107 protein-coding genes and 1 other RNA gene (1 of these 108 only partly in view) are annotated in these 113207 nt (G+C 64.1%); 69 read left to right on the plus strand and 39 right to left on the minus strand.

The genetic code is table 11. From position 1 onward, the window contains the following. The 18 genes from EN845_RS14990 to EN845_RS15075 all read left to right on the plus strand — a co-directional run. On the plus strand, positions 1-976 hold the 3' portion of the coding sequence (locus tag EN845_RS14990) for a penicillin-binding protein 2 (protein WP_127275795.1). It extends 749 nt beyond the left edge of the window; only the last 976 of its 1725 coding nucleotides appear in the window; the start codon falls outside the window, past its left edge; its stop codon occupies positions 974-976. A 54-nt stretch (positions 977-1030) separates the two neighbouring features. After that, positions 1031-2485: a UDP-N-acetylmuramoyl-L-alanyl-D-glutamate--2,6-diaminopimelate ligase gene (locus EN845_RS14995; protein WP_127275794.1), complete on the plus strand. Its 1455-nt coding sequence runs from the start codon at positions 1031-1033 to the stop codon at positions 2483-2485. Then, positions 2482-3954, plus strand: a complete 1473-nt coding sequence (locus EN845_RS15000) for a UDP-N-acetylmuramoylalanyl-D-glutamyl-2,6-diaminopimelate--D-alanyl-D-alanine ligase (RefSeq protein WP_127275793.1) — start codon at positions 2482-2484, stop codon at positions 3952-3954. Before EN845_RS14995 ends, EN845_RS15000 begins: the two co-directional genes overlap by 4 nt. A 17-nt stretch (positions 3955-3971) precedes the next feature. Beyond that, positions 3972-5054, plus strand: a complete 1083-nt coding sequence (mraY, locus tag EN845_RS15005; RefSeq protein ID WP_015317207.1) for a phospho-N-acetylmuramoyl-pentapeptide-transferase — start codon at positions 3972-3974, stop codon at positions 5052-5054. Positions 5055-5062: 8 nt separating this feature from the next. Beyond that, the gene (murD, locus tag EN845_RS15010) at positions 5063-6463 is read left to right on the plus strand and encodes a UDP-N-acetylmuramoyl-L-alanine--D-glutamate ligase (protein WP_127275792.1); all 1401 of its coding nucleotides are present in this window, start codon (positions 5063-5065) and stop codon (positions 6461-6463) included. Continuing rightward, on the plus strand, positions 6463-7614 hold the full coding sequence (gene ftsW / locus EN845_RS15015) for a putative lipid II flippase FtsW (RefSeq protein WP_127275791.1): 1152 nt from the start codon (positions 6463-6465) through the stop codon (positions 7612-7614). Before murD ends, ftsW begins: the two co-directional genes overlap by 1 nt. A 1-nt stretch (position 7615) precedes the next feature. Next, a complete protein-coding gene (gene murG, locus EN845_RS15020; RefSeq protein ID WP_127871690.1) occupies positions 7616-8743 on the plus strand; it encodes an undecaprenyldiphospho-muramoylpentapeptide beta-N-acetylglucosaminyltransferase in 1128 nt (375 codons plus the stop codon). Further along, a complete protein-coding gene (murC, locus tag EN845_RS15025) occupies positions 8740-10140 on the plus strand; it encodes a UDP-N-acetylmuramate--L-alanine ligase (RefSeq protein WP_127871689.1) in 1401 nt (466 codons plus the stop codon). The genes murG and murC overlap by 4 nt, the downstream gene beginning before the upstream one ends. Next, the gene (gene murB, locus EN845_RS15030; RefSeq protein ID WP_127871688.1) at positions 10137-11102 is read left to right on the plus strand and encodes a UDP-N-acetylmuramate dehydrogenase; all 966 of its coding nucleotides are present in this window, start codon (positions 10137-10139) and stop codon (positions 11100-11102) included. The genes murC and murB overlap by 4 nt, the downstream gene beginning before the upstream one ends. Before the next feature lie 302 nt (positions 11103-11404). Next, entirely contained in the window at positions 11405-12331 is a 927-nt protein-coding gene (locus EN845_RS15035) for a D-alanine--D-alanine ligase (protein WP_127280468.1), read from the plus strand. Continuing rightward, positions 12319-13260 carry a cell division protein FtsQ/DivIB gene (locus tag EN845_RS15040; protein WP_127280469.1) on the plus strand — a complete coding sequence of 314 codons (942 nt, stop codon included), beginning with the start codon at positions 12319-12321 and terminating at the stop codon, positions 13258-13260. The genes EN845_RS15035 and EN845_RS15040 overlap by 13 nt, the downstream gene beginning before the upstream one ends. After that, complete coding sequence (gene ftsA / locus EN845_RS15045; protein WP_010910249.1) at positions 13257-14564, plus strand: cell division protein FtsA; 1308 nt, start codon at positions 13257-13259, stop codon at positions 14562-14564. The genes EN845_RS15040 and ftsA overlap by 4 nt, the downstream gene beginning before the upstream one ends. Positions 14565-14630: 66 nt before the next feature. Then, positions 14631-16310: a cell division protein FtsZ gene (ftsZ, locus tag EN845_RS15050; RefSeq protein ID WP_127871687.1), complete on the plus strand. Its 1680-nt coding sequence runs from the start codon at positions 14631-14633 to the stop codon at positions 16308-16310. Between the two features lie 280 nt (positions 16311-16590). Continuing rightward, positions 16591-17541 (plus strand): UDP-3-O-acyl-N-acetylglucosamine deacetylase, encoded by a 951-nt coding sequence (lpxC, locus tag EN845_RS15055; protein WP_127279709.1) that lies wholly within the window; start codon positions 16591-16593, stop codon positions 17539-17541. A gap of 262 nt (positions 17542-17803) precedes the next feature. Further along, complete coding sequence (locus EN845_RS15060) at positions 17804-18673, plus strand: outer membrane protein assembly factor BamD (RefSeq protein WP_127279708.1); 870 nt, start codon at positions 17804-17806, stop codon at positions 18671-18673. Positions 18674-18856: 183 nt separating this feature from the next. Next, entirely contained in the window at positions 18857-20530 is a 1674-nt protein-coding gene (recN, locus tag EN845_RS15065; protein WP_127871686.1) for a DNA repair protein RecN, read from the plus strand. Positions 20531-20663: 133 nt separating this feature from the next. After that, positions 20664-22868 carry an NAD-dependent DNA ligase LigA gene (gene ligA / locus EN845_RS15070; RefSeq protein WP_127871685.1) on the plus strand — a complete coding sequence of 735 codons (2205 nt, stop codon included), beginning with the start codon at positions 20664-20666 and terminating at the stop codon, positions 22866-22868. Beyond that, on the plus strand, positions 22865-23560 hold the full coding sequence (locus EN845_RS15075; RefSeq protein ID WP_127871684.1) for a TIGR02453 family protein: 696 nt from the start codon (positions 22865-22867) through the stop codon (positions 23558-23560). Before ligA ends, EN845_RS15075 begins: the two co-directional genes overlap by 4 nt. A 123-nt stretch (positions 23561-23683) precedes the next feature. Here the strand turns inward: EN845_RS15075 and EN845_RS15080 are convergent, their stop codons facing one another. Next, positions 23684-24442, minus strand: a complete 759-nt coding sequence (locus tag EN845_RS15080; protein ID WP_127279894.1) for an SDR family oxidoreductase — start codon at positions 24440-24442, stop codon at positions 23684-23686. Between the two features lie 221 nt (positions 24443-24663). Here EN845_RS15080 and EN845_RS15085 point away from each other — a divergent pair, with 221 nt between their 5' ends. Continuing rightward, positions 24664-25392 carry an AzlC family ABC transporter permease gene (locus EN845_RS15085; protein ID WP_127871683.1) on the plus strand — a complete coding sequence of 243 codons (729 nt, stop codon included), beginning with the start codon at positions 24664-24666 and terminating at the stop codon, positions 25390-25392. Continuing rightward, positions 25389-25685 carry an AzlD family protein gene (locus EN845_RS15090; protein ID WP_127279896.1) on the plus strand — a complete coding sequence of 99 codons (297 nt, stop codon included), beginning with the start codon at positions 25389-25391 and terminating at the stop codon, positions 25683-25685. The genes EN845_RS15085 and EN845_RS15090 overlap by 4 nt, the downstream gene beginning before the upstream one ends. Before the next feature lie 351 nt (positions 25686-26036). Here EN845_RS15090 and EN845_RS15095 read toward each other — a convergent pair whose 3' ends face one another. From EN845_RS15095 to EN845_RS15105, 3 genes are all read right to left on the minus strand, one after another. Further along, positions 26037-27881, minus strand: coding sequence for an aminopeptidase P family protein (locus EN845_RS15095; protein ID WP_127871682.1), 1845 nt, complete (start codon positions 27879-27881; stop codon positions 26037-26039). Positions 27882-28109: 228 nt separating this feature from the next. Then, positions 28110-28982, minus strand: coding sequence for a 50S ribosomal protein L11 methyltransferase (locus EN845_RS15100; RefSeq protein WP_127871681.1), 873 nt, complete (start codon positions 28980-28982; stop codon positions 28110-28112). Positions 28983-29047: 65 nt separating this feature from the next. Then, positions 29048-29626 (minus strand): SCO family protein, encoded by a 579-nt coding sequence (locus EN845_RS15105; protein ID WP_127871680.1) that lies wholly within the window; start codon positions 29624-29626, stop codon positions 29048-29050. Between the two features lie 194 nt (positions 29627-29820). On the opposite strand from EN845_RS15105, the gene EN845_RS15110 reads away from it, so the two are divergent. The 3 genes from EN845_RS15110 to EN845_RS15120 all read left to right on the plus strand — a co-directional run bounded on the left by EN845_RS15110 (position 29821) and on the right by EN845_RS15120 (position 31874). Further along, on the plus strand, positions 29821-30339 hold the full coding sequence (locus EN845_RS15110; protein WP_127280861.1) for a CreA family protein: 519 nt from the start codon (positions 29821-29823) through the stop codon (positions 30337-30339). Positions 30340-30424: 85 nt separating this feature from the next. Beyond that, complete coding sequence (locus EN845_RS15115; RefSeq protein WP_127871679.1) at positions 30425-31066, plus strand: DapH/DapD/GlmU-related protein; 642 nt, start codon at positions 30425-30427, stop codon at positions 31064-31066. 382 nt (positions 31067-31448) lie between these two features. Next, a complete protein-coding gene (locus EN845_RS15120; protein ID WP_127871678.1) occupies positions 31449-31874 on the plus strand; it encodes a low affinity iron permease family protein in 426 nt (141 codons plus the stop codon). A 3-nt stretch (positions 31875-31877) separates the two neighbouring features. Here EN845_RS15120 and EN845_RS15125 read toward each other — a convergent pair whose 3' ends face one another. Further along, on the minus strand, positions 31878-32744 hold the full coding sequence (locus EN845_RS15125; RefSeq protein WP_127871677.1) for an SDR family NAD(P)-dependent oxidoreductase: 867 nt from the start codon (positions 32742-32744) through the stop codon (positions 31878-31880). Positions 32745-32881: 137 nt separating this feature from the next. Between EN845_RS15125 and EN845_RS15130 the strand changes: the two genes are divergently transcribed. Beyond that, positions 32882-33163, plus strand: coding sequence for a hypothetical protein (locus tag EN845_RS15130; protein ID WP_127871676.1), 282 nt, complete (start codon positions 32882-32884; stop codon positions 33161-33163). A gap of 57 nt (positions 33164-33220) precedes the next feature. Here EN845_RS15130 and EN845_RS15135 read toward each other — a convergent pair whose 3' ends face one another. Continuing rightward, the gene (locus tag EN845_RS15135) at positions 33221-33796 is read right to left on the minus strand and encodes a TMEM175 family protein (protein WP_127871675.1); all 576 of its coding nucleotides are present in this window, start codon (positions 33794-33796) and stop codon (positions 33221-33223) included. Positions 33797-34036: 240 nt separating this feature from the next. Between EN845_RS15135 and EN845_RS15140 the strand changes: the two genes are divergently transcribed. Together EN845_RS15140 and EN845_RS15145 are read left to right on the plus strand one after the other, a co-directional pair. Beyond that, on the plus strand, positions 34037-34444 hold the full coding sequence (locus EN845_RS15140; RefSeq protein WP_127871674.1) for an SH3 domain-containing protein: 408 nt from the start codon (positions 34037-34039) through the stop codon (positions 34442-34444). 211 nt (positions 34445-34655) lie between these two features. Further along, the gene (locus tag EN845_RS15145; RefSeq protein WP_127871673.1) at positions 34656-35864 is read left to right on the plus strand and encodes an MFS transporter; all 1209 of its coding nucleotides are present in this window, start codon (positions 34656-34658) and stop codon (positions 35862-35864) included. Between the two features lie 30 nt (positions 35865-35894). Here the strand turns inward: EN845_RS15145 and EN845_RS15150 are convergent, their stop codons facing one another. Then, positions 35895-37355, minus strand: a complete 1461-nt coding sequence (locus tag EN845_RS15150) for an MATE family efflux transporter (RefSeq protein WP_245511748.1) — start codon at positions 37353-37355, stop codon at positions 35895-35897. Between the two features lie 320 nt (positions 37356-37675). Then, positions 37676-39145, minus strand: coding sequence for an esterase-like activity of phytase family protein (locus EN845_RS15160; RefSeq protein WP_127871671.1), 1470 nt, complete (start codon positions 39143-39145; stop codon positions 37676-37678). A 279-nt stretch (positions 39146-39424) separates the two neighbouring features. On the opposite strand from EN845_RS15160, the gene EN845_RS15165 reads away from it, so the two are divergent. The 4 genes from EN845_RS15165 (at position 39425) to EN845_RS15180 (ending at position 44618) form a co-directional block, all read left to right on the plus strand. After that, on the plus strand, positions 39425-41836 hold the full coding sequence (locus EN845_RS15165) for an FAD-dependent oxidoreductase (protein ID WP_127871670.1): 2412 nt from the start codon (positions 39425-39427) through the stop codon (positions 41834-41836). 13 nt (positions 41837-41849) lie between these two features. Next, on the plus strand, positions 41850-43403 hold the full coding sequence (locus tag EN845_RS15170; protein WP_127871669.1) for a trimethylamine methyltransferase family protein: 1554 nt from the start codon (positions 41850-41852) through the stop codon (positions 43401-43403). An 89-nt stretch (positions 43404-43492) separates the two neighbouring features. Further along, positions 43493-44248: a DUF4239 domain-containing protein gene (locus EN845_RS15175; protein WP_127871668.1), complete on the plus strand. Its 756-nt coding sequence runs from the start codon at positions 43493-43495 to the stop codon at positions 44246-44248. A gap of 55 nt (positions 44249-44303) precedes the next feature. Then, complete coding sequence (locus EN845_RS15180) at positions 44304-44618, plus strand: hypothetical protein (RefSeq protein WP_127871667.1); 315 nt, start codon at positions 44304-44306, stop codon at positions 44616-44618. 38 nt (positions 44619-44656) lie between these two features. Here the strand turns inward: EN845_RS15180 and EN845_RS15185 are convergent, their stop codons facing one another. Next, positions 44657-47281, minus strand: coding sequence for a UvrD-helicase domain-containing protein (locus EN845_RS15185; protein ID WP_127871666.1), 2625 nt, complete (start codon positions 47279-47281; stop codon positions 44657-44659). 256 nt (positions 47282-47537) lie between these two features. Here EN845_RS15185 and EN845_RS15190 point away from each other — a divergent pair, with 256 nt between their 5' ends. Then, positions 47538-49853, plus strand: coding sequence for a glucose/quinate/shikimate family membrane-bound PQQ-dependent dehydrogenase (locus EN845_RS15190; RefSeq protein ID WP_127871665.1), 2316 nt, complete (start codon positions 47538-47540; stop codon positions 49851-49853). Positions 49854-50132: 279 nt separating this feature from the next. Here EN845_RS15190 and EN845_RS15200 read toward each other — a convergent pair whose 3' ends face one another. Then, positions 50133-50564, minus strand: coding sequence for a hypothetical protein (locus EN845_RS15200; protein WP_127277585.1), 432 nt, complete (start codon positions 50562-50564; stop codon positions 50133-50135). 4 nt (positions 50565-50568) lie between these two features. Further along, positions 50569-50727: a hypothetical protein gene (locus EN845_RS35485; RefSeq protein WP_167531372.1), complete on the minus strand. Its 159-nt coding sequence runs from the start codon at positions 50725-50727 to the stop codon at positions 50569-50571. A gap of 372 nt (positions 50728-51099) precedes the next feature. Here EN845_RS35485 and EN845_RS15205 point away from each other — a divergent pair, with 372 nt between their 5' ends. Further along, entirely contained in the window at positions 51100-51987 is an 888-nt protein-coding gene (locus EN845_RS15205) for a dienelactone hydrolase family protein (RefSeq protein WP_127871664.1), read from the plus strand. Positions 51988-51993: 6 nt separating this feature from the next. Here the strand turns inward: EN845_RS15205 and EN845_RS15210 are convergent, their stop codons facing one another. The 3 genes from EN845_RS15210 to EN845_RS15220 form a co-directional block, all read right to left on the minus strand. Continuing rightward, complete coding sequence (locus EN845_RS15210; protein WP_127277581.1) at positions 51994-52440, minus strand: response regulator; 447 nt, start codon at positions 52438-52440, stop codon at positions 51994-51996. After that, positions 52437-53585, minus strand: a complete 1149-nt coding sequence (locus EN845_RS36640; protein WP_127871663.1) for a histidine kinase dimerization/phosphoacceptor domain -containing protein — start codon at positions 53583-53585, stop codon at positions 52437-52439. Before EN845_RS36640 ends, EN845_RS15210 begins: the two co-directional genes overlap by 4 nt. A 143-nt stretch (positions 53586-53728) precedes the next feature. Further along, complete coding sequence (locus EN845_RS15220) at positions 53729-54646, minus strand: DMT family transporter (RefSeq protein ID WP_127871662.1); 918 nt, start codon at positions 54644-54646, stop codon at positions 53729-53731. Between the two features lie 89 nt (positions 54647-54735). Between EN845_RS15220 and EN845_RS15225 the strand changes: the two genes are divergently transcribed. After that, positions 54736-55215 (plus strand): Lrp/AsnC family transcriptional regulator, encoded by a 480-nt coding sequence (locus tag EN845_RS15225; protein ID WP_127871661.1) that lies wholly within the window; start codon positions 54736-54738, stop codon positions 55213-55215. 61 nt (positions 55216-55276) lie between these two features. Here EN845_RS15225 and EN845_RS15230 read toward each other — a convergent pair whose 3' ends face one another. After that, positions 55277-55474, minus strand: coding sequence for a hypothetical protein (locus EN845_RS15230; protein ID WP_015317249.1), 198 nt, complete (start codon positions 55472-55474; stop codon positions 55277-55279). A gap of 232 nt (positions 55475-55706) precedes the next feature. After that, positions 55707-56192, minus strand: coding sequence for a thioesterase family protein (locus EN845_RS15235; RefSeq protein ID WP_127871660.1), 486 nt, complete (start codon positions 56190-56192; stop codon positions 55707-55709). 102 nt (positions 56193-56294) lie between these two features. Between EN845_RS15235 and EN845_RS15240 the strand changes: the two genes are divergently transcribed. Together EN845_RS15240 and EN845_RS15245 are read left to right on the plus strand one after the other, a co-directional pair. After that, positions 56295-57710: an FAD-linked oxidase C-terminal domain-containing protein gene (locus EN845_RS15240; RefSeq protein WP_127277568.1), complete on the plus strand. Its 1416-nt coding sequence runs from the start codon at positions 56295-56297 to the stop codon at positions 57708-57710. Between the two features lie 101 nt (positions 57711-57811). Further along, a complete protein-coding gene (locus EN845_RS15245; RefSeq protein ID WP_127871659.1) occupies positions 57812-58330 on the plus strand; it encodes a hypothetical protein in 519 nt (172 codons plus the stop codon). Positions 58331-58387: 57 nt separating this feature from the next. Here EN845_RS15245 and EN845_RS15250 read toward each other — a convergent pair whose 3' ends face one another. After that, positions 58388-59350, minus strand: coding sequence for a Dyp-type peroxidase (locus EN845_RS15250; protein ID WP_127871658.1), 963 nt, complete (start codon positions 59348-59350; stop codon positions 58388-58390). Between the two features lie 133 nt (positions 59351-59483). Between EN845_RS15250 and EN845_RS15255 the strand changes: the two genes are divergently transcribed. Continuing rightward, on the plus strand, positions 59484-63485 hold the full coding sequence (locus tag EN845_RS15255; RefSeq protein ID WP_127871657.1) for an AsmA-like C-terminal region-containing protein: 4002 nt from the start codon (positions 59484-59486) through the stop codon (positions 63483-63485). Positions 63486-63524: 39 nt separating this feature from the next. Here EN845_RS15255 and EN845_RS15260 read toward each other — a convergent pair whose 3' ends face one another. From EN845_RS15260 to EN845_RS15270, 3 genes are all read right to left on the minus strand, one after another. After that, the gene (locus EN845_RS15260) at positions 63525-64406 is read right to left on the minus strand and encodes a sigma-70 family RNA polymerase sigma factor (protein WP_127871656.1); all 882 of its coding nucleotides are present in this window, start codon (positions 64404-64406) and stop codon (positions 63525-63527) included. Positions 64407-64439: 33 nt separating this feature from the next. Beyond that, entirely contained in the window at positions 64440-64745 is a 306-nt protein-coding gene (locus tag EN845_RS15265) for a hypothetical protein (RefSeq protein WP_127871655.1), read from the minus strand. A 105-nt stretch (positions 64746-64850) separates the two neighbouring features. Beyond that, on the minus strand, positions 64851-65282 hold the full coding sequence (locus tag EN845_RS15270; protein WP_167531383.1) for a MarR family winged helix-turn-helix transcriptional regulator: 432 nt from the start codon (positions 65280-65282) through the stop codon (positions 64851-64853). A 164-nt stretch (positions 65283-65446) separates the two neighbouring features. Here EN845_RS15270 and EN845_RS15275 point away from each other — a divergent pair, with 164 nt between their 5' ends. Further along, complete coding sequence (locus tag EN845_RS15275) at positions 65447-67246, plus strand: chloride channel protein (protein WP_127871654.1); 1800 nt, start codon at positions 65447-65449, stop codon at positions 67244-67246. Here EN845_RS15275 and EN845_RS15280 read toward each other — a convergent pair. From EN845_RS15280 to EN845_RS15295, 4 genes are all read right to left on the minus strand, one after another. Next, a complete protein-coding gene (locus tag EN845_RS15280) occupies positions 67243-67470 on the minus strand; it encodes a ribbon-helix-helix domain-containing protein (RefSeq protein WP_127871653.1) in 228 nt (75 codons plus the stop codon). The genes EN845_RS15275 and EN845_RS15280 overlap by 4 nt on opposite strands. Beyond that, a complete protein-coding gene (locus EN845_RS15285) occupies positions 67467-67676 on the minus strand; it encodes a DUF4169 family protein (RefSeq protein WP_127871652.1) in 210 nt (69 codons plus the stop codon). The genes EN845_RS15280 and EN845_RS15285 overlap by 4 nt, the downstream gene beginning before the upstream one ends. Before the next feature lie 16 nt (positions 67677-67692). Then, positions 67693-68229 carry an SspB family protein gene (locus EN845_RS15290; RefSeq protein ID WP_127279263.1) on the minus strand — a complete coding sequence of 179 codons (537 nt, stop codon included), beginning with the start codon at positions 68227-68229 and terminating at the stop codon, positions 67693-67695. A 146-nt stretch (positions 68230-68375) separates the two neighbouring features. Continuing rightward, the gene (locus EN845_RS15295; protein ID WP_127871651.1) at positions 68376-69065 is read right to left on the minus strand and encodes a TetR/AcrR family transcriptional regulator; all 690 of its coding nucleotides are present in this window, start codon (positions 69063-69065) and stop codon (positions 68376-68378) included. A 186-nt stretch (positions 69066-69251) separates the two neighbouring features. On the opposite strand from EN845_RS15295, the gene EN845_RS15300 reads away from it, so the two are divergent. Further along, entirely contained in the window at positions 69252-70457 is a 1206-nt protein-coding gene (locus tag EN845_RS15300) for a multidrug effflux MFS transporter (RefSeq protein ID WP_127279265.1), read from the plus strand. 70 nt (positions 70458-70527) lie between these two features. Here EN845_RS15300 and EN845_RS15305 read toward each other — a convergent pair whose 3' ends face one another. The 3 genes from EN845_RS15305 to ssrA all read right to left on the minus strand — a co-directional run bounded on the left by EN845_RS15305 (position 70528) and on the right by ssrA (position 72192). Beyond that, positions 70528-70965 carry a VOC family protein gene (locus EN845_RS15305; protein ID WP_127871650.1) on the minus strand — a complete coding sequence of 146 codons (438 nt, stop codon included), beginning with the start codon at positions 70963-70965 and terminating at the stop codon, positions 70528-70530. Positions 70966-71053: 88 nt separating this feature from the next. Beyond that, entirely contained in the window at positions 71054-71620 is a 567-nt protein-coding gene (locus tag EN845_RS15310) for an AAA family ATPase (RefSeq protein ID WP_127871649.1), read from the minus strand. A gap of 211 nt (positions 71621-71831) precedes the next feature. After that, positions 71832-72192: a transfer-messenger RNA gene (gene ssrA / locus EN845_RS15315) on the minus strand. Between the two features lie 168 nt (positions 72193-72360). Between ssrA and EN845_RS15320 the strand changes: the two genes are divergently transcribed. Both EN845_RS15320 and EN845_RS15330 read left to right on the plus strand, forming a co-directional pair. Continuing rightward, positions 72361-72672 carry a DUF2853 family protein gene (locus tag EN845_RS15320; protein WP_127281000.1) on the plus strand — a complete coding sequence of 104 codons (312 nt, stop codon included), beginning with the start codon at positions 72361-72363 and terminating at the stop codon, positions 72670-72672. Positions 72673-73038: 366 nt separating this feature from the next. Continuing rightward, entirely contained in the window at positions 73039-73833 is a 795-nt protein-coding gene (locus EN845_RS15330) for a thymidylate synthase (protein ID WP_127871648.1), read from the plus strand. A gap of 11 nt (positions 73834-73844) precedes the next feature. On the opposite strand, the gene EN845_RS15335 is transcribed toward EN845_RS15330, so the two are convergent. Beyond that, a complete protein-coding gene (locus tag EN845_RS15335) occupies positions 73845-74054 on the minus strand; it encodes a molybdopterin-binding protein (RefSeq protein WP_127871647.1) in 210 nt (69 codons plus the stop codon). 211 nt (positions 74055-74265) lie between these two features. On the opposite strand from EN845_RS15335, the gene modA reads away from it, so the two are divergent. The 4 genes from modA (at position 74266) to EN845_RS15355 (ending at position 77316) form a co-directional block, all read left to right on the plus strand. Further along, on the plus strand, positions 74266-75060 hold the full coding sequence (gene modA, locus EN845_RS15340) for a molybdate ABC transporter substrate-binding protein (RefSeq protein WP_127871646.1): 795 nt from the start codon (positions 74266-74268) through the stop codon (positions 75058-75060). Positions 75061-75086: 26 nt separating this feature from the next. Further along, the gene (gene modB / locus EN845_RS15345) at positions 75087-75791 is read left to right on the plus strand and encodes a molybdate ABC transporter permease subunit (RefSeq protein WP_127279682.1); all 705 of its coding nucleotides are present in this window, start codon (positions 75087-75089) and stop codon (positions 75789-75791) included. Next, the gene (gene modC, locus EN845_RS15350) at positions 75788-76900 is read left to right on the plus strand and encodes a molybdenum ABC transporter ATP-binding protein (RefSeq protein ID WP_127871645.1); all 1113 of its coding nucleotides are present in this window, start codon (positions 75788-75790) and stop codon (positions 76898-76900) included. Before modB ends, modC begins: the two co-directional genes overlap by 4 nt. 74 nt (positions 76901-76974) lie before the next feature. Further along, the gene (locus tag EN845_RS15355) at positions 76975-77316 is read left to right on the plus strand and encodes a winged helix-turn-helix domain-containing protein (protein ID WP_127279684.1); all 342 of its coding nucleotides are present in this window, start codon (positions 76975-76977) and stop codon (positions 77314-77316) included. 126 nt (positions 77317-77442) lie between these two features. Here EN845_RS15355 and cobF read toward each other — a convergent pair whose 3' ends face one another. Continuing rightward, on the minus strand, positions 77443-78207 hold the full coding sequence (gene cobF / locus EN845_RS15360) for a precorrin-6A synthase (deacetylating) (protein WP_127871644.1): 765 nt from the start codon (positions 78205-78207) through the stop codon (positions 77443-77445). Between the two features lie 177 nt (positions 78208-78384). On the opposite strand from cobF, the gene EN845_RS15365 reads away from it, so the two are divergent. The 5 genes from EN845_RS15365 (at position 78385) to EN845_RS15385 (ending at position 82349) form a co-directional block, all read left to right on the plus strand. Then, the gene (locus tag EN845_RS15365) at positions 78385-79389 is read left to right on the plus strand and encodes a DUF4424 domain-containing protein (protein WP_245511755.1); all 1005 of its coding nucleotides are present in this window, start codon (positions 78385-78387) and stop codon (positions 79387-79389) included. After that, a complete protein-coding gene (locus tag EN845_RS15370; protein WP_127871642.1) occupies positions 79389-79907 on the plus strand; it encodes a dihydrofolate reductase in 519 nt (172 codons plus the stop codon). The genes EN845_RS15365 and EN845_RS15370 overlap by 1 nt, the downstream gene beginning before the upstream one ends. Before the next feature lie 166 nt (positions 79908-80073). Further along, positions 80074-81189, plus strand: a complete 1116-nt coding sequence (gene hflK / locus EN845_RS15375; RefSeq protein ID WP_127871641.1) for an FtsH protease activity modulator HflK — start codon at positions 80074-80076, stop codon at positions 81187-81189. Then, complete coding sequence (locus EN845_RS15380; RefSeq protein ID WP_127871640.1) at positions 81189-82154, plus strand: protease modulator HflC; 966 nt, start codon at positions 81189-81191, stop codon at positions 82152-82154. Before hflK ends, EN845_RS15380 begins: the two co-directional genes overlap by 1 nt. Positions 82155-82160: 6 nt before the next feature. After that, on the plus strand, positions 82161-82349 hold the full coding sequence (locus EN845_RS15385) for a DUF2065 domain-containing protein (protein WP_127281294.1): 189 nt from the start codon (positions 82161-82163) through the stop codon (positions 82347-82349). Positions 82350-82379: 30 nt separating this feature from the next. Here EN845_RS15385 and EN845_RS36645 read toward each other — a convergent pair whose 3' ends face one another. Further along, positions 82380-82505 carry a hypothetical protein gene (locus EN845_RS36645; RefSeq protein ID WP_272483008.1) on the minus strand — a complete coding sequence of 42 codons (126 nt, stop codon included), beginning with the start codon at positions 82503-82505 and terminating at the stop codon, positions 82380-82382. On the opposite strand from EN845_RS36645, the gene EN845_RS15390 reads away from it, so the two are divergent. Beyond that, positions 82495-84012, plus strand: a complete 1518-nt coding sequence (locus tag EN845_RS15390; RefSeq protein WP_127871639.1) for a DegQ family serine endoprotease — start codon at positions 82495-82497, stop codon at positions 84010-84012. The genes EN845_RS36645 and EN845_RS15390 overlap by 11 nt on opposite strands. Positions 84013-84054: 42 nt before the next feature. Here the strand turns inward: EN845_RS15390 and EN845_RS15395 are convergent, their stop codons facing one another. Together EN845_RS15395 and serB are read right to left on the minus strand one after the other, a co-directional pair. Next, on the minus strand, positions 84055-84627 hold the full coding sequence (locus EN845_RS15395; protein WP_127871638.1) for a GNAT family N-acetyltransferase: 573 nt from the start codon (positions 84625-84627) through the stop codon (positions 84055-84057). Beyond that, complete coding sequence (gene serB, locus EN845_RS15400; protein WP_127871637.1) at positions 84624-85511, minus strand: phosphoserine phosphatase SerB; 888 nt, start codon at positions 85509-85511, stop codon at positions 84624-84626. The genes EN845_RS15395 and serB overlap by 4 nt, the downstream gene beginning before the upstream one ends. Between serB and miaA the strand changes: the two genes are divergently transcribed. Both miaA and EN845_RS15410 read left to right on the plus strand, forming a co-directional pair. Continuing rightward, positions 85501-86466 carry a tRNA (adenosine(37)-N6)-dimethylallyltransferase MiaA gene (gene miaA, locus EN845_RS15405; protein WP_127871636.1) on the plus strand — a complete coding sequence of 322 codons (966 nt, stop codon included), beginning with the start codon at positions 85501-85503 and terminating at the stop codon, positions 86464-86466. The two genes, serB and miaA, sit on opposite strands and share 11 nt — an antisense overlap. 104 nt (positions 86467-86570) lie before the next feature. Beyond that, entirely contained in the window at positions 86571-87365 is a 795-nt protein-coding gene (locus tag EN845_RS15410; RefSeq protein ID WP_127871635.1) for a GGDEF domain-containing protein, read from the plus strand. A 209-nt stretch (positions 87366-87574) separates the two neighbouring features. On the opposite strand, the gene EN845_RS15415 is transcribed toward EN845_RS15410, so the two are convergent. Next, complete coding sequence (locus tag EN845_RS15415; protein WP_127280695.1) at positions 87575-89404, minus strand: ATP-binding protein; 1830 nt, start codon at positions 89402-89404, stop codon at positions 87575-87577. Positions 89405-89557: 153 nt separating this feature from the next. Between EN845_RS15415 and EN845_RS15420 the strand changes: the two genes are divergently transcribed. The 3 genes from EN845_RS15420 to EN845_RS15430 are packed head-to-tail and all read left to right on the plus strand — an operon-like array spanning position 89558 to position 91009. Then, a complete protein-coding gene (locus EN845_RS15420) occupies positions 89558-90121 on the plus strand; it encodes an XRE family transcriptional regulator (protein ID WP_127871634.1) in 564 nt (187 codons plus the stop codon). A gap of 4 nt (positions 90122-90125) precedes the next feature. After that, positions 90126-90434: a hypothetical protein gene (locus EN845_RS15425; RefSeq protein ID WP_127280697.1), complete on the plus strand. Its 309-nt coding sequence runs from the start codon at positions 90126-90128 to the stop codon at positions 90432-90434. Between the two features lie 44 nt (positions 90435-90478). Further along, the gene (locus EN845_RS15430; protein ID WP_127871633.1) at positions 90479-91009 is read left to right on the plus strand and encodes a GNAT family N-acetyltransferase; all 531 of its coding nucleotides are present in this window, start codon (positions 90479-90481) and stop codon (positions 91007-91009) included. An 8-nt stretch (positions 91010-91017) separates the two neighbouring features. Here the strand turns inward: EN845_RS15430 and EN845_RS15435 are convergent, their stop codons facing one another. Then, a complete protein-coding gene (locus EN845_RS15435; protein WP_127871632.1) occupies positions 91018-91905 on the minus strand; it encodes a LysR substrate-binding domain-containing protein in 888 nt (295 codons plus the stop codon). A gap of 119 nt (positions 91906-92024) precedes the next feature. On the opposite strand from EN845_RS15435, the gene EN845_RS15440 reads away from it, so the two are divergent. Beyond that, on the plus strand, positions 92025-93176 hold the full coding sequence (locus tag EN845_RS15440; RefSeq protein ID WP_135907113.1) for a gamma-butyrobetaine dioxygenase: 1152 nt from the start codon (positions 92025-92027) through the stop codon (positions 93174-93176). After that, positions 93173-93757: an HD domain-containing protein gene (locus EN845_RS15445; RefSeq protein ID WP_127871630.1), complete on the plus strand. Its 585-nt coding sequence runs from the start codon at positions 93173-93175 to the stop codon at positions 93755-93757. Before EN845_RS15440 ends, EN845_RS15445 begins: the two co-directional genes overlap by 4 nt. Before the next feature lie 114 nt (positions 93758-93871). Here EN845_RS15445 and EN845_RS15450 read toward each other — a convergent pair whose 3' ends face one another. Beyond that, positions 93872-94180: a hypothetical protein gene (locus EN845_RS15450; RefSeq protein ID WP_135907112.1), complete on the minus strand. Its 309-nt coding sequence runs from the start codon at positions 94178-94180 to the stop codon at positions 93872-93874. Positions 94181-94489: 309 nt separating this feature from the next. On the opposite strand from EN845_RS15450, the gene EN845_RS15455 reads away from it, so the two are divergent. After that, on the plus strand, positions 94490-95635 hold the full coding sequence (locus tag EN845_RS15455) for a PcfJ domain-containing protein (protein WP_127871628.1): 1146 nt from the start codon (positions 94490-94492) through the stop codon (positions 95633-95635). Positions 95636-95694: 59 nt separating this feature from the next. Here the strand turns inward: EN845_RS15455 and EN845_RS15460 are convergent, their stop codons facing one another. The 3 genes from EN845_RS15460 to EN845_RS15470 form a co-directional block, all read right to left on the minus strand. Further along, positions 95695-97503 carry an NAD(P)/FAD-dependent oxidoreductase gene (locus tag EN845_RS15460; RefSeq protein ID WP_127871627.1) on the minus strand — a complete coding sequence of 603 codons (1809 nt, stop codon included), beginning with the start codon at positions 97501-97503 and terminating at the stop codon, positions 95695-95697. A gap of 26 nt (positions 97504-97529) precedes the next feature. After that, a complete protein-coding gene (locus tag EN845_RS15465; protein ID WP_127871740.1) occupies positions 97530-98600 on the minus strand; it encodes a 2,3-butanediol dehydrogenase in 1071 nt (356 codons plus the stop codon). A gap of 213 nt (positions 98601-98813) precedes the next feature. Continuing rightward, on the minus strand, positions 98814-100736 hold the full coding sequence (locus tag EN845_RS15470; RefSeq protein WP_127871626.1) for a sigma-54-dependent Fis family transcriptional regulator: 1923 nt from the start codon (positions 100734-100736) through the stop codon (positions 98814-98816). A gap of 356 nt (positions 100737-101092) precedes the next feature. On the opposite strand from EN845_RS15470, the gene EN845_RS15475 reads away from it, so the two are divergent. The 11 genes from EN845_RS15475 to EN845_RS15525 all read left to right on the plus strand — a co-directional run bounded on the left by EN845_RS15475 (position 101093) and on the right by EN845_RS15525 (position 112674). Then, positions 101093-102892, plus strand: coding sequence for an acetolactate synthase 3 large subunit (locus tag EN845_RS15475; protein WP_127278511.1), 1800 nt, complete (start codon positions 101093-101095; stop codon positions 102890-102892). A 64-nt stretch (positions 102893-102956) separates the two neighbouring features. Continuing rightward, the gene (ilvN, locus tag EN845_RS15480; RefSeq protein WP_027051201.1) at positions 102957-103529 is read left to right on the plus strand and encodes an acetolactate synthase small subunit; all 573 of its coding nucleotides are present in this window, start codon (positions 102957-102959) and stop codon (positions 103527-103529) included. A 118-nt stretch (positions 103530-103647) separates the two neighbouring features. Next, the gene (locus EN845_RS15485; RefSeq protein ID WP_127871625.1) at positions 103648-104244 is read left to right on the plus strand and encodes a LysE family translocator; all 597 of its coding nucleotides are present in this window, start codon (positions 103648-103650) and stop codon (positions 104242-104244) included. 103 nt (positions 104245-104347) lie between these two features. After that, positions 104348-104638 carry a type II toxin-antitoxin system RelE/ParE family toxin gene (locus EN845_RS15490; protein WP_127871624.1) on the plus strand — a complete coding sequence of 97 codons (291 nt, stop codon included), beginning with the start codon at positions 104348-104350 and terminating at the stop codon, positions 104636-104638. Further along, positions 104635-104955, plus strand: a complete 321-nt coding sequence (locus EN845_RS15495) for an addiction module antidote protein (RefSeq protein ID WP_127871623.1) — start codon at positions 104635-104637, stop codon at positions 104953-104955. The genes EN845_RS15490 and EN845_RS15495 overlap by 4 nt, the downstream gene beginning before the upstream one ends. A 322-nt stretch (positions 104956-105277) precedes the next feature. Beyond that, on the plus strand, positions 105278-106540 hold the full coding sequence (locus tag EN845_RS15500; RefSeq protein WP_127871622.1) for an efflux RND transporter periplasmic adaptor subunit: 1263 nt from the start codon (positions 105278-105280) through the stop codon (positions 106538-106540). Next, a complete protein-coding gene (locus tag EN845_RS15505) occupies positions 106537-109698 on the plus strand; it encodes an efflux RND transporter permease subunit (RefSeq protein ID WP_127871621.1) in 3162 nt (1053 codons plus the stop codon). Before EN845_RS15500 ends, EN845_RS15505 begins: the two co-directional genes overlap by 4 nt. A 78-nt stretch (positions 109699-109776) precedes the next feature. Further along, on the plus strand, positions 109777-110397 hold the full coding sequence (gene nthA / locus EN845_RS15510; RefSeq protein ID WP_127871620.1) for a nitrile hydratase subunit alpha: 621 nt from the start codon (positions 109777-109779) through the stop codon (positions 110395-110397). Beyond that, entirely contained in the window at positions 110394-111053 is a 660-nt protein-coding gene (gene nthB, locus EN845_RS15515) for a nitrile hydratase subunit beta (RefSeq protein ID WP_127871619.1), read from the plus strand. The genes nthA and nthB overlap by 4 nt, the downstream gene beginning before the upstream one ends. Further along, a complete protein-coding gene (locus EN845_RS15520) occupies positions 111040-111405 on the plus strand; it encodes a nitrile hydratase accessory protein (RefSeq protein ID WP_167531381.1) in 366 nt (121 codons plus the stop codon). The genes nthB and EN845_RS15520 overlap by 14 nt, the downstream gene beginning before the upstream one ends. A gap of 141 nt (positions 111406-111546) precedes the next feature. After that, the gene (locus tag EN845_RS15525; protein ID WP_127871618.1) at positions 111547-112674 is read left to right on the plus strand and encodes an ATP-dependent RecD-like DNA helicase; all 1128 of its coding nucleotides are present in this window, start codon (positions 111547-111549) and stop codon (positions 112672-112674) included. Positions 112675-112704: 30 nt separating this feature from the next. Here the strand turns inward: EN845_RS15525 and EN845_RS15530 are convergent, their stop codons facing one another. After that, positions 112705-113133 (minus strand): STAS/SEC14 domain-containing protein, encoded by a 429-nt coding sequence (locus tag EN845_RS15530; RefSeq protein WP_127280159.1) that lies wholly within the window; start codon positions 113131-113133, stop codon positions 112705-112707. Positions 113134-113207: the final 74 nt, after the last annotated feature.

Raw genomic sequence — 113207 nt, forward strand, 5'->3', positions numbered from 1 at the left:
CGCCGTCGTGCTCAACGTCAAGACCGGCGAAGTGGTGGCCATGGCCTCGGTGCCGGATTTCGATCCGAACAATCCCTACAACGCGCAGGACAAGGACCGGCTTAACCGGATGTCGGCGGGGCTCTATGAGATGGGCTCGACCTTCAAGAGCTTCACCTCGGCCATGGCGCTCGATTCCGGCAAGGCGACGATGTCGAGCCGCTTCGACGCTTCGCATCCAATCCGGGTCGGCCACCAGGCCATTCACGATTTCCACGGCAAGAACCGTGTGCTGTCGCTGCCGGAGGTCTTCCTCTATTCGTCCAACATCGGGTCGGCCAGGGAGGCCGAGCTGGTCGGCATCGAGGCGCACCGCGAATTCCTGCATCGCCTCGGCATTCTGGAGAAGATGCAGACCGAACTGCCCGAAGTCGCCCGCCCGACCGAGCCGAAGGTGTGGAAGCAGGTCAATTCGTTCACCATCGCCTTCGGCCATGGCGTGTCGACGACGCCGCTGCAAGCGGCTGTCGGCTGCGCGGCGCTGGTCAATGGCGGCTTTCTGATGCAGCCTACATTTCTGGTCCGCAGCCAGGAGGATGCGATGGCGGCGGCCAAGAAAGTGGTTACCGAAAAGACCGTCGAGGGCATGCGCTACCTCTATTCGCTCAACGCCGAGAAGGGTTCGGCCAGAAATGCCCGGGTTCCCGGCTACCGCGTCGGCGGCAAGACCGGAACGGCCGAGAAGGTCATCAACGGCCGTTACTCGAAGGAATTGAATTTCAACACCTTTGTCGCCGCCTTCCCGATGGACGATCCGCAATATTTGGTGTTCACGATCGCCGACGCCCCGCATCCGGAAAAGCCTGGGATGACCGACGTCGCGGCCAACAATGCGGGGGTCATGGCCGGCAATATCATCAGGCGTGCAGCGGCCATGCTTGGCGTGAAGCCAGATTTCAGCCATGAAAATGGTGCAACGCTGGTTTCCTATCAGTGATTCTTGGGGCGCGCCGGCAACTGCGCGCTATTTTGTTGCGGTGAACGGGACTCGATGAAGCTCAAAGATCTAGCCGGTATCCTGCCAGTCGAAGGAACAGCTTCCGTCGATCTGGAGGTTACAGGCATCTCGTCCGATTCCCGCCAGGTGAAACCCGGCGTCGTCTTTTTCGCGCTTGCCGGAACCAAGGCCGATGGCGCGAGCTACGCCGCCGACGCGGCCCGACGTGGCGCTGCAGCGATCGTCACGGGCAAAGGCAGTGGCCTGGCCGATTTGCCGGTTCCGGTGCTGGCGGTCGATGATCCGCGCCTGGCACTGGCGTTGAGTGCCGCCCGCTATTTCGGCAGGCAGCCGCAAACCATGGTCGCCGTGACCGGTACCAGTGGCAAAACGTCGGTCGCCGCCTTCACCCGGCAGATCTGGGAGCAGGCGGGATACGCTGCCGCCTCGATCGGTACCACCGGCGTGGTCGCGCCTGGCCGCAACGAATATGGTTCACTGACGACACCCGATCCGGTCGCCCTGCATCAGTTGCTGCGGGAATTGGCGGATGCCGGCGTTAGCCACGCCTCGATTGAGGCCTCCAGCCACGGGCTCGACCAGCGCCGCCTCGATGGGGTGAAGCTCTCGGCTGGCGGCTTCACCAATCTCGGCCGCGACCACATGGATTACCATCCGACGGTCGAGGATTATCACCGTGCCAAATTGCGCCTGTTCGACACGCTGCTGCCGAAGGGCGCACCGGCTATCGTCTTCGCCGACGATCCTTGGTCGGAACCCACGATAAAGGCAGCTCGGGCCGCCGGGCTCGACGTGCTGACGGTCGGCCGTCATGGCGATTTCCTCAGGTTGAAGCGGGTCGAGCATGAGCGTCATCGCCAGCGTGCCGAGGTCGAAGCCGACGGTGTGATCCACGAAATCGACCTGCCGCTCGCCGGCGATTTCCAGATCGCCAACGCGCTGGTTGCGGCGGGGCTTGCCATTTCCACCGGAACACCTGTCGCCAAGGCCTTGGGGGCATTGGAGAAATTGAAAGGCGCGCCGGGCAGGCTCGACCTTGTCGGTACCACGGCGAGCGGGGCTCCGGTCTATGTCGATTACGCCCACAAGCCGGATGCGCTGGAGAATGTGCTGGCCTCGGTGCGTCCGTTCACCACCGGTCGCGTGATGGTCGTGTTCGGCTGCGGCGGCGACCGTGACCGGGGCAAACGACCGATCATGGGCGAGATCGCGACCCGGCTCGCCGATGTCGTCATCGTCACCGACGACAATCCGCGCTCCGAAGTGCCCGAAAGCATCCGCGCCGCCATTCTTGCCGCGGCGCCCGGCGCCATCGAAATCGGTGACCGGCGCAAGGCAATCCACGAGGCTGTCCGCATGCTGCATGCCGGCGACACGCTGATCGTGGCCGGCAAGGGCCATGAGGAAGGCCAGACGATCGGCTCGGAAACCCTGCATTTCTCCGACCACGAGGAAGTGCGCGCCGCGCTCAGGGAGCGTGCCGCATGAGTTTGCTGTGGACTTCGGAAGCGCTGGTTGCCGCCACGGACGGGCGGCCGCTCGGCCCCATGCCCGAAGGTATATCGGGCATTTCGATCGACAGCCGCAGCCTGCAGCCGGGCGACGCCTTCTTTGCCATCAAGGGCGAGACGATGGACGGCCATGACTTCGTCACCGCGGCCATCAAGGCCGGCGCCGGCGTGCTGGTGGTGGCAGAAGGCAAGCTGCCGTCGCTTGGCCGGCTGACCGCGCCGATCATCGTCGTCGAGGACGTTCTGGTTGCGCTGGAAAAGCTCGGTGTCGCGTCGCGCGCCCGCTCGCAGGCCAAGATCATCGCGGTCACCGGTTCCGCGGGCAAGACCACCACCAAGGAGGCGCTGCGCCACGTGCTTTCGGCCGTCGGCAAGGTGCATGCCTCGGCGCAGTCGTTCAACAACCATTGGGGCGTGCCGCTGACCTTGGCGCGCATGCCCGATGACTGCGATTATGCCGTGTTCGAGATCGGCATGAACCATCCCGACGAGATCCGGCCGCTGGTGAAGATGGTGCGGCCGCATGTCGCCATCGTCACCATGATCGCGGCCGCGCATCTCGGCTTCTTCCGCAATCTGGACGAGATCGCCAGGGCCAAGGCCGAGATTTTTGAAGGGCTGGAACCCGAGGGCGCCGCGGTTCTCAACCGCGACGATGCGCGTTTCAAGCTGCTGGACAAGATGGCGCAAGCTGCCGGCGTCGAGCATGTCTATGGCTTCGGCGAGAATGCGCGCTCGACGTTCAAGCTGGTCAAGTGCGAGTTGCATGCCGACCATTCCGACATCGCCGCCAGGATCAGCGGCCACGATATGATCGCTCGTATCGGAGCGCCTGGCCGGCACATGGTGCAGAACGTGCTGGCGGTGCTAGGCGCCGCGCATCTGGTCGGCGCCGATCTCGACAAGGTGGCATTGGCGCTGGCCGATCTCTCCGCCGAGCGCGGGCGCGGCAAGCGCCATGTGCTGCGGCATCCCGGTGGCCCGACTTCGGGCCAGCCCGGTAGCCCTATGCACGGTGGCCCGATCACGCTGATCGACGAGAGCTACAACGCCAATCCGGCCTCGATGGCGGCCGCCATGGCGCTACTCAACGCAACGCCGGTGACAGGCGAGGGCAGACGCATCGCGGTGCTCGGCGACATGCTGGAGCTCGGCGACCATTCGGCAAAGCTGCATGCCGCCCTTGCCGATCTCATCGTCGGCACGGGCACGCGGACAGTCTTTCTCGGCGGGCCGGAGATGCGCTCGCTGGCGGAAGCGCTGCCGGACGATATCAGGACGGAATACCGCGCCGGCGTCGAGGAGTTGAAGCCGCTGCTGCTCGCCGCGCTAAGGCCGGGCGACGTGGTGATGATCAAATCGTCGAAGGGCATCGGTTTTGCAAAACTGGTCGATGCGCTGCTGGGCAAATTCCCGGCCGAGACGACAACCAGCAACCAGACCTAGTCGGGGGACGAAAGCGCATGTTCACACTGCTGGTCGATTTCGCGGACAAGGTCTCTGTCTTCAATGTCTTCCGCTACATCACGTTCCGCACCGGCGGGGCGCTGATCACCTCGGCGCTGATCGTCTTCATCTTCGGGCCGACCATCATCAATTCGCTGCGGCTCAGGCAAGGCAAGGGCCAACCGATCCGCGCCGACGGGCCGCAGACGCATTTCAAGAAGGCGGGTACGCCGACCATGGGCGGACTGATGATCCTGTCCGGTATCATCGGCTCGTCGCTTCTATGGGCGAACCTGTCCAGCATCTATGTCTGGGTGGTGCTGTTGGTGACACTCGGCTTCGGCTCGATCGGCTTTTATGACGACTATCTGAAGGTGACCAAGCAGTCGCATCTCGGCTTCTCCGGCAAGGCGCGGCTTGCGTTGGAATTCGTTATCGCCGGCATCGCCGCCTGGGCGATCATGCACAATGGCCAGGCGCCGTTCTCGTCGTCACTGACATTCCCCTTCGCCAAGGAATTCATCATCAACCTCGGCTGGTTCTTCATCCCGTTCTCCTGCTTCGTCATCGTCGGCGCCGGCAATGCGGTGAACCTGACCGACGGCCTCGACGGTCTGGCGATCGTGCCGATCATGATCGCGGCGGCGTCCTTCGGCGTCATCGCCTATCTCTCGGGCAACGCGGTCTTCGCTGAATACCTGCAGATCCATTTCGTGCCGGGCACCGGCGAACTGGCGGTCGTGCTTGGCGCGGTCATTGGCGCCGGCCTTGGCTTTCTCTGGTTCAACGCGCCGCCGGCGGCGATCTTCATGGGTGATACCGGGTCGCTCGCCATGGGTGGCCTGATCGGCACGGTCGCGGTCGCCACCAAGCACGAGATCGTGCTCGTCATCGTCGGCGGCTTGTTCGTGGTCGAGATCCTCTCGGTCATCATCCAGGTCGGCTACTTCAAGATGACCGGCAAGCGCGTGTTCCTGATGGCGCCGATCCATCATCATTTCGAAAAGCTCGGCTGGACCGAAAGCCAGGTGGTGATCCGCTTCTGGATCATCGCCGTCATCCTGGCGCTGGTCGGCCTCTCCACCCTCAAGCTCAGATAGGCTGCCATTTGATCCCCGCCGCATCCTTCGCAGGCAAGCGTGTTTCGCTCTTCGGGCTCGGCGGCTCGGGGATCGCCACGGCGCGCGCTCTGATCGAGGGCGGTGCGCAAGTGCTGGCCTGGGACGACAATCCCGACAGCGTCGCCAAGGCCGCCGCCACCGGCATCGCAACCGGCGACCTGCGTGGCGCCGACTGGGCCGGCTTTTCCGCTTTCGTGCTGTCGCCCGGCGTGCCGCTGACCCATCCCAAGCCGCACTGGACGGTGGAGCTCGCGCGTGGCGCAGGCGTCGAGGTGATCGGCGACATCGAGCTTTTCTGCCGGGAGAGGACACTCAGCGCTCCGGATGCTCCCTTCATCGCCATCACCGGCACCAACGGCAAGTCGACGACGACGGCGCTAACGGCGCATATCCTTCAAGCTACCGGGCGCGACACGCAGATGGGCGGCAATATCGGCCGCGCGGTGATGACGCTCGATCCGCCGAAGCCCGACCGGCATTATGTGGTCGAATGCTCGTCCTACCAGATCGACCTTGCGCCCTCGATCAATCCGACGGCCGGCATCCTGCTCAACCTTACGCCCGACCATCTCGACCGCCACGGCACCATGCAGCACTATGCTTCGATCAAGGAGCGGCTGGTGGCGGGCAGCGAGACGGCGATCATCGGCATCGACGATTCCTGGTGCGCGCAGATCGCCGAGCGGCTGGAGCGGGCGGGGCGGCAGGTCATCCGTATTTCCAAGCGGCTGCCGCTGACCGACGGCTATTTCGCCGACGGCACCAACCTGATGGAAGCGGTGCATGGCCGCTACAGCCGTGTCGCCTTCCTCGAAGGCATCGGCTCGCTGCGCGGCCAGCACAATGCGCAGAACGCGCTGGCCGCCGTCGCCGCCTGCCTCAAGGTCGGTCTCGACCTCGGCGAGATCCAGTCGGGGCTCGAAAGCTTCCCGGGCCTCGCCCACCGCATGGAGCAGGTCGGCCGCAAGGACCATGTCCTGTTCGTCAACGATTCCAAGGCGACCAACGCCGATGCGGCTGCTCCCGCACTGTCCAGCTTCAGCCGCATCTACTGGATCGCCGGCGGTCTGCCCAAGGAGGGCGGCATCGAACCGTTGCGCGGCTTCTTCCCGCGCATCGCCAAGGCCTATCTGATCGGCGAGGCCGCCCCCGCCTTTTCGGCGACGCTGGGCGAGGCCGTGCCCTACGAAATCTCGGGCACGCTGGCGGCCGCGGTCGAGCATGCCGCGCATGACGCGGCCAAGGACGACAGCGGCGAGGCGGTGGTGCTGTTGTCGCCGGCCTGCGCCAGTTTCGACCAATTCAAGAATTTCGAGGTCCGCGGCGAAGCCTTCAGGCAAGCTGCGAGCGCTATAGATGGTGTCAAACCCATCGGAGGGGCACGATAATGCAGAGCCGTCTCGACAAAAGTCCGGTCGCAACCTGGTGGTGGACCATCGATCGCTGGTTCCTGGCGGCGTTCCTGTCGCTGATGGGGCTCGGCATCGTGTTGTCCTTCGCGGCAAGTCCCGCGGTCGCCGAACGCATCGGCCTCGACAGTTTCCATTTCGCCACCCGACAGATCATCTTCACCGTGCCCGCGCTCGGCGTGATGTTGGCGGTCTCCTTCCTCGATTCCAGAGAGATCCGGCGCATGTCGCTGATCATGCTGTGCCTCATGCTGGTGCTGATGGTGGCGGTGCTCTATGTCGGCGTCGAGGTGAAGGGCGCACGGCGCTGGGTCTCGCTCGCCGGCCTGTCGATCCAGCCGTCGGAATTCCTCAAGCCGGCCTTCGTCATCATGTGCGCCTGGCTGTTCGCCGAACACAAACGCCAGCCCGACATTCCCGGCAATCTGTTCGCCATGCTGCTGCTGGTGCTGGTCGTGTCGCTGCTGGTGGCGCAGCCGGACCTCGGCCAGACCATGCTGACCACCGGCACCTGGGGCATCATGTTCTTCATGGCCGGGCTGCCGTGGCTGTGGATCATCGTGCTCGGTGCGGCCGGCGTCGGCGGCGTCTTCGCCGCCTATACGGTGTTTCCGCACGTCGCGCTGCGCATCGACAAGTTCCTCACCGGCGAAGGCGACACGTTCCAGGTCGACATGGGGCGTGACGCGCTGATCAATGGCGGCTGGTTCGGCGTCGGGCCGGGCGAGGGCACCGTCAAGCGGGTCATCCCCGACAGCCATGCCGACTTCGTCTTCTCGGTCGCGGGCGAGGAGTTCGGGCTGATCATGTGCTTCTTCATCATGTCGATCTTCGCCTTCATCGTGCTGCGCGGTCTCAACACGGCGCTGAAGGAGCATGACGACTTCACCCGTTATGCGGTCGGCGGCCTGGTCACCGTGTTCGGCCTGCAGGCCGTCATCAACATGTGCGTCAACCTGCAGCTGGTGCCGGCCAAGGGCATGACGCTGCCCTTCATCTCCTATGGCGGCTCCTCGCAGATCGCCATCGCCATCTCGATGGGGATGGTGCTGGCGCTGACGCGCAAGCGGCCGGAAAAGCGCAAGCAGATGGGCTTTGCGCTGCCGCAGCGCGCCATGCCGGCGGAGTGACATGGCCAGAGGCGTTATCCTTCTCGCCGCGGGCGGAACCGGCGGACATCTGTTTCCAGCCGAAGCGCTGGCGCATGAACTCATCGAGCGCGGCTGGGCGGTGCATCTGGCGACCGACACCCGCGCCGAACGGTTTGCCGGCCATTTCCCGGCAGCGGCCATCCATCCCATCCAGTCGGCGACGTTGGGCTCGAAAAACCCCTTCGCCCTGCTTGGCGCCTTCTGGAAAATCTGGAGCGGCGTGCGTCAGGCCTCCGCCGTCATCGGCAGGATCAAGCCGGAGGCCGTCGTGGGCTTTGGCGGCTATCCGACCCTGCCGCCGCTCTATGCGGCGACGCGGCGCAAGGTGCCGACGCTGATCCACGAGCAGAACGCGGTGATGGGGCGCGCCAACCGGGCGCTGGCCGGCCGCGTCGACGCGATCGCCGGCGGCTTCCTGCCGCAAGATGAGAGTGCGGCCGGCGCCAAGACGGTGACGACCGGCAATCCGGTCAGGCCAGCGGTGCTCGAAGCAGCCAGGACACCTTACGTGGCTTCAACCGGGGATGAGCCTTTCCGCCTGCTGGTGTTCGGCGGCAGTCAGGGCGCGCAATTCTTTTCCGATGCCATGCCGGGGGCAGTCGCGCTGCTTTCCGATGCACAGCGCAGACGCCTCGTCATTACCCAACAAGCTCGCGCGGACGACGTGGCGCGGGTGAAGGCGGCCTATGCCGCGCTCGGCGTCGCCGTCGAGGTCTCGCCGTTCTTTGCCGACATGGCGGCGCGCATTGCGGCGGCGCATCTGGTGATCTCGCGCTCCGGCGCTTCCACCGTCTCGGAGATCGCCGTCATCGGCCGGCCGGCACTGCTGGTGCCCTATCCCTTTGCGCTCGACCACGACCAGGCGGCCAATGCGGCGGCGCTTGCCGCCGCCGGCGGCGGCGAAGTGCATGTGCAATCATCGCTTTCGTCCGAGCGCATCGCGGCACTGCTCGGCGCCCTGATAGACCAGCCGGAGCGGCTCGCGACGATGGCTGCCGCGGCCAAATCGGTCGGCCGGCCGGACGCGGCACGGTTGCTCGCCGATCTCACAGAGGCTATTGCGTCCCGCAAAACAGTATCGGATTTCAGGAAGGGGACGCACCCATGAAGATGCCGCAGACCATTGGCCTCGTGCATTTCATCGGCATTGGCGGCATCGGCATGAGCGGCATCGCCGAGGTGCTGCACAATCTCGGCTACAAGGTGCAAGGATCCGACCAGGCGGACAGCGCCAATGTGCAACGGCTGCGCGACAAGGGCATCGAATGCTTCGTCGGTCACAAGGCCGAGAATCTCGGTGACGCCGAGGTCATCGTCGTCTCGACGGCGATCAAGAAGTCGAATCCGGAACTGAAGGCGGCGCGGGAGAAATTGCTGCCCATTGTCCGCCGCGCCGAGATGCTGGCCGAACTGATGCGTTTCCGCCAGGCTGTCGCCATCGGCGGCACGCATGGCAAGACGACGACGACCTCGATGGTGGCGACCCTGCTCGAAGCCGGCGGGCTCGACCCGACCGTCATCAATGGCGGCATCATCAATGCCTACGGCACCAATGCGCGCATGGGCGACGGTGAGTGGATGGTGGTCGAAGCCGACGAAAGCGACGGCACCTTCCTCAAGCTGCCTGCCGACATCGCCGTCGTCACCAACATCGATCCCGAGCATCTCGATCATTATGGCAACTTCGACAATGTGCGCGAAGCGTTCCGCCAGTTCGTCGAGAACGTGCCTTTCTATGGCTTCGGCGTGATGTGCACCGATCACCCGGAAGTGCAGGCGCTGGTCGGGCGCATCGAGGACCGGCGCGTCATCACCTATGGCGAGAACGCTCAGGCCGACGTGCGCTTCACCAACCACCGCATGGCGGGAGCGACCTCGGAGTTCGACGTGATCATCCGCGACCGCAAGGGGCGCGGCCAGACGACGATAGCGGGCCTGCGCCTGCCGATGCCTGGCCGCCACAATGTGTCCAACGCGACGGCCGCGATCGCGGTCGCGCACGAACTCGGCCTGTCGGCCGAGGCAATCAAGAAGGGCCTGTCGTCCTTCGCCGGCGTCAAGCGCCGCTTCACCCATACCGGATCCTGGAACGGTGTCGACGTGTTCGACGACTACGGCCATCACCCGGTCGAAATCTCGGCGGTGCTGAAGGCGGCGCGCAGCGCCACCAATGGGCGTGTTATCGCCATTGCCCAGCCGCACCGCTTCACCCGGCTGCACGATCTGTTCAACGAGTTCTCCGCCTGTTTCAACGATGCCGACACGGTGATGGTGGCGCCGGTCTACGCCGCCGGCGAAGAGCCGATCGACGGCGTGACCTCGGACGCGCTGGTGTCGCGCATACGTGCCGGCGGCCATCGCGACGCGCGCTACATCGAGGGGCCGGCCGATATCGCGCCTGTCATCCGCGACATCGCCAAGCCCGGCGACTTCGTCGTCTTCCTGGGCGCCGGCAATATTACCCAATGGGCCTATGCGCTGCCGAAGGAGCTCGCCGCCTCATGATGAACGGCCAGGCCCTGATCGACAGACTTGGCGACCGGCTGGCCGGCCTGCGTGGCCGCATGACGCCAAATGCCGAGATGGACAAGATCACCTGGTTCCGGGCAGGCGGCCTTGCCGAGGCACTGTTCCAGCCGGCCGACGAGGAGGATCTTGCCGCGTTCCTCAAGGCGGTTCCCGAAGAGATCCCCCTGACGATTGTCGGTGTCGGCTCGAACCTTCTGGTCCGCGACGGCGGCATTCCGGGTTTCGTCGTCAGGCTTTCCGCCAAGGGCTTTGGCGAGGCCGAAGTCATTTCCCCGATCAGGATCAGGGCAGGTGCCGCCACGCCCGACAAGCGTGTGGCGGCGGTGGCGCTCGAGGCCGGCATCGGCGGCTTTCATTTCTACCACGGCATTCCAGGCGCCATCGGTGGTGCGCTCAGGATGAATGCCGGGGCCAATGGCGTCGAGACGGGCGAGCGCGTCGTCGAGGTGCGTGCGCTCGACCGCAAGGGTAATGTCCAGACGCTGAGCAACGCCGAGATGGGCTATGCCTACCGCCATTCGGCGGCACCGACCGGGCTGATCTTCACGTCGGCCGTCTTCGAAGGCTTTGCCGAGGACAAGGCAGCGATCAAGGCGGCGATGGAGGCGGTGCAGAACCATCGCGAGACCGTGCAGCCGATCCGCGAGAAGACGGGCGGCTCGACCTTCAAGAACCCGGAAGGCACCTCGGCCTGGAAGGAAATCGACAAGGCGGGTGGCCGCGGCCTGATGATCGGGGGCGCGCAGATGTCGCCGATGCACTGCAACTTCATGATCAACACCGGAACCGCGACCGGCTACGACCTCGAATATCTCGGCGAGACGGTGCGCGCGCGGGTACTCGAGCATTCGGGCATCCGGCTGCAGTGGGAGATCAAGCGCATCGGCAATTTCCGCTCCGGGCATGCAGTGCAGGAGTTCCTGGGTCAGCTTCTTTAGCGCATCTTGAAGTTCACGTGATGCGTGAACTTCAACGAGATCGAAATGCCTTGAAATCGTTGCTGCAAAGACTCAGCGAGACGGTTTTCGCATTCATTTTCTCACAAAGTGAATCCCTCGGAATCATAAGCACTTGCCAGTGAATCAACTCTCTGATTCTCTGCCCTAAAGCGTTTCCTGATTTGAGTCGTTCGACGCGTTACCCGCGTTTTCCGTCTGGGGGGCAACCTGCCGGGAGACTCGGACTCAATGTTGCGGAAATCCTTGGGTTTTTAGTCCGCCGTGAGAGGGGATGACGGGGAATGAAGAACAAGCATGTGGCCGTATTGCTGGGAGGTTTCTCGTCCGAGCGGCCCGTGTCCCTGTCTTCTGGAAAGGCCTGTGCAGATGCGCTCGAGCAGGAAGGCTATCAGGTTACCCGTGTCGATGTCGGGCGCGACGTCGGTTCGGTGCTCGCCGAGCTCAAGCCCGATGTCGCCTTCAATGCGCTGCATGGGCCTTTTGGCGAGGATGGTACCATCCAGGGCATCCTCGAATATCTCGGCATTGCCTACACCCATTCCGGCGTGCTCGCCTCGGCGCTCGCCATGAACAAGGAGCAGGCGAAGAAGATCGTCAAATCGGTCGGCGTGCCTGTCGCCGAATCAAAGGTCGCCAATCGTTTCTCCATCCAGAACAAGCATCCGATGAAGCCGCCCTATGTGGTCAAGCCGGTGAGCGAAGGGTCGAGCTTCGGTGTCGTTATCGTCTCGGAGGGGCAGTCGCATCCGCCGCAGGTCATCGGGTCGTCCGAGTGGAAATATGGCGATACCGTCATGGTCGAGCGCTACATCCATGGGCGCGAACTGACCTGCGCCGTCATGGGAGACGTGGCGCTCGGCGTCTGCGAGATCATCCCAACGGGCCATTCCTTCTACGACTATGATTCAAAATATGTCGCGGGCGGATCAAAACACGAATGCCCCGCAAAAGTTTCACCGAATATTTACCAAAAAATACAGACACTGGCGCTCAAGGCTCACCAAGCTGTCGGCTGTCGGGGCGTTTCCCGGTCGGACTTCCGTTATGACGATCGTCACTCCGAAAATGGCGAGGTTGTATGGCTCGAGGTCAATACTCAGCCGGGCATGACGCCGACGTCTCTGGTGCCTGAAATTGCCGCCCATGCCGGGCATTCGTTTGGTGAACTGTTGAGTTGGATGGTGGAGGACGCTTCGTGTCTGCGTTGAAATGGGGACAGGGCAAGGTGAGGGGCGCGGCCGGGCCGTCGCTGTTCGGCCTGCCATTGTCGTTGGACCATTTCGTTCTGCCGCGCGTGCTTCGCCGCCCGGTGCGCATCCTGACGCGCCTGGGTGATGGTGAATTTCAGGCGCCGCGCTTCTCCGCCGCGATCATGTCGTCGGTGCTGCTGGCTTCGAGCGGGGCCTATGGCGCCTACCTTGGCGGTCATGCCGACGGCATCATTCAAAGCATCACCGCCCGTACCGGCTTTGCCGTCGATCAGGTCAAGGTGGTCGGCAACCGCCAGACTTCCGAGATCGACATTCTCGACCGGCTCGAGCTCGATGGCTGGACGTCGCTGATCGGCTTCGATGCCGAGGCCGCGCGGGAGCGCATCGCTACCTTGCCGTGGATCGAGATTGCCGCGGTGCGCAAGGTCTATCCGCACACGCTGGAAGTGCGCGTCGAGGAGCGCGAAGCCTTCGCGCTCTGGCAGCAGGGCGATGATCTCTCCGTCATCGAAAAGGATGGCGCCGTCATCGCGCCGTTCTCGGGCGGCAAGCAGGTGCTCCTGCCGCTGTTGATCGGCACCGGCGCGCCGGCCAAGGCGCCTGATTTCCTGGCCAAGATCGAGCAATATCCCGACCTCGCCAGCCGCATCAAAGGCTATGTCCGCGTCGGCGAGCGGCGCTGGGACCTCAAGTTGGACAACGGCATCACCGTCAAGCTGCCCGAAGACGACGAGGACCAGGCGCTCGCCGAACTCGTCAAGATGGACCATGACAAGGGGCTGTTGTCGCGCGATATCGCCGCTGTCGACATGCGCCTGACAGACCGGCTGGTCGTGGAGCTGACGCCGCAGGCGGCGACGCAGCGCGAGGCCGCGCTCAACGAGAAGCCGAAAACCCTCAAGCGCAAGCCGGAGACGAAGATATGAGCTGGCTTGGCGGTTCTGGCGATGCCTCGTCGCGCCGGTCCGGCACCCTGACGGTGCTGGATGTCGGCTCGAACAAGGTCTGTTGCATGGTGGCCAAGCTGAAGCCGAACGATGACGGCAAGCTTCTGCGCGGCCGCTCTCACCGGATCCAGGTGATCGGCATCGGCCACCAGAAATCGCAAGGGGTGAAGTCAGGCGTCGTCGTCGATCTCGACCGCGCCGAGCATGCCATCCGCCTCTCCGTCGACGCCGCCGAGCGCATGGCCGGGCTGACGGTCGATTCGCTGATCGTCAACATGACCGCCGGACGACTGAAGAGCGAAGCCTTTTCAGCCACCATCAACCTCGGCGGCCACGAGGCCGACGAGGCCGATATCAAGCGCGTGCTCGGTGCCGGCGCCAAGCAGGCGCTGAAGGCCGAACGCGAGGTGATCCATTCGCTGCCCGTCGGCTTCTCGCTCGATGCGGAGCGCGGCGTGCGCGATCCGCGCGGCATGGTGGGCGATGCGCTTGGCGTCGACATGCATGTGCTGACCGGTGATGCGGCGCCGATGCGAAATCTGGAGCTCTCCATCAACCGTTCGCACCTGTCGGTCGAGCGCATGGTGGCGACGCCCTATGCCAGCGGGCTGGCGGCACTCGTCGACGACGAGCTCGAACTCGGAGCCGCCTGCATCGACATGGGCGGCGGCACGACGACGATCTCGGTGTTTTCGGAAGGCAAGTTCGTCCATGGCGACGCCATCGCCATCGGTGGCAATCATGTGACGCTCGACATGGCCAAGGGGCTTTCGACGTCGCTCGATGCCGCCGAGCGGCTGAAGGTGATGCACGGCTCGGCGCTGCCGGGCAGCGCCGACGACCGCGATCTGGTCTCGATCCAGCCGATCGGCGACGATGGCGACGTGCCGCTGCAGATCCCGCGTTCGGTGATGACGCGCATCGTGCGCGCCCGCATCGACGAGACGCTCGAACTCTTGCGCGACCGGCTCAACAAATCCGGCTACGGCAATGCGGTCGGCAAGCGCGTCGTGCTCACCGGCGGCGCCAGCCAACTGGCCGGCCTGCCCGAGGCGGCACGCCGCATCCTGGGGCGCAATGTGCGCATCGGCCGCCCGCTCGGCGTGGCGGGCCTGCCAGAAGCAGCGAAAGGCCCGGCTTTCTCGGCCGCGGTCGGGCTTCTGATCTATCCGCAGATGGCGAGCTTCGAGAGCCATCCGGCGAAAGGTATTTCCGGTCTCAGGATGACCGGAACGGGCGGAAAACTGCATCGCATGAGTCAGTGGTTGAGAGACAGTTTCTAATTGACGGGGACAGCCCCATAGGCGGCCGCGGCGGCGAAGCGGCGTGAAAGGCAAAGGACGGAGACAATGACCATCAATCTGCAGAAGCCGGACATCACCGAGCTTAAGCCGCGCATCACCGTGTTCGGTGTTGGCGGCGGCGGCGGCAATGCCGTGAACAACATGATCACCGCCGGACTGCGCGGTGTCGAGTTCGTCGTGGCCAACACCGACGCGCAGGCGCTGACCATGTCGAAGGCCTCGCGGCTGATCCAGCTTGGCGCGCATGTCACCGAGGGGCTCGGTGCCGGATCGCAGCCGGAAGTCGGCCGCGCGGCGGCGGAAGAGTGCATCGACGAGATCCTCGACCATCTCACCAACACCCATATGTGCTTCGTCACCGCCGGCATGGGCGGCGGCACCGGTACGGGTGCTGCTCCGGTGGTTGCCCGCGCAGCCCGCGAGAAGGGCATCCTCACCGTCGGCGTCGTCACCAAGCCGTTCCACTTCGAAGGCCAGCGCCGCATGAAGACGGCCGACTTCGGCATCGAGGAGCTGCAGAAGTGCGTCGATACGCTGATCGTCATCCCCAACCAGAACCTGTTCCGGCTGGCCAATGACAAGACCACCTTCGCCGACGCCTTCGCGATGGCCGACCAGGTGCTCTACTCCGGCGTTGCCTGCATCACCGACCTGATGGTCAAGGAAGGCCTGATCAACCTCGACTTCGCCGACGTGCGTTCGGTGATGCGCGAGATGGGCAAGGCGATGATGGGCACCGGCGAAGCTTCGGGCGAAGGCCGCGCGATGGCCGCCGCGGAAGCCGCGATCGCCAACCCGCTGCTCGACGAAACCTCGATGAAGGGCGCCAAGGGCTTGCTGATCTCGATCACCGGCGGCCGCGACCTGACCCTTTTCGAAGTCGACGAGGCGGCGACCCGCATCCGCGAAGAAGTCGACCAGGACGCCAACATCATCCTGGGCGCCACTTTCGACGAGGAACTCGAGGGCGTCATCCGCGTCTCGGTGGTCGCGACCGGCATCGACAAGTCGGCCGCTGAAATCGCCGCCGCGCCGATCTCGATCCGCACGGCGCCGCCGAAGCCGGCCGCCCGGCCGGCCGTCGCCGCGGTGGAAAGCCGCCCGGCGCCGGTCCAGCAGGCCGTGTATGAGCCGCGCGCCGCCGATCCAGTTGCCGAAGCCATCCAGTTGGCCGAAGCGAACGCCGCTGCCATGGCGCAGGCTCGTCCGGCACCGGTCGCCCATGCGGACGATTTCCGCCCGCAGAGCAAGATCTTCCAGGCGCCGCCCGCGCAACCGATGCCTCAGCCTGTTGTCCAGCAGATGATGCAGCCGGCTGCGCAGCCGCGCGAAATGCTGCGTGAGGTCCAGCAGCCGGTGGCGATGGCGCCGCAGCGCATGCCGCGCGTCGAGGATTTTCCGCCGGTCGTGAAGGCGGAGGTCGACGCCAAGAGCCGTCCCGCCGACCATGAGAACAGCGGCCCGATGGGTCTCCTGAAGCGCCTGACCAATGGCCTGACCCGCCGCGAAGAGGAGCCTGCACGGCTGCAGCCGGCGCAGCCGCGCGAGCCCAAGCTGCGCCAGGCCGCACCGGAAGTGCGCCGCCTCGCCAGCCAGGACGCCCAGCTCTACGCGCCGCGCCGCGGCCAGCTGGACGACCAGGGCCGTCTGACGCCGCAGGTGAGGGCGACTCAGGACGATGATCAGCTGGAGATTCCGGCGTTCCTGCGCCGCCAGGCCAACTGAGCGGTTAACGGATTGTAACAATTGTTAACAGGCAAGCAAGAAATTGCTTGCCTGTTAACGTTTAAAAGGCTGTATAATCAATAGGTTATCGTGTCATACAGGTTCCAGTTCGCGGTTACAAAGAGTAAGAAACCGTGATTTGGAGTCTCCCTGCCGGGACATTATCTTCGCTGCCTACCATGGTCGGTATGCGGGGATTTCGGGGGAAGTAGCCCTGCCTGCCGATTTAACAAGAGCCGCGCCCTCGGGCTGGAGAAGCGGACCTAGGCATTACGGGCTTATGGGGATTGTCTTGCACGACCACCAGACGACAGTGAAGACGCGCGCGTCGCTTACAGGCACCGGCGTTCACAGCGGCAAAGAAGTTTCCATCAGTTTCCTGCCCGCGGATGCCGATACCGGCATCGTGTTCCAGCTTCTCAATGGCGACGGGCAGGGCCGTGAGTTCCGCGCCCTGTTTTCCGAGATCGGCGCCACCGATCTTTGCACCATGCTTGGCGATCCCTCGGGCGAGCACATCGCCACGGTCGAGCATATCATGGCCGCCCTGTTCGGGCTCGGCATCGACAATGTCATCATCGAGATCGACGGCCACGAGGTCCCAATCCTCGACGGCAGTGCCATGGCGTTCGTCGAAGCCATCGACCAGGCCGGCATCGAGGTGTTGGCCGTCAAGCGCCGCTATATCAGGGTGGTCAAGCCGGTCCGCATCGAGAACGGCGCCTCCTGGGCCGAGTTCAGGCCCTATGACGGCACCCGCTTCGAGGTCGAGATCGATTTCGAAAGCCCGGCGATCGGCCGCCAGCTGTTCGCATCGGACATCAATGCCGATATTTTCCGCCGCGACATCGCCCGCGCCCGCACCTTCGGCTTCATGAAGGACGTCGAACGGCTGTGGGCCGCCGGCTATGCGCTGGGATCCTCGCTCGAGAACTCGCTGGTGATCGGTGACGACAACCGCGTCATCAATATGGGTGGCCTGCGCTACCCCAACGAATTCGTGCGCCACAAGACGCTCGACGCCATGGGCGACCTGGCGCTGGCCGGCGCGCGCTTCATCGGCTGTTTCCGCTCCTATCGCGGCGGCCACCGGCTGAACGCCGCCGCGCTGCGGCGCCTGCTGTCGGACCGCACGGCCTTCGAGATCGTCGAGACGACACGCCGCGAGCGTGGCCGGGCCGCCGAGATGAACGCCGTCAACGCGCCGCTCTATGCGCCATGGATGATCTGATTTTCTTAATCTTTTTCGCATTGCATGGCGGTATGGGTGTTGCATGAATGCATCATCCATCAGCGAAATTGCATAGATTTTCGCGCTGCGGTCCGTCGCCACAAAAATGTGCGATTGGCTGGACATAGCGTTGCCGGGCAAGGCGGTTATGGTTTATGGCTGCTGCCGTCGATTAATGCATGTCGCCTAGAAGTGGGGACCATTTTTGGGACAACAGCATGCAAGAGGCACTAAAATAACGCCGAAAGGGCGCAATCCAATCATGTTCTTCAAGCGAGTCGGTCAATCGAAAGCGCCGCAGCGGTCTGTCTTCCTGGCGCTTTCGGTGGTTGTTCCATCGCTCTTTCTGTCGGCCTGCATGTCGTCGGAGAAAGATATCGACCTTTCGACCTATGTCGACCAGACCGAGCCGGCCGACGTTCTCTACAATCAGGGCCTCGCAAACATGAATGCGGGACGCCTGGACGAGGCGAGCAAGAAGTTCGACGCCGTCGACCGCCAGCATCCCTATTCGGAATGGGCCCGCAAATCGATGGTGATGGGCGCGTTTGCCGACTATCGGAAGGGCAGCTACGAGGACGCGATCCAGTCGGCAAAGCGGTACCTGGCCCTCTATCCGTCCACGGATGACGCACCCTATGCCCAGTACATCATCGGTCTCAGCTACTATCGCCAGATCAAGGACGTGACGCAGGACCAGAAGGAAGCACGCCAGACCGTGCAGACGATGCAAGACCTGGTGACGCGCTGGCCGACGTCGGAATATGTCGACGACGCCAAGGAAAAGATCCGCTTCGCCAACGACCAGCTCGCCGGCAAGGAAATGCAGATCGGCCGTTATTATCTGGAGCGCCGCGAGTACATCGCCGCCGTCAAGCGCTTCCGCACCGTGGTCGAAAACTATTCCAACACCCGCCATGTCGAGGAAGCGCTCGCCCGCCTCACCGAAAGCTATTACGCGTTGGGCTTGACCTCGGAGGCCCAGACGGCGGCCGCGGTCCTCGGCACCAACTATCCCGACAGCTCGTGGTACAAGGATTCCTATAAGCTGCTGCAGAGCAACGGTCTGGCGCCACGCGAAAATGCCGGATCGTGGATATCCAAGGCCGGGAAGCTGATCACCGGCGCCTGACCGCGGAGCTCCGAGCGAAGCGCGCAGTGTGCTTTTTCGGATTGATCCGAAGCTCAAACAAAAAGATAGTGCGGCGCTGCGACTCCAACTGTCGGGTGCCGCCTTAATTTTTTTGTTTTCGTGCCTGTCGTTATCCCGAAACCGGGTCCACTTCTGGGCGGCATGCAATAGGTCCGGTTTCTCATGCTTTCCAGACTGTCGATCCGAGATATCGTCCTGATCGAAAAGCTGGACATCGACTTCCAGCCGGGTCTCTCCGTGCTGACCGGCGAAACCGGCGCCGGCAAATCCATCCTGCTCGATGCCCTGTCGCTGGCGCTCGGCGCGCGCGGCGATGCCTCGCTGGTGCGCCATGGCGCGTCGCAGGGCCAGGTCATTGCCGTGTTCGATGTTCCGCGCAACCATCCGGTGCGCGCGCTGCTTGCCGAAAACGCCATCGAGGATGACGGCGACGTCATCCTGCGCCGCGTGCAGACGGCGGACGGCCGTACCCGTGTGTTCGTCAACGACCAGCCGTCCAGCGTGACGCTGATGCGCGATGTCGGCCGCGCACTGGTCGAGATCCATGGCCAGCATGACGAACGCGCTTTGGTCGATCCGGGCGCGCACCGCGATGTGCTCGATGCTTTCGGCGGCCATCTCGGCGCCGTCCGCGCGACAGGCGAGGCATGGCGGCACTGGCGCGCCTGCGAGCAGGAGTTGACGCGCCATCGCGCCAAGGTGGCGGCCGCCGCCCGGGAGGCCGACTATCTGCGCGCCGCGGTCGCCGAACTGACCAAGCTCGATCCGCAGCCCGGTGAGGAAACCGAACTTGCCGAGCTGCGCGCCCATATGATGCGCGCCGAAAAGATCGCCTCCGAAATCCACGACGCGCAGGATGTGCTTTCGGGCCCGTCCTCGCCCTTGCCGCAACTGGCCAGCCTGCTGAGGCGGCTGCAGCGCAAGGCGACGGAGGCGCCCGGGCTGCTCGAGGACGTGGTCAAGTCGCTGGATGAAGCGATGTTGTCGCTCGACGCGGCGCAATCGGGCGTCGAGGCGGCGCTTCGCGCCACCGAATATGACCCGCAACGGTTGGAGAAGGCCGAGGAGCGGCTGTTTTCGCTGCGCGCGGCCTCGCGCAAGCACAGCGTCGCCGTCGACGATCTGGCGCAATTGCGCGACACGATGGTTGCCGATCTAGCCGACCTCGATGCCGGCGAGGAGCGCCTGCACGGACTGGAAAAGCAGGCCGCCGCCGCGCGCGAAACCTACGACATCGCCGCCGCACAGCTGTCCTCGCTTCGCCATGCCGCGGCGGTCGGCCTGACCAAGGCGGTGATGGCCGAATTGCCGGCGCTGAAGCTCGAACGCGCGGCCTTCATCGTCGAGATGAAGAGCGAGGCCGAGAGCCGCATGGAGGAGGGCATCGACCAGATCGAGTTCTGGGTGCGCACCAATCCCGGCACGCGGCCCGGCCCGATGATGAAAGTCGCGTCGGGTGGCGAGCTGTCACGCTTCCTGCTGGCGCTGAAAGTGGCGCTTGCCGATCGCGGTTCGGCGCCGACACTGGTTTTCGACGAAATCGACACCGGCGTGGGCGGCGCGGTGGCCGACGCCATCGGCCAGCGGCTGGCGCGGCTGTCGAAGCGTGTCCAGGTGCTTTCCGTCACCCATGCTCCGCAAGTGGCGGCGCGCGCGGCAACACATTTCCTGATCTCCAAATCGGGCAGCACCGACCGTGTCGCGACCGGAATTGCCGAGATGGACAGGACGGCGCGGCAGGAGGAGATCGCCCGCATGCTGGCCGGCGCCACTATCACCGACGAGGCGCGCGCCGCCGCCGAGCGGCTGCTGCGCGAGAATACAAACGCGGCATGAGACTATCGGGCGTCATGGGGCGAGTCAGGATATGGCTCCATCCTGCTGTTCAGGAATGATCTTTTCCGAAAACCGGTTCCCACCTTTCACGATCATGCTCTATTGTGGCGCGCCACCGTTCAGGGACAAAAGCATGGCCGAAAAACCCGTCGATTCGCTCAGCGAAAGCGAGGCTGAAGCCGAACTCCAGCGCCTTGCCGAAGAGATCGCCGGTCACGACCGGCGCTACCATGCCGAGGACGCGCCTACGATCACGGACGCGGAGTATGACGCGTTGCGACGGCGCAATCTTGCCATCGAGGAGCGCTTTCCCGGGTTGGTGCGTGAGGATTCGCCCTCGCTCAGGGTTGGTGCCGCACCGGCGGAAGGCTTCACCAAGGTTCGCCACGCCGTGCCGATGCTCAGCCTCGCCAAGGCCTATACCGACGAAGATGTCACCGATTTCATCGACCGTGGCCGGCGCTTCTTCGACCGCGACAAGGACCTCGACATCGCTTTCACCGCCGAGCCGAAGATCGACGGGCTGTCGGCTTCGCTGCGTTACGAAAAGGGCGTCTTCGTGCAAGGTGCGACGCGCGGCGATGGTGCGGTCGGCGAGGACATCACCGCCAATTTGAGGACCATCGCCGACATTCCCGCGAAGCTCAAAGGATCAGGCTGGCCTGAAATCATCGAGATCCGTGGCGAAGTCTATATGACCTATGCCGAATTCGAGGCGCTCAAGGCGCGCTCGGCGGCTGTCGGCGGCCAGGATTACGTCAATCCGCGCAATACGGCGGCCGGATCGCTGCGCCAGAAGGATCCCTCCGTCACCGCCAGCCGCAACCTCAAATTTTTCGCCTATGCGTGGGGCTATACTACGGCCGATCCGGCGCCGACCCAGTACGAATCGGTGCAGAAATTCGCCGATTGGGGTTTCAAGATCAGCCCTCTGATGGTGCGGGCCAAATCGGTCGAGGAACTGGTCGCGCACTACCACCGGATCGAGGAGCAGCGCTCGTCGCTCGGCTATGACATAGACGGCGTCGTCTACAAGGTCGACCAGCTGGAGCTGCAGCGCCGCTGGGGTTTCGTCACCGGTGAGCCGCGCTGGGCCGTCGCGCACAAATTCCCGGCCGAACAGGCGATGACGACCGTGCAGAAGATCGACATCCAGGTCGGCCGAACCGGCACGCTGGCGCCGGTCGCGCGGCTTGCGCCGGTGACCGTCGGCGGCGTCGTGGTGGAAAACGTCACGCTGCACAATGAGGATTATATCAAGGGCCTAGACAGCACCGGCCAGCCGATCCGCGACGGCATCGACGTGCGCATCGGCGACACCGTCGTGATCCAGCGGGCAGGGGATGTCATTCCACAGATCGTCAGTGTCGTCATCGACAAGCGTCCGCCCGATGCCGTGCCATACGAATTCCCGCACACCTGCCCGATCTGCGGCTCGCCGGCGACGCGCGAGATCAACGAGAAGACCGGCAAGGAGGATTCGCGCCGCCGCTGCACCGGCGAACTGATCTGCCCGGCGCAGGCCGTGGAAGGGCTGCGCCATTTCGTGTCGCGCGGCGCCCTGGATATTGAAGGCCTGGGCGCGGAGAATATCGACACGTTCTTCAATGCCGGGTTGATCAAGACAGCCGCCGACATCTTCACGCTGAGGGAGCGCCGCCCCGCCGTGACCAAGGCGCTGGCCGAGCGGCGCGAGGAGCAGGCAAGGCAGCGCGAGGCGGCGTCCGGCAAGACGCGCAAGAATGTGCGCAGCGTCGAGGACCGCAACTATGAAGGCCTGGACAAGCTGTTTGCGGCAATCGATTCGCGCCGCGAGCCGGAGCTCGACCGCTTCATTTTCGCGCTCGGCATCCGCCATATCGGCGAAACCACGGCCGCAGTACTTGCGCGAACCTTCTCGACCATCGAGGAGCTTATCCGAGTCGGCAAGGAGACTGCGGCGGCGGAGAATCCGCATGCGGTCTTCCCATCGATCAACGGCATTGGCGATACGGTGATCGATGCGCTTCGCGATTTCTTCGGCAACGAGCGCAATGACGACGTGCTCGAGAAGCTGCTGCAGCAGGTCAAGCCGAAGCCATATATCGTCACCGTCTCGGCCGACAGCGAAGTCGCCGGCAAGACGATCGTCTTTACCGGTTCGCTGGAAAAGATGACCCGCTCGGAAGCCAAGGCGATGGCCGAGCGTCTCGGCGCCAAGGTGGCCGGCTCGGTTTCGGCCAAGACCGATTTGCTGGTGGCCGGTCCTGGCGCCGGTTCCAAGCTCAAGCTTGCCAGCGAACTCGGCGTCGAAGTCATCGATGAGGACACCTGGCTGCAGCGGGTCGGCAAATCGTGACGGACGGGGCATTCAAAGGGTTCGGCCCAAAGGCCATTCCGTTCCTGAAGGCATTGGATTTCCACCAGAGTCGCGAGTGGTTCCTGGAAAACCGCGACCTGTTCGAAAAGGAATTGCGCGACCCACTGGGGGATCTCGTCGAGACGCTTACTCTGCGTTTTGCGCAGGCTGGCCTCGGCCTGCGTGGCGATCGCAAGAAGTCGCTGTTCCGCATCAACCGCGACGTGCGCTTCGCCAAGGACAAACGACCCTATAACCGGCATCTGTCAGCTATCCTGTCGCCGGACGGCACCAAGATGGAGCAGGGTGTGTTCTTCGTCCATATCGGGCTCGAGCGCTGCTTTGCCGGCGTCGCCTGGTGGCAGCCGGCGCCGGAACTGCTGACGGCCATGCGCAAGGCCATCTCAAGCCATCCCGATACGTTTCGCGCCGTGGTGGCGGCGCTGGGGAAAAATGGCCTCGAACTCGATGCCGAAGGCGGCATGAAACGCACGCCGCGCGGCTTCGAACACGTCGCCGACAAAGATCTTGTCGCCGCCATCCGCAACCGGCACTTCGCCGTTCGCCACGCAATCGATCCGGCTGGTATCCACGGGCCGGGACTGGTCGAGGAACTCGTCGATTTCACCATGCGCGCCAAGCCACTGCTCGACTGGGGCAGGGCGATCGAGGGCACGGCGCCGGGAAGCTAATGCATGTCGCCCGGAAATGTCCTCGGTTCCGGGACAACGACATGCATAAAATCAGAAGCTTACAGGAGGTCGGCGAATCCTATTCGCCGCGACATACTGTAGCCCAGCGCTTTGATTGCGGCGCTACATCCGCATCAAAAGACCGCCGTCGACGGCCAGTTCAATTCCAGTGACGTAACTTGCCGCGTCGGAGAGCAGGAAAAGTGCTGCGTTGGCCATGTCTTGCGGCGTGCCGATGCGGCCGAGCGGCGTGTAGCTGGCGACGGCGGCGCGCTTCTCCTCGGTGTCCCAGCGCGCCTGCAATGGCGTCAGCGCCATGCCCGGGCAGATGGCGTTCGACCGGATGCGATCGCCGGCCAGTTGCATGGCGAGCGACTTGGAGAGCGCGCAGACGCCGGCCTTCGAGGCCTGGTAGGCATCCTGCGGGGTCGGATCGCCGCGATACCACTGGATGGTCGAGAAATGCACCATGGCGCCGCCGCGGCCGCCCGCGCGCATATGTGGCACGACCGCCCGCGCCGTGTGCACGAAGGATTTCAGGTTGATGTTGAAGACCTGATCCCAGACGTCGAGGTCCATCTCCAGGGCCGACTTGTCGCGGCCGAACCAGAGCACCCCTGCGACATTGGCAAGATAGTCGATGCCGCCGCGCTCACGGCCCGCAGCATTGATGGTCTGTTCGACAAAGGCGGCATCGGTGAGATCGCCCTGCGCGAAAATGAGCCTGTCGTCATAGGCGGCGAGCGATGCCGGGCGTGGCTTGATGTCGATGGCGGTGACGGAAGCGCCGGCATCGAGCAGCGCCAGGGTAATCGCCTCGCCCATGCCGCCGCCAGCCCCGGTGACGACCGCATGCCTGCCGGTGAAATTATAAACGATCATCCGCAACCCCTTTTTTCGCCAATCTGCAATCACCGGACAATAGCGTGCCTTTACGCGGAACTGCAGAGCCATTGTGATCTCGCGTCGATATGACGGAGCGCGGGCCAAATTCCGGCGTGAAAGGCTTGCCGATGATTTCCGCTGATCGTTTGGCTCAAGCGAATTCGTGTGACAAGGCTGGGCATGCCCCCTACATACCGCCACTCCTCATGGAGTGGCCGATGGCGACGGACGTGATTTCAGAGAGCGGCGCGAAAAGCGATTTCTGGCAAGGGGTTAGGCTCTCCATGCCGGTTGTGGTGGCGTCGGCGCCGTTCGCGGTGCTGTTCGGTGCGCTCGCCGTCGACAATGGGTTTTCGGTCCTTGAAGCCTTCCTGATGAGCGCGCTGGTCTATGGCGGCGCCAGCCAGATGGTCGGCATCCAGTTGTTCGGCCAGCATGTCGCGCCATGGTTGGTCGTGCTCTCGATCTTCGCCGTGAATTTCCGTCACGTGCTCTATTCCGCCGGCATCGGCCGGCGCATCGCGCACTGGCCTGTCATCAGCCAAGCACTCGGCTATTTCATCCTCACCGATCCGCAATTCGCGGTCGCCGAGGCACGCGCGCAATCCGGCCAGACTGTGGGCTTCGCCTGGTATCTGGGGCTTGGCCTGCCGGTCTATCTGTTCTGGATCGTCGAAAGCGCGCTCGGTGCGCTGTTCGGCAAGATCATTCCAGATACGCATGCGCTGGGCATCGATTTCCTGCTGCCGATCTATTTCCTCGGCCTTGTGATGGGCTTCCGCAAGCGGCCGCTGTGGCTGCCGGTGGTCGTCGCCAGTGCCTGCGCGTCCATCATTGCCTACAAGACGGTGGGTTCGCCCTGGCACGTCTCCATCGGCGCCATCGCCGGCGTGCTGCTGGCTGTCATCCTGCCGCCGCACCATAGCGGCGTGGAGACAAGGCCATGAGCACGACATTCTGGATCATCATCGCCGGCGCGATCGCCACCTATCTCACGCGCATCGGCGGGCATCTGGTCATCTCCCGCTTCGACCACATCCATCCGCGCGTCGAGGCGGGCCTCAACGCGGTGCCGGCGGCAGTGCTGACGACGCTGGTGGCGCCGGAACTGCTGAATGCCGGACCGGCGGAGTGGGCAGCGCTGGTTGTCACGGCGGCGGTTTCGTTGCGTGGCGGGTTGATGGCGATGTTTTTGACGGGTGCTGCGGTGTTGATTCTGGCGCGGCAGTTCGTGGGATGATCTCGCCAGCGTGATCGTTTGCCCCATTTGACCTGCCGTCCTTCGCAGCGTGCATGGCGGCTTGGCCCATGCATTGGTCTCAGACTAGGTTGCGTCGGTCGACCCCCACTCCGTCTCGGCTTCGCCGAGCCACCTCTCCCCCGATCGACGGGGTAGAGGAAAGGCGCCAGGTTTTATGCCGTCAACGCTCGTCCAGCAAAGCTCCCTTCCTTTCCCTCCGGAGGGGGGAAAGGTGGCGCTGCGAAGCAGCGACGGATTGGGGGAACCACCTGGCAATCAAGCCTCGCACAGATCCGTCACCGCAGTCACAAAAGATGTGTGCATCGCCTAGCGCAACGGGGAGAAAGATGCTCAAATCTTCGCGTCGTGCGGCAGTGGTGCCGTCGCCTTTTCCAGCCAGGCCAGTGTTTCGCCGTCGAGCATCGGCCCGATCTCGGCCGCGACGCGGGCGTGGTAGGCGTCGAGCCAGTGCAGTTCGTCACGGGTCAGCAAGTCCGATCGCACCAGCCTGACGTCGATCGGCGCCAGCGTCAGCGTCTCGAAAGCGTGCATGGCGATGTCGCCGCCCTCGATCTGTTCGGCCGGCGTCACCAGGATGAGGTTCTCGATGCGGATGCCGTAGGCGCCTTCCTTGTAATAGCCGGGCTCGTTGGACAGCATCATGCCTTCGAGCAGCTTTTCTGTGCCGGTGCGGGCGATGCGCTGCGGCCCCTCATGCACGGCAAGATAGGAGCCGACGCCATGGCCGGTGCCATGGGCGAAGTCGCAGCCATGCTTCCACAGCGCCATGCGGGCGACGGCGTCGATCTCGGAGCCGCGCGTGCCGGCGGGGAAGCGTAGCGTGGAAATGCCGATCATGCCTTTCAGCACCAGCGTGAAGCGCTCGCGCATCTCTTCGGTCGGCTGGCCGATCGGCACGGTGCGGGTGATGTCCGTCGTGCCGTCCTGGTATTGCGCGCCGGAATCGAGCAGGAACAGTTCGCCAGCCCGCAGCTTGCGGCTGGTGGCGCGCGAGACGCGGTAATGCATGATGGCGCCGTTCGGGCCGGCGCCGGAAATGGTGTCGAAGGAGACATCGCGCAGCGGCATCTGGGTTTCCTCGCCGGTTTGCCGGCGTGTTTCTTCGAGCCTGGTGACGACCGCTATCTCATCGAGCGAGCCGGGCTTCTGCCGGTCGAGCCAGCACAAAAGCTTGGCCACCGCCGCGCCGTCGCGGCGATGCGCGGCGCGCGAGCCGTTGATCTCGGCCTGGTTTTTGGTGGCGCGTGGGATGCGGGCAGGGTCGGGCGCGGCAATCACCGTGCCGCCATTGTCCTCGACCAGCATGCGCAGCCGGTCGGCCGCCAGCACCGGATCGAGCGCGATTTTCGCGCCGCTTTTGGCAAGTGCTGCGATCGCGGCTTCGAATTCGCCGGGCTCATGCGGATCGGCAAGCTGGGTGAGGTAGGCGGCGACCTGGCGCGAGAACTTGCGGCTGTCCATGAACAGCTGGTGCGACCCGTCTGCGGCGAGAATGGCGAAGCCGAGCGCCAGCGGCGTGTGCGGCACGTCGCCGCCACGGATGTTGAAGGCCCAGGCGATGGAGGAGGGGTCGGTCAGCACCGCATGGGTGGCGCCTTCCTTGCCGATCGCCGTCGCCAGCCGCGCCAGCTTGTCCTTGGCGAGCTCGCCGGCAAAGCCGATCGGGTGCAGCTCGACCGGGGTCACGGGTGCGCCGGGCTGATCCTTCCAGATGATGTCGATCGGGTTCCTGTCGAGCGGCACGAGCACCGCGCCGATCTTGTCGGCGGAGGCCTGCAGCGCCTTGACCTCGCCGATCGTGTGCAGCCAGGGATCGAAGCCCAGCCGCGCCCCTTTGCCCAGGTGATCCCTGAGCCAGACGGCAGGCGGGTTGTCGACGAGGCTTTCGATCGAGAAGATGCCGAGGTCGACTTCGCCCCGCACCTGCAGCGTGTAGCGCCCGTCGACAAAGACAAAGGCACGGTCGCGCAGCACGATGGCGACACCGGCCGAGCCGCTGAAGCCGGTCAGCCATTTCAGCCGTGCAGATCGATCGGCCACGTATTCGCCCTGGTGCTCGTCGGCGCGCGGAACGATGAAGCCATCGAGGCCATTGTCGCTGAGCCATTGGCGCAGCAGCGCCACGCGCGGCTTGCCGACCGCCGGGTCGCCCGCGGAATCGAAGGTCTGGAACATGGTGGGCCTCCTTGGTATCCGCGCGACCGTAACCTATGGGCCTGGAAAAGCGGAATCGATTTCCAGCTGGCGCAAACTGCTACAGCGACTGCCGGGTGACAACCAAATGAGACTGGTCCAGCCATGGCGTGAAAGGGGGCGCCGGCATTCTCTCGGTGATGCCGCCTTGCCAACACGCATCAAGTTCTAGGAATTAACCTACGAGGATCGGCAACCGGCTTGCCGGCCTCAATGCTTCAGGTGGATCGTCACCCAGCCCTCGCGGTGCAAGGTACTGATATGGCGAAAGTTCTGGCCGACATAGGCCGAGATCACCGCGTCACGCTGACGGTCGAGGATGCCCGACAGCACGATCGAGCCGCCAAGCGCGATATGGCCGGCCATTTGCGGCGCCAGCCGCATCAGCGGCCGCGCCAATATGTTGGCGACGATGAGATCGAAGGGCGCGCGCCTGGCAAAGATCGGGTGGTGAAAGCCCGGCGCGGTCACTGTCTCGATCAGGCCCTTGACGTGGTTCAGCCGCGCATTGGCGGCGGCGACCCTGACCGCCACCGGATCGATGTCGGTGGCCAGCACCGGAATATGCGCCAGCTTGGCGACCGCGATCGCCAGCACCGCGCTGCCGGTGCCGAGGTCGAGCGCGTTGCGCGGGTGCTCGCGCCGCACGACTTTCTCCAGCATTTCGAGGCATCCGGCGGTGGTGCCGTGATGGCCGGTGCCGAAGGCAAGGCCGGCCTCGATCTCGATGGCGAGCTCGCCGCTGTGGCGCTTCCTGCTGTCATGCGCGCCGTGGACGAAGAAACGGCCGGCGCGCACCGGCTTCAGGCCTGCCAGCGAGCGCGCCACCCAGTCGATGTCGGGCAGCGCCTCGCGCTCGACAGGTCTCGACAAAGCGAGGCCGGCGAGAATGTCCTTCAGCCGCGCCTCGACCGCGTCGACGTCGCCGTCGGCGTAGAGCGAGACCTCGTGGATGTCGGCGTCTTCGTCGACTTCCAGCACGGCGATCGGCAGGCCTTCCTCCTCGAAGGCCGTTTCGAGAGCGGCGAAAATGCGGTCGGCCTCGATCTTTCCGGTGGTGAAGTGGAGCCGCGTCTGGGTCATGTGAATTTATGTTCCTCCAGGCTTGATCTTGTCCGAAAACCGGTTCCACTTTCCGGGATCAAGCTCTAGCCCTTCGCGGCGAGGCGCTTCAGCTTCTCCACGGCGGTGCTGGCGTTCTCGCCATAGGCGATCGTGCCGGCGAAGTCGCCCTTGGCGTTGAGCAGCAGCACAGAGGCGGTGTGGTCCATCGTGTAATCGCCATCGCCGGTGTCGACCTTTTTCCAGTAGATGCCGAACGACTTGGCCATGGCGTGGACCTTGTCCGGGTCGCCTGATATGCCGACGATGCGGTCGGAGAAATTGCTGACATAGGCGTTCATCACCTGGGGCGTGTCGCGCTCCGGATCGACAGAGACGAAATAGGCGTGCAGGCTCTTGCCGTCGTCGCCGAGCGTCTTCAGCCAGCCGGAGAGTTCGAACAGCGTGGTCGGGCAGACTTCGGGGCAATGGGTGAAGCCGAAGAAGACGACGCTGGGCTGTCCGCGGAAGGCGGCCTCGGTGATCGGGGCGCCTTTCTGGTCGACAAGGGTGAAGGGCGCGCCGAACGGTTCGCCGCCATAGTGGCCGCGATACCAGTCGAAGGTCAGCCAGCCGATGCCGGCGGCCATCAGAACGAGAATGCCGACCAGGATAGAACGCATCATCAGAAATGTCCGTCTGTAACGTCATGGGGCGCCGGCCAAACCATGCGCGCCTTGTTCGGCCACAGTCTTAGCGGTTCGGCCCCGCGCAGGCAAAGTGCCGCGTTGCCGCAACCGTTGTGGTGTTGACCCATCTGCTTGCAAAGCCGCACAGTCTGCACCACCTGAGACCGGCAACTCGAACCGAGGAGGCTTCTTTGCTCGAACTGATTGGGCTCGAACTGGCCGGGCGAAAACTGATCGGCCGCGCCTTGGCCGCATGCGTCGTGCTTGGCGCCGGCAGCGCCGTTGCCGAGGAAGTCGGCAAGGTCGGCGTTGACTGGATCGGCAACGACATCATCGTCGAGGCGATCAAGGATCCGAAAGTGGAGGGTGTCACCTGCCACGTTTCCTATTTCGATCGCAGCGTCATCGACCGCCTGCACAAGGGCAATTGGTTCGAGGATCCCAGCGATTCCTCGATCTCCTGCCGTCAGACAGGTCCGATCACGATCGGGGATATTGATACGAGCGAAGGCGGCGAGGAGGTGTTCAAGCAAGGTATCAGCCTGATCTGGAAGAAGCAGGTGGTAAACCGCATCTACGACAAGGCCAACGAAACGCTGATCTATCTGTCGCATTCACGCCAGGTGCAGAACGGCTCGGCCAAAATGTCGGTCACGACCGTGCCGCTCTACGGCCAGAACGTGGTGTGGAGCAAGGGCAAACCGAAATAGGCGGGCGAACGTCTTCCTGGTCCTGTTCTGACCGATGATTGGCCGCGCCTTGCGGGACCAATCATCCCGGCGTAAAGCCGCCGGCATGGACCGTTCCGAAGATCTCGTTGCGAAAGACCCTGAGCCGCGCATCCATCCGACCGCGGAGATGAAGGGCTGCAAGCTCGGCCGCTACGCCGCGATCGGCGAACGCGTCGTGCTGCGCGAGGTCATCGTCGGCGACTTCTCCTATTTCGAACGCCATGCCGAGGCGATCTATACGACGATCGGCAAATTCTGCTCGATCGCCGCCAACAGCCGCATTAATGCGCTGGAACATCCGATCGAGCGGTTGACCCAGCACAAGGTCAGCTATCGGCCGAACGAATATTTTCGCTGGCTGGGCGTCGATGCCGCGTTCCGCGAGCGGCGGCGCTCGAAGGCCGTGACCATCGGTCATGATGTCTGGATCGGCCACGGCGCGGTCATCTTGCCTGGCATCGCCATCGGCAATGGCGCGGTCATCGGCGCCAATGCGGTGGTGACGCGGGACGTGCCGTCCTACACGATCGTCGCAGGCGTGCCGGCGAAGCCGATCAGGCCGCGTTTTGTCCCTGAAATAGCGGCGCGCATCGAGGCTCTCGCCTGGTGGGACTGGCCGGTGGAAAAACTCGCCAGGGCGGTTCCCGACATGCAGGCGATGCCGATCGAGGCCTTCCTCGACCGCTGGGAAAACGACGCCGTTTGAGTTCCGGCAGAGAACGGCAGGGCCTGGCCGTCGCGACCGTGCAGAGTATCAACAGGCCAATGCCCTGCGGGTAAGTGAAGCGGCCGGCTGTCTGGGCGCGAGTTGGCTCTTCGGGGAACTATTCTTCGCGCTTTCCGGAATGAAGCCCCTTCCGCCATGCGGGGGTGGCGCGGCGGAAGGGGCTGGAGGTAAACCGCTGTGAAGCGGAGGAACAGGCTCTTTGCCTGCAGGGTTACCATGACATTGAACCGATAAGGTGTGTTTTGCGCCGAATGCGCGCTGCGCGTGCATCCAATTGCGCCGGTTACATTCGGTTCTCGATGGGAACCCAAAGGTCCGCCGCTTGTTTCTCAATGCCGCAAACATTGAGGGCGCTCGATACATGGAAAAGCTTTTCACCAAGGCCGCCAACTGGGTCGCCCATATAACCGGCCTGCCGCTGACCTTTGCCGGCTGCTGCCTGGTCGTCATCGTCTGGGCGGTTAGCGGGCCGGTCTTTGGTTTCTCGGACACCTGGCAACTGGTGATCAACACCGGCACGACCATCATTACATTCCTGATGGTGTTCCTCATCCAGAACACCCAGAACCGTGACGGCGCGGCGATCCAGGCCAAGCTCGACGAATTGATCCGGGTCAGCGAGGGCCACAACAACTTTATCGGCATCGAACATCTGACCGAATCCGAGGTCGAGGAGATCCGCGCCAAATGCGAGCGAGCCGCTAAGCGGCACGACGAGAAGATCGCAACCACGGCGGCAAAGAAGGCGGTTGCCCAGAAGCGAGGCGCGAAAAAGAGCGCGGCTTGAAGCTCAGCCTTTCATGAACGCCGCGAATGCGTCCTTGTGGTCGGGATGCCAGCGCGACAGGGCAGGACGGTTTTCGATAATGTCGCCGATTGCCCAGGCCATGCGCTTTTCGTCCAGCGGCCGCGCCGCCTCATTGTCCGGGCACAGGATGTAGAAGTCGCGCCTGACCAGCGATTCCAGCATGAAATCGACGACCTGTTCACCCGTCCAGGCGCCAGCGGGCTTTTCCGTCGCGCCTTCGGTGAGGCCGGTATAGGTGAAGCCGGGGATGAGCAGATGCGCCGACAGGCGGCCGCCGGGCTCGTTCCTTAGCGCGTGCGCCAGGCCTTCGGTAAAGGTCTTCACGCCAGCCTTGGAAACATTGTAGGCGAGGTTGCCGGGCGGCGTGGTGATGCCTTGCTTGGAGCCGGTGTTGACGATCAGGCCCGGCTTGGCCGCCGCCAGCATGCGCGGCGCGAAGGCTTCGACGCCATGCACGACGCCCCAGAAATTGATGTCGAGCAGCCGCTTCCAGCCATCGCGGTTTTCCCAGGGCTTTCCAGGATTGTCGCCGACGCCGGCATTGTTCATCAGCAGCGAGACCTCGCCAAAGGCGCCGAATGCCCGGTCGGCGAGGCGATCGACCTCATCGGCCTTCGAAACGTCCGATGCAACCGCAAGCACGGCGTCGTCGCCGGCGATGGCGGCAACGGCCCGCGAGGCATCGTCGAGGCGCGGACCAGCGATGTCGGCGAGCACGATCTTCATGCCCATCAACGCCAGCCGTTTGGCCGCCGCGAGGCCAATGCCGCTGGCGGCGCCGGTGATGACGGCGGTATTGCCTCGGCCAAGCGCTGGCAGGGCTGTCTGGATCTCGGCGTCGGGGATCATCGGCGGTGGTTTCCTTTTTTCGAATGGCGCCGAACTTAGCGCCGGAACAGGCTTGTGCAAGCCTTTGTCGGGGCTCGTCGGGTTGACCAGTCCGCTCGTGGCTGCGCATGCTGCGACGCCAAAAGGGAGATTTCCGATTGACGGATTGGGTTGCAATTCTGAAGGAGCAGAGCGCCACCGGCGACCAGATGGGACGCGAGGTGCCACAGATGCTGGCCAACCCGGATATCAGCGAAGCTCAGGTGAAAACCTTGTTCTCCGCACTGGAAAAGCAAGCGGAGTTCGTCGAGAAACTGCGCATGGCGCTGGAGAAGTTCGGCCATGATTTCTCGATCATCAAGGCGGCGGAGCGGCTGGAAGAGCGCTACGCCGACCTTGCCGCTTCCGTGGCGGAGAAGCTGAAAGCGATGCGCGGTTAAGCAAGTCCAGGAAAGTGTGAGGTGGTTTTCCCTCAGGAATTGCGCCGGACAAAGAAGCTATTTTTCCAATACCCGTGCAAAGCGGGTGTCCGGCACCAGCCAAACCAGGGCGACGGCAACATAGAGCGCCACGCCGATCCACCGGTCGAGGAAGGCCAGCCCAACGGCCGCTACGTAGACGGCAAGCGAAATCCTTCCCTTGCGGTCGCGACCGATGGCCTTGGCGAATCCGGTATCCGGCCCATGCAGCCGATGCAGTGCAATCACCAGCATGCTGTAGGCGGTCGCACACATTACAAGGTCGAAACCGTAGACCGCGACCGGCACCGTGGCGAAATGGTTCTCGCCCATGAAGGCGGTCGTCACCGGCATTAGGGATAACCAGAACAGCAGATGCAGGTTCGCCCACAGCACGTGGCCGTCGACACGCTGCACGGTGTGGAACATGTTGTGCAGATTGTTCCAGTAGATGCCGACATTGATGAAGGAGAGCACGTAGCACAGGAAGATCGGCCACTGCGGCAGCAGGGCCGAAAAATCCTCGCCCTCCGGTACCTTCAGGTCCAGCACCATGATGGTGATGATGATCGCCACCACACCGTCGGTGAATGCCTCGACCCTGCCTTTGCCCATGATCACTGCCTCGGTCCGCGACGAATTGCCGAAAGATAGTAAATCGTTAGCGGATGTTGGCGCGCCGATAAACGGCGCACGAAAAAATCCTCAACTATATCAGGGGAAACCATACCCCCGGACCGGTGATCGTGGTGGTTGGCGTTGGCCACTTGTTGACTTTTCTTGGCGCTGCCTCTCCCCTTGCGATGCAGTCCCGGCCGAAGCAGTCGAACGGCCGGCGACCGAATGGAGGGACTGATGAAACTTCGATTTCTGCTTGCGATAGCGACCATTCTGGCCGCCGTCTTGGGGACGTCCGCCGCCGCCTTCGCCTACGGCGCCCATACCACGACCAGCCTCAACGTGCGCACCGGGCCTGGCGCGGGATACGCCAAGGTCGGGACGCTGCCGGCCGGCTTCAGGGTCGACGTGACCGGCTGCCAGCCTGGCTGGTGCAGGATCCATGGCGGCGGTGTCAGCGGCTGGGCCAGTTCCGGCTATCTCTCGCGGACCCATGTCGTGCATCCGCCGGTCATCATCGTGCGCCCGCCGCATCGGCCGCCGCACTGGCACCATCGGCCTCATCACCGTCCTCCGCACCACCGCCCGCCACACAAGCCGCGTCCCGGCAAATGCAAGATCGCGCCCGGCTTTCCCTGCAAGTAGGCCCGGTCTCCTGCAAATAGACCGCTTGCATCCAATACGGCACGAAGGGATGCCGTGACCGATCGGGGCCGCTGGCCCCGATCAGCGTTTTTGGCAATGGGCCTGGTGGGGCAAGGCCCACCGTGGTGTCAGGAGCGTGGCCGTTCACCGGAACGCCTGTCGTAAGGGCGCGTTAACGTCGCGATCCCTGAAACTGGTGACGAGGTTGGCCATGGCCTTTCGCGATTTGGCGCAGACCCAGAACGAGGCCAGCGGCGACGTCCTCGCGATCCCGGCTGTCGCGGCGATGATCGCGGTGCTGTTTGCCGGCAGCACGGTGCTGACGCCGCTCTATATCATCTACAAGCAGCAATTCGGCTTTTCGCAGATCACCTTGACGCTGATCTACGCGGTCTATGTCGTCGGCAATCTCGGCGCCTTGCTGGTGTTCGGTGGCGTGTCGGACGTGGTCGGACGCCGGCCAGCAGCGCTGGCGGCGATGATCGTGGCCATTGTCAGCGCGGTTATCTTCCTGTTCGCCGGAAATGTCGTGTCGCTCGACGTGGCACGCATCCTGAGCGGGCTTGGTATCGGCATCGGCGCGGGGACCGGGACCGCCTGGATTGCCGAGCTTCTGCCGGCCGCCGACAAATCACGTGCCAGCGTCATCACCACCAGCACCAACTTCCTCGGTCTCGGTTTCGGGTCGCTGATATCGGGACTGTTGGCTCAATACGAGCCCTGGCCGCTGAGCCTGGTCTTCATCGTCTATCTCATGGCGCTCGCGGTGGTGGCGGTCCTGGTCTGGCGCACTCGTGAGACCGTGGCGAAGCCGGGTGGCCTGGGGCGGATTTCGATGCGGCCGCACCTCTCCGTGCCTGAGAAGATACGCACGCGCTTCGTCGCGCCGGCGGTGACCGGTTTCGGCGCGATGGCGTTGGTCGGCTTCTATGCCGCGTTGGCGCCGAGCATCCTGGCGCAGCAGCTGCACGAGGCAAACCATGCCGTTGCCGGCGCTCTGTTCTTTGAACTGGCGATCGTCGCGGCGGCCAGCATCGTGGCGCTGATGCGTGTGCAGAGCAGCAAGGCCATGCTGGCCGCCTTGGCCTTGATGATCCCAAGCGTGCTGCTGGTGGTGGCGGCGCAGATGCTGGCCTCGATGGCATTGATGATCGTGGCGACGGCCTGCTGCGGTGTCGTGGCCGCCCTTGGCTACCGAGGTGGCCTGCAGGTGGTGAACGAGATCGCGCCGCAGGATCGCCGTGCCGAAGTGGTGTCCAGCTTCTTCGTCTGCTGCTTTGTCGGCAACGCCCTGCCTGTCATCGGCATCGGCGTCGTGTCGACCTATGCCAGCCCTGTCGCTGCGAGCCTGGCCTTCGCGGTCATGATCATCGTCTTCGCGCTGGTGGCGCTTGCCTTCGGGCTCAGGCAAAGACGCTGAGACAGCCGCCAACTGGCAGGCAGCGGTGCTTCAGCCGTGCGGCGTTTCAGGCGTCATGTTCGCGCGCTGGCGCGGCATGCCAAGGCCGGTGTCGGGCGGTTCGCCGGCAGCCGGCCTGTTCTCGATCATGTGCAAGCTGCGCCAGCCGCCGAAGCGGTAGTAGGCCGCGGCCAGGACCAGCGAGGCGATCGAACCGGCCGGGAAACTCCACCACAGCGCTTCCTCGCCGATCACGCCGCGCATGTAATAGGCGAAGCCGGTGCGCACGACGAGCACCGAGATCACCAGGATGATCAGCGGCGGCATCACGGCCCCCGTGGCGCGCACCGTGGCGAACAGCACAATGGTGATGCCGAACAGGATGAACGACCAGGACGCGACCGTGTTGATGTGGGCAGCGATATCGATGGCGGCGCTGTCACTGCTCAGGAACAGGCCCAGGATCGAGCGGTCGAAGACCCATAGCAGCGCGACGAGGGCGCCGGTCAGGACGAGATTGAAGCCGACGCCGGAGGCGGCAACGCGGCCGATCCGGTCCCAGCGGCCCGCGCCGACATTCTGCGCCGCCATGGAAGAGACCGCGGCGCCGATGGCGAGTGCCGGCATCTGGATGTAGGTCCAGAGCTGCGCGGCGATGCCGTAGGCGGCGGCGACCTGCGAACCATAGGAGTTGACGATGCCCATCACCGTCAGCGCCGCCGCCGAGATGACGATCATCTGCAAGCCCATCGGCACGCCCTTGAAGACGACGATGCGCAGCAATGCCGGATCCGGGCGCAGCAGAGCGAGATTGGCGCCGGCCAGCCGCAACGGATGCTTGCGCGCATAGAGCACGACGAGGATGGCGATGACGCTCACGGTCTGGCCGATCAGCGTCGAGGTGGCGGAACCCGCGATGCCGAGTTCGGGAAACGGGCCGATGCCGCGGATGAGCAGGGGATTGAGCACGATGTCGAGCACCACCGCCAGCGCCATGAAGATGAAGGGCGTGCGGGAATCTCCGGCACCGCGCAGCACGGTCATGACGAAGGACAGAAGGTTCATCATCGGCACGGCGACGAAGATGATGCGCAGGTAGGAGCGCGCCAGCGGCAAGGCGTCGGCCGGCGTGCCAAGCGCGCCCAGGATGGCATCGACCCAGATCCAGCCGAAGACCGCGAACACCACCGAAACGAGGAAAAAGAAAGTGGCGCTGGTGCCGACGATGCGGCGCGCCTCGGGCAGGTCGCGAGCGCCGACCGACTGCGCCACCAGGATGGTGGCCGCCATGCCGATGCCGAACACCGTGCCGAGGATCAGGAACAGAACGAGGTTGGCGTTGGAGGTCGCGGTCAGCGCCGATTCGCCGAGGAATCGGCCCACCCAGACGGCATTGACCGAGCCGTTCAGCGATTGCAGCACATTGGAGCCGAGCACCGGCAGGGCGAACAGCAGCAGCGTGCGCGGGATCGGGCCGCTGGTCAGGTCGCCGGTGCGCCGACGCGCGGGCATTTTTTCGTCCATAACTAAGGCCTATCTCTAGTCCGGTGCGCGATGATCGCAGATTCAACCTGACAGGTCGATGTAGGCGGACGGTCCAAGGCGCTCGCGCCATGATGGGACATCATCGACCTCGACAGCCGGGTCAACGGAGCCCGCCCAGGTCTTCGTGCGGCCCAACCTGTCGGCCGCCGGCAAGATCATGGCCGTGTCGAGCAGGACGGCCAAGCCGATCGATGCGGGCGTGCCGAAGGACGCCGCGTTCTTGAAGTAACTGCCTTCACGACCTGCTCAGGCGGACGCGCCAGGCGCGCCCGCTTGTGCGGTGATCGTTACTTCTTGCCGAGACCCGGCAGCGTCACCCGATAGACCAGGAACATGGTGTCGACATCGGCGCCGTCATCGGCCTTGTAGGGGGCGCCGACCTGGAAGCCGTCCTGGGCGAGGAAGTCATTGTCGTTGCCGACGAACAGGAAATAGTCGTCGGGCAGCTTCGGATCGAGGACGCTGGCGACCGACATCGCTTCCCACTTTTCCGAGAGCTCATTGTGGTCCTTCGCCCCACCATTGTGCAGGCCGAAGCGGCCAAGCTCAGCGGCGTCGTTGATGTCGATGAACGGTGTCAGCTTGGCCGGCGTCACCGACGGGTCGAGCACGCCCTTGGGCGCGACCGGCTTGTCGGCGGCATCGAAAGGCCCGCCGGCGATGTCGGTCGCGCCGGACAGGTCGACGATGTTGATCTGGCGGTAGAGTGACGCGTCACCCTTCTTCAGGCCCTGGCCGTTGCCGCTGTCGCGCGCCAGCATCAGGAAGGACGTGTCCGAAAGCGCCACGATCTCGCTTTGCGCGGCGACCTTGGTCTTGCCCTTGGCATCCTTGAACACCGGCAGCGGCACGACATATTCATGCGCGAGCTTCAGATGGGCGAGGTCGGAGGCATCATAGACCAGCGCCCGGGTATTCTGCCGTGTCGAGGGTGAATCGCCGCCATCCTGCCTCGGAGCCGACTGCAGCACGGCGATCAGGAACTTGCCGTCCGGTGTCATCGCCATGCCTTCGAGACCCTGGTTGTTCTGGCGCCCGGTTTCGGGATCCTTCGGATCAGGGTCGGCGGCGCCAGGGCCGGGATTGTCGGAGGAGAAGTTCGGCGCGCCCTTGCGCATCGGCACGAGGGCCGCCGGCGGCTGGGTCGCCGACATCAGGCGGCCTTGCGCGGAGAACCTGTAGATGTTGGGGCCGTACTCGTCGGAGATGAACATCGAACCGTCGGGCAGCCGCACGATAGCCTCAGTGTCGAGGGCGAGCTTGCCGTTGGTGGCGACGGGCAGCATCGGCATGTCGCCGGCGGCCGGGCGCACATCCGACAGCGGATCGAGGCCGGTGGCATCGGCGCCCTTGTCGTCGGTGAGAAGCATGGTTTCGGCAAGCGTCGCCTTGACGCCCGTCTGCTCCTGGCCGGCGGCGGGAGCAGCGCCCGGCGCGAGAGGCGTGAACTCGATGCCGATGGTGTTGAGGCGCGGCCGGTAGTCGGTGGTGCCGGCGACATTGTAGCCACGGTCGGGCAGGAGCCAGAGCGATCCCTTGTAGGTGCCCGCATCATGTGTCCAGCCGGATGTGTCGATCGCCATGCCGGAGCCCGAGCCGAAGGTCTCGCCGAACTTGCCGCGCTGGTCGGCCGGGATGCGACCGACGCCGACCAGGCCCTTGTTGATGTAGGCCACGCCGTCGGCAAGCGCCGGGGTGAGAGCGGTGAAAAAGGCCAGGGCGACGCCGAGCGAGGCGGTTCGGGACAGATGTTTCATGGACAATCCTCTTTGTGACGAAGCATGCCGGAGCGGCCGAAGGACAAACGGAAAGAGGTGCCGCATCGATGATGCCGCGCGCGCCTCCCCGAAAGCGATCTAAGGCGTCAACATGATGCTTGCGTGACAGCGCGCCATGCCGACCAGCAGCGGTCTCCAAGTGCCGATGAAACGCTGGACGGCATGAGATTGCTGATGGCCCATCTGCCGCATTCAACGTACTAGACACTTATGTACAGTGCATATAGAGTGCTGGCTCTGACAGACCGGGAGGAAGTCTTGAAGTCGCACTACCGCGCAGTTGTCATTGGGGGTGGCGTGGTGGGCGCCTCGGTGCTCTACCACCTGACGCGGTTCGGCTGGAGCGATGTGGCGCTGATCGAGCGCGCCGAACTGACCGCCGGCTCGACCTGGCACGCGGCGGCCGGTTTCCATGCGCTCAACGCCGATCCCAATGTCGCTGCGCTGCAGGACTACACCATCAACCTCTACCGCGAGATCGAGGCCGAATCCGGCTGGGATATCGGGCTGCACATGACCGGCGGCGTCAACATCGCCAGTGATCCGGCGCGCTGGGAGTGGCTGAAATCGGCCTGGGCGGTGTTCCAGTCGGTCGGCATCGAGACGGCCCGGCTGGTTACGCCCGACGAGATCAAGGCGATCTGCCCGATCGTCGACGTCACCGGCGTGCTCGGCGGCCTTCATGACTCCAACGAAGGCCATCTCGATCCATACGGCACGACGCACGCCTATGCCGGCGCCGCCAAGAAGCGTGGCGCCGATGTCATCCTGCGCAACCGCGTGGTCGAGCTGAAGGCGCGCGCCGACGGCCAGTGGGATGTCGTCACCGAGCAGGGCACCATCGTTGCCGAGCATGTCGTCAACGCCGGCGGGTTATGGGCCAAGCAGCTCGGCCGCATGGCTGGCGTCGACCTGCCGGTGACACCGATGGAGCACCATTATTTCGTCACCGAGGACATTCCCGAGATCGCGGCGCTGGACAGCGAAATCGGCCTCGCCGTCGATCTCGACGGCTTCTCCTACCTGCGCCAGGAGCGCAAGGGCGTGCTGCTCGGTGTTTACGAGCAGAACCCGAAGCACTGGAACATGGACGGCGCGCCGTGGGACTATGGCATCGAGCTGATCCCGGAAGACATCGACCGCATCAGCCCGGAACTCGCCAAGACGCATGAACGCTTTCCCTGCCTGGCGACGGCCGGCATCCGCAAATGGGTCAACGGCGCCTTCACCTTCACCCCCGACGGCAATCCGATCGTCGGTCCGGTGCGCGGCTTGAAAAATTACTGGGTCGCCTGCGGCGTCATGGCCGGCTTCAGCCAGGGCGGTGGCGTCGGCAAGTCGCTGGCCGAATGGATGATTTACGGCGAGCCGCGGGCCGACATCTTCGGCATGGACATCGCCCGCTACGGCGCCTTCGCCGCCAACCGCGAATATCTCAGGCAGACGACACGCCAGTTCTATTCACGCCGCTTCGTCATGACCTTTCCCAATGAGCGATTGCCGGCGGGCCGGCCTTTGAAGCGCCCGGGCGCCTATGACGGCATGGCTGCTGCCGGCTGCGAATGGACGGCCTCGTGGGGGCTGGAAATCCCGGCCTATTTCGCGCCGATGGGTTTTTGCGAGAACACGACGCTCAAGCGCTCCAACGCCTTCGACATCGTCGGCGACGAAGCGCTGCAGGTGCGCCGTGCCGCCGGCCTCATCGATATCTCGGCCTATTCGCGCTACTCGATTTCAGGGCCGGGCGCCGAGGCGTGGCTCGACCGGCTGCTTGCCTGCCGGCTGCCGAAAGCCGGCCAGGCGCGGCTGGCGCCCATGCTCGGGCCGGACGGGCGCTTGAAGGGCGATCTCACCGTCATCAACTGGGGCGGCGGCGACCATTGGCTGATGGGCTCCTACTATCTCAGGGAATTTCACCTGCGCTGGTTCGAGAGCCATGCCCGAGCGGGCGTCACGGTCACCGACATTTCGGATGCCATGAGCGGCTTCCTGCTGACCGGACCGAATGCGCGCAAGATCCTGGAGCGCACGACGCATCAGGACGTGTCGGGCAAGGCGCTGCCGTTCATGGCCTGCGGCGCGTTCGATGTCGGCATGGTGCACACGCGGGTTGCCCGTCTCTCCATCGCCGGCGAACTCGGCTTCGAGATCAGCTGCCCCATGACCATGCACGCCACATTGCGCGAAACGCTGCTTGCCGCCGGCGAGGACCTCGGCCTGGCCGAGATCGGCTATTACGCGCTCAACGCGCTGCGGCTGGAGAAGAGCTTCGGCATCTGGTCGCGCGAATTCACGCAGGGCTACACGCCCGGCCAGACCGGGCTCGATCGTTTCATCGCCTTCGACAAGGGGGATTTCGTCGGCCGCGACGCGGCGCTGAAGGAACGAGACGCCGGCGCCGCGCAGCGGATCGTGACGCTGGAGATCGACGCCGTCGATGCCGATGCCAGCGGCTTCGAGCCGGTCTGGCATGGCGACCGGCGCGTCGGCTTCGTCACCTCCGGCGGATTTGGCTACACGATCGGCAAGAGCGTCGCGCTGGCGTTGGTGGACGACGATTTCGCCGGGGAGGGGACGGCGCTTTCGGTACACATTGTCGGCGTCGAACGGCCTGCGCGGGTCATCTCTGCCTCGCCCTATGATCCCCAGGGCAAGGCGATGCGGCAATGAGGAGGAACTTCCGATGATCGATGAGGCGGTACGAGACAGCAGGCGCGAACGCCGGCGCGGACGCACCGGCGAGGCGGGCAGCGAATCCAGCCGCAAGCCCAATTACCGGTCGCTGAAGAATCCATTCCTCCCGCAGCCGATCTTTTCCGACGACCAGGTGGCGTCGATCCACGACACGGCGCTGCGGGTGCTGGAAGAGCTCGGCATCAAGGTGCTGCTGCCGCAGGCGCGCGAAGTGCTCGCCCGCGCCGGCGCGCTGGTCGATCCCGAGACCGACATGGTGCGCATCGGCCGCGACATGGTGATGGCAGCCTTGGCCTCGGCGCCGCGATCGATCCACGCCAATGCAGGCGCGCGTGCTCGCGATCTGTTGCTCGAACTGGGTTCGATGACATTCCTGGCGGGCTCCGGCGCGCCCAATGTCACCGATCTCGACCGCGGCCGGCGACCCGGAACGCTGGTCGCTTTCGAGGAGCTCATCAAGCTGGTGCAGCATTTCGATGTCTTGCACATGCTGGGGCCGTGCATCGAGCCGCAGGACATCGACAACCGTTTTCGCCACTATGCCGTCAACCGGGCGCAGCTGACCCTGTCGGACAAATTCCCGTTCGTGTTCGCACGCGGCACGCCGCAGGTCGATGACAGTTTCGAGATGATCAGGCTGGCCCGCGGGCTGTCCGAAGACGAGTTCCACTCCGGCGCGCATTGCTACACCGTCATCAACACCAACTCGCCGCGCCAGCTCGACATCCCGATGGCGCAAGGCATCATCGATTTTGCCAAGGCGGGGCAGGTGCTGATCATCACGCCGTTCTGCCTGGCCGGTGCGATGGCGCCGATCACGGTGGCCGGCGCCCTGACGCTGCAGCATGCCGAAGCGCTGGCCGGGCTGACGCTGGCGCAGATCGTGCGGCCGGGCGCGCCGGTGGTCTACGGTTCCTTCTCCTCCAATGTCGACATGAAATCGGGCGCACCGGCGTTCGGCACGCCGGAGCATGTCAAGGCCACACTGGGCGCGGGCCAACTGGCGCGCTTCACCGGTCTGCCATGGCGCTCGGGCGGCGGCAGCGCGGCCAACATTTCGGACGCGCAAGCCGCGCACGAGACGCAGTTCGCGCTTTGGGGCTCGGTGCTGTCGGGCGCCACCGTCTGCATCCATGCGGCCGGCTGGCTGGAAGGGGGCTTGAGTGTTTCCCTTGAAAAGCTGGTTACCGATATCGAGGCGCTGCAGACTGTCGCCGAACTCTGCGCCGCGACGCCCGGCGACGACGACGCAATTGGCTTCGAGGCGATAGCCGAAGTGCAGCCGGGCGGCCACTTTTTCTCGGCTGGCCATACGATGGCGCGCTACCGCACCGCCTTCTATGAACCGCTGGTGGCCGACTGGTCGAATTTCGGCAACTGGACGCAAAGCGGCTCGAAGAACGCCACCGAACGCGCCACCGGCATCTGGAAGCGCATCCTGGCCGATTTCGAGCCGCCCGCTTCGGCCGCCGCCACTTCAGGTGTGCTCGACGCATTCATCGCCCGGCGCACCGAAGAGGGTGGAGCGGCACCGGTTTCCTGAAGGCCGGCAAATGCGCGCCAAGACGTCTGAAGCTGGCTCAATTCAAGCAGCCATTGGCAATCCACGCGTCTCGTGCAGAAATGAGCGGCATGCGCGAAGCTTTGATCGCAACGGTGATCTTCCTGTGCCTGGCGGGGGCAGCTTTCGCCGCCATGGCGGTCTGGCCCAGGATGCCGGTCAGGCATCGCGACGACGATACGAATGCCGTGGTCCGGCTCGCGGCCAACCTGTTCGGAGTGATGACCTCGCTGATGCTTGGGCTGATGATCAACTCGGCCAAGAACACCTTCGAGTCGATCGATCACAATGTGCATGCCTATGCGACGGAGCTGATCCTGCTCGACAGGACCCTGCGCCAGTACGGACCGCAAACCGACACGGTGCGCCAGCCGCTGGTCGCCTATGTGCAGAGGGTGGTGGCCGACGCCATGCAGAGCGACGAAAGGCCTGCCGCCGGCAACGAGTTGTCCGAACATCTGTTGACGGAGATCGGCACACGGCTGAGCGCGCTGCCGCCGGCCGACGCGGCGCGCGCCTCCGTCTTGCAGGACGCCCGTCAGCGGCTGCAGAAAGTGCTGGAACTGCGCTGGGTGCTGATCGAGCAGTCGGAGGGCACGATCCCCTGGCCGCTGATCGTCATGCTGGTTACGTGGCTGGCGCTGATCTTCGCCAGTTTCGGGTTCAGGGCGCCGAGGAATGCGATCACTGCCGCGACCTTCATGGTCTCGGCCGCGCTGATTGCCGGGGCGATCTACCTGATCCTGGACATGGATGTGGCGTTCTCCGGCCCGATCCAGATTTCGTCGGCGCCGCTGGAGCGGGCCTTGGCGGAATTGCAGCGATGATGCGGAACCGGCGGCATTCCCCAGACATTCATCGGGATGGCCAATGGAGGACGACATGGGTTTCGACCAGTATCACGAACCGCCGGAAGAACTGTCGCAGCAAGTGCGCACCTTCGCCCGCATGATCGCCTCGCTGATCGAGGAGGCGGAAGCGATCGGCTGGTACGAACAGCGCATGTCGGTGGAGAAGGACCCGCAAGCCAAGGCGATCATGAAGAACGCGCAGAGCGAGGAGTTCAAGCATTTCGGCATGGACCTCGAATTCCTGCTGCGCCAGAAGACGGACTGGCGCGCGGAACTGAAGGAAATCCTGTTTACGACAGGGGATATCGTGAAGGCCGGTGAGCGGGGCGAGAAGAAGGTGGATTGAGCGACGTCGCCGGCTTCTTGTCAAAGCCACGCCTCACCTCACACAGCCGCTACAAACCCGTCCAGCACGCGCTTTTGGCCGGCCTTGTCGAAGTCGATGGTCAGCTTGTTGCCTTCGATGGCCGCAATGTTGCCGTTGCCGAATTTCTGGTGGAAGACGCGGTCGCCGACGCTGAAGGCCGACGGCGTGTCGGAGACGGATTTGGCGACCAGTTCGCCGTCGATGGTGCGGCCCTTTACGCTGGTGCGGCCGGCGCCGTAGCCGGAGTCTGTCTCGCCATAGCCGATGCGCTCGACCTGATGGCCCGAGCGCGTGCCCCAGTTGCGGTCGGTCGCCTCGGTGCGGTTGGCCTGCGCGCGCTGCCAGCCGGGCGTCGAATAGGTGTTGGAGAAGGCGCCGGATTTTTCCGCGCCGCCCGAATTGCCGCCGATATTGTCGAAGCGCGAGGCGCCATAGGGGTTCTGTCTTCCTGCCCCTTGGCCGCCGCCACGGCCGGACGCGAACGAGCCGCCGCCATAGGGGTTGCCGTAGCCGCCATAGGAATTGCCGGCTTCGGCGACCTCGACATGGGCTTCCGGCAGTTCCTCCAAGAAGCGTGACGGGATGGTCGATTGCCACAAGCCGTGGATGAGGCGGTTGGAGACGAACCAGATATGCAGGTTCTTCTTGGCCCGCGTCAGGCCGACATAGGCGAGGCGGCGCTCTTCCTCGAGCCCCGAACGGCCGCCTTCGTCCAGCGCGCGCTGATGGGGAAACAGGCCTTCCTCCCAGCCGGGCAGGAAAACGGTCTCGAATTCGAGGCCCTTGGCCGAGTGCAGCGTCATGATGGAAACGGCATCGAGCCCGGCATTCTGCTCGGCATCCATGACCAGCGCGACATGTTCGAGGAAGGAGCGCAGCGATTCATACTCCTCCATGGAGCGGATCAGTTCCTTCAGGTTCTCCAGCCGACCGGGGGCTTCCGCCGAACGGTCGTTCTTCCACATGTCGGTGTAGCCGCTCTCTTCGAGAATGGTCTCGGCGAGCTCGGTGTGCGGGGTGGTTTCCAGCGCCTTCTGCCAGCGTTCGAAATTGGCCGCGACCTCGCGCAGCGCAGCGCGCGGTTTCGGCTTCAACTCGTCGCTTTCGGCGAGCGTGCCCGCCGCCTCAAGCATCGGGATGCGCATGCCGCGCGCCGTGTCGTGGATCTGGCGGATGGTCGCTTCGCCCAGGCCGCGCTTGGGCACATTGACGATGCGCTCGAAGGCGAGGTCGTCGGTGCCGTTGGCGACGACGCGGAAGAAGGCCAGTGCGTCGCGGATTTCCATGCGCTCGTAAAAACGCGGGCCGCCGATGACGCGATAGTTCAGGCCGAGCGTGATGAAGCGATCCTCGAAGGCGCGCATCTGGAAGGATGCGCGCACGAGGATCGCCATGTCGTTCAAATTATGCTTCTGGCGCTGGTAGGCCTCGATGGTCTCGCCGATGGCGCGGGCTTCCTCCTCCGAATCCCACGCGGCGTGGACGTTGACCTTGCCATCCTCGGGATCGTTGCGGTCGGTGAACAGCGTCTTGCCGAAACGGCCCTCATTATAGGCGATGAGATGGGAGGCGGCGCCCAATATGTGCGCGGTCGAGCGGTAGTTGCGTTCCAGCCGGATGATGGTGGCGCCGGGGAAATCCTTGTCGAAGCGCAGGATGTTGTCGACCTCGGCACCGCGCCAGCCATAGATGGACTGGTCGTCGTCGCCGACGCAGCAGATGTTAACGGTGGCCCTGTCGCGCGAGGCGCCCCCCTCTGTCCTGGCGGACATCTCCCCCTCAAGGGGGGAGATCGGCTTGCCTTCCGGCCGCTGCGCGAGCAGCCGCAGCCACATGTATTGGGCGGTGTTGGTGTCCTGGTACTCGTCGACGAGGATGTATTTGAAGCGCCGGTGATAGTCCTTCAGCACATCGGGATTGGCGCGGAAGATGCGGATCGGGTGGCAGAGCAGGTCGCCGAAATCGCAGGCGTTGAGCGTCTGCAGACGCTCCTGATAGGCCTTGTAAAGCTCGCGGCCCTTGCCGTTGGCGAAGCTGCGCGCATCGCCCTCGGCGATGTCGGCCGGACCCTGGCCCTTGTTCTTCCAGCCGTCGATCATCTGGGCGAACTGTTTTGCGGGCCAGCGCTTGTCGTCCAGGCCCTCGGCCTGGATCAGCTGCTTGATCAGCCGCACGACGTCGTCGGTGTCGAGGATGGTGAAGTCGGATCTCAGGCCGGCAAGCTCGGCATGGCGGCGCAGCAGCTTCACGCCGATCGAGTGGAAGGTGCCGAGCCACGGCATGCCCTCGACATTGCCTTCGCCGATCAGGATGCCGATGCGCTGCTTCATCTCGCGCGCGGCCTTGTTGGTGAAGGTGACGGCCAGGATCTGCGAGGGGAAGGCCCTGCCGGTGGCGAGGATGTGGGCGATGCGGGTGGTGAGCACGCGAGTCTTGCCGGTGCCGGCGCCGGCCAGCACCAGAACCGGGCCTTCGGTGGTCTCCACCGCCAGCCGCTGCTCGGGGTTCAGCCCCCTGAGATAGTCCGGCGCATTGTTCTGGCCGCCGCGGGCAGCCATGGCGCGCGCGGCAATGCCCGACGGGGCCGTGGGCCGCGCATTGGGTTCGTCGAAAAAGGGCATGTCTTCGGAAAAGCCGGACATCTCCCCCGAATGTAGTGATTCGGGAGGGAAAGACCAGAACTGTCTACGTTTTGTTCCGGTAAAGTGCCTGATACGGCCACTCGAGCGATATGGCGGCCGGCGTTGTGAACAACCGCGGTGGGGGCAAGGTTGCCGCCGCGGACCCTTGACCTGCGCTTGACAGGCGCGGCGGTCGGGAGAAAGTTGCGTATGGGGCGGCACGCAATGCCGGGTTGCCCAGAGCCGCCATGCGCGCAACAGTCGAAGGAGTTTCATCTTGGCTGTCACGATCACCTCCCTCGTCCTCTTCCTCATCGGTCTGGCGCTTGGCGCCGGCGGCATCTGGTTGGCTTCGCTGGGCGGCAGTTGGTACTACATCATCGTCGCTCTCGCCTTCCTGGTCGCCGCCTGGCTGCTCTACCGGCGCCGTTCCACTTCGCTCTGGCTCTACGCGGCGATCGTGCTCGGCACGCTGGCCTGGGCGGTCTGGGAAACCGGCTTCGACTGGTGGGAACTCGGCCCGCGCGGCGGCATCATCGTGCTGGTGGCGCTGTGGCTGCTGACGCCGTGGGCGCGGCGGGGCCTTGCCGGTCCGGACGGCCGCGCGCCACTGATCCTTGCCGTGCTGGCATCGCTGGCGGTGGCCGGCTATTCGATGACCACGGACCCGAAGGACATAGGCGGCGCGCTCGACACCGACAAGGTGATACCCAACGCCAATCTCGGCGGCGACGTGCCGGCGGGCGAATGGCACTATTACGGGCGCACGCAGTTCGGCCAGCGCTATTCGCCGCTCGACCAGATCACACCGGATAATGTCGCCAATCTGCAGCCGGCCTGGACCTACCGCACCGGTGATGTGAAGGGTCCGGACGATGTCGGTGAGACCACCTACCAGGTGACGCCGCTCAAAGTGGGCGACACGCTCTATATCTGCACGCCGCACAATTTCGCCATCGCGGTCGATGCGGCGACCGGCAAGGAGAAGTGGCGCTACGATCCCAAGATCAAGCTCGACAAGGACCGCCAGCACCAGACCTGCCGTGGCGTCTCCTATTATGCCGATGCCGCCGGCGCCGCCGGTCAGCCCTGCGCGACGCGCGTCTATCTGCCGACCTCGGATGCGCGGCTGATCGCGCTCGACGCCGCCAACGGGCAGGTTTGCCCAGCCTTTGCCGAGGGCGGCACGCTCAATCTGCTGACCAACATGCCGTATCCGAAGTCCGGTTATTACTACTCGACTTCGGCGCCGCTGATCGCGGGCGGCAAGATCATCGTCGGCGGCGCGGTCAACGACAATTATTCGACGCAGGAGCCGTCCGGCGTCATCCGCGCCTATGATGCGAGCACCGGCAAGCTGCTATGGAACTGGGATTCCGGCAATCCGGACCAGACGACGCCGCTGGCGGCCGGCCAGACCTACACCGCCAACTCGCCCAACATGTGGTCGACGCCGAGCGCCGACGAGAAGCTCGGCCTGCTCTATGTGCCGCTCGGCAACCAGACGCCGGACCAACTCGGCGCCGGGCGCAGCGCCAATGTCGAGAAATTCTCCTCCTCGATCACCGCGCTCGACCTCAATACCGGGCAATTGAAATGGGTGCGGCAGACCGTGCACCATGACCTCTGGGACATGGACGTGCCGGCGCAGCCGAGCCTGGTCGACATCACCAAGGCCGATGGTTCCGTCGTGCCCGCGCTGGTCGGGCCGACCAAGCAGGGCGACCTCTATGTGCTCGACCGGCGCACAGGCGAGCCGGTGATCGCGGTGAACGAAGTGCCGGCGCCGGGCGGCGCCATCGAAGGCGATCACACATCGCCGACGCAGCCGGTTTCCGATCTTACCTTCATGCCGAAGCCGCTGACCGGCGCCGACATGTGGGGGATCACCATGTTCGACCAGCTGGCGTGCCGGATCGAATTCCAGGGCCTGCGCTATGAAGGCCGCTACACGCCGCCTTCCGTCCAGGGCTCGCTGATCTATCCCGGCAATTTCGGCACCTTCAACTGGGGTGGCGTGGCGGTCGATCCGGTGCGGCAGGTGATGTTCGGCATGCCGACCTACCTGGCATTCAAGTCACAACTCATCCCCCGCGACCAGGTGCCGCCGCCGGACGAGGGGCGCGGCAGCGAGCAGGGGCTGAACCGCAATGAGGGCGCCCCCTACGCAGTGGTGATGGGACCCTTCCTGTCGCCGCTCGGCATCCCCTGCCAGGCGCCGCCCTGGGGCTATGTCGCCGGGGTTGATCTGAGGACCGGACAGATCGCCTACAAGCATCGCAACGGCACCGTCTACGACATGACGCCGCTGCCGTTGCCGCTGAAGGTCGGGGTGCCCGGCATCGGCGGGCCGATGATCACGGCCGGCGGTGTCGCCTTCCTGGGCGCCGCCGTCGACGACTATCTGCGCGCCTATGACCTGACTTCAGGCAGGCAGCTCTGGCGGGCGCGGCTGCCCGCCGGGGGGCAATCGACGCCGATGACCTATACGGTCGCGGACGGGCGCCAGTTCGTGGTCATCGTTGCCGGCGGCCACGGCTCGGTCGGCACCAAGCCTGGCGATTATGTGATGGCCTACGCGCTGCCCAAGTAAGGGGCGGGGTCCAGTTTTCGCGACGCTAGCGCCGCCCCTCATCGCCCTGCCGGGCACTTCTCCCCGTATAGTGACGGGGAGAAGGGGCTGGACGCAACCGCGGCGCCTTCTTGCATCATTGGGGATTAGCGAAATCGGCGATGACAGCGCCCCTCTCCCCGTCACTATACGGGGAGAGGATGCCGGCAGGCAGGTGAGGGGCAGCGCCAGCCATGGTCAGCAAAGCGTCGCAATGCAGGACGTTTTTCTGCCTTCGACCGGGCGGCCGGCGTCGCCGTCTTAGCCGAGCCCCAGATGGCTCTTCAGGCTGGGCACCGAGCCGAGCACCTGGTTGGTCAAATCGGGGCCGGCGGCTGCCTCGGCCTGCTGGACCAGCGTCTCGCCTGCCTTCTGGATCTGCGCCATGTCGAGGCCGGATGCCTTGAGCGCGGCGAGGCCGTTGACCAGCGCGCCGGCTTTCTCGCCGAGAACGCCGCCAAGCGCGCCTTGCAGCGAGGACAGGAAGCCGCCGCCGCCGGCCGGGGCGGCCATGACGTCGTATTTCTGCGCCAGCGCATCGGCGCCCGGAATCTTGGCGAAGAAGGAGGAGGCGCTGGTGCCTTCCGCCTCATGCTCGAGGACCGAGAAAATGGTGCCGACGACCTTTTCGGTCGTAGCCTGGTCGAGACCGGCCTTCTGCGAGACGGTGTTCACGATGTCCTGGACGTCCATGACTTCACCTCAACCTTGGGTTTTTCGTGTTTGCCGGATGACGCTGGCGGCTGCGTACCTTGACCATGGACTTGCGGCTCGCCGCAACAACGGCCGCGCGCATCGCCAGAACGGCGGTCGCAACCATGAAAGCTGTTGCGAGCATCGGCGAGGTCATGGTCATCGGCATTGTTCCTTCCAGATCGGGCCTAGAGCGGTTCAGAGTTTGATAGAACCTCTGCCCCACTCTAACTTCTTGTTTTACGCAATTCCCAAGGGGAAGCGCTGCGCGCTTCTCCCGGGAAAACCGCTACGCACTTTTCCTGGAATTGCTCTACCGTGACCGCCAAGGGCGGCCGGCCAGCCAGTTTCCCCCACTATTGTGGCAGCGCCATCAAGATTTTTCACCGATGACAAAAACGTGATGATCTTCAGCGGCCTGACTGGCGGCCTTGGAGGCGGCGAGGTGTCACCGTCCGGTGGACGATGACAGGCTCGCCCCTATCTTGCGGACGGCAAGGACACCGAAGTCAAGACACCGAGATCGAGGAAGCCCATGACCGACGTCACCACCAAACCCGTCATCACCCAGGCGATGATCGACGCCTATGACGAATACACGCATCTGACGCTGGATCGCCGTCGCTTCATGGAGCAATTGACCAGGCTTGCCGGATCGGGCGCGGCGGCGGCCGCGATCGCGCCGATGCTGGCTGCGAACTCCGCCCAGGCGGCAATCGTGGCCGAAAACGATGCCCGCGTGAAAGGCGAGGACATCACCTATCCCGGCAGCGGCGGCGAGATGAAAGGCTATCTGGTCAAACCGGCAAACCAGACCGGCAAGCTCGGCACCGTCATCGTCATCCATGAAAACAGGGGGCTCAACCCGCATATCCGCGACGTCGCCCGGCGTGTGGCGCTGGAAGGGTTCGTGGCGCTCGCGCCCGATTTCCTGTCGCCGCTCGGCGGTACGCCCGCCGATGAGGACAAGGCGCGCGACATGTTTGGGAAACTCGATGCGGCGCAGACCGTGGCCAACGGCGTGGCGACGGTCGCCTTTCTCAAGGCCGACAAGGACGGCAACGGCAAGGTCGGCGCCATCGGCTTCTGCTGGGGCGGCGGCATGGCCAACATGCTGGCCGTCAATGCGCCCGACCTCGCCGCCAGCGTCGCCTATTACGGCATGCAGCCGAACGCCGCCGACGCGTCTAAGATCAAGGCTGCGCTGCTGCTGCATTATGCCGGCCTCGACCAGCGCACCAACGCCGGGATCGACGCCTTCAAGAAGGAGCTCGACGCCGCCCACGTCGAATACACGGTCTATGTTTATGAAGGCGCCAACCATGCCTTCAACAACGACACCTCGGCGGCGCGCTACGACAAGAAGGCGGCCGATCTCGCCTGGGGCAGGACCGTCGCTTTCCTCAAGCAGAAGCTGGCTTGATCGTCGTCACCTTCCCGGCGCCCAGACCGTCTCGAAAGCCGGCGACAAGGTGAAGCCCGCCGGTCGCTCCGATGTCGGCGGCGGGCGCCGCACGCCTTCCTGCAAATAGCGCAGGGCCGAAGTCACCCCGTGGACCGTGTAGGGCTTGGCAATGACCCCGATCGCGCCGGCGAAATGGTCGGGAATGCGCTTCGGGTTGGCGGTCATGAAAACGACCATGGAGTTCTTCCTGTCGTCGATATATTCGGCGACATCGATGCCGGTCGGGCCGTCGGTGAGGTGGATGTCGACAAAGGCGATGTCGGCCCGCGTCGAATCGACCACCTCCCTTGCTTCGGCCAGGGATGTCGCCCAGCCCACCACACTGTGGCCGGCGTCCTGGACAAGGCTTTCCAGCTCCATGGCCAGCAAGGCCTCATCCTCCACGATCAGGACCTTGAGAGGCTCATTCATGACAGGTTCCCTTTGTGCTGTGGTCCGTTGGGCATCGAAATGACAACGCGAGTGCCGGGACCGGCATCGCGCCACTCGATGTCGGCGCGCAATTGGCGTGCAAGCGACTTGATCAGCCGCATGCCGAAGGAGGCGTCGCCATTGGCATCCGCCATGCCGACGCCGTCGTCCGAGACCTCGATGTTCAAATGGCCGTCCGGCTGGCTCATCTTGATGCCGATGCTGCCCGATCTCGTGCCATCCGGCCCTTCCTTGAAGGCATGCTTGAGTGCGTTGGTGAGGAGCTCGTTCACCATCAATGCCACCGGCGTTGCCTTCTCGGCTGGGATGATGATGGACTCGAGATCGAGTTTCGGATTGATTTCCGAGCGTCCCGAAGCCGTGAGCAGCTCGGAGACGAGATCCCTGGCAAAATCCGAGACATCGAACTTGCTGACGTCCTTGGATTGGTAGAGCCGGCGGTGCACGGTGCTGAGCGCCTCTATGCGTTCCAGCATCGTGCCCAGCGAGCGCTTCAAATTCTCGTCACTTGCGGCCCGGCTCTGCATGAGGATGAGCGAGGAAATCATCTGCAGGTTGTTCTTCACGCGATGATCGACCTCGTGCAGCAGCGTGGTCTGCGCCTCGAGCGCCGCCTCGAGTTCCGCAGTACGTTCCCTCACGGCTTTCTCGAAGCGATCCTTGTCCGCGGTGATGCGATGTTCCGAACGCTTGCGGTCTGAAACATCGAGCTGGGAAGCAAAGAAGAATTGCAATTCGCCTTTGTCGTTGGAGACAGGGCTTATGTAGAGCGCGTTCCAGAAGCTCGAACCATCCTTGCGGTAGTTCAGGATATCGACGCTAAGATCGGTCTCGTTCTCGATCGCGGCGCGTATCTCTGCGATGGCGGCCTTGTCGCTCTTGGGGCCCTGCAGGAAGCGGCAGTTCTTGCCGATAACTTCATGGCGCTCGTATCCCGTCAGGCGCAGGAAGGCGTCGTTTGCAAAGACGATCGGATTGTCATGCCGGCGCGGATCAGTAATGATCATCGACATCCGCGTGGCACGGATGGCCGCCGCGAACGGGTCGCCCTTGCCTTGCTCGACATGAAGGTCGTCGGTCATGTGCCATGCGTCGGCCGGTTCCCTGGTCCTTTTCCAGTCCATCGCGTCGCTCCAAGCCATTTTTCGTGGGAGACAACGGCTCAAAGTCGGATTTGGTTCAATCTCGAACGGCCTGTCGCAGTTCGTCGCAGGTGGGAACCAACGGATGCTTTTTGCAACCGACTGGGAGGAAAGGGATTTCTCGACTAGCCGGCGGAGGCCGGCTTGTGGAAGGCGACACCGGCCACCACCAGGGCGATGCCGATGCAGTCGGCCGGACCGGGGATCTGACGCAGCACCACGACTCCGATCAGTGTCGCGGTGACCGGCAGCAGGGATAGCATCAGCGCGAAACTCGAGCGCGGCAACCGCGCCATGGCGAGTTGATCGCAGACATAGGGTATGACCGAGGAACAGACGCCGACGCCGATGGCGGCAATGAGCAGCGGCGGCGAGAAAAAGGCGGGCAGCGCGTCGGTGAAGCCGATCGGCAGCACGACGACGAAGGCGACCGCCATGGTGGCACCCAGGCCGGCTATGCCGTCACCGGCGCCCGCGCGCGCGACACGGTGGCCAAGCATGATGTAGCCGACAAAGAGCGCGCCGTTGAGGAAAGCCCAGAACAGCCCGACCGGGTCGCTTGACCATCTGACGTCGATCAACAGCAAGGTGCCGGTGACGGCTATGGCAAGAGCGGCCAGATTGCGGGCGCTCCCGAGGCCGACCAGCGCAATGCCGATGGTGCCGACGAATTCAATCGCGGCCACCAGCGAGATCGGCAAGCGGTCGAGCGCCAGGTAGAACGAGCAGTTCATCACCGCCAGGCAAGCGCCGAAGGCCAGCAACAACAGGCGCGTCCGCGTATCGGTTCTGGCGAAGGTTCGCCAGGGCCGCGTCAGCGGCGCGAAGATCAGCGCCGCGGTGGCGATGCGCAGCCACGCCATGCCGAGCACGCCGACATGCGGGAAAAGCAGCACGGCGAAGGCCGGCCCGAGATAGTGGAAGACCGCGCTGACCGCGAACCAGAGATGCGGTGGCAGTCTCGTCGCCAGGCTGCCCGGGCCGGCAAGAGCAGGCCTGGTGGCATCGCGACCGGCAGTCGGGACTTGCGCCTGGTCATCCATCGGCGCAGTATCGCAGGCGATCTTTCCGGTTTATATGGACGATGAGCAGCAAGTCCGGTTATTTCTTTCCCGGAAGCAAGGATTTTTCCATGAAACGCCTTCGAAGCGAAAACGTCGATCTCGACGCCGCCGACATGAAAATATTGCGCTTGCTGGAAGAGGACGCGCGCATCAGCACGGCGGAGTTGGCGCGCTCGGTCGGCCTGTCGGCGCCGAGTGTGGCCGAGCGCCTCAAGCGGCTGCAGGAGAACGGCGTGATCGAAGCTTATTCGGTCAGAATCAATCCCGCGGCGCTTGGCCTGAAACTGTCGGCATGGCTGCGCATCCGGCCGGTGCCGGGGCAATTGGCGGTCGTGGCCGAGATCATCCGCTCCCTGCCCGAGATCGCGCAATGCGACCGGGTGACAGGCGGAGACTGTTTCATCGCGCTGGCGCATGTCGGCTCGGTAGCCGAACTCGAACGGGTGATCGATCGCATCATCCCCCATGCGATGACCAACACGGCGATCATCCAGTCGTCGCCGGTGATCGCGCGCTCGCCGCTGGCGGCGATCAAGCGGCAGGTTTGATCTCGGTGAGATGTTGCTTGAGAAAAATGTCAGCGCCAGACGGCGATCGAAATCGCTTGCCTCAGGCGTGGCCGCGCTTCAGGCGGGCGCGTTTCAGGATGCTGCGCCAGCGAATCATGTCGAATGGGATCGGTTCGTTGTTGTTGGCGATGTGAAAGATCTCGTTGTCGACATTCTTGAGCGAACGCCAGAAATCATAGTCTGATATGCGCGGATCGGCCGCCAGCCTATCCACCTCGACCTTGATGTCGGTTTTCATGCACGTCCCTCGAACCGGCTTCGCCCCGCCGCCCGTAAACAACCCTGGTGCGGACGTTTTCGACCGCTCCGCTGAGTCGTTCAACGGCTCAATTGGCTTGTTCCCGTTAAAACCTCGGTAAGGTTAATGTGGGTCCAGGACCGCTTCAAGCGCTGGCGCCAGTCGATTTGAGGGGGCCGGCGATTTTGGTTCGCGGGTGTGGCTTTGAAGTCGTTCCGTCCTCGAATTTGCCCTAGCCCTGCTTGCGCCTGATTCCGATCGAGCGCCCGGCGCGTTCGGGCATTGGCAGCACCGAATGGGCGGCGCGCATGGCTTCGATCCTGGCCAGCACATCGGCCGGGAAGGGCGCCACCTTCGGCCCCGACATGTCGACATGCAGCGACAGGGTCTCGGACGTGGCGGCGAGCCAGCCGTCGACATGGCGGATTTCCTGGTAGGCCCTGAGCCGCTTCTCGTCATGGTCGATGAGTTGAAAGGAGACTATGACCTTGTGGTCCAGGTGCAACTCCTGCACGTAGCAAACATGGACTTCGGCGGTGTAGATGGTGAGCCGCCGCTCTTTCACATAGTCCAGGCCCATGCCCATCGCCTCGAAGGCCTCGTCCGAGCAGCGGTCGAACAGCACGTTGTAATAGGCCATGTTGAGATGGCCGTTATAGTCGATCCAGTCCTTCTCGATGTCCATGGGCTTGGAAACGAAGGGGGCGAGGATGGACATCGAAACTTCCTTGTTCTGGTGCTGGACAGAGCGTGGTCGTGGAGACTACGCATCCATAATCGCATGACAAGCATGCATGCTGGTCCATTCGCGGAGGATTCCATGGCTCTGAGCGACCTCAATCCGGTCGAACGCAACGAGGAAGGCATCGCGGCCGTACTCGGCATCCTCAAGCAGCGGCTGGGCGAGCGCTTCCAGACCGGCCAGGCGATCCGTTCGCAGCACGCGCATACGACCACCTATATTCCGACGCAGGCGCCCGACGGCGTCGCTTTCCCGGAGACGACGGCCGAGGTACAGGAAATCGTGCGCGCCTGCGCGGCACACCGCGTGCCGGTGATCGCGTTTGGCGTCGGCTCGTCGCTCGAAGGCCACACCAACGCGCCGGGTGGCGGCATCTCGGTCGATACGTCGCGGATGAACCGCATTCTCGCGGTCAATCCGCAGGATCTCGACTGCACCGTCGAACCCGGCGTGACGCGCGAGGACCTGAACCGGCATCTGCGCGACACCGGCCTGTTCTTCCCGATCGATCCGGGCGCCAATGCCTCGCTCGGCGGCATGGCGGCGACGCGGGCCTCCGGCACCAATGCCGTCCGCTACGGCACGATGCGCGAGAACGTACTGTCGCTGACCGCCGTGATGGCCGACGGCGAGACGGTGACGACCGGCAAGCGGGCGAAAAAGAGCTCGGCGGGCTATGATTTGACCAGGCTGCTGGTCGGATCCGAAGGCACGCTCGGCATCATCACCGCGCTGACCTTGAAGCTGCAAGGCATTCCGCAGGCGATCTCGGGCGGCGTCTGCCCGTTCCCGAGTGTCGAGGCGGCCTGCAACGCAGTGATCGCGACGATCCAGATGGGCATTCCGGTGGCGCGCATCGAACTGGTCAACGCGCTGCAGATGCGAGCGATGAAGACTTATTCCAAGCTCGACTATCCGGAGAGCCCTTGCCTGTTCGTCGAATTCCACGGCAGCGATGCCGGCGTTGCCGAGCAGGCCGAGACTTTCGGCATGATCGCCGAAGAAAATGGCGGCGGGCCGTTCCTGTGGACCAGCGTCGCCGAGGAGCGGACCAAACTGTGGAAGGCGAGGCACGACGCCTACTGGGCCTCGCTGACCTTGCGGCCGGGCGCCAAGGGCCTGTCGACCGATGTCTGCGTGCCGATCTCGCGCTTTGCCGAATGCGTCACCGAAACCGAAGCCGATATTGCCGAGATGGGCCTGATCGCGCCGATCGTCGGCCATGCGGGCGACGGCAATTTCCATGTGCTGGTGCTGATGGATGTCAACGATCCCGAGGAAATCGCGCTGTCGGAAAAGTTCGTCGCACGGCTCAACATGCGGGCGATCGCCATGGAGGGCACCTGCACCGGCGAGCACGGCATCGGCCAGGGCAAGATCGGCTTCCTGCGCCACGAACTTGGCCATGGCGTCGACATCATGCGCACCATCAAACAGGCGCTCGATCCGCAAAACATCATGAACCCGGGCAAGATCCTGCCTGACATGGGCTAAGGACGTCGTGAGGCGCCGGTCTTGACCGCGCCGCCATTCAGGTCGAGGCTCCTCCCGTGGCAAGCCTGGAAAGACAGGCGTGCCGGCAGAGGAGGACTGTCATGGCCATTTCACGCAAGGAAGAAGCGCGCGCGCTGAGCGCCGACGAAAAGGAATTGGTGGAGAAGTCGCACCATCCGGCGGTGCAGGATCTTTCCGACGCTGACCTTTCCGGCCTGGTCAAGCATTTGCGGGAACGGCGCGACAAGGCGCAGACCGAAGCGCATCGCCGCCGTCGTGAAATCCGCGGCAAGGGCGCGGCAAAGGGCGCGACCGCCTCGAAGGCTGATGGCGGTTCACAAGTGAAGCTTGCGGTGCTGGCGACGGCGATGCGGCGGCTGAACGGCGAGGCCGAACTGCGCCGCCAACTGGCGGCCCGCATTTCGCTGGTCGGCAACGCGCGCAAGGCGCTGACCTTGAAGCAGAAAGCCCCGAACGGTCCGACGCACAATTCGCGCACGGCGCACAAGGGTATGCGGGCCGTGGCCAACCAGAAGGTTGCAAGCCTGGTCCGACCGGCTGAACTCGGCCGGCAGCGCAAGGCGGCCAAGGTGGCGCAGGCGAAACGCGACGCACGTTGAGGGGCCGCGGATAGAGGCCGCCAGCCGACGCTCTACTGCGCAGCGACAAAGCTTCTCTTACTTTCCCTGCACAAGCGTCTGCAGCATGGGACGGGTCGGGGCGAAGAAGGTCGTCCCGGTGTGCGGCGTCGAGACGTCGAGCAGCCGGTCATAGGCGCCGGGCGGATCGCCGACATACATGCGCTGCAGCATTTTCTCGGTGACCCAGAGATATCTGCTGTAGCCGATGAAGTAGGTTCCGAATTCGTTCTGCCCGGGCCTGCCGAACGGCATGTTGTCGCGCAATATATCGTATTCATTGCCGTCGGCATCCTCGATAGTGGCCAGCGACTTGTGCGACTTGCGCGGCGCCTCGTCGTCATCGATTTCGATGTTGTCGATCTTGGTGCGGCCGATGATCGCCTCCTGCTCGGGCGTCGGAATGCGCGCCCAGGCCTGCATGTCGTGCAAATATTTCTGGACCACGACATAGCTGCCGCCGGCAAAATCGGGGTCCTCTTCACCGACCAGCGCCGAGGCGGGCAAGTCGAGGCCGGCAGGGTTGGCGGTGCCGTCGACGAAGCCGAGCAGGTCGCGGGCATCGAAATAGCGAAAGCCCGTCACTTCGTCGACGACGGTCACACCGGGACCAAGCCTGTCGAGCAGGATACGTTCGAATTCGAAGCACATGTCGGGCCGCTCGGCGCGAATGTGGAAGAGCAGGTCGCCCGGCGTCGTTGGCGCCGAATGGACCGCGCCCTTGATCGGAGCGAACGGCTTCAGCTCCAGCGGCCGCCGGCCGGGGCTGAGCCGGTTCCAGAGATCGCTGCCGATGCCGGCGATGCAGGACAGGCGGCCACCAAGGTCGCGGAATCCGACAGTCTTGACCAGATCGTCGAGTTCGCCAAGCACGGAGCACACCCTGGCCAGGGCCGGCTGTTCGCCGGCGACGGTGACGACAAGAAAAATCGCCGATTGCGAAAGCGGGGCATCGACGCTCTGCGCATCGATCGGCACACGGTCCCAGTTCTTGCCCGACATCCGAGAATCTCCGCTTTTTCCAGGATTTGTTTCAGATCGTCCGGCAGGACGCAACACGGGATGATTTGCCTCTTTATCGACACGCGGATGCGGGTAGAGTGCGGCAGAATTTCAATCAACCTGTTCGGAGCTGATGCTCGCACGCCTGTTCGTGATCTTCGGTGGCTTGTTCGTGCTGGTGCTGTGCGCGGCGCTGGTGGTGCCGTATTTTGTCGACTGGACCGGCTACCGCGCCGAGTTCGAGCGCGAGGCAAGCGCCATCCTGGGCCGCAAGGTGACCGTGCAGGGCGACGCCACGGCAAGGCTGTTGCCGTTTCCCTCGGTGACCTTTTCCAACGTCGCCGTCGCCGGCGGCCCCAACGGCCAGCCGGCCATGACCGTCGAGACGTTTTCGATGGATGCGGAACTCGCGCCCTTCCTGCGCGGCGAGGTGCTGATTTTCGACATGCGGCTGGTGCGGCCGAAGGCAATCATAGACATCGCCGCCAATGGTACCGTCGACTGGGCGATGCGCCCGTCTTCGCCCTTCGACCCCGGACAGGTCTCGATCGAGAAACTGACGGTGACGGAAGGGCAGATCGAACTGCGCCATGCTGCCGGCGGCCGCAGCCACATCTTCTCCGAGATCAACTCGACCATTTCGGCCAAATCGCTGGCCGGTCCGTGGCGCATGGACGGCACGTTGCGTCTCGACGGCTTGCGCGCCACGGTTGCGGCCTCGACCGGCAAGGCCGAACCTTCCGGGCAGCTGCGGCTTCGGCTGAAGGCGGACCCCGATGCCTATCCGCTGGTCATCGAGACCGACGGCAATGCGGGCATCGTCAACAGTGCGGCCGTCTATTCCGGCCAGTTCAAGATTTCGGGCGCCGACAAGAATTCAGCCGAGCTGCGCGGCACGGATGGCGCAACGGTGAAGGTCAGCGCCGGCAAGCCCGATCCGGGCTTTCGGCTGAACGGCAAGTTCTCGCTCGATCACCAGAAGCTTGGCGTCGACGAATTCCGTTTCGAGACCGGTCCGCTGGACAATCCCTATACCGCCGACGGCAAAGCCTCGGTCGATCTCGGCCAGAAACCGAGTTTCGCCATCGAGGCCAATGGCGCGCAGGTGCAGTTCGACGAGGCGGTGGGTGCGCCGGCCGGCGCGGGCCTGACGCTGGACCAGCGTATCGCGGGGCTGGAACAGGCGCTGCTCGATCTGCCGAAGCCGACAATTCCCGGCACGGTCGAGGTCAAGCTGCCGGCGGTGGTGGCCGGCGACACGACGGTGCGCGATGTTCATCTTTCCGCCGAGCCGGTCGATGACGGTTGGTCGGTGAAATCGCTCGCCGCGACCTTGCCGGGCCGCACCAAGCTGGAAGCCGATGGCAAGGTCATGCTCAACGTGCAGGGCCATTTCGGCTTCACCGGCTCGTTGCTGCTGGCGGTGGCGCAACCTTCAGGTTTTGCGGCGTGGCTGTCGAAGGATGTCGACGAGGCGATCCGCCGTCTGCCTGCCGCCGGTTTCAAGGCCAAGGTCGATCTCTCGCAAAACCATCAATCCTTTAGCGATCTCGAATTGATCCTGGGCAAGGCGAAGTTTTCCGGCCGCATCGATTCCAGCCAGCCCGACGACGCAAAGCCCTCGGTGCTGATGCGGCTCGAGGGCGGCGAACTCGATGTGGACGGGCTGGCGGCCTTCGCCTCGATCTTCGTCAGCGACAAGGGCGCCAACCGCTTTGCCAGCAGCGACCTCGATTTCCAGATCAAGGCCGGCCCGGTCAGCGCCGGCGGCTTGACCGCCGACACGGTCGATACCGCACTAAGGCTGCGGGACGGGCTGCTCGAAATCGACCGGCTGTCGGTGGGCGGACTGGCTGGCGCCTCGATCAGCGCCACCGGCCGGATCAAGGATTTTCCGGCGAGCCCGACCGGCAAGCTCGACGCCTCGGTGGTCGCTGTCGACCTGAAACCGCTGATCGATGTCGCCGCGCAGCATTATCCTGATAATGCCGTGCTGAAGGGGCTCGCGGGCCGCGCCGCCGCTTATCCCGACCTGTTCCAGGATGCGCGCATCGACCTCGTGGCCAGTGCCGCCGACAATGGCGACGGCTCCACGGGCCTGGCGATGAGCGGGCAAGGCAAGGCCGGCGGCTCGGCGTTTTCGGCGTCGCTGTCGGGGAAGGGCGCGGTGGGCAAGCTTTCTGACGCCCCCGTGACACTGACGTTCAATGCCAGGAACCCGGACGCAACCGCCTTGCTGGCGCTCTACGGCTTGCCGGCGCTACCGCTCGGCATGCTGGGCGAGGCAAGCACCGATATCCAGGCCAAGGGCACGTTCGGCGGCGGCCTGACGACGAGCTTCAGCCTTGCCGGCAACGACTTCAAGGCCGGCTTCGAGGGAACGGTCGCCGACACGCCGCAAGGTCCGACGGCGAAGGGCAAGGTCAACCTCGACGCCTCCGACATCGAGCCATGGCTGATGACGACGGGCATCGGCCTGCCCGGCATGGGCGCCGGCATGTCGACATCGCTGGCCGCGCAGGCCGATTATGGCAACGGCCTGCTGGTGCTCTCCGGGCTCAGCGGCGCCATCAACGAGGCAGCCGTGTCCGGCGACATCAACCTCGATGTCAAGCAGGGCGTGGACGGCAAGGACGGCGTGCCGCATCTGGCCGGCGCGCTGGCGCTCGACGAACTCGACCTTGATCCGATGGCGGTGGCGCTGTTCGGCGATTCCGCTTTTCTCGTGGACAAGAACGGGGCCGACAAAAGTGACAATGCCGGCAAGAGTGACAAGGCCGGCAAGAGTAACAGGGCCAGTGCGTGGCCGTCGGCGCCGTTCAGCCAGAAGTCCAGCTTGCCGTTCACGGCCGATCTCGACCTGACCACGGCTTCGCTGGCCGCCGGCCCGCTCGCCACCGCCTATGACGCGGCCTTCTCGCTCAAGCTCGACCCGGACGGCATCCGCGTGGCCGATCTCAAGGCCAAATTCCTCGACGGGGCGCTGACCGGCCTGTTCGAGTTGAAGAACAATGAGGGCACGGGGCTTTTCACCGGACAGATGAAACTGGCGGGCTCCGATCTGGCAAGCGTCTTGCCGGACGCGGGTATCGGCGGCACCGGCGATTTCTCGACGACGCTGTCGACCAGCGGCAAGTCGGTCGACGCAATGATCGCCGCCCTGTCTGGTTCCGGCACGGCGGCGCTGAAGGATTTGCAAATCGCCGGCGTCAATCCCGATGCCTTCAGCGCATTCCTCGCCAAGGCGGATGCGATCGGCCGCGATATCGACGCGGCCAAGACCGCCGGCTTCGCGCCTGACATCGCCGCCGCCGGCAGCTTCGCCGCAAAGGACGCCGAGGTCGCCTTCACGATTGCCGGCGGCACGCTCAGGGCGCCGCCGATCAGCCTTGAAAACCCGGCCGCGACCTTGTCGGCCGACATCACGGCCGACCTCAACGCCAGCACGGTTTCGGCCAAGGGCGCGGTCACCTATCGGCCCGGCGACGAAGCGCTGGTCGGCTCCGAGCCGGCCGTGAATTTCACCGCCGAGGGGCCGTTCGGCGCCGTGAAACGGCAGTTCGACAGCGAGCCTCTGGCGCAGTTCCTGACCCAGCGCGCGCTGGAAAAAGAACAGCAACGCGTCGAGGCGATGCAGGCCGCGCTGCTCGAGAAACAGCGGCTGCGGCGCGAGGTGCGCTACTACGCGGCACTTCAGGATGCCCGCGACAAGGCCGCCGAGGAACTGCGCCAACAAGAGGAAGCGGCGCGCCTGAAAGCGGAGGCCGACGCCAAGGCGAAAGCGGAAGCCGACGCTCAGGCCCAGGCTGAAGCGGATGCCAAGGCAAAGGCCGACGCGGAAGCGAAAGCCAAGGCGGACGCAGACGCGAAAGCCAAGGCCGATGCCGAGGCCAAGGCGGCGGCGGAACAGCAGGCAGCCGACGAGGCGGCCAAGGCGCAGGCCGAACAGGAACGCCAGAAGGCGGAGGAGGCAATGCGCATTGCCTCCCAGGAAAAAGCCAGGCTCGAGGCGGAGCGCAAGGCGGCGCAACAGGCGCCCAAGGCCGAGCAGTCGCCCGCCAACGACAATCCGCCTCCGGCCAAGCCGAAAGCCAACCCATTCACGGTCGACAATCTGTTGAAGTCGCTGCAGTAGGACTAGGCATTCCGGCTGCCCGCCCGACTGGCAATCGCCTCAAAGAACGAATGTTTCAGCGCCGTCAGCGACGTATCTGGCGTGGCGGAAATCGCGGATGGCGGCGAGCTTGCCGCCCTGCCAACCCAGCAGGATGAAGTATGCCGGCGCTGCCGTGGGATCGTTGGGATCGCGCACGAGGATTGCCGGACGATCTTCGACGAAACCAGGCTGGAAATGCCAGTCCCGCACCCGGGAATAATTGCCGAAATAGGTTGCCACCTCCTTGCGGCCGCTGAGCCTTGCCCTGGCCACCAGTTCCAAGCGTACCTCATCGGCCAGCATGTCCCGCACGGCGTCGAAATCGCGGGCGTTGAAGCGATCGACATAGGCGTCGAGCAACAGGCGCTCCGATGCACTCAGCCTGGGAACAGGACGATCGTCCTGTTCGTCTGCGATCTCACGCAGCCGGCCGCGGCCACGATGCAGCGCGGCCTTGACCGCGGGGACGCTGGTGTCGAGCATGGTGCTGATCTCCCGCAGCGAATAGCCCAGGACATCCATCATGATGACGCTGCTTCGTTGCGCGACGGGAAGGCGCATGAAACTGTGCAATCCGGCTGCCGCGGCCTGCCGTTCGGCGATCGAATTTGCCGGGTCGGCGATCATGTCCGGCTCCTCCTCGTAGAACGTCTTCTCACGGGCGCGGCGGCGCAAAAAGTCGAGCGCGGTATTGTGCGCGATGCGAAACAGCCAGCCTTCGGGATTGGCGATCAGGCCGGCGTTGGGCAAGGCCTCGAATGCCTTGGCCAGCGCCTCCTGCAAGACATCCTCGCCATCGACGACCGAGCCTGTCATGCGGGCGCAATAGCGATGCAGTTTGGGACGCAATTCGCCGAACAAGCGGTCGAAAGGCCTTGGGATCTCGCCTGGACTGTTCATGCACCGGCCGTTCTTGCCATGGTTCTATTCAGGCTACTCGTCCAGCATCCGATAATGGCCCACCACTGTCATCACGTCACGATGCGGAGGGTCGATGCAGCGATCCCTGATGCCGTTTTGGAAGGCCTCGAAAGCGGCAAGCCCGGGGATGATGTCAGCATGCTCGTCGGTTTCGATCTCGACGAGATGGACGAAAGTGCCGTCGCCGGAGCGCCAGGTCATGTAGCGAACGCCTTCCGGCGATTTGCCGCGCAGTTCCTCGAACACAGCCTTGACCAGGCGCTCGTTCTCGTTCGCCCGGTCCGGCTTCGTTTTGTAGCGTATCAAATGATGTTTCATCGCATCGGCTCCCTTGGCTGTCGTCTGTCCAAGACGCCTCAGCCAGGCCGAAGGATTCGGATTTCAAAAAAATAGTTCGGTACCGGCCCGCGCAGACGCCGGATGTCAGTCCTGGCCGCGGTCGAGCAGGCGCCGCAGCACGGGTTCGATGCGCGACAGCTCGTCGAGATGCGCGGCAGAGAGTTCGGCCAGGCAATCGTCGGCGCGTTCGGTCAGCCGCAGCAGCACGCGGCGGTGGTCGTCCTTGTCCTGATCGCGTGCGACCAGTCCTGCCTCACCGAGGCGGTTGACCAGTTCGACGGCGCTGTGGTGGCGGATGCGCAGGCGTTCCGCAAGGTCGCCGACCGTCACCGGCCCGCCGCCCGGATATCCCTTGATCGCCAGCAGCGCCTGATGCTGGCGCGGGGTCAGGCCGGCGTCCTCGGCCTGCACCTGGCTGAATTCGAGGAAGCGGCGGATCAGGTAGCGGAACTCGGAGAGCCGCTGGTAGTCGGATTGCCTGATGGCGGGGCGTGGGGTCTTGGGCGGCTGCGTCATATCGCAGATGTCTTCGTTTTCCGGTGAAAGCTCAAACGAAATTTCGAACGAAACCAGCTTGAACATATATATCGTGTTACGATACATAGCCGACCGACAACCGGCTGGCCACTTCGACCGTGCCGCAAAACCAGACACGGCCGCCGCCAGGAAGCAAAGCCACCATGAAGACCCACAATTCCAATCCCGGTCATCTCAGGGATTTCACCACCGACGCCAGGGTGCTGCTCGTCGCCGCGATAGCGGTGGTGGTGGCGACCGCCGGGCTGTTTGCCGGCATCGTGCTGCTGAAGCTGATCCGCCTGGCCACCAACATCGCCTATTTCGGCCAGTTCTCGCTTGCCGAGCTGAAGCTGCAGGATACGCCGCTCGGACTTGCCGCCGTCTTCGTTCCCGTCATCGGCGCGCTGATCATCGGCCTGATGGCGCGCTATGGCAGCGAGAAGATCCGCGGCCACGGCATTCCCGAGGCCATCGAGGCGATCCTGCTCGGGCGCTCCAGGCTCGATGCCAAGGTGGCGATCCTGAAGCCCTTGTCGTCGGCGATCTCGATCGGCTCCGGCGGGCCGTTCGGCGCCGAGGGTCCGATCATCATGACCGGCGGCGCCATTGGCTCGCTGATCGCGCAGATCCTGCCGGTCAGCGATACCGAGCGCAAGACGCTGCTGGTGGCGGGTGCGGCCGCCGGCATGACCACCGTGTTCGGCACGCCGATCGCGGCCATCATGCTGGCGGTGGAACTGCTTTTGTTCGAATGGACGCCGCGCAGCTTCATTCCCGTGGCGGTGGCGGCCATCGTGGCGGAGGTGGAGCGCACGATGCTGCACATGCCGGGGCCGATCTTTCCGTTCCAGGGCAGCATGGCGGTTTCCTTCCTCGGCCTTGGCGGCTGGGTGCTGATCGGCATCTGCGCGGGTCTGTTGTCCGGGCTGCTGACGCAGATGGTCTATGCCTGCGAGGACGGCTTCCAGAAGCTGCCGATCCACTGGATGTGGTGGCCGATGCTCGGCGGCCTGGTGGTCGGCATGGGCGGCCTGATCGACCCACGGGCGCTCGGCGTCGGCTATGACAACATCGCCGACATGCTGGACGGCCGCACCATCGCCACCGCTGCGCTGCTGCTGCTGGTGGTCAAGGCCGTCATCTGGTCGGTGGCGCTCGGCTCGGGAACCTCGGGCGGCGTGCTGGCGCCGCTGTTGATCATGGGTGGCGCGATGGGCGCGGTGCTTGCCGGGATCCTGCCGGCGGCGGATACGGGCTTCTGGGCGCTGCTGGCCATGGCCGCCACCATGGGCGGCACGATGCGCGCGCCGCTGACAGCCACTTTCTTCGCCGTCGAGCTGACCGGCAACACGCATGTGCTGGTGCCGCTGATCGCGGCCTGTGCGGCGGCGCATGCGGTCACCGTGCTGTTGATGAAGCGTTCGATCCTGACCGAGAAGATCGCCAGGCGAGGGCACCATCTGGTGCGCGAATATCGGGTCGATCCCTTCGCGCTTACCAGGGTGCGTGAGGTGATGACGTCAGAGGTCGAGAGCGTGCCGGCGACGATGACGCTGCATAGCGCGGCCGCCTTCATGACGGCGCCAGAAACCCGGCATCCGAGTTTTCCCGTGGTCGATGAAAACAGGCAGGTGCTCGGCCTCATCGATCCGCCGGCGATCCTGCGCTGGCGCCGTGCAGGCAAGCACCGGACGACGACGCTCGGCGAGCTGCTGGCCGGAAGCAAGGTGACGCTGGCCTATCCCGACGAATATCTGGAAGGCCTGTCGGACAAATTGTTGACGGCCAATGTATCGCATCTGCCGGTCGTGGCGCGCGAGGATGGAAGGCTGGTCGGCTATGTCGGCTGGAAGGATCTGATGCGGGTGCGCTCACGCAAGCAGGCCGAGGAACGCGAGCGCTCGACCTTGCTTGGCTTCGGCACCAGAGGCAAGAAAGAGCAGCGCACGGCTTCTTCTTAAATCTCGCCGCCGCCGCGCTTCGCCCACTCCAGGACATGCAGCCTGAGCGCGGAGGATAGGTTGGTGTCGCGGGGCCGCGTTTCGTCGACTTCGGCGACAAGGGCGGCGAGCGTCAGCTTCCTTGCCGCCGCCATCGCGACGAGATCGTCATGGAAAGGCTTTTCGAGGGAATAGCTGGTGCGATGGCCGCGTATGGTCACCGAGCGTTTTTCGACGGCGCTCATTGACCGTCACTGGGATCGCCCGGTTCGCCGGGCTTTTCGCGGTGATGGCCCGCGACGAACCTTTCGCTCTTGTCGGCGACCATGCGGTCGCGTTGCCTTTCGGCCTTGGTGCGGCCGTGCAAGGCGCGATTCTGGCCGGCCGCCTGTTCTCTATCGGCCCGCGCCTTCTGTTTGCGGAACTGACGAAGGTTGACGATTTCGGCCATGGCGGGAGCCGCGAGCCTATTTCTTGCGAAAGGCGTCGAGCGAGACCACTTCGGCGCCCTTGGTACCGGCATCGGCGGCGGCGGGCTTTTTCTCCGCTTCGGCGGCGGCCTTCTTCTCGGCCTTCGGCTTCTTCTCGGAGACGATGGCCAGCGGTTCGGGCGCTGGTGCGGCCGGTTCCTCGTCGGGCTGCGCATCGGTCTTGACGTCGAACTCGAGTTCGAAATTGACCGAGGGATCGTAGAAGCCACGCACGGCCGAGAACGGGATCTCGAGTTTCTCCGGCACGTCGGAGAAGGAGAGCCCAACCTCGAATCCGGTGTCGGTGACCTTCAGGTCCCAATACTGGAACTGAATGACGATGGTCATCTGCTCGGGATAGCGCTCGCGCAGGCGCGACGAGACGCGCACGCCCGGCGCACCGGTCAGGAAGGTGATGAAGAAATGATGGTTGCCGGGAAGGCCGGTGCGCGCGACCTCGGCCAGGACCTTGCGCATGACGCCGCGCAACGCCTCCTGGGCCAGAATGTCGTAGCGGATGTGGTCGTCGGCCATGAGTTGGTCGGGTTCCGTTGAATCGTCCGCATAGCTGTAATCAAGCTTGAGGGCGGCGTAAACCTGATATAGACCGCCGCCGCGCCGAAGCGAGGACTATTGCCAACGATTTGATCGGCAAGGCGGCTTCGCCGCAACCGCAAATGTTATGCGTTAGCCAGCGCAGTGTGTTTTTTCACGCCGGTCGGGGAAGGGCGCTTGCCGAAAGCGCGCAGGAACGTGCGCACGCCGTTTGTCGCCGATTGCACCACTTCGTCCTCGCGCGGCGTGCCGCCAAGCATGAAGGTGGTCTGCAATTCGGCATTGACCAGGCCGAGGAACTGGCGTGCCGCCACGTCGGGATCGTCGATCGTGAGATGGCCGCCGTAAGCGAGGCGGGCGAAGCGGGCGGCGATTGCCGGCCATGTCCGGCCCGGGCCCTGTTCGCGCCATTCGGCAAAGAGCTCGGGATAGCGCTCGCCCTCGGTCTGGATCAGCTTGCGCAGGAACTTTCCGTCGCGGTTGCAGATGCAGTTCTGGTTCAGGCGCACGGCAAAACCGATCAGGTCGGCTTCGAGGTCCCCGGGCTGATCGGGGAAGGTGGCGATGGTGGCGAAAATGCCGGCGTTGCAGCGCTCGGTCAGGTCGCGTACCACGGCGATGAACAGCTTTTCCTTGTCGCGATGGTGATTGTAGACGGTCTGGCGTGAGACGCCGGCCTCTGCCGCGATCAGGTCGATGTTGGCGCCGGCGAAACCCTCGCGGCAAAACACGCCGGCAGCGGCGTCGACGATCGACATGCGCTTGGCCTCATGGCCACGTGGCGGGAAAGTGTCAGGAGAAACGCCCGGTCTCATGAAAATCTATATAGAGGTGATTGACGATTTGGACAAGAGTGTCTAAATTTGTGGACACGATATAAGGGGATTTCACTCCAGAGGGATGAATAAATTCGCTCTGGGAGTAGGAACTCCACGGGATGGAACGTCCTGGGGTCAGACGTCGCCTTGCGGCGGCAACCAGATTCGAAAGAAGCCAATATCATGAGTCCCAAATTCCTCCGCATCGCGGTCGTGCTCGGCCTGTTGTCCGCCATCGGCCCGTTCGCCATCGACATGTATCTGCCCGCGCTGCCGTCGATCGGCACCGATCTTCATGCCGGCACCGCCGCCGTGCAGATGAGCCTTTTGATCTTCTTCCTGTCGATGGGCTTCGGCCAGATCGTCGTCGGGCCGATCTCCGACATGGTCGGCCGCAAGCTGCCGCTCTATGGCGGCCTGGCGCTGTTCATGGCCGGCGGCATCGGCTCGGCAATGGCGCCGACCATCGAGTGGCTGATCGCCTTCCGCTTCCTGCAGGGGCTTGGCGCCAGCGCCGGCATGGCCATTCCGCGCGCCATCGTGCGCGACCTGCACACCGGCAACGAGGCCGCCAAGCTGATGTCGCTGCTGATGCTGGTGTTCTCGGTGTCGCCGATCCTGGCGCCGCTGACCGGCAGCCAGATCATCGAGAATTTCGGCTGGCGCGCCGTGTTCTGGACGGTGACCGGCGCGGCGGTGCTTGCCACCATCCTGCTCGCGACCTCGCTCAAGGAGACGCGGCCGGCGGAAGAGCGTGTCGGGTCCTCCTTCGGTACCGCGCTTGCCGGCTACCGTTTCCTGATGGGCGACCGTAATTTCCTTGGCCTGGTGGCAATCGCCGGCTTCGGCATTGCGAGCTTCTTTGTCTATCTGTCGAGTTCGTCCTTCATCCTGATCGACCATTACGGGCTGTCGCCTTCGGTCTACAGCGTGTTCTTCTCGATCAACGCGGTTGCCTTCATCGGCATGTCGCAGCTGACCGGCCTGCTTTCCGAACGGTTCGGGCTGAAGCGCGTGGTGTGGGTGGCGGTGACCGGCTATGCCACGACCATGGTGGCGCTGTTCGCCATCATGGCGACGGGGGTCGACCGGCTCGATGTGATGGCGGCCCTGCTGTTCGTCGGCTACGGCTTCCTCGGGCTTGTCATTCCGACCACCTCGGTGCTGGCCATGGAAGAGCATGGCGAGATCGCCGGCACGGCGTCGGCGCTGATGGGCACGCTGCATTTTGCCATCGGCGCGCTCGCCATGGGCGTTGCCGGCGTGTTCTTCGACGGCACGCCGCTGCCGATGGTCGCCGGCATCACGCTCTGCGCGGTGATATCGTTCGCACTGGCGAAGGTCACGCTTGGCCGTTCGCGGCAAGCCGTCGAAGCGCCGGCGGAATAGGCAATCCTCAGTGAACCAGGAAAGGCCGGGTCGATCCCGGCCTTTTTTGTGCCGGCGGCAGTGCGGGCGCTCAGCTGAGTTCCTGGGCGAGGCCGATGAGAAGCCCTTCAGGTCCTCGGATGTAGCAGAGCCGATACACGTCCTTGTAGTCGACCACTTCGCCCACGAGCTGCGCGCCGCGCGTGCGGAGCCTTTCAAGCGTATCGTCGATGTCGTCCACGGTGAACATGACGCGGAGGTAGCCCAGCGCGTTGACCGGGGCTTTCCGGTGATCCGCGACGACAGGCGGCGTGAGGAAGCGGGAGAGCTCCAGCCGGCTGTGGCCGTCCGGTGTGCGCATCATGGCAATCTCGACATGTTGATCGCCCAGTCCGGTGACACGCCCGGCCCATTCTCCCTCGATCGTGGCCCGCCCCTCGAACTCGAGGCCGAGTTCGCGAAAGAAATCGATCGCCCCTCCGAGGTCCTCGACCACGATTCCTACATTGTCCATCCGCTTGAGCGCCATGTTTTCAACCTCCAGGATGCCGGTTCAATCTACAAGGTGTAGCCTGGTTCCGACAACGCGCATGAAGGGCCGGACCGGGCCGGCCGCTTTATGTCCGCAGTGTCGGCGGCAATCCAGCAGCGTCGAGGAGGAAGCGCACGCGCTCCTCGACTGGCGCAAGCGGCAAGGTCACCAATTCGTAGCCAACTTCGGCATAGACGCCTGCCACCGATTGGCAAGTGCGCTCGGCCTCGTCGAGCGTTTGCTTGCGTTCTTCGTCCTGGGTGAAGATTTCCGGCCATGGCGGGGCGATGAAGACGCGACGCGCATAGCGGAATTCCATGGCGGCGCCGGTGAGGTGACCCGGTACCGGCAGGCCGCAGAGCCTGAGATAGCCGATCGTGTCCGGCACGCCGCGGTCAAAGAAGACCGGCCCTGCCAACGCGCGGGCCGCACGATACGAGCGCATCTCCCAGGACAGCATCAGTTCGGCGAACAATGCGCGATCGCTCCAGGGCAGGGCGGTTCCGCCAATGGCGGATTGGTCGCGGATGATGCCGCGTCCGGCCTCGACAGAGGTCGCAAAGCCCGCCTGCCGCACGGCTTCGATCAAGGTGGTCTTGCCGGAGCCTGGGCCGCCGGTCAGCACGAAAAATCGATCGGAATCGTTTTGCATTTTTTGTCCATGGAGAAAGGGCACGCGACGCAGCGGCTTTGCGGCTTCTACAGCATGTCGGGGCGAATAGGATTCGCCCGACCTGCTGTAAGCTTCTGATTTATGCATGTCGTTATCCCGGAACCGAGGACACTTCCGGGCGACATGCATCAGGCCGTGCGAAGTCTTGACGGCAGGAGCCGTTGCGCGTGATGCAAATTGAAGGGGGAGAAGTGGAGGTTTCTGTTGCCAGGTACCTCCGAACCCCGCCTAGAAGTGCGAACCCCTAGGGCTTGATTTGAAGCTATCGCACTGCATTAAGCAGCGAGACGTGCTTCCGCATAGTTGTCGTTGGCAACTATAAGTTTAGCCCGATGACGGTGGTACAATGCCGGGCAAAAGTACGATCTTTACACCTTCGTCGATCCTATTTCGCCCCCAGCAAAAACCGCTCTGTCGTCAACAGCGGCTTTTGGTGGAGGCGCCGGGTACCGCCCCCGGGTCCGAACGGCTTATTTCATCGCCCATTTATCGCCATAGTCGGTCAAGCCGACAAAACGAATATAGGGGGCGTTTGCCGGAAATGAAAGGCCGCAATGATGCTTTGTCCCTGTGTCAAATCGCGACGCCAAGGGTTGACTTGGGCGCGGTCTCAACCGAAGCTTTGCGAGCGGTGAGGAGTTAGCGACCTAGCGCACAAGTTGCGAAGCGCGCCACAGTCCTCATCGATCGGATCCGTGGCGCCGACGAGGGGAATTTTGATGGCCGACTATCTTGCGGATGTGAAGAAGTATGACGCCGCGGCAAACGCCGATGCGGTCGAAAAGATCGTCAAGCATCTGGGCATTGCGCTGCGGAACCGCGACTCCTCGCTGGTGTCCTGCACGGACCCGAAGGAATTGGGGCGGGTCAAGGAGAGCTGGGTGGCCAAGAAGCTCGGCGTCACCGACGGGGCGAAGGCCGACGCCGCGATCGAGAAGACCTGCAAGGCGATGCACGCCGACAACACCAAGAACCGCGTGACCTTCTACTATCTGGTGGCCAAGGATCTGGGCAAGCTCGGCTCTCTGTGACGCTCGCGCATCAGTTTGCGAGGGCTGGTACGGCAGAATAGCCGCTCCAACTTTTATTTTCGCTTTGTCGGGGGTTTGCGCCGCCCCTCACCTGCCTGCCGGCATCCTCTCCCCGTATAGTGACGGGGAGAGGGGATCTGCCATCGATGATTTCGCCAATGACCAACGTTGCAAAAAGGGCGTCAGCGTAGCGGCCAGCTTCTTTCTCCCCGTCACTATACGGGAAGAAATGTCCGGCAGGACAATGAGGGGCAGCGCCGACTCTGGAAAAGAGTGGTGGGGCAAGCGTCGTTTGTACCGTTTTGCTGTGTTCGGCCGCCGGTCTGGCCGCTATAATGCCCAAACACTCGAATCGAGCCGGAACCGATGCGCCAGTATCTCGACCTCTTGCAGCATGTGCTTGAAAACGGCGCCGATCGCGGCGACCGCACCGGCACCGGCACACGCTCCGTCTTCGGCTACCAGATGCGCTTCGATCTGGCGCGCGGCTTTCCGGTCACCACCACCAAGAAGCTGCATCTGAAGTCGATCATCCATGAACTCCTGTGGTTCCTGGCCGGCGACACCAACATCAAGTACCTGACCGACCATGACGTTTCGATCTGGGACGAATGGGCCGACGAGAATGGCGATCTCGGCCCGGTCTACGGCAAGCAATGGCGTTCCTGGCCGGATGGCCATGGCGGCTCGATCGACCAGATCGCCAATCTTCTCAAGGAGATCCGCCGCAATCCTCAATCGCGGCGACTGATCGTCTCGGCCTGGAATCCCGCCGAGGTGGAAGCCATGGCGCTGCCGCCTTGCCACTGCCTGTTCCAGTTCTACGTGTCCGAGGGCCGGCTTTCCTGCCAGCTCTACCAGCGCTCCGCCGACATCTTCCTCGGCGTGCCGTTCAACATCGCGTCCTACGCATTGCTGACGCTCATGGTGGCGCAGGTGACCGGGCTGAAGCCGGGCGATTTCGTCCACACGCTCGGCGACGCGCATCTCTACTCCAACCATTTCGAGCAGGCGCGCGAACAGTTGCAGCGCACGCCAAGGGCACTGCCGACGATGTGGATCAATCCGGACGTGAAGGACCTGTTCGCCTTCCGCTTCGAGGATTTCCGGCTGGAGAACTATGTCGCCGATGCGTCGATCAAGGCGCCCATCGCGGTCTGAGCCGCGTTTTTTCAGTCGATGCCGACCATCACGTCCGAGGCCTTGACCACGGCATAGGCCTGCTTGCCCTTTTCGAGCTTGAGATCGGCGACGGCTTCGTTGGTGATCGAGGCGGTGACGATGGCGCCGCCGCCGATGTCGATGCGGGCATGCGAGGTGGTGGCCCCCTTGACGATCTCGGTGATCGTCCCCTTGAGGACGTTACGGGCGCTGATCTTCATCGGGCTCTCCTTTGCTTTCATGCACGTGGCTCTCCCAAAACCGAGGTCACTTTTGCGCGCCATGCATTAGGTTTCCTGCTCGTCTTACCAGAACAATCGACGCCGCACAGACGTTTCGCGAGCTGCCGGGCCTTCCCTTGTTATATCCATGCGGATATATCGGTCTGCGGGCATCGAGCCGATCGGATTTTGAACCCAGGGAGAGTTTCCGATGACGCGCAAAGGTTTCGGGTTGAGGGTGGTCGCCATTGGCGGTTTTGCGGCTGCGTTGATGGCGGCAATGCCGGCAGCGCACGCGGAAGACAAGGTCGTGGTGTTTGCGGCGGCGAGCCTCAAGGATGCGCTCGACGCGGTGAACAAGGCCTGCAAAGCCGATGTCGGCGAGGCCGCGACCGTTTCCTATGCCGCGAGTTCGGCATTGGCCAAGCAGATCGAGGGCGGGGCACCGGCCGACGTCTTCATCTCGGCCGATCTCGACTGGATGAAATATCTCTCCGACAAGAAGCTGACCAAGCCCGATACCGAAGTGAAGTTGCTCGGCAACCAGATCGTGCTGGTGGCGCCGAAGGATTCGACGGTTGAAACCAAGATCGAGAAGGGTTTTGACCTCGCCATGCTGGTTGGCGACGGCAAGCTCGCCATGGGCGACTTCAAGGCCGTGCCGGCCGGCAAATACGGCAAGGCGGCGCTTCAATCGCTCGGCGTCTGGTCCTCGGTCGAGGGCAAGGTGGCGCAGGCCGAGAATGTCCGTGCGGCGCTCAAGCTGGTTTCGACCGGCGAGGCGGCCCTCGGTATCGTCTATGCCACCGACGCGTACGCCGAAAAGGGCGTCAAGGTGGTCGGAACCTTCCCGGAGGATTCACATCCGCCGATCATCTATCCGGTTGCCCAGACCACCGATTCGAAGGACAAGGATACGATGGCCTTCCTGAAGTGCCTGCAATCCGCCAAGGCCGGCGCGCTCTTCAAGGAACAGGGCTTCACCGTGCTCACGCCGAGCAACTGACTTCGAAAAGGCCCCGATACCGCGCGATGAACTGGCTGCTGGACCTCACTCCCGACGAATGGAATGCGGTCCGGCTGTCCATCAAGGTGGCAACGGTCGCGATGCTCGCGAGTTTGCCGCCGGGCATAGCGATCGCGCTGCTGCTTGCCCGGGGGAAATTCTGGGGCAAGACACTGTTCAACGGGCTGGTGCATCTGCCGCTGATCCTGCCACCCGTGGTGACCGGTTATCTCTTGCTTTTGACTTTCGGCAGGCGCGGCCCGGCCGGCGCATTCCTGGCCGAACATCTCGGCATCGTCTTCTCGTTTCGCTGGACGGGTGCCGCCCTTGCCTGCGGCGTCATGGGCTTCCCCCTGATGGTGCGGGCGATCCGGCTGTCGATCGAGGCGGTGGACCGCAAGATGGAGGCGGCCGCGGGGACGCTCGGCGCCAATCCTGTGTGGGTGTTCGGTACCATCACGCTGCCGCTGATCCTGCCCGGGCTGATCGCCGGCGCCATCCTGTCCTTCGCCAAGGCGATGGGCGAGTTCGGCGCGACGATCACTTTTGTCTCCAACATCCCTGGCGAGACGCAGACGCTGCCATCGGCGATCTACACCTTTACCCAGGTGCCGGGCGGCGATGAAGGGGCGCTGCGGCTGACGCTGATTTCCATCGTCATCTCGATGGCGGCGCTGGTCGCCTCGGAAGTGCTGGCGCGGCGCGTCGGGCGGCGGATGGACATCGAATGAGCGTCCTTGTCGACATCAGCCACCGGCTTGGCGATTTCGCCATCGATGCCCGCTTCGAGAGCGCCGGGCGGCTGACGGCGCTGTTCGGGCCGTCAGGCTCCGGCAAGACGACGCTGATCAACATGATCGCTGGGCTGATCCGGCCGGACAAGGGGCGCATCGAGATCGACGGCCGCGTTCTGGTCGACACCGGTGCCGGCATTTTCGTGCCAAGGCACAAGCGCCGTATCGGCATGGTGTTCCAGGATGCGCGCCTGTTTCCGCATATGAGCGTGATGAGCAATCTGCGCTACGGCCGTTGGTTCACGCCGGCGGCGGAACGCTACGCGGATATGGACAGTGTCGTCGAACTGCTCGGCATCGGGCCGTTGCTCGGGCGGCGACCGGCAAAGCTCTCGGGCGGTGAGAAACAGCGGGTGGCGATCGGCCGGGCGCTGCTTGCCAGCCCGAGGCTGCTGCTTATGGACGAGCCGCTGGCCTCGCTCGACGAAGCGCGCAAGGCCGAGATCCTGCCCTATATCGAGCGGCTGCGCGACGAAACCAAGATCCCGATCGTCTATGTCAGCCATTCGGTCGCCGAGGTGGCGCGGCTGGCCAGCGACGTGGTGATGCTGGCGCAGGGCAAGGTCACCGCCAGCGGCCCGACCGAGGCCGTCATGCAAAGGCTTGACCTGTTGCCGGCCGAAGAGCGCGGCGAGGGTGGCGCCGTGCTGGACACGAAGGTGCTGCGTCACGACGAGACTTTCGGCATGACCGTGCTCGGCTCGGCCGCCGGCGAGATCCGCGTGCCGCGCCTTGAAATGAAGCCCGGGGCTGCCGTGCGTATCCGCATTCGTGCTCGCGACGTGATGATCGCCACGGAGAAACCGACGGGCCTCAGCGCGCTCAACATCCTGCCCGGCACGGTTGTCGCGATCAGCCCGGGCGAGGGGCCGACGGTCGAAGTCGGCATCGACTGCAATGGCGCAACGGTGCTCGCCCGCATCACCGAACAGTCGCGGCAGGCGCTGAAGCTGCGGCTCGGCGGCAAGGTTTTCGCGGTGGTCAAGACCGTGAGCTTCGACCGGGCGAACACCGGCGCCGGCTTGCCGCTCGAGGTCGACGGCTGACAGGGGCGGTGATCGCCGCTATATTGTTTTGGAATAACGGTCGCTGAAGCTGAAGCGATCGCGGAGGAGCAGAAATGCCGTCGCTGAGCTTGCGGATAAATCTCGATCCGGATGGACGGATCGGTCCTGGCAAGATCGAGCTTCTGGAGCACATCGCCACGTTCGGTTCGATCTCGGCCGCCGCGCGCGGCATGGAGATGTCCTACAAGCACGCCTGGGATCTGGTCGAGGACATGAACCGGGTGTTCGGCAAGCCGCTGGTCTCGGCGCAGACCGGAGGCCGCAAGGGCGGCGGCGCGCAGCTGACGACGGTCGGCCTGGCGGTGGTCAGCCGCTTTCGCGCCATCGAGCGCGCGGCGTCCGCCGCGGCGGCGACGCATATGGATGCGCTGCAGGCGGAGATCGAAGCGGGGTAGGGAGCAAGGGAATAGGCAGTAGGCAGTAGGGCAGTCCAATTTCTGGCAGGCAGAGATCTTTGTTCCGATCATACCTAACGCGCGTCTGGTATTCTTCCCTGCTGCCTATTCCCTACTGCCTACTGCCTATTCTTCCGGCTTCCGCAGCAAATACGTATCCATGATCCAGCCCTTGTCCTTGCGGGCTTCGTCGCGGCGCTTTTCGATCTCCGCGCCGACATCACCGAGGCGGCCGGAGATGATGATCTCGTCCGGTGTGCCGAGATAGGCGCCCCATTGGATGAAAAGATCCTGGTCGGCCAGCGTGTTGAAGGCGCATTTGCCGTCGAGCATGACGACGGCGCTGCCGGCATTGTCCGGCATGCCTTCCTCGGTCAGGCGGCGGCCGGTGGTGATCAGCACGGGATCGCCGATGCGGTTCAGCGCCGTTTTGTGACTGGCGGCCAGCGCCTGGATGGCTGTTATGCCGGGGATGACTTCCAGTTCGAAGGCGACATTGCCCCTCAGGCGCACGCGCTCGAGGATGCGCAATGCGCTGTCGTAGAGCGAGGGATCACCCCAGATCAGGAAGGCGCCGCAGCCATCCCCGGCGATCTCGTCGCGGATCAGTCCCTCGTAGATGACCGCGATCGCCTCATGCCACTCGTCGACGGTCGAGCGATAGGAAGACGTTGGTTCGGCGCGCACCGGCACGCCGAACTCGACCCGGCGTGAGGTCGGGTTGGTGACGAAGCGGTCGCAGATGCCGCGCCGCAGGTCGGCGAGCTCTGTCTTGTCGGCGCCCTTGTCGGGAATAAACAGGACGTCCGCCCGGTTCAGGCCCGATATGGCTTGAACCGTCATGTGGTCGGGATTGCCGGCGCCGATGCCGATGACGAGAAGCTTGCGCATGGCGCGAACTCCTGCCCGATCGGAACCTGTTAGTCCAGACCGCGCGTGCGTGTCCAGACCGCATGCGTGTCCAGCCGGTCACGCATGCCCTGGACGCGGAAGGGCTTTGAAACGCCGCATTGAAACGGCTAGGGTCATGAGGGCATTCTCGCCGAGGGGGCTTTCACGCTGCGATATATCTTGACCACCGCGCTGGCCCTGTCGGCGGCGCCTGCATTGGCCAACGACTCGGTTGCCGAACTTGGCACCGGCGGCCTGATCCTGTCGCGCAGCGATGCCGTGGCGATGCAAAGCGAGGACCTCTTCATCTCGCCGCAAAAGGTGACGGTCGACTACGTCTTCCACAACAACACCGACAAGGATGTCGAGGCGATCGTCGCCTTCCCGATGCCCGACATTTCGGGCGATCCCGAAGAGATGCCGGCGATCCCGGAAAACCAGAGCGACAATTTCCTCGGCTTCGAGGTGACGATCGACGGCGTGCCGGCAAAGCCGCAACTCGCGCAGAAGGTGTTCGCTCTCGGCATCGACGTCGGCACGGATTTGAAAGCCCAGAACGTGCCGTTCAACCCGTTCGGCGACGCCGCCAAGGCGGCACTGGCGAAGCTTCCGCAAGCGGTGGCCGACGACTGGGTCAACCGCGGCATCATCATCGAGGACACCGTTGACGACAGTGGCGGCCAAAGACCCGGCTATGCGCCGTTCTGGCAATTGCGCTCGACCTATTGGTGGCGCTCGACCTTTCCGGCCAACAAGGACGTTCACGTCTCGCACCGCTACAAGCCTAGCGTCGGCGGCACGTCGTCGGTCAGCTTTTTCAATGAGGGCCAGTTCCAAGGCTCATACGCCGCCTACAAGACCCGCTACTGCATGGACGGCACATTCGAGAATGCGGTGCGCAGGGCGGCGAAGGACAATCCGGACGGCTATCCCAAATTCTACGAAAGCCGCATCGCCTATATCCTGACCACCGGCGGCAACTGGGCGGCGGGCACCATCGGCAAGTTCAAGCTGACCGTCGACAAGGGCAATCCGAAAGCCCTGGTCTCGTTCTGCGGCGACAATGTCAAAAAGGTCGGGCCGACGAGCTTCGAAATGACAGCGAAGGATTTCTATCCCGAGCATGATATCGATATCCTCCTGCTCGAACCGTCGGACAGCAATGGCGGGGACGCAAACTGATGCATGTCACGATCTACGTCGCCATTGCCGAGAACGGTGTGATCGGGCGGGAAGGCGGGTTGCCCTGGCGGCTCTCCACCGACCTCAAGCGCTTCAAGGCAGACACGATGGGCAAGCCCATCATCATGGGCCGCAAGACCTATGAAGGCATCGGCCGCCCGCTGCCGGGCAGGCTGAACATCGTGGTCACCCGCGACAAGGCCTGGCGCGCCGAGGGCGTCGAGGTGGCGCATACGCTGGAAGCCGCGACCCAGCTGGCGACCGTGCGCGGCCGCTGCATGAGCGGCGTCGACGAGGTCTGTGTCATCGGCGGCGGCGAGATCTATGCCCAGGCGCTGCCGCTGGCCGACCGTCTGCACGTCACCCATGTTCTGGCCGCCGTCGACGGCGATGCGCATTTCCCGCCGATCGACCCCGATACATGGCACGTGGTCAGTTCGCAGGAGGTTCCATCAGGAGAAAAGGACAGTCATGCGACGCGCTATACGGTTTACGAGCGCCGCCGCGAGATAGTTTGAAGACAAAAGCGCGATTGTAGGACGACAAAGGGTCGCTACCGGCCCAAATCCGATGAAGTCGGCGGGCGTCGCGTTGAAAGCGCGCCCTGGCGTCCCTATAGAAGAACGACACTGGATTTGCGCCGTAACCGCGGCGCTTGAGGGAATTCCAAGCGAAAGGACATTCATGCCCTGGAACGACAAAGGTGGCGGAGGCGGCGGCCCGTGGGGTGGCGGCGGTAACAACCAGGGCCCCTGGGGGCAGGGACCGAAGGGACCGAGCGGCCCGCAGGGGTCGCCTCCAGACCTCGAAGACATCATTCGCCGTGGCCAGGATCGGCTGAGGCGCGCGCTGCCCGGCGGCGGGGGCGCCAGTCCGGCCGTGTTCGGGCTGATCGCCGCGGTGCTGGTCGTTCTGTGGGCCTTCCAGGCGGTCTATACCGTGCAGCCCGACGAGGTCGCGGTCGAACTGCGCTTCGGCAAGCCGAAGGCCGAGCTTTCCCAGCCAGGCCTGCACTTCCACTGGTGGCCGCTCGAGACCGTCGAGACGGCCAAGATTTCAGAGCAGCTCGTCGACATTGGCGGCGGCAACACCAGCGGCAACGGCCTGATGCTGTCGGGCGACCAGAACATCGTCAATGTGCAGTTTTCGGTGGCCTACCAGGTCTCCGACCCGCGCGCCTACCTGTTCGACGTCTCCGACCCCGACGGCATGCTGCGGCAGGTTGCCGAGAGTGCCATGCGCGAAGCGGTCGGCCGCCGGCCGGCGCAGGACATTTTCCGCGACGACCGGCAGGGCATTGCCGCCTCGGTGCGCGAGATCATCCAGACGACGCTGGACGGCTACAAGGCCGGTCTCAACGTCAACGCCGTCTCCATCGAGGACGCGGCGCCGCCACGCGAGGTGGCGGATGCGTTCGACGAGGTGCAGCGCGCCGAGCAGGACGAGGACAAGTTCGTCGAGCAGGCCAATCAGTATTCCAACCAGAAGCTCGGCCAAGCACGCGGCGAGGCCGCCCAGGTCCGCGAAGACGCGGCCGCCTACAAGAACCGTGTGGTGCAGGAAGCCGAAGGTGAGGCCCAGCGCTTCATCTCGGTCTACGACGAATATGTCAAAGCCCCCGATGTCACGCGCAAACGCCTTTATCTGGAAACCATGGAGAGGGTTCTGAAGGACTCGAGCAAGGTCATCGTCGAGCAGGGCAACGGACAAGGTGTCGTGCCCTATCTGCCGCTGCCCGCATTGCAGCCGAAACCACCGGCACCGGCCGCGCCGGCTGCGAACACGGGAGGTACCCAGTGATGGCCAACCGTCTTCCCATCTTCGCCGTCGTAGCGGCGGTCATCCTGTTCCTGATCTATTCCTCGGTCTTCGTGGTCAATGCGCGCCAGCAGGCGCTGGTGCTCCGCTTCGGCGAGATCGTCGACGTCAAGAGCGAGCCAGGGATCTACTTCAAGGCGCCGTTCTCGTTCTTCGACGCCGACACGGTGCAGCTGATCGAAAACAGGGTGCTGCGCTTCGACCTCGACAACATCCGCGTCCAGGTGTCGGGCGGCAAATTCTATGAGGTCGATGCCTTCATCGCCTACCGCATCTCGGATCCGCGTGTCTTCCGTGCGGCAGTGTCCGGTCAGATCGAACTGGCCGAGGCCCGGCTCAGGACGCGTCTCGATGCTGCCTTGCGCCGCGTCTACGGTCTGCGCGATTTCGAAGCCGCGCTCTCCGAAGAGCGTGCCGTGATGATGCGCGAAGTCCGCGATCAGCTCAGGCCCGACGCCACGTCGCTCGGCTTGCAGATCGAGGACGTCCGCATCCGCCGCACCGATCTGACGGCCGAAGTCTCCCAGCAGACCTACGACCGCATGAAGGCGGAACGCCTGGCGGAGGCCGCGCGGCTGAGGGCACGCGGCAACGAAGCCGCACAGCGCATCACGGCACGCGCCGATCGTGAAGTGGTCGAGATCGTTGCCGAAGCACGCAAGGAGTCCGAGATCCTGCGCGGCGAGGGCGAAGCCCAGCGCAGCGCCACCTTCGCGGGAGCCTATCAGCGTGATCCGGCGTTCTTCGATTTCTACCGGTCGATGAATGCCTATGGCACCGCGCTGGACAACACCGGGACGACGATGGTGCTGTCGCCGGGCTCGGAGTTCTTCCGCTTCTTCCGCGATCCCGACGGCAAGGAAGGCCCGGCGAAACCGGCCGCGCCAGCACCCGGGCCGGCTGCGGCACCTGCCGCGCCGACGACACAACCCAGCACCGGCCAGTAGCGGCCGGTGCAGGATTTCTTCGCGGCGATAGGCCTGGTCCTTGTCATAGAGGGCCTGGTCTATGGCGGCTTCCCCAGCTTTGCCAGGAAGCTCGCGGGCGAAGTGCTGTCGATGCCGGAGAATGCACTGCGGATCGGCGGCCTGGTGGCGATCGCCATCGGTGTCGGCATCGTCTGGCTGGTGCGGAGCGGGTAAAGGCATCCGGTTTGCGGAATAACGCTCGATTTACGCTCCGCCGATAGCCATAGCCGCAAACGTGCCGTATTTCTTGCCATCATGGCGCGACACGGCGTTTTCGTCGAAGCGCTTTTCTCTTTCAGAAATGCCGGGAGGCTTCTCGATGACATCCAACACCCTTTTGCGCGCCGCTCGACGGACGTTGGTCGCCGGCGCCGCAGCGCTTGTCCTGGGCACCGCCGCCGTTCCGTCTTTCGTGACGCCGACATTCGCCGCCGACGGACCTGCCTCGGTTGCCGACCTGGCGGAACGCGTGCTCGGCGCGGTGGTCAACATCTCGACCTCGCAGACGGTGAAGGGCACCGAAGGGCCAAGCGCCGTGCCGATGCCGCAGCTGCCCGAAGGCTCGCCGTTCCAGGACTTCTTCGACGACTTCTTCAAGAACCGCGGTGGCGACAAGGACAATGGGTCCCAAAAAGTGCAGTCGCTCGGTTCGGGTTTCGTCATCGACGCCGAGCAAGGCATCGTCGTCACCAACAACCACGTGATCGCCGATGCCGACGACATCGAGGTCAATTTTTCCGATGGCGTGACCTTGAAGGCGACGCTGGTCGGCACCGACACCAAGACCGACGTCGCGGTGCTGAAGGTCGATCCGAAAGGCCACAAGCTGACGGCGGTGAAATTCGGCGATTCCACCAAGATGCGCGTCGGCGACTGGGTGATGGCGGTCGGCAATCCGTTCGGCCTCGGCGGTACGGTCACGGTCGGCATCGTCTCGGCGCGCAACCGCGACATCAATTCAGGCCCCTATGACGACTTCATCCAGACCGATGCGGCGATCAACCGCGGCAATTCGGGCGGACCGCTGTTCAACAGCGCCGGCGAGGTCATCGGCATGAACACCGCGATCATTTCGCCCTCCGGCGGCTCGATCGGCATCGGCTTCTCCATTCCCTCGCAGCTCGCCTCGGGCGTCGTCGACCAGTTGCGCCAGTACGGCGAGACGCGGCGCGGCTGGCTCGGCGTGCGCATCCAGCCGGTGACGGACGACATCGCGGAAAGCCTGGGGATGGCGACCGCCAAGGGCGCGCTGGTGGCCGGCGTCATCAAGGGCGGGCCTGTCGACAACGGCACCATCCAGGCCGGCGACGTCATCATCAAGTTCGACGGCAAGGACATCCATGAAATGCGCGACCTGCCGCGCGTCGTCGCCGAAAGCCCCGTGGGCAAGGCCGTCGACGTGCTGATCGTGCGCAAGGGTGTCGAGCAGACGGTGAAGGTGACGCTCGGCCGGCTCGAGGATGGCGAGAAGCTCGCCAGCGGCGAGAATGGCAACACCGACCAGAACAAGGGCGGCGACAAGGCTCCGGCCGTCTCGACCGCCTCGGTGCTCGGCATGACGGTCGGCGAACTCAACGACGAGACGCGCAAGAAGTTCAGCATCGCCGGCGATGTCTCGGGTGTCGTCGTCACCGATGTGGCTAAGGATTCGGCCGCCGCCGAGCGCGGCATTCAGCCGGGCGAGGTGATCACCGAGATCGCGCAGGAATCGGTCGCCACGCCCAAGGATGTCATGGACCGGATCGGCGCGCTGAAGGAGCAGGGGCGCAAGAACGCGCTGCTGATGCTGGCCTCGAAGACCGGTGAGTTGAGGTTTGTCACGATCCGGATGGATTGAAGCCGGCAGGACTGCAAAAATCTGATTTGATGGAAAGGGCGGTTAGAGAGCCGCCCTCTTTCTTGCCTGCCAGCCTTGGCGAGGCAACCGGTAGAGCACATGCCGCTTGAGCGCGGGATGGCTGTCCGAAATGTCGGGATGGTCGAAGTCGTTGGCCGGGTCGGCGCTCATGCCGAGGCGTTTCATCACGGCGGTCGAGCGATGATTGCCGGTTACGGCGAAGGAGACGATCTCGTTGACGCCCAGCATCTGGAAGCCGTAGGCGAGCCAGGCCTCCGCCGCCTCGGTGACATAGCCCTTGCCCCAGTATTCCGGTGCCAGCCGCCAACCGATCTCGATCGTGCCGGCCGGCAGGGAGGGCACATGATCGGTTTCGAGGAGGCCGACGAAGCCGATGCACTCGCCGGTGGCAGCAATCTCGGCGGCGGCAAAACCATAGCCGTCCTCGGCGATCCAGGATCGGAACTCGTCCATCTTGGCGTCGGCGGTAGCGCGGTCGCGGCGGAACGGAAAGAATTCCATGACGCGCTCGTCGGAGTTGATGCGATGGAACAGCGCGCGGTCGCGCTCCTCCCAGTTGCGCAGGATCAGGCGTTCGGTACGCATCGGTTTCATTGCAAGAAGTCTTCCTTCCGGTAGCCCTGCAGATAGAGCAGTGCGGTTAGGTCGGCATGGTCGATCCGGACTTTTGCCTGTGCCGCCACTGTCGGCTTGGCGTGCAGCGCGACACCGGTTCCGGCCAGGCGGATCATGTCGAGATCGTTGGCGCCGTCGCCGACGGCGATGGCATCGGCCGGCGTCAGGCCAAGGCGCGCGCAGATTTCGAGCAGCGCCTCGGCCTTGGCGGCGCGGCCGAGGATCGGCTCGCCGACCAGTCCGGTGAAGCGTCCGCCCAAGTCGAGCAGGCGGTTGGCGCGGTTCTCCTGAAAGCCGAGCATCTCGGCGATGCGCGTGGTGAAGACCTCGAATCCACCCGAAACGAGCGCCGTCCAGGCGCCGTTGGCGCGCATGGTCTGGACCAGTGCGCGGCCGCCCGAAGCCAGCGTCAGCCGATTGGCGACGATACGGTCGACCACTGCGGCATCAAGCCCCTTAAGCAGCGCCACGCGCTCGCGCAGCGCGGGCTCGAATGCGATCTCGCCATTCATCGACCGCGCGGTGATGGCCGCGACGCGATCCTTGACGCCGATCTCGTCGGCCAGCTCGTCGATGCATTCCTGGTCGATCATGGTCGAATCCATGTCGGCGAGAAGGATTTTCTTGCGGCGTGTTTCAGCCTGCTGGACGATCACGTCGACTGGTTCGGCGCCCAGTGCGGCACGAAGCTCTGCAGCGATTTCATCAGCCTGCGCCGCTGGCGGCAGGGCAAGATCACAGGCAATGCCTTCGGCCAGCCAGACGACAGCGCTTGCGCCCACCGACCGTGAGGCCATATTCGCAAGCGACGGCGACAGAGCGCGGTCAGCGGGACGGGAAACAAGCGTGGCAATGAGCGGCATAGAGAATTCCGGCGCGGATGCGGGCGAAGGCCGCGTGAAGAACGCGATCCTGATAGCCGGGCCGACCGCCAGCGGCAAGTCGGCGCTGGCGCTTGAGCTGGCCGAGCGCACCGGCGGCGTCATCGTCAACACCGATTCGATGCAGGGCTATTCGGTTCTCGACGTTCTGACCGCCCGGCCGGAGGCGGCCGAACTCGCACGCGCGCAGCATTTTCTCTATGGGCATGTGCACCCCGGCTCCGCCTACTCGACCGGCGCCTGGCTACGCGACGTGATGAAACTCATCGACGACGGAACACTCTCGCGGCGGCCAATCTTCGTCGGCGGCACCGGCCTTTATTTTCGTGCGCTGGCCGAGGGCATTTCGGAAATGCCCGATATTCCGCAGCGGATCCGCGATCGCTGGCGCTATGAGTTGAAGGAGCACGGCGCGGTCAAATTGCATGGCATCCTGCTGCGCGAGGATTCGAAAGTCGCCATGCAGCTGAAGCCGACCGACAGCCAGCGCATCGTGCGGGCGCTCGAAGTGCTCGACGCCTCCGGCCGGTCGATCCTGGACTGGCAGGGCGAGCGCGGCCGGCCGCTGATCGACAGGCAAAGCGCGCATTTCCTAGTCATCGAGCCGGATCGGGCGGCGCTGGTCGACCGCATCGAAAGGCGTTTCGACCGGATGCTGGACAAGGGCGCGCTGGAGGAAGTCAAGCAGCTTGCGGCCCTTCGTCTCGATCCGGACCTGCCGGCGATGAAGGCGATCGGGGTTCGCGAGCTGCAGGCCGCAATTGCAGGGCAATCGAGCTTTCCCGAGGCGATCGAGCGCGCCAAGATCGCTACCAGGCAATATGCCAAGCGGCAAGCGACCTGGTTTCGACATCAGTTGGGGCCGGAATGGCAGAGATTGCGTCCCGATGACAATCTCGAAACCACGATCCAAACACTTGTTGCTAATGCAACTTAAAAAGTTGACCTTGAGGACAGGGTTCCCGCCGAAGTTGCCGGGATTAACGCTCCGTAAGGCGGCCCGTGCCATAAGATTGAGGGGCACTTTTCATCGGGGAGCAGATGCGTTTCCATAAGGCGGAATCCGCTTTTTTCGTCTTTATCTTCGTGATCCTGGCCGCTGGCCTGGTGACGCTGCACGCCTATGGGCTCTTGCAATCCTTCGCCACGGAACTCCATACGCAATCGGGCCTGGACAAGGTCATCTACCTCAACAAGCTGTTGTTCGCGACGGGCGTGCTGCTTGCGACCGCGCTGTTTTTCGGCATCTTCTTCATCTACCCGCTGATCCGCAAACAGGCGACGGAAGAAGGCAAGCTGCGCGCCATGACGGTTTCGCTCAGCGCCCGCTCCGAAACGCTCGAGCACGCCGCCCTGACAGACGGCCTGACCGGCATGCAGAACCGACGTTATTTCGACGACGCGCTGAACGAATATCTCGAGGAGTTCCGGCGCATCGAAAAACCGGTCGGGCTGATGATCCTCGATCTCGACCATTTCAAGCAGGTCAACGACAGCCACGGCCACGATGTCGGCGACGAGGTGCTCAAGGCTGTCGCCAGATGCCTCAAGGACATGACCCGCTATCACGACGTGGTGGCGCGCCTGGGTGGTGAGGAATTCGCCGTGGTCACGCCCAACATGGAGGCGGACCTTCTGGCCAAATTCGCCGAGCGCATCCGCAAGGCGATCGCCAACATGTCGATCCTCTCCGGCAACAATGTCCGGCTCAAGATCACGACCAGCGTCGGCCTCGCCGTATGGGACCGCAAGGAAACCGCCGAAGAGTTCTATCGCCGCGCCGACCGCCAGCTCTACGAAGCGAAGAGGCAAGGCCGCAATCGCGTCTGCGCCTAAAATCCCGAAGAAGAATTCATGAGGCCGGTTGCCTGATGCGGCTTTCTCGACTTCCCCGTTCTACTGCGTCGCAGTAGAACTGAGCTCACGGACTGAATGTCCGCTCCGCTCCGGCTTCTCGAAAGCCACGTCATTCAATTCGGCCTGACGAATTCCCTTTCGGGATTTGGCCAAGCGTGAATGCCGATGAGATCAGAGACCTGTTAGGTTCAATCGTTCTGTGGGCGCAGGCCGAAGGTCGCGGGTTTGAGGCCGTAGCGTGTGTCGAAATCTTCGTCCGACTGCACGCGCGCCGTCGCTGGCGGTTTGCGGTAGTCGGGATCGCCGGCCTGGCGGCCGGAATCGACCACCTCGGCGAATGGTATCGCCTGGCTCTGTGGCTTCGGCACGTTGCGCAGCCGCTCCACGATCGCCACCAGGTCGACCTCGCCGGCTTTCGTCACTTCTTCCTCGTGCTTGGCCGTGCCAGGCAGCAGGTGAGCGGGCAGTCTTTCGAATTTCAGCCGCATGGTCGTCGCCACGCCTTCGCCGAAGGCGATCGCCTCGCGCTGCCCCATGGAAGACAGGAAGGCGAGCGTCGAGGCGGACGAGTCGGCGATTGCCGAGCGGATGATCGCCTGGTCCTGCTCGTTGGCAAGTCGCATGGCGAAGAAGGTCGAGCATTGCGACAGGATGGTCGGGTCCAGCTCGCCCGGGCGCTGGGTGACGACGCCGAGATAGCAGCCATATTTGCGGCCTTCCTTGGCGATGCGCGACAGCGCGTGCCTTGTCGGCGCGAAGCCGAGGCGCGAATCGGCCGGCATGTAGCGATGCGCTTCCTCGCATAAGAACAGGAGCTGCAGCTTGCCTTCGCTCCACAAAGCGAGGTCGAAGGCCAGGCGCGCCAGCACGGAGCAGACGGAATTGACCACTTCGGAGGGCATGCCGGCCATCTCGAAGCAGGTTACCGGACGGCCATGGTGCGGCACGCGGAAGATGTTGCCGATCGTCTCGTGGATGGTGTCCTCGATCAGGCGCGAATTGAACATGAAGCGGTAGCGCGGATCGGCAGCCGCGGATTCGATGCGCGTCTTCAGCGATTTGAGCGTCGGGCGATCGTTCTTGCTTTCGAGCATGCCCATGCGCTCGTCGATCTGCTTGAGCAGGTCGGCGATGCGGTAAGGCACCGGCGTATCGGCGGTCAGCGCATCGTTGCCGCGCCTGAGGTAGGCGCCTGAATTGGGGTTGCGGTAGAGGTTCTTGGCCAGCGGAACGAGGTCGCGAAGGGCGTCGATCTCTTCCGGCACCGTTTCGCGTCCGCGAAACAGCACTTCGGCGAATTCCTCCAGCGTGAACATCCAGAACGGCAGGTCGAGCGTCTTGGAATCGACCCGGACGCAATATTCGGGCAGCGAGGCGGCGAACTCGTTGTGCGGATCGAGGATCAGGATCCGCAGGTCGGGTCGCGCCGCGATCGACTTGCGCAGCAGCAGCGACACGGCGGTCGACTTGCCGACGCCGGTCGTGCCGACAATGGCGAAATGGCGCGCAAGCGTATCATCGATGGCGATGTTGGCGGCGATGGCCTCGTCCTGCGCCAGCGAGCCGATGGTGATGGAATGGCGGCCGGCCAGGTCATAGACGGCCTGCAGGTCGCGGGTGCGGATACGGTGCGCGACGGCGCCGATATGCGGATAGCTGGTGATGCCGCGGTCGAAGATCGGCTTGGCGCCGGGTTCGGCGCCGTCGCGCACTTCGCCGATCAGTTCGATGCTGACCTCGATGGCGTTCTGGCCTTCATTGCTCCAGGCCCGATCCGACTTGCCGATCGCATAGACCAGGCCAACGGTGCGCGTCGTGCCCAGATTGATGGAGATCATCTTGCCAACCGTCCACAGGCCGGTGATCGCACCGTCGACATCGTCGGCATAGGCGCTGATTGTGGCGCGCGCGCCGTCGCATTGCACGACGTTGCCGAGGATGCGCCGGTCGTTCTGCTCTGCGTTGCGGCGCTCCTGCGATGTCGGTTCTCCGACGGAAGCTTCGCGTTCGACATACATGGACAGGCCAATCCCCATTTCCCTGGAGACGGAGCCTACAGGAACGGGGTTAAGGTCGGATGAGGTCGGATGGTGTAGAGAGGATTAAGGACCCTGTGAAAATTATCGTGAGATGGCTCTTCACCTGTCTTGTTGTTTCGCTATAATGGACGAATGGATGATATAGCGAACGATATTTCCTCGACCATCGGCAAGAGGATCCACGCCGAGAGGATCATGCGGGACTGGTCGCTGGCCGAACTCGCCGAACGGTCCGGCGTTTCCAAGGCGATGCTGAGCACGATCGAGCGCGGCATGACCAGCCCGACGGCCGCACTTCTGGTGCGCATTGCGGCGGCCTTCGGCATGACGCTGTCGACCCTCATCGCGCGCGCGGAACTGCAGAGCGGGGGACTGCTGCGCGCGGCCGACCAGCCGGTATGGCGCGACCCCGATACAGGCTATGTCAGGCGGCATCTGTCGCCGGCCTGCGACATGCCGCTCGAACTGATCAAGGTCCATCTGCCTGCGGGCGCGAAGGTCGGCTTGCCCGCGGCTTCCTACGCCTTCATCAAGCAGCAGATCTGGCTGATCTCGGGAAAACTCGAATTCACCGAAGGCGATCAGGTGCACAGGCTCGAACCGGGCGACTGCCTGGCGCTCGGGGCGCCGTCGGATTGCACCTTCCATGCCCTGGAGCCGGGCGCCGACTATCTCGTCGCTCTGGTCAGGGGCTGACGTCATGGCAAGACGGCCTACGCGCTCCCACAATGGGGGGCCGCCTCTTGACGAGTACAAGGGGCCGCCATGGGGCAAGGGCGACCCTTACATCTTCCTGGCCTGGCAGGCGGCGCACGCCAAGGCGTGGAAGGCGCCAAGCCGCGACGTCATGCTGATGCGCATGGACAAGGCTGAGCGGCTGGGCCTGACCTATGAGGAATACACGCTCGAAATCCTGGAGCGCGGGCGACATCTCAGTGAAGAAGACACCGAACGCATCAGCGCCATCAAGGCCGCGCGCAAGCGCCGGCGGTCGCACCATCTCGAATGACGCCGGCGCCATCGACCCCGGTAATCGTTTCCAGAGGACCAGGTATGAATACCATCGAAATCGGGCCGTTGACCGCCAGCCGGGAAACTCTTGCAATGCTGACCGATCTGCTGGTCGAAACGGTTGCCGCCGGCGGATCTGTCAGCTTCATGCATCCGCTGGCGGCGGAAGCGGCAAGGGCATTCTGGGAGACGTCGCTGGCCGCGGCGGCACGAGGAGAAAGAATGGTGCTCGGGGCCTGGGACGGCGGGGCTCTGGTCGGGACGGTCACCTTGCTGCTCGACTGCCCGCCCAACCAGCCGCATCGGGCCGAAATCGCCAAGCTGATGACATCAGTCGAATATCGGGGCCGGGGTGTCGGGACACGCCTGATGCGGGCCGCCGAACGCCTCGCGGCGGAAAAGGGACGCACGCTGCTGGTTCTGGACACGGCGGCGGAGGAGGGTGCTTCGGGCCTCTACGAAAAGCTCGGCTTCACCCTCACCGGCGAAATTCCTGACTATGCGCTGAAACCGCATGGCGGGCTGACGGGCACGCTGATCTACTGGAAGCGTATCGGCATAGCTTCGCGGTAGCGCGCCAGTCAGGTCCGGGCCTTGCCGGCAAGGCGCTTTAGCAGCCAGTGGCGGAAATCCTGCTCGGCACTGGTCAGCTGCGCCGTCGATGGCCTGGTCACAAAATGCCCTGACGTGCTGGAAAGTTCAAAATCGGAGAGCGGAACCAGCGTCCCGCTGTCGAGCGCCGCGTCGACAAGCGGTCGCGACCCCAGCAGCACGCCGGCGCCGGCGCTCGCCGCCTCCATGGCTGCGACGAAACTGTCGAAACGGTGCGACCGCTGGGGCTGGCCGGCCAATCCGGCGGCCGCGAACCACTCCGACCACATCTCGCGCGCGCCGGCCACCAGAAGCAGCGGCAGGGATGTCCAGTCGGCGGCACTGGCGAGCGCCGGACTTGCCACCGGCACAAGCCGCTCGGCGGTCAGCCTCTCGGCCTCGCGTCCGGGAAAGGATCCGTTGCCGAAACGGATGTCGAGCGCCGAGCCCGGCAGATCGTAGTCGGTCGGCCGATGGATCGTCACCAGATCGAGCTGGACGCGCGGCAGCGCCTTGGCGAGATCGGGCAGCGCCGGGACCAATGCCAGCAAGGCAAACGAGATCGGCACCCGGATAGAGACGGTCCGGACGGCGCGTGGTTCGAACAATTCCGTGGTGCTGCTGGCAATGGTTGCGAAGGCCGACTGGATGTGGGGCAGGTAGGCGGCACCCTCCGGCGACAGCGCGACCCCACGCGCCAGCCGCGAGAACAGCCGCGTCTTCAGCCGTTCCTCAAGCAGCCGGATGTGCTGGCTGACGGCCGCCTGGGTCAGGCCGAGTTCGGCCGCCGCCGCCGTGAAATTCGAAAGCCGTGCCGCGGCCTCGAAACTGCGCAGCCAGTCGAGTGGGGGCAAGGCGGGGATGGTTCGTCGAGCCATTAGTCAATCGAGGTCATTGGCCAAAAAATGATAATTTGAATTATGCCTATCGCGCGGCCAACATGCAATCGAAACCCTGCGGATCGGGCTGCGGGGCGTAGCGGACAGGACGGATCTCCATGCTCACCCACGCGCTGGTTGGCGACGAAGGCAGAACAATCGAACTTGGCTGGACGGACGGCAGGCGCACCCGCTTTCACGCCATCTGGCTGCGCGACAACGCGCTCGACGACAAGACGCGCAGCGCCGGCAATGGCCAGCGGCTCATCACCATCCTCGACATTCCCGCTGGCACGAGAATTGGCGCTGCTTCCATCAAGGCCGGGGCGCTGGAAATCAGCTTCGAACCGGAGGGAAAGTCGGTCAGCTTTCCCGCCCAATGGCTGCGTGCAAACGCCTATGATCGCGACGAGACACGCCAGCCCGGCTGGACAGGCGATGTCATCCAGCGCTGGACCAGGGCGACGATGCAGAACTCGGTGCCGCGCGCCAGCTATCCGGCGGCCTTCCATGGCCGCGGTGTCCTGCGCGAATGGCTTTCGGCGGTGAGGACTTATGGCTTTGCGGTGATGAATGGGCTGCCGGCCGAATCCGGGGCGCTGTGCAAGGTATCCGACCTGTTCGGCTATGTCAGGGAGACCAATTACGGGCGCTGGTTCGAAGTGCGCGCCGAGGTCAATCCGAACAACCTCGCCTACACCAATCTCGGCCTGCAGGCGCATACCGACAATCCCTATCGCGATCCGGTGCCGACACTGCAGATCCTGTCCTGCATCGAGAACACGGTGGAGGGCGGCGAATCGAGCGTCGTCGACGGTTTTGCCGTCGCCGCTGCCCTGCAGGCGGAAAACCCCGAAGGTTTTCGGCTGTTGAGCTCCCATGCGGCGCGGTTCGAATATGCAGGATCATCCGGCGTGCGGCTGCAGTCCAAACGGCCGATGATCGAGCTTGGACCCGACGGCGAACTGATCTGCATCCGCTTCAACAACCGTTCGCTGGCGCCGACTGTCGATGTGCCGTTCGCCGACATGGATCGCTACTATGCCGCTTACCGCCGCTTCGCCGAACTGATCGAGGATCCATCCTTCGAAGTGACCTTCAAGCTTGAGCCCGGCCAGGCCTTCATCGTCGACAACACCCGCGTCATGCATGCCCGCAAGGCGTTTTCCGGCACCGGCAAGCGCTGGCTGCAGGGATGCTATGCGGACAAGGACGGCCTGTTGTCGACGCTCGCGGCGATCGAACACGGCTTCAAGGAGGCCGCGGAATGAGCGGCCAGGATCTGAACGCGGACACCATCGTCGAGTTCATCGCCGACATTTTCGAGCGCCGGGGCGCGGAATCCTATCTCGGCGAGCCGGTGACGATGTCCGAGCATATGCTGCAGGGTGCTTGGCTGGCGGAGCAGGATGGAGCGCCCGAGGTGCTGGTGGCGGCCGCGCTGCTGCACGACATCGGCCACTACACCAGCGAGTTCGGCACCTATTCGCCCGACGATGTCGAGGACAAGCACCATGACGAGGCCGGCGGCGAGGTGCTGGCGCCGTTCTTTCCGCCGGTCGTCGTCGAATGCGTCCGGCTGCACGTTGCCGCCAAGCGCTATCTCTGTGCCACGGACCCGACCTATTTCTCCAGGCTGTCGCCGGCTTCGGTTCATACGCTGTCGCTGCAGGGCGGGCCGATGAGCGCCGATGAGGTCGCCGAGTTCCGCGAGAACCCGTTCCATGAGGAAGCGGTGCGGGTTCGCATCTGGGACGAGGGCGGCAAGGTCGCCAACATGCGGACGCGGGCGTTTCGCGACTATGTGCCGTTGCTGCAGCGCGTCGTGCACGACTTCGCCAATCGGCCCTGACAGAACGAGTCACAGCGAGGAGACAGCCCATGTGTTTCCGATTCGACGGCGAAAACGCGGTGGCCGCATACCGGATGGAGACCTGCCGCGAGCGTTTGGCCGGCGAGGGCGTTTTCACGCCATCGCCGGCCGCCCCAATGCGGCGAGCCCGGCGGGCTCGCTGCTGCTGTTTCGATCAATGTCCCCGAAGCCGGGCAGGCCCGCCATCTTGATGCTGTCTCCGTTTCGCGATATTAGCCGCGCCCAACCTGCGGCCACGACTGCCGTGGATACCGACCACACGCATGATGGAGGCGAAGATGAGATCTTGTTCACGCATTTCGCGCCTTCACGGCGGTCGAGCGGGCTGATCCGCACCCCAGCGGCTTTCAATTTCCCCTGACGATCCGAGAACCGCCTGGCTGCGACGTGTGCGGCAGCCATCGTCCGTGCGCCGCGGAGGCATCGACGCCGCCTGTGTCATTGATGTGGTGGGAGCAGAGAAGCTCCCGGCCAACGCTGGCCGCTGCCTGACGTCTTGAGATGCGTCTTTGCAACACCTCGTCATGTCTCTGTAAACATTGAAAGAATAGCTCTTGCTCCAACCCCGGTGGGAGCCTAGAGAGCCCGCCCAGTCCAACCCGTCATCCCCAGAGGAGTCCCGTCAAATGTCACGCCAACCCAGATCGACACGGTCCGTGCCGGCGCTGGAAGTGCGTGCGGCTGACAGGGTTCCAATTGGGAAGAACGGCCATGGCCAGGTCCATGATCCAGCGCAGGCACGACGCCGAGCGCGAACGTACTGAAGCATATGATGCAACGCTGCGGCGGGTTTGCGCCGTGCCGCGTCCCGCGCCGGATTTCGAGCGGGCGCTCGACGAGGTGCGCCGGGGCTTTGCCGGTGTGGCGATCCGCGATGGCGCGCTGTGGCGCCCGAAACTGAAGACGCGCGACCCCGCGCGCCTGCGGCTGGCGGCGGCCCGTCATCTCTATGCGCGCTATCCGGTCTCGGCCGCGCTCGAGGCCATCTGGCAGGACGGCTCGGGGCTGCATGTCGACGAGATCGCACTGCGCAAGGCTTGGTACGTCGCGGTCGCACGCGGCGACTCGCTGTACAAGGCGGGCGCCAATGCCTGGCTGTCGCGCAAGGAGGTGCACTGCTTCCTGAACCTCTCCGGCGATTTGACCTTCGACGAGGCGTTCTGGGTGGCGATCATCCGGTCCTGCACGGATGATTTCGGCCTGGCGGCCCGGCTTGCCCGCACGAAGATCGCGCGCACGCCGCGCGCCGACCTGGCCTTCTGGCGCGAGGTGGCGCGGTTCTTCTGCGCACAGCCCACGTCGAGGGAGGAGATCGACGACCTCTGCGACTATATCGCCGCCATGAACCGGCGCGATGCGGCCTACAGCCTCAAGGGCCGCACGCTCGGCTCGCTGCGCCGGCAGATGTCGGAATGGCACCGCGACATCGCTGCGATCGAGCGTATCGAGGCGATGCGTCGCCGCGCCGCCGGCCGGGCCTCGCCGACAAAGGACGGCGCCTGGGATGGTTCGCGTCTCGATGACTGGGAGTGGCAGCCCTCGGCCAAGGAAGCCAAAGCCCATGGCGAGCGCTTCTTCGTGCGCCAGCTGAGGACCGCGGAGGACCTGGTCGCCGAGTCCAGGGCGATGCATCACTGCGTGTCGACCTACGCGGCCAAATGCATCGCCGGCAACGCCTCGATCTGGGTGCTGCGGCGCACGGCACTCGGCAAGATCGAGCGATTGCTGACGATCGAACTCGATGCGCAGAACCGGGCGGTGCAGGTGCGCGGTTTCTCCAACCGCGTTGCCTTGCCCGACGAGCGCAAGATCATCGAGCGCTGGGCGAAGGCGAGGGGAGTGATGCTGCGGAACTGACCACCAAGGGCCTCGCGCGGCTGACATGCCGCGCGGGGCCAACCACCACCAAAGGGCAGCTAGCCCTTGTGATGGACCTCCTGCAGCCCGTAGACCGGGGTCGGCAAGCCAACCTGCCGGGCTTTCAGCTGCAGCGCCAGATATTGCGAATAGTGGCGCGACTGATGGAGGTTGCCGCCGTGGAACCACAGCGCCTCTTGCTGGGTCGGCTTCCACATGTTGCGCTGCTCGCCTTCCCAGGGGCCGGGGTCCTTGGCGGTGTCGGAGCCAAGGCCCCAGACCTTGCCGACCTTGTCCGCCACCTCCTGAGAGATGAGGTCCGCGGCCCAGCCGTTCATCGAGCCGTAGCCGGTGGCGTAGATTACGAGATCTGCCGGCAATTCGGTTCCATCGGCGAATTTGACACCGGTTCGCGTCAGCTCTTCCACCGCGGCACCTGGTCCGCTCTTGAGCTTGATCGAACCGTCGATGACGAGGTCGCAAGCGCCGACATCGATGTAGTATCCCGAACCGCGGCGAAGGTATTTCATGAAAAGGCCCGAGCCGTCATCGCCCCAGTCGAGCAGGAAGCCGGCCTTTTCCAGGTCCGCGTAGAACTTGGCGTCGCGTTCCTTCATCTGTTGGTAAAGCGGGATCTGGAATTCGTGCAGGATGCGGTAGGGCAGGGAAGCGAAGATCAGGTCGGCCTTGCGTGTCGTCATGCCGTTCTCGACCGCCTGCTCCGAATAGAGCGAGCCCAGCCCGATATCCATCAGCGTGTCGGACTTGACGATGTGCGTGGAGGAACGCTGCACCATGGTGACGTCCGCGCCACCCTCCCACAGAGCCGCGCAGATGTCGTGGGCGGAGTTGTTGGAGCCGATGACCACGACCTTCTTGCCGCGGTATTTGTCCGGGCCGGGATGGGTCGAGGAATGCTGCTGCTCGCCCTTGAAGATGTCCTGGCCCTTGTATTTCGGCCAGTTCGCCTTGCCGGACATGCCGGTGGCCAGCACCAATTGCTTGGGCTTGAGCACGATCTCTTCGCCGTCGCGTTCGACCACGACGGTCCATTCCTTGGCCTTCTCGTTGTATTTGGCGGATTTCGCCGACGTGGAGGACCAGTAGTTCAGCTCCATCACCTTGGTGTACATCTCGAGCCAGTCGCCGATCTTGTCCTTCGGCGCGAAGACCGGCCAATTCTTGGGGAAGTCGATATAGGGCAGATGGTCGTACCAGACCGGATCGTGCAGGCAGAGCGACTTGTAGCGCTTGCGCCAGGAATCGCCCGGGCGTTCGTTCTTTTCGATGATGATGGCCGACACGCCGAGCTGGCGCAGACGTGCCCCCAGCGCAATGCCGCCCTGACCGCCGCCGATGATCACGACATAGGGCTGTCTGCTGCGGCCGAGTTCGGCGATCTCGTCGTCACGCTCCTCGCGCCAGGATTTCCTGTCCTTGCCGTGACCATGCTTGGCACCGAGCGGTCGAGTGAAGCCGGACTTCTCCTCGTGTCCCTTCAGTTCAGCCATGGTGGTGAGCAAGGTCCAGATGAAGTCGCCCTTGAAGCGCACCAGGCCGAAGCCGCGCGCCGCCCTCGTCTCGAAGGTGATCCAGGCAGTGGTGACGCCGTCCGCCTCGCTCGCTTCCTCGCCTTCCGCAACCTTCCAGTCGCTCGGTCCGGTTTCAGCCAAGGTTGCCGTCAGCATGTCGCGAACCTGGTCCTGGCCCTCCATCGTCTTCAGGTTCCAGGTAAAGGTGACAAGGTCGCGCCAGTAGCAATCCGCCTGGAAACAGTTGACGGCGGCGCTGATGTCGCCGTCCGCAAGCGCCTTGCCGAACTTGTCGAGCAGCGCCTGCGCCTTCGTGGTGGGGGTTCTCTCGAGCATGTTTTCTCCTCCGGTTGTCAAATTGATCAGGACAGGTCGATCAGGATTTTCAGTTGGGTCCCGGCTGGATCGAGCAGAGCTTCGAAACCGTCGGACACCGCCTCCGCAAGACGTATGCGCCTGGTGACCACCTTGGAGGCAGGCAACTGTCCCGAACTGATGAGGCGGATGACACGCGGCCATAGATGCGTTGGATAGGCCCAGGAGCCGCGGATATCGACGTCCTTGAATGTGACCTGGAACCAGTCGAGCGGGTTCTCGTGCGGATGCAGGCCGGTTTGCACCACGACACCTTGCTTGCGCACAGCCGCGAGGCAGGCCTTCAGCGCATGCTCGTTGCCGACGCATTCGATGGCGATATCGCAACCGACGCCGCCTTCGCTCGCGGCGCGCACCGCCTCATCCACTTTGTCCCGCTTCGGATTGAGCGTCACCACGCCAGGCAGGATCGAACGCGCCATCTCCAGCCTGGTGTCGTTCAGGTCCGAGATGAACAGTTGCGTCGCGCCCGCGGCGCGCGCGGCCAGCATCGTCAGAATGCCGATCGGTCCGGCGCCGGTGATCAGCACCGAGCTCCCGGCGCTTACCCCACCACGGTCGCAGGCATAGACTGCGACCGCGGTCGGCTCGACCAATGCAGCTTCCTCATCGGACATTTCGTCTGGAATGCGCTCGACATTGTAGTCGTTGAGCAAGGCGGCTTCCGCCATGCCGCCGCCGATCCAGCTCAAACCCGCCAGGGCAAGCTTGTCGGACAGGTGGTACAGGCCGCGCGCGGCATAATAGTCTCCCGAGCGCGGCATGATCAGCGGCTGCACGGCCACGCGGTCGCCGACCGAGATCGACGTCACGCCATCGCCGACGGCCTCGATCACGCCGCCGAATTCATGTCCAAGCACCTGCACACCGCTGGCGCCGGTGAACGGATGCGGCTGCGTCGGTATGAAGATCGGCCCGTAACTGTATTCATGGAGGTCAGTGCCGCAGATTCCGACAAACCTGTTGCGGAGAACAACCTGTCCCGGCCCCGGCTTTGCCGGCCTGGGAATGTCCTCGATGCGCAAATCCCTGGCTGCATGAAAGCGCAGGGCCTGCATGCTCCTCGCCGTGGCCGCGAGATTGACCGCGTTCTGTGTCATGGCTTCTCCTCCAAGTTCCATGTGGGTACCTGGAACAGGGAGCAAGCAGCATGCCAACCATGCTGCTGAGTCGGAAATCGTAATAAAATCAGCATCATCTAGCGGTTTCTGCTGTCACAGGCTGTTGCGGCGGTGTTGCGCGCGCCATGGCGCGCCACAGCCGACGCAACACTAATTGGGCGCGTCCAGCCGAAGCCGTTTCATGCGGCGATGCACCGTCGTGCGGTCGACACCCAGACGCCGCGCGGCTTCGGAGATGTTCCAGCCCGCGGCCACGAGAGCGTCCAGCAGTGCCGCACGCTCGTCCTCGGGCGACGGAGCACGCAGGGCGACCAGCCTGGCGGGCGAAGCAAGCGGCGTCAGGTATGGCAATGCGAAGTCGGGCAGGTCGGTGGGCTCGATCATCCCGCCCTCGCAAAGCGTCACCGCCAGATCGATGGCGTTTGCGAGTTCGCGGATGTTGCCGGGCCAGCGGTGACGGATCAGTGCCAGACGCGCCGCGGGCGAGAGCCTCGCCGTCCGGCCGGCGAGGTGGGCGCGCTGATCCACCAGCCGGTCCAGCAACCATTCGAAATCGGTGCGTTCGCGCAGCGCCGGCAAGGTCAGCGAGGCCGCGTTCAGCCGGTATAACAGATCCTCGCGGAAACGTCCCTCTTCGACCAGCTTGCGCAGGTCATGGTGCGAGGCCGAAATGATCTTGATGTCGACCTGTCGCGGCTCAATGGCGCCGACGGGGACCAGTTCGCGTTCGGCGATCACGCGCAGCAGCCGCGATTGCAAGGAGTAGGGCATGTCGCCGATCTCGTCGAGGAACAGCGTGCCGCCGTTCGCCCCCTCGATCAGTCCCTTGCGCCCCCTGGCGGCGGCTCCGGTAAAAGCACCGGCGACATGGCCAAAGAGCTCGCTCTCGATCAGATGCTCGGGAATCGCCGCGCAGTTGATGGCGACAAACGGGCCGGACCGCTGCGCACAATCGTGGATCGCGCGGGCGAGATACTCCTTGCCGGAGCCGGTCTCGCCATGGATCAGGATGGGAATGGTCGTGCGCGCCAGCTTGGCGGCACGCAGTTGCGTGGCGGCCATCGCCGTATCGCCGCCGGAAAGGTCGCCGATCGGCTTCGGCACCGCCTCGGCCGGCGCGCGACGTCCGGTCGTCGGCTGCGGTTCGATGGCGTGCGCGAACAGCGCGCTGCCGCTGCGGCCGAACACCAGCCGCTCCTCGGTCGGGCGGCCGCGTGTCAGGCTCGGCAGATCGTCGACGCTGACATCGAGATAGCGCGAGATAGACTGGCCAATGGGGGAGGGCGAGTGCCGCCAGTCGACGCCTCCGGCCTGCGCCAGAAGCAGCGCTCCGCCACGCGTCGTGCCAAGGATGCGGCCCGAGGCATCGAGGGCGATGGCTGCCTCGGGGTCGACGTCCAGGAATTCCGGCGAACGGGAAAACCGCAGCACCCATTCGGAGTGCATCTGTGCCATCAGATTGGCGAGCTCGATGCGCCGCGCGGAAGCCGTCACCAGATGCAACGCCAGATTCTGGCTGATTTTCGGTTGCGGGGAGCGCAGCAGGGAAATGTCGAGCACGGCGGCGAGCTCGCCATTGGTGTCGAAGATCGGCGCGGCGGTGCAGGAGAGCGGCGTGTGGGTCGTGTCGAAATGGTCGGTCTGGTGGATCGTCATCGCCTCGCCGGTGACGATGCAGGAGCCGACACCGCAGGTTCCGGTGCGGCTTTCCGACCATTCGGAGCCGAGATAAAGCCCTGCCGTGCGCAACTGGTCCATGAACAGGGGATCGCCGAGGAAGTCGACGGTAACGCCCTTGGCATTTGCCAGCAGCAGCACATAGTTCTGGCCCGCCACCTGCTTGAAGAGCGTTTCCAGGCCGCTGCGGGCGATCGCGATCAGCCGCTCGGACTGTTCGCGATGTTCGCGCAACTGGGTATCGGGGACGATATAGGCTTCCGTCGGCCGGGCGGGGTCGAGCCGGTGGGTGTCGACACAGCGCAGCCAGGACTTGACCACGACATCGTCGCGCGCCGATGTCCTGCCGGACAGGACCTGCTCTATCTCCCGGATATGCTCCCGTTCACCAGCCACGCGTCCTCCTCCCAAGGCAACGTCCTAGCCTGGCATAGTGGTGCGCCGGCCGCATGGGCTCAACTGTACTATGGTAGCGCGTGGCTTTACCGCGTTATCGCGTGGCGGAGCCGATCTCACGGCTGAGTGAATTCGTGCCGTACCCCATTGACGACCCCGCGAGTTCGCCTTTATGGTCCGCCACCATGAAAACGGCACTCATTCTCGTAGGAAGGCGCGTGGGCAAGGCGGTGTAACCGCCGGGCGAAAACCTCCCATGCGCACCACACAGGCTCCCTCGGGGGCCTTTTTTATTGCCTGAAACACGACTAAACGACCAGCAAACGCCCAAATGGCGACAGTACGGGACCAGACCGATGAGCAACGGACAGAGTGAGCGGCGCGAAATGCCAAGCAGCAGGGAAATGACTGGCGCCGAAATGGTGGTGCAGGCGCTGAAGGACAATGGCGTCAAGCATGTCTTCGGCTATCCGGGCGGCGCGGTTCTCCCGATCTATGACGAGATATTCCAGCAGGACGAGGTCGAGCACATTCTCGTGCGCCACGAGCAGGGCGCCGGCCACGCCGCCGAGGGCTATGCGCGATCGACCGGCAAGGCCGGCGTCATGCTGGTGACATCAGGCCCCGGCGCCACCAATGCGGTGACGCCGCTGCAGGACGCGCTGATGGACTCGATCCCGCTGGTCTGTCTGACGGGGCAGGTGCCGACCTCGCTGATCGGTTCAGACGCGTTCCAGGAATGCGATACCGTCGGCATCACGCGGCCCTGCACCAAGCACAACTGGCTTGTGAAGGACGTCAACGAGCTCGCCGCGACCATCCACGAGGCCTTCCATGTCGCCACGACCGGCCGTCCCGGTCCGGTCGTGGTCGACATCCCGAAGGACGTGCAGTTCGCCAAGGGCTTTTATGTCCCGCCTCAGATCGCACCGCGCACCAGCTACCAGCCGAAGGTCCAGGGCGACCTGGAGAAGGTCAAGGCCGCGGTCGAATTGATGGCGAGCGCCAAGAAGCCGATCATCTATTCGGGCGGCGGGGTCATCAATTCCGGTCCGGAGGCGAGCCACCTGCTGCGCGAACTGGTCGATCTCACCGGCTTCCCGATCACCTCGACGCTGATGGGGCTCGGCGCCTATCCGGCCTCGGGCAAGAACTGGATGGGCATGTTGGGCATGCACGGCACCTATGAAGCCAACATGGCGATGCATGATTGCGACGTGATGATCTGCATCGGCGCGCGCTTCGACGACCGCATCACCGGCCGGCTGACCGCGTTTTCGCCGAATTCGAAGAAGATCCACATCGACATCGATCCGTCCTCGATCAACAAGAACGTCCACACCGACGTGCCGATCATTGGCGATGTCGGCCGTGTGTTGGAGGATCTGGTGCGGCTGTGGCGGGCGAGCGCCAAGGCCGACAAGAAGGCGCTCTATCCCTGGTGGGAGCAGATCGCCAAGTGGCGCGCGCGCGATTCACTCGCCTACAAGATGAACAACGACGTGATCATGCCGCAATACGCCATCCAGCGGCTTTACGCGCTGACCAAGGACATGGACACCTACATCACCACCGAGGTCGGCCAGCACCAGATGTGGGCGGCGCAGCACTATCATTTCGACAAGCCGAACCGCTGGATGACATCGGGTGGTCTCGGCACGATGGGCTACGGCCTGCCGGCCGCGCTCGGCGTGCAGATCGCGCATCCGAACGCGCTGGTGGTCGATATCGCCGGCGACGCCTCGGTGCAGATGACGATGCAGGAGATGAGTGCGGCGGTGCAGTATGACGCGCCGATCAAGATCTTCATCCTCAACAACCAGTATATGGGCATGGTGCGGCAGTGGCAGCAGCTGCTGCACGGCAACCGGCTGTCGCATTCCTACACCGAGGCGATGCCGGACTTCGTCAAGCTGGCCGAGGCCTATGGCGGCCACGGCATTCGCTGCGACAAGCCGGACGAGCTGGACGACGCCATCAAGGAGATGATCTCGGTCAGGAAGCCGGTGCTGTTCGACTGCCGCGTGGCGACACTCGCCAACTGCTTCCCGATGATCCCTTCGGGCAAGGCGCATAACGAGATGCTGTTGCCCGACGAGGCGACGGATGAAGCGGTGGCCAACGCCATCGACGCCAAGGGCAGGGAACTGGTTTAACCGCAGGCGGAAGCCGTGTGAAAACAGAGAATTAGCTCAAAAGTTTGAAATCGAGATTCACGTCATGAACGCACAGCTTCAGCCCACCGGCTCCGCCTACTTCATCGCCAAGGAAACCGAGAAGCCGGAAACGCACACGCTTTCCGTGCTGGTCGACAACGAGCCGGGCGTGCTCGCCCGGGTCATCGGCCTGTTTTCGGGGCGCGGCTACAACATCGAAAGCCTGACCGTCTCCGAGACCGAGCATGAAAAACATCTCTCGCGCATCACCATCGTGACGCGCGGCACGCCGCATGTGATGGAGCAGATCAAGCATCAGCTCGAGCGCATCGTGCCGGTGCACCGCGTGGTCGATCTGACCGTGCGCTCGCACGAGCTCGGCCAGGAGCGGCCGCTGGAGCGGGAACTCGCGCTGGTCAAGGTTGCCGGCACCGGGGAGGCGCGGGTCGAGGCGCTGAGACTCGCCGACGCTTTCCGCGCCAGCGTCATCGACGCTAACACCGAGCATTTCATCTTCGAGATCACCGGCAAGGGCTCCAAGCTCGACCAGTTCATCGCCATCATGAAGCCGCTCGGCCTGGTCGAGATCTGCCGCACCGGCGTGGCGGCGATGAACCGCGGCCCGCAAGGGATGTAGACCGACTTAACCCAGCCGATTTTCCACGAATGTAGGACTGGCGTGACCAACGGCCGGCACTGGCCTTTGTGCAGCCGTCGGAAAGAGACAAGAGTACTGACGTATCTGGGAGGATATCATGTCCCTCGACGCATTCCTCGCCCTGCTTGTCTACGCCTTGGTGACCTCGATCACGCCAGGGCCGAACAACCTCATGCTGCTGGCCTCCGGCGTCAATTTCGGCATCGCCAGGACAGTGCCGCACATGCTGGGCATCAGCATCGGCTTTCTCGTCCTGTTGCTCGCCGTCGGCTTCGGCCTGGGCGCGGTGCTGACCGCGTTTCCGGCATTGCACGCCGGGCTGAAGATCGCCGGTGCCGTCTATCTGCTCTACTTGGCCTGGAAGATCGCCATGTCGCGCTCGCTCAGCGGCAAGGGTGAGACGAATGCGCGGCCGATGCGCTTCGTCGATGCAGCGGCTTTCCAATGGGTCAACCCCAAGGCCTGGGTGATGGCCATCACCGCGATGGCCGTCTACACCAATCCGGAACGGCCGTTCCTGTCGGTCATTCTGATTGGCGTGGCTTTCACCGTGGTCAATCTTCCCAGCGTCTCGGTGTGGGCGGGGTTCGGCACGGCACTGCGCGGTTTCCTGTCCGACCCGATGCGGCTGAAATGGTTCAACATCGCCATGGGCGTGCTGCTGGCGGCGACGCTTTGGCCGATGCTGCGGTAAGTCAAAGCCCTTCAAAGCGCGGCACGCGCAAAGCCGAGGCATTCTGTAAATTCCAGTTCACATCTGTTTTGACTATTTGTGAACTATGGATTACAAACGATCCATGATCGAAGTCCGGAAAACAGCTGAATTCGTCGGCTGGTTCAAGTCCCTCAAGGATCTCCGCGCAAAGGCCCGCATTCAGATTCGGATCGATCGTGTCGAGCTTGGCAACCTTGGCGATGCCAAGTTTTTCGATGGCATCGGCGAATTACGGGTCGACTATGGTCCGGGCTATCGCATCTATTTCGTCAAGTCGAGCAACACGATCATCATCCTGCTCTGCGGCGGCGACAAGTCATCACAAAAGGCCGACATCAAGAAAGCCATCGGCATGGCGAAGGAGGTCAAATGACCATCGAAACCACCAAATGGGATGCTTCGGAATTCCTCGACAGCGAGGAGGCAATCTTCGCCTATATCGAAGCGGCCTTCGAAGACGGCGATCCCGCCGTTATCGCCCATGCGCTCGGCAACGTGGCCAGGGCCCGAGGCATGACTTCCATTGCCAAAGACGCTGGCGTGACGCGCGAGGCGCTGTACAAGGCTCTAAGCGACAAGGGCGATCCCAAGCTTTCAACCCTGCTCGGCGTCATGAAGGCGCTCGGGCTCAGATTGACGGCCGAGCCCGTACCGAGGAGCAATCATACCGAGGCACCCCTCGCAAGCTAACTCGCCACAAAAGCGATGCAGCCAACGTGTCGTCTGCTGGCTTCGACGAGATGGGTTGGCCCCGTACCTCACGGCCGCGAAAGCTCACAAAGCCGGCCTGGTTGAGACCGGACGATAGTGCGTGATCTCGCTGAACGTGTCCTTTGGACCCGGCTGCACAGCTATTGTGCAGTGCACATTAAATCTTCGTAATGCCGTGTTTTGGCCCTTTTCCGACAAAGGCCCGTCCTATCTATTCGGCGAAATCGCGGCAGTGAGCCGTGAATTGCGCTAGAATACGACCACCTGACTATGGCGTGTCGGACGGAGAGGTCTTTTGTCGATGCGTGGAAAAGTCGCTCTTTCATTGCTGGCGGTGGCCTGTGCGGGTGCGGCCTGGCTCTATTTGTCGCCGGACGCGCTGAACAAGGCTCAGCAGCTCATCGGCACAAAGCAGGTCGCCGCGACAGACAAGCCAGCGGCCGACAAGCCGGCAGGCGGCAAACAGGCCAGCGGCGGCAATGGCGGCGCCCGTTCGGCCTCTATCGTTTCGGCGACTGCAACGACAGCTGACTTTCCGATCCGCCGCTATGCCATCGGCTTCGTTTCCTCTCCGGCCGTGGTCAACATCAACGCCCGCGTCTCCAGCCAGATCGTGTCGATCGACGTCAAGGACGGACAGATGGTGAAGACCGGTGACGTGCTGTTTTCACTGGATGACCGCGCCCTGAAAGCGCAGCTCGCCAAGGACCAGGCCACGCTTGCCAAGGACCAGGCGCTGCTTGCCAGTTCGAATTCCGATCTTCAGCGCGCCAAGGATCTTGTCGCCAAGCAGGCCGGGACGCAGCAGACCTACGATCAGGCCGTTGCCGCGCAGAAGGCGGCGGCGGCGACCGTCGATGCCGACAAGGCGACGATCGACGCCGACAATGTCCAGCTTGGCTTTGCCACCATTGCCGCGCCAATCTCGGGCAGGTTGGGCGCGGTCAACGTCGCCGTCGGCGATCTCGTCACGGTCAGCAATGGCAACAGCAGCACGGCGACGCCGCTGGTGACCATCACCCAGATGGATCCGCTGCAGGTCAACTTCAATCTGCCGGAACGCGACCTCGCGCTGCTGCACAAGGCGCTTGCCAATCCGCAGCAGAATGCGGTGACGCTGACCCAAAACGGCGACCCGAGGCCGATCGGCAAGGGTACGCTCGATTTCGTCGATTCCAGCGTCGACACCGCGTCGGGCACGATCGCCACGCGGGCCAGCATTCCCAATGCGGATCTTTCCTTGTGGCCGGGCCAATATGTGAACGTCGTGCTTGACGCCGGCATCATGCCGCAGATGACCTCGGTTCCCACCGTCGCGGTCCAGCCCAGCCAGAAGGGACCGTTCGTCTATGTGGTCAAGCCGGACAACACCGTCCAGATGCGGCCAGTGCAGGTGGCGCTGACCGAGGGCGAAAACAGCGCCATCAGCCAAGGGCTGAAAAGCGGGGAGAAGGTTGTCACCGAAGGCCAGACACGGCTGAAGGACGGCGCCGCGGTGCATGAAGGCAAGGAGGCCGCGCCCAAGGTGGCCCAGGCGACCAATGCCGGCGGGGAAGCCCAATGATTTCCGAATTCTGCATTCGCAGGCCGGTCGCCACGCTCCTGATGTCGTTCGCCCTCGTGCTGGGCGGGCTGTTCGCCTACAAATTCCTGCCGGTCGCGGCACTGCCGAGCGCTGAATTCCCTGTCGTCAACGTCTCGGCCTCGCTGCCCGGCGCCTCGCCGGAGACCATGGCGACATCGGTGGCGACGCCGCTGATCAAGCAGTTCGCGACCATCGCCGGTATCGATTCCATTTCGACCACCAACTCCCTCGGCCAGACCTCGATCGCCATCCAGTTCGTGCTCAACCGCGACATCGACGCGGCCGCCGCCGACGTGCAGGCCGCGATCGCGCGTACGCAGAAATCGCTGCCGCCGCAGATGACTTCGCCGCCGAGCTATCGCAAGGTCAATCCGGCCGACGCGCCGATCCTGCTCATGTCGCTGGTCAGCGATACGGTTCCGCTGACCGACCTCGACGCCTTCGCCGAAAACGTCATCTCGCCATCGCTGTCGACCATCGACGGCGTGGCCCAGGTCTCGATCTTCGGCCAGCAGAAATACGCCGTGCGCATCCAGATCGATCCGACCGCGCTTGCCGCGCGGGGCATCTCGATCGATCAGCTGCAGGCGGCTGTGGCTTCGGCCAACAGCAACACGCCGCTCGGCGTGCTGCAGAACAACAAGCAGCAGCTGACCATTACCGCCAACACGCAGCTTACCAACGCGGCCGGCTTCTCCAACCTCATCATCGCCACCAAGAACGGTCATCCGGTGCGACTGGGCGAGGTGACCCGCGTCGTCGATTCGGTGCAGACGACCACGACCGCAAGCTGGTACGACGGCACCCGCGCCATCATCATGGCGGTGCAGCGCCAACCCGACGCGAACACGGTCGACGTCGTCGACAGGGTCAAGGCGATGCTGCCGTCCTTCCAGGACCAGATGCCGGCCGCCGCCCAGATCAAGCTGCTCAACGACCGCTCGACCTCGATCCGTCAGGCCGTCGACGACGTGCAGTTCACGCTGCTGTTGACCATCGCGCTGGTGGTCATGGTGATCTTCGTGTTCCTGCGCCGCGTCACGGCCACCATCATCCCGGCTGTGGCAGTGCCGATCTCGCTGATCGCCACGCTCGGAGCGATGTTCCTGTTCGGCTTTTCCATCGACAACATCTCGCTGATGGGCCTGACGCTCGCCGTCGGCCTCGTCGTCGACGATGCCATTGTGATGCTGGAAAACATCTTCCGCCACATGGAGGAGGACGGGCTGTCGGCCTTCGACGCGTCGCTGAAGGGCGCGCGCGAGATCGGCTTCACCATCATTTCGATCTCGATCTCGCTGGTGGCGGTGTTCATCCCGGTGCTCCTGATGGGCGGCGTGATCGGGCGAATCTTCAACGAATTCGCCGTCGTGGTGACCGTCGCCATCCTGGCCTCCATGTTCGTGTCGCTGACATTGACGCCGATGCTGTGCTCGCGGCTGCTGTCCGTGACCAAGGCCGACCGCGAGGCGCATGGCGCCGGCCACAAGCGCGATCTCATCACGCGCGGTTATGACCGGATCCTGAGCTTCTGCCTGCGGCACACCTTCCTTGTGTTCCTCGTCTTCGTCGGCACCGCGGCAGCCTCGGTGTGGCTGATCGAGGTCTCGCCGAAGGGCTTCTTTCCGCAGGAGGATATCGGCCAGATATCGGTGACCACCATCGCGCGCCAGGACATTTCGTTCGACGCCATGGCCAAGCTGCAAGGGCAGGTGGCCAGCGTGTTCTCGAAATCACCCTATGTCGACCATGTCGCGTGGTCGGCGGGCAGCGGCAACAATGCGCTCAACCAGGGACAGCTCTTCGTCCAGCTCAAGGGCAAGGACCAGCGTCCCGATATCGAGAAGGTGCTTGCGGATTTGCGCAAGCAACTGGCCGGCGTTGCGGGCATCGAAACCTACATGCAGCCGGTGCAGAATCTGAGACTGGGTTCGCGGTCGTCGGCCAGTGCCTACCAGCTGGTGGTTCAGGGCCTCGATACCGGCCTGACCGATATCTGGGCTCAGAAGATGAATGACGCTATGGCGGCCGACCACGCTAACTTCGCCGATGTCACCAGCGACCTGCAGAACAACGCTCTGCAGGCGGCGCTGGTGGTGGACCGCGACAAGGCCGCCCAACTCGGCATCGACACCGACACGCTGCGCTCAGCGCTTTATGGCGGGTTCGGCACCGACCAGGTTTCGACGATCTTCGGCTCGGCCGACAGCTACGAAGTCATCACCGAACTCGATCCCAAGATCGAATGGTCGCCCGAGCGGATGCTCGCCATCCAGATGCGGACGGCGAGCGGAAGCCTGGTCCCGCTCGGCGCTTTCGCCCGCGTCGACCGCACGGCTGGTGCCCTGACGGTCAACCAGCTCGGCCAGCTTCCGGCCGTCACCGTCTCCTACAATTTGCCGCAGGGCGTCTCGCTCGGCGACAGCGTGAAACGCATCGACCAGCTCAAGGCGCAGATCGGCATGCCGGCGGCGATCTCGACCACCTTCGCCGGCACGGCCAAGACCTTCCAGGATTCGCTCGCCAACCAGGGCCTGCTGGTCGGTGGTGCCATCCTGACCATCTATATCGTGCTCGGCATTCTGTACGAGAGCTTCATCCACCCGCTCACCATCTTGACCGGCCTGCCGTCGGCTGTGCTCGGGGCGGTCGTTGCCTTGCGCTTCGCCGGCATGGATCTGTCCGTCATCGCGGTGATCGGCATCCTGATGCTGATCGGCATCGTCAAGAAGAACGGCATCATGATGGTCGACGTCGCGCTCGAACTGCGACGCGAGGGCATGTCGGCCACGGACTCCATCCACAAGGCCTGCCTGATGCGGTTCAGGCCGATCATGATGACGACGCTGGCAGCACTCATGGGCACGTTCCCGATCGCGCTCGGCACCGGCGCCAGCGCGGAACTGCGCCAGCCGCTGGGCGTCGCCGTCGTCGGCGGCTTGCTCGCATCGCAGGCGCTGACCTTGTTCGTGACGCCGGTCATCTACGTCTACATGGAGAATTTCTCGGGCTGGCTGGCCGGGCTCATGCCGAAGCGCAAAGCCGAGCTGCATGTGGTCGAAGATGGCGATCAGCCCTCGCTGTTCGGCACCAATGACGACATCCCGGGCGAGCCGCAGAAGACGGCCGCCGAGTAGCAGACGGACAAAGCTCCGGTCCGGTTGGCCCAAGCCATGGAGCTTGCGGCGGGCAGGTCGGAACCGTAATTTGCCGTCATGTCCCACGATCATGATCACGACAACGAACTCGATCCGTTTGCCGCGCGGGTTCGGGCGCTCGAAACTATCCTGACCCGCAAGGGGCTGATCGATCCAGCCGCGATCGACGTCATCGTCGACACCTACGAGACCAAGATCGGTCCACGCAACGGCGCCAGGGTGGTGGCGAAGGCCTGGAACGATCCCGCTTTTGCCGAGTGGCTGAAGCGCGATGCGACGGCGGCGATCGAGTCGCTGAGCTATACCGGCCGGCAGGGCGAACACATGCAGGCGGTGTTCAACACCGGGGACACCCACAACCTCGTCGTCTGCACGCTGTGCTCCTGTTACCCGTGGTCGGTGCTTGGCTTGCCGCCGGTTTGGTACAAGGCGCCGCCCTATCGGTCGCGCGCGGTGATCGATCCGCGCGGCGTGCTCGAGGAATTCGGGCTCTCCCTGCCCGCCGAGACGAAGATACGCGTCTGGGATTCGACGGCGGAACTGCGCTATCTCGTCGTGCCGACGCGGCCGGAAGGCACCGAGGGCTGGAGCGAAGAGCGGCTGGCCGAGCTGGTAAGCCGCGATGCGATGATCGGCACCGCGCTGGCCCACGGGCCGGATAAGGGGGTGCCCGCATGAACGGCCCCCAGGATCTTGGAGGACAGATGGGGTTCGGCCCGGTCGCCCCGGAGAAGAACGAGCCTTATTTCCATGCCAACTGGGAGCGACGCGCGCTTGGCGTGACGCTGTGCGCCGGCGCCATGGGCGCCTGGAACATCGACGAGAGCCGGCATGCGCGGGAATCGCTGCATCCGGCCGACTACTACGGCTCCAGCTACTACCAGATCTGGATCAAGGCGCTGGAGACCTTGCTCAAGCGGCACGGCTTCGTCAGCGAGCGCGACCTCAGGGCAGCCGACGCGGTCGATCCGGCGGCGACGCCCAAAAGAGTGCTGAAGGCGGAAAATGTCCCGGCCGTGCTGGCCAAGGGCGGCCCGTGCGACCGGCCGGTCGAGACCGCGCCGCGCTTCAAGGCTGGTGATCCGGTGCGGACCAGAAACTTCAACCCGACCGGCCATACCAGACTGCCGCGCTATGCACGCGACAAGCAGGGCACGATCGAGGCGGTGCGCGACGGCTTCGTCTTTCCCGACAGCAATGCTCACGGGCAAGGCGAGAACCCGCAGTGGGTCTACACCGTGGTCTTCGACGGGAGCGAGATCTGGGGCGAGGGCGCCGACCCGACATTGACCGTCTCGATCGACGCTTGGGAGAGCTATCTTGAGCCGGCCTGAAGCGAAGGGGTCCGCCGCCGGTTTGCCCGCTGGCCTCGACGCACAGGTGTTTGCCGAACCCTGGCAGGCCGAAGCCTTCGCCATGACGGTGGCGCTGCACGACAAGGGCCTGTTTTCGTGGGGCGAATGGGCGGATGCCCTATCGGCCGAGGTGAAGAAGCCAGGTGCCGCGGCGGACGGCCATGATTATTACGAGCATTGGCTGGCGGCGCTGGAAAACCTGCTGGCGTCGAAGGGGCTGGCCGCCAAGCCTGATGTCGATGCAATGGCGCTGGCCTGGGAGCGCGCCGCGCATGCCACGCCGCATGGCAAGCCGATCCTGCTGGAGAACGATCCGAGCGCTGCCAACTGAAGTTGCACGGTTGCCTTTTTCGTTCCCTTTACGTTCTTGGTTGCGGCTGATAGCCTGAATCGCAGGGAGTTCGCCATCAGCTGTGTCGTTGATGATGGCGGCTGTCTTGTGTTTGCCTCGCGAATCCGGTCACACGATCAGATGGAATTTTCACCCCAACAAGACGAGGCGCTACAGGCGGTCGCCCGCTGGCTGCAGGCGGGCCAGCCGCAATTGTTCCGGCTGTTCGGCTATGCCGGCACCGGCAAGACGACGCTGGCGCGCTATTTCGCCGAACATGTCGACGGGCAGGTGCAGTTCGCCGCCTTCACCGGCAAGGCAGCGCAAGTGCTGCGCTCCAAGGGCGCGGTCAACGCCCGCACCATCCATTCGCTGATCTACCGGCCCAAGGGCGAGGAATCGGTGGCCGACGAGGTGACCGGCAAGACCTCGATGTCGCCGACCTTTTCGCTCAACCGGCAAAGCCCGATCTCGCGCGCCAAACTGGTCGTCATCGACGAGTGCTCGATGGTCGACGAGCAGCTTGGCCGCGACCTGATGAGTTTCGGCACGCCGATCCTGGTGCTGGGCGATCCCGGCCAGTTGCCGCCGATCTCGGGCGGCGGCTTCTTCACCGACCATGAGCCGGACTTTTTGCTGACCGAAATCCACCGGCAGGCGCGCGACAATCCGATCCTGCGGCTGGCGCTCGACGTGCGCGAGGGGCGCGAATTCATGCGCGGCGACTATGGCACTGCGCAGGTGATCGGCAAGGAAGACGTCAACCAGGAACTGGTGCTGAAAGCGGACCAGGTGCTGGTCGGCACCAACCGCACGCGGCGGCGCTACAACCAGCGCCTGCGCGAACTGAAGGGCTTCAATGCCGATTACCCACAAGCGGGCGACAAGCTGGTCTGCCTGCGCAACGATCCCGCCAAGGGCCTGCTCAACGGTTCGCTCTGGAAGGTGATGACCTCGTCGCGCGAGACGGTGAAGCCCGGCATCAACCTTCTGGTGTCGCCCGAAGAGGACGATCCGGATCGCGGCGTCGCCAAGATCAAGCTGCTCAAGGCGGCGTTCGAGGATCCGGACGCCGATATCCCCTGGCAGCAGAAGAAGCGCTTCGACGATTTCGACTACGGCTATGCGCTGACGGTGCACAAGGCGCAAGGTTCGCAGTGGAACGAGATCGTGCTGTTCGACGAGAGCTGGGCCTTCAAGGAAACGCGCCAGCGCTGGCTTTATACAGCCATCACCCGGGCCGCCGAACGGCTGACCATCGTCAGATAGAAGGGGTCGGCGACAGCCGGGAGAATCGTTTCATTTTCTTTCTGGAGCGGCGGTCGCCTCTTCGCCCGTCGGCCGCGCCGCGAGCCACTCCCAGGCAGCAGCTTCCTCCTCGATCTTGAAATGCCTGAATTCGACAGGCGACGAAGCGGGCAAGGCGTGCCGTGCGTTCGGCGTCCAGTCAGGCGCGCCGATCGCCGCGCAACGGCCAATATGCTCCAATGCGTGGACGGCACCCTTCTTGATGGTCTCATCGGAGATGTCGGCCCAGTCGACGCCCTCGTGATCGACTATGCGCACGGCGACGTCGATTCTCGGATGGAGCGCATAGGCCGCCTCCAGCAGGCCGAACAGGTTCTCGGCATCGGCGGCCGAGACATGGCCGACCACATCGAAGGCAAGGAGGTCGTCGCGGCTGGTGTCGATGCGGCGGATCGCCGGCACGGATTGGAGGAAATTCAAGGTGGTGCCTCCCTTCACGGAATATGTTGGTCTTCTGGAACACCGGAAAGGCCCTATCTGTTCCCGCCAAAGAC

Origin of the sequence: Mesorhizobium sp. M8A.F.Ca.ET.202.01.1.1 (assembly GCF_004791595.1) — a bacterium.
GTDB lineage: Bacteria > Pseudomonadota > Alphaproteobacteria > Rhizobiales > Rhizobiaceae > Mesorhizobium.

Coding starts and splice junctions, on each gene's coding strand:
- EN845_RS14995 (WP_127275794.1), top strand. CDS start 1,031: ATGAAGCTCAAAGATCTAGCCGGTATCCTGCCAGTCGAAGGAACAGCT.
- EN845_RS15000 (WP_127275793.1), top strand. CDS start 2,482: ATGAGTTTGCTGTGGACTTCGGAAGCGCTGGTTGCCGCCACGGACGGG.
- mraY (WP_015317207.1), top strand. CDS start 3,972: ATGTTCACACTGCTGGTCGATTTCGCGGACAAGGTCTCTGTCTTCAAT.
- ftsW (WP_127275791.1), top strand. CDS start 6,463: ATGCAGAGCCGTCTCGACAAAAGTCCGGTCGCAACCTGGTGGTGGACC.
- murG (WP_127871690.1), top strand. CDS start 7,616: ATGGCCAGAGGCGTTATCCTTCTCGCCGCGGGCGGAACCGGCGGACAT.
- murC (WP_127871689.1), top strand. CDS start 8,740: ATGAAGATGCCGCAGACCATTGGCCTCGTGCATTTCATCGGCATTGGC.
- murB (WP_127871688.1), top strand. CDS start 10,137: ATGATGAACGGCCAGGCCCTGATCGACAGACTTGGCGACCGGCTGGCC.
- EN845_RS15035 (WP_127280468.1), top strand. CDS start 11,405: ATGAAGAACAAGCATGTGGCCGTATTGCTGGGAGGTTTCTCGTCCGAG.
- ftsA (WP_010910249.1), top strand. CDS start 13,257: ATGAGCTGGCTTGGCGGTTCTGGCGATGCCTCGTCGCGCCGGTCCGGC.
- ftsZ (WP_127871687.1), top strand. CDS start 14,631: ATGACCATCAATCTGCAGAAGCCGGACATCACCGAGCTTAAGCCGCGC.
- lpxC (WP_127279709.1), top strand. CDS start 16,591: ATGGGGATTGTCTTGCACGACCACCAGACGACAGTGAAGACGCGCGCG.
- EN845_RS15060 (WP_127279708.1), top strand. CDS start 17,804: ATGTTCTTCAAGCGAGTCGGTCAATCGAAAGCGCCGCAGCGGTCTGTC.
- recN (WP_127871686.1), top strand. CDS start 18,857: ATGCTTTCCAGACTGTCGATCCGAGATATCGTCCTGATCGAAAAGCTG.
- ligA (WP_127871685.1), top strand. CDS start 20,664: ATGGCCGAAAAACCCGTCGATTCGCTCAGCGAAAGCGAGGCTGAAGCC.
- EN845_RS15080 (WP_127279894.1), bottom strand. CDS start 24,442: ATGATCGTTTATAATTTCACCGGCAGGCATGCGGTCGTCACCGGGGCT.
- EN845_RS15085 (WP_127871683.1), top strand. CDS start 24,664: ATGGCGACGGACGTGATTTCAGAGAGCGGCGCGAAAAGCGATTTCTGG.
- EN845_RS15090 (WP_127279896.1), top strand. CDS start 25,389: ATGAGCACGACATTCTGGATCATCATCGCCGGCGCGATCGCCACCTAT.
- EN845_RS15095 (WP_127871682.1), bottom strand. CDS start 27,881: ATGTTCCAGACCTTCGATTCCGCGGGCGACCCGGCGGTCGGCAAGCCG.
- EN845_RS15100 (WP_127871681.1), bottom strand. CDS start 28,982: ATGACCCAGACGCGGCTCCACTTCACCACCGGAAAGATCGAGGCCGAC.
- EN845_RS15105 (WP_127871680.1), bottom strand. CDS start 29,626: ATGATGCGTTCTATCCTGGTCGGCATTCTCGTTCTGATGGCCGCCGGC.
- EN845_RS15115 (WP_127871679.1), top strand. CDS start 30,425: ATGGACCGTTCCGAAGATCTCGTTGCGAAAGACCCTGAGCCGCGCATC.
- EN845_RS15120 (WP_127871678.1), top strand. CDS start 31,449: ATGGAAAAGCTTTTCACCAAGGCCGCCAACTGGGTCGCCCATATAACC.
- EN845_RS15125 (WP_127871677.1), bottom strand. CDS start 32,744: ATGATCCCCGACGCCGAGATCCAGACAGCCCTGCCAGCGCTTGGCCGA.
- EN845_RS15135 (WP_127871675.1), bottom strand. CDS start 33,796: ATGGGCAAAGGCAGGGTCGAGGCATTCACCGACGGTGTGGTGGCGATC.
- EN845_RS15140 (WP_127871674.1), top strand. CDS start 34,037: ATGAAACTTCGATTTCTGCTTGCGATAGCGACCATTCTGGCCGCCGTC.
- EN845_RS15145 (WP_127871673.1), top strand. CDS start 34,656: ATGGCCTTTCGCGATTTGGCGCAGACCCAGAACGAGGCCAGCGGCGAC.
- EN845_RS15150 (WP_245511748.1), bottom strand. CDS start 37,355: ATGCCCGCGCGTCGGCGCACCGGCGACCTGACCAGCGGCCCGATCCCG.
- EN845_RS15160 (WP_127871671.1), bottom strand. CDS start 39,145: ATGAAACATCTGTCCCGAACCGCCTCGCTCGGCGTCGCCCTGGCCTTT.
- EN845_RS15170 (WP_127871669.1), top strand. CDS start 41,850: ATGATCGATGAGGCGGTACGAGACAGCAGGCGCGAACGCCGGCGCGGA.
- EN845_RS15175 (WP_127871668.1), top strand. CDS start 43,493: ATGCGCGAAGCTTTGATCGCAACGGTGATCTTCCTGTGCCTGGCGGGG.
- EN845_RS15180 (WP_127871667.1), top strand. CDS start 44,304: ATGGGTTTCGACCAGTATCACGAACCGCCGGAAGAACTGTCGCAGCAA.
- EN845_RS15185 (WP_127871666.1), bottom strand. CDS start 47,281: ATGTCCGGCTTTTCCGAAGACATGCCCTTTTTCGACGAACCCAATGCG.
- EN845_RS15200 (WP_127277585.1), bottom strand. CDS start 50,564: ATGGACGTCCAGGACATCGTGAACACCGTCTCGCAGAAGGCCGGTCTC.
- EN845_RS35485 (WP_167531372.1), bottom strand. CDS start 50,727: ATGACCATGACCTCGCCGATGCTCGCAACAGCTTTCATGGTTGCGACC.
- EN845_RS15205 (WP_127871664.1), top strand. CDS start 51,100: ATGACCGACGTCACCACCAAACCCGTCATCACCCAGGCGATGATCGAC.
- EN845_RS15210 (WP_127277581.1), bottom strand. CDS start 52,440: ATGAATGAGCCTCTCAAGGTCCTGATCGTGGAGGATGAGGCCTTGCTG.
- EN845_RS36640 (WP_127871663.1), bottom strand. CDS start 53,585: ATGGACTGGAAAAGGACCAGGGAACCGGCCGACGCATGGCACATGACC.
- EN845_RS15220 (WP_127871662.1), bottom strand. CDS start 54,646: ATGGATGACCAGGCGCAAGTCCCGACTGCCGGTCGCGATGCCACCAGG.
- EN845_RS15225 (WP_127871661.1), top strand. CDS start 54,736: ATGAAACGCCTTCGAAGCGAAAACGTCGATCTCGACGCCGCCGACATG.
- EN845_RS15230 (WP_015317249.1), bottom strand. CDS start 55,474: ATGAAAACCGACATCAAGGTCGAGGTGGATAGGCTGGCGGCCGATCCG.
- EN845_RS15235 (WP_127871660.1), bottom strand. CDS start 56,192: ATGTCCATCCTCGCCCCCTTCGTTTCCAAGCCCATGGACATCGAGAAG.
- EN845_RS15240 (WP_127277568.1), top strand. CDS start 56,295: ATGGCTCTGAGCGACCTCAATCCGGTCGAACGCAACGAGGAAGGCATC.
- EN845_RS15245 (WP_127871659.1), top strand. CDS start 57,812: ATGGCCATTTCACGCAAGGAAGAAGCGCGCGCGCTGAGCGCCGACGAA.
- EN845_RS15250 (WP_127871658.1), bottom strand. CDS start 59,350: ATGTCGGGCAAGAACTGGGACCGTGTGCCGATCGATGCGCAGAGCGTC.
- EN845_RS15255 (WP_127871657.1), top strand. CDS start 59,484: ATGCTCGCACGCCTGTTCGTGATCTTCGGTGGCTTGTTCGTGCTGGTG.
- EN845_RS15260 (WP_127871656.1), bottom strand. CDS start 64,406: ATGAACAGTCCAGGCGAGATCCCAAGGCCTTTCGACCGCTTGTTCGGC.
- EN845_RS15265 (WP_127871655.1), bottom strand. CDS start 64,745: ATGAAACATCATTTGATACGCTACAAAACGAAGCCGGACCGGGCGAAC.
- EN845_RS15270 (WP_167531383.1), bottom strand. CDS start 65,282: ATGACGCAGCCGCCCAAGACCCCACGCCCCGCCATCAGGCAATCCGAC.
- EN845_RS15275 (WP_127871654.1), top strand. CDS start 65,447: ATGAAGACCCACAATTCCAATCCCGGTCATCTCAGGGATTTCACCACC.
- EN845_RS15280 (WP_127871653.1), bottom strand. CDS start 67,470: ATGAGCGCCGTCGAAAAACGCTCGGTGACCATACGCGGCCATCGCACC.
- EN845_RS15285 (WP_127871652.1), bottom strand. CDS start 67,676: ATGGCCGAAATCGTCAACCTTCGTCAGTTCCGCAAACAGAAGGCGCGG.
- EN845_RS15290 (WP_127279263.1), bottom strand. CDS start 68,229: ATGGCCGACGACCACATCCGCTACGACATTCTGGCCCAGGAGGCGTTG.
- EN845_RS15295 (WP_127871651.1), bottom strand. CDS start 69,065: ATGAGACCGGGCGTTTCTCCTGACACTTTCCCGCCACGTGGCCATGAG.
- EN845_RS15300 (WP_127279265.1), top strand. CDS start 69,252: ATGAGTCCCAAATTCCTCCGCATCGCGGTCGTGCTCGGCCTGTTGTCC.
- EN845_RS15305 (WP_127871650.1), bottom strand. CDS start 70,965: ATGGCGCTCAAGCGGATGGACAATGTAGGAATCGTGGTCGAGGACCTC.
- EN845_RS15310 (WP_127871649.1), bottom strand. CDS start 71,620: ATGCAAAACGATTCCGATCGATTTTTCGTGCTGACCGGCGGCCCAGGC.
- EN845_RS15320 (WP_127281000.1), top strand. CDS start 72,361: ATGGCCGACTATCTTGCGGATGTGAAGAAGTATGACGCCGCGGCAAAC.
- EN845_RS15330 (WP_127871648.1), top strand. CDS start 73,039: ATGCGCCAGTATCTCGACCTCTTGCAGCATGTGCTTGAAAACGGCGCC.
- EN845_RS15335 (WP_127871647.1), bottom strand. CDS start 74,054: ATGAAGATCAGCGCCCGTAACGTCCTCAAGGGGACGATCACCGAGATC.
- modA (WP_127871646.1), top strand. CDS start 74,266: ATGACGCGCAAAGGTTTCGGGTTGAGGGTGGTCGCCATTGGCGGTTTT.
- modB (WP_127279682.1), top strand. CDS start 75,087: ATGAACTGGCTGCTGGACCTCACTCCCGACGAATGGAATGCGGTCCGG.
- modC (WP_127871645.1), top strand. CDS start 75,788: ATGAGCGTCCTTGTCGACATCAGCCACCGGCTTGGCGATTTCGCCATC.
- EN845_RS15355 (WP_127279684.1), top strand. CDS start 76,975: ATGCCGTCGCTGAGCTTGCGGATAAATCTCGATCCGGATGGACGGATC.
- cobF (WP_127871644.1), bottom strand. CDS start 78,207: ATGCGCAAGCTTCTCGTCATCGGCATCGGCGCCGGCAATCCCGACCAC.
- EN845_RS15370 (WP_127871642.1), top strand. CDS start 79,389: ATGCATGTCACGATCTACGTCGCCATTGCCGAGAACGGTGTGATCGGG.
- hflK (WP_127871641.1), top strand. CDS start 80,074: ATGCCCTGGAACGACAAAGGTGGCGGAGGCGGCGGCCCGTGGGGTGGC.
- EN845_RS15380 (WP_127871640.1), top strand. CDS start 81,189: ATGGCCAACCGTCTTCCCATCTTCGCCGTCGTAGCGGCGGTCATCCTG.
- EN845_RS15390 (WP_127871639.1), top strand. CDS start 82,495: ATGACATCCAACACCCTTTTGCGCGCCGCTCGACGGACGTTGGTCGCC.
- EN845_RS15395 (WP_127871638.1), bottom strand. CDS start 84,627: ATGAAACCGATGCGTACCGAACGCCTGATCCTGCGCAACTGGGAGGAG.
- miaA (WP_127871636.1), top strand. CDS start 85,501: ATGAGCGGCATAGAGAATTCCGGCGCGGATGCGGGCGAAGGCCGCGTG.
- serB (WP_127871637.1), bottom strand. CDS start 85,511: ATGCCGCTCATTGCCACGCTTGTTTCCCGTCCCGCTGACCGCGCTCTG.
- EN845_RS15410 (WP_127871635.1), top strand. CDS start 86,571: ATGCGTTTCCATAAGGCGGAATCCGCTTTTTTCGTCTTTATCTTCGTG.
- EN845_RS15415 (WP_127280695.1), bottom strand. CDS start 89,404: ATGTATGTCGAACGCGAAGCTTCCGTCGGAGAACCGACATCGCAGGAG.
- EN845_RS15420 (WP_127871634.1), top strand. CDS start 89,558: ATGGATGATATAGCGAACGATATTTCCTCGACCATCGGCAAGAGGATC.
- EN845_RS15425 (WP_127280697.1), top strand. CDS start 90,126: ATGGCAAGACGGCCTACGCGCTCCCACAATGGGGGGCCGCCTCTTGAC.
- EN845_RS15430 (WP_127871633.1), top strand. CDS start 90,479: ATGAATACCATCGAAATCGGGCCGTTGACCGCCAGCCGGGAAACTCTT.
- EN845_RS15435 (WP_127871632.1), bottom strand. CDS start 91,905: ATGGCTCGACGAACCATCCCCGCCTTGCCCCCACTCGACTGGCTGCGC.
- EN845_RS15440 (WP_135907113.1), top strand. CDS start 92,025: ATGCTCACCCACGCGCTGGTTGGCGACGAAGGCAGAACAATCGAACTT.
- EN845_RS15445 (WP_127871630.1), top strand. CDS start 93,173: ATGAGCGGCCAGGATCTGAACGCGGACACCATCGTCGAGTTCATCGCC.
- EN845_RS15450 (WP_135907112.1), bottom strand. CDS start 94,180: ATGGCTGCCGCACACGTCGCAGCCAGGCGGTTCTCGGATCGTCAGGGG.
- EN845_RS15455 (WP_127871628.1), top strand. CDS start 94,490: ATGGCCAGGTCCATGATCCAGCGCAGGCACGACGCCGAGCGCGAACGT.
- EN845_RS15460 (WP_127871627.1), bottom strand. CDS start 97,503: ATGCTCGAGAGAACCCCCACCACGAAGGCGCAGGCGCTGCTCGACAAG.
- EN845_RS15465 (WP_127871740.1), bottom strand. CDS start 98,600: ATGCAGGCCCTGCGCTTTCATGCAGCCAGGGATTTGCGCATCGAGGAC.
- EN845_RS15475 (WP_127278511.1), top strand. CDS start 101,093: ATGAGCAACGGACAGAGTGAGCGGCGCGAAATGCCAAGCAGCAGGGAA.
- ilvN (WP_027051201.1), top strand. CDS start 102,957: ATGAACGCACAGCTTCAGCCCACCGGCTCCGCCTACTTCATCGCCAAG.
- EN845_RS15485 (WP_127871625.1), top strand. CDS start 103,648: ATGTCCCTCGACGCATTCCTCGCCCTGCTTGTCTACGCCTTGGTGACC.
- EN845_RS15490 (WP_127871624.1), top strand. CDS start 104,348: ATGATCGAAGTCCGGAAAACAGCTGAATTCGTCGGCTGGTTCAAGTCC.
- EN845_RS15495 (WP_127871623.1), top strand. CDS start 104,635: ATGACCATCGAAACCACCAAATGGGATGCTTCGGAATTCCTCGACAGC.
- EN845_RS15500 (WP_127871622.1), top strand. CDS start 105,278: ATGCGTGGAAAAGTCGCTCTTTCATTGCTGGCGGTGGCCTGTGCGGGT.
- EN845_RS15505 (WP_127871621.1), top strand. CDS start 106,537: ATGATTTCCGAATTCTGCATTCGCAGGCCGGTCGCCACGCTCCTGATG.
- nthA (WP_127871620.1), top strand. CDS start 109,777: ATGTCCCACGATCATGATCACGACAACGAACTCGATCCGTTTGCCGCG.
- nthB (WP_127871619.1), top strand. CDS start 110,394: ATGAACGGCCCCCAGGATCTTGGAGGACAGATGGGGTTCGGCCCGGTC.
- EN845_RS15525 (WP_127871618.1), top strand. CDS start 111,547: ATGGAATTTTCACCCCAACAAGACGAGGCGCTACAGGCGGTCGCCCGC.